We start from the raw sequence: 113,640 nt of genomic DNA on the forward strand, positions 1-113,640 counted from the left end.
TTTCATTGTTCTATCAAATAGTGCTTACGACAATTTTCTGATAATGGATTGTGTCGCATATTCATCGGGAGTGGCTGGTGATAATGGTGACTTCATTTTTGGCCGCGAATGGGTTGATGGTCGACATGAGTTTTCTTTAACGGAGTACTCAGCGTATAAAAATTGCTGGATTCAATACCCTTTTGATACAGGAGATATTCAGCGAAGTGTTTCTTTATTTTTGAGTAATGACGGGCGAATTGCTTTCAAAACTAATGATGGAAGTTTTGTTTCTTACGTTAAAAATGATACTGGCCGCTTTGAGAATCAGGTGTTTATTCCTCCATATAGAGGCGATTCATATTATAACTGTGTACCGGTAAAAGATATGTTTTTTATTGAGAAAGGTGACCAAAATTCCGAACTTTGTCAGAAAGTTCCTGGTGAACAAGCATTAGTCAGCAAATTGCAGGTATCACTTCCAGATAGGGGTTGGGACTATCGGCTGAGCCCTTATGGAAACTTGCTATTGGTTGAGATAGATACTGGTCAGCGTAATGAGCGAGGGCATTCTGTAGGGGCGTGCTGGGAAGTCTACGCTCCTGACAAAACCGGAAGCTGGGTCAGTGTAGGGCAGGTTGGGTTAAATATTCAGGTCAAGCTAATGGCAAAGGTATATTTCAGCGCTAGAGGTAATCACCTATTTATCCGGAGTGAAGAATTCGATAAAAAGTTTAGCAGCCAAGCCTTCCAGCGCGGTGATTCTGGAAAGTTCGTATCTTGCGCTTTTCCATCTGACGCTGGTAAAACATACATTCATGGAGCCTGGTTTAGCAATGATGGCCAATATATGGCCATTGATAGAGGAGATTTTTCTACATCTAATAATATACAGTTTCTAAAATTTAATTCGGACAAGGGTTGGGCAGAAATAAGTTCTATTCCATTTAAATGTTCACAAAAAGAGTTACGCTTCACGTTTAGCCCTGATGGCAATATTGCTGTTATATATGACGCTGCTAGTAGTTATCGAAATGAGGCATGTGTTGTTGCAGGCTTAAACAAGGACGGTATCTGGGTTGAAAAAGGGCGTTTTGATGTAAAAACAGCACTGAGTAATATAACTAGGATTCTGACTATAGAAATCAGCCCATGCAACTCTTTCATGCGGGTTATAACAGACAATATTGATTGCCCTCAATCGATATGGAAATTAACCCCTAGTACGGGGCTAAAATAGAATCTGAAAGGCTTAGGGTTATTGTACAGCACAAGCCCCATGGTTTGTTCTTTATGTCTGTTCAATCTTCATGGCTGCTATTAATATTGAGAAGCTACAAACGATATAACTTCGAATAGATTGATACTTCTCAGGGATTTTAAGGCTCATGGTAAAGAACAGTATCCGGTGTTTCTCCCGCACATTTTTTGCTGTTATGTCATGCACTCTTTTTGTGGGTTCTGTCTCTGCAGCCATCTATAAGACAGTTGATGAGGAGGGTAATGTTGTATTTTCGGACAGTGCACCTGCAGGAGAATCTTCTGAAGAAGTGAAGCTTAAACCGCTAACGCCCATACCATCGCCTCAATCTGGCCTAAATATATCGAAACCTAAACCAGAAGAGCAGAAGATAATCGGTTATAAGAAGTTAGAGATAGTTGAGCCGACTCCGGGGGCAACCATTCAAAATCAAGATAGCTTTAACGTTCGTATTGCTTTGGCGCCCGGGATTCAGCCGGGTCACCGCATCCGGCTTTTGTTAAATGGCAAGCGAATTGGTGAATCTTCCGGGCAGCTGAGCTTTACTGCCAGTAATGTGGAAAGAGGCAGTCAGGTACTGACCGCTGAAATTCTGGATGCAAACAGTAAAGTGATCAAATCTGCGAAAAGCACTGTTTTTGTGCACCGTGCTATTGCCCGCCCAGTGACAAATTAAACTCCCTTTCCTCTACTAATATCGCTGTCTCGAAAACAGAGATAGCGATCCCTTCTCATATGGTGCACCATTGTGGTGCGCACGTATTTGCTGTTTTACGTCTAAGCCTTGGCAATAGACTGAGCAACAATTTTTAAAACTCTGGTTTGATTTTTGCAGGTTAAAGAAAACGTTACTCAATATCGTGCTCGAAAAATAACGATTTTAGAAATAGGGCAACCGGAAATATAAAATGACACCATGAAAAATTCACTATCTGACTCTTTTGTTGAGGCTGTTCCGGAGTCGGGAACAACTCAAAGCGTTATTCTGGACAATCTGACCACGGCAGTGATGTTGCTGGATGATGAGTTCAAAGTGATCACCCTGAACCTTGCTGCAGAAGCCCTTTTGGATACCAGTTTAAAACGGTTACTGAGTCAACCAGTGACGTCTATCGTCGCGGAAGAACACTTTAAGGTAGATCTGGACAGAAGCCTGACTCAAGGGGAACTCTTTACCCGGCGGGAAACGGAGGTCAGCATTAATGGTGAAATGGCCCTGGTTGATTACAGTATTTCGCCCATTGATCACGGTAAATCCCGGTTGTTGCTGGAAATTAATCATCGGGACCGCATGCAGCGCATCACCCGGGAAGAATCTCTGGTAGCCCGGCAGGAAACGTCGAGAATACTGGTGCGTGGCATGGCCCATGAAGTGAAGAACCCATTGGGTGGTATTCGTGGTGCTGCACAACTGTTGGATCGTGAATTATCCGATCCCGGTCTTAAAGAATTCACAGAAATTATTATTCAGGAAGTCGATCGCCTCCGTGATCTTGTGGATCAGATGTTAGGGCCGCTGCAGCCACCCAAAATGGATGGTGTGAATATTCTGGAAGTGCTTGAACGGGTTATTCAAATCATCAATGCAGAAACCGGTGGTGAACTGAAATTGAAGCGGGATTATGACCCCAGTATTCCAGAGTTCCCCGGTGATTTTGAGCGACTGATTCAAGCGGTTTTAAATCTGGTTCGTAATGCTATGCAGGCCGTTGAGCAGGTGATGCCGCTCTCAGAAGGGCAGATCACGCTGCGCACACGAATTGCACGACAATTCACCATTGGCAACCAGCGTCGTCGGTTAGTTTGTCATCTGTCGATTATTGATAACGGTCCCGGCATTCCGCCAGCGCTGATTGAAAATATTTTCTACCCCATGATCAGTGGCCGTGCTGAAGGTACCGGGCTTGGTTTGCCCATGGCTCAGTCCATTATCAGCCTGCATCAGGGGCTGATCGAGTGCGAAAGCAAACCCGGCGAAACCGTTTTTAACGTCTATTTACCGCTGACGAATGATTCCATATCGACAGCAGGTGTCAGTGAACATCACAGGAGTGAGGTATGAGCGTGAATTCAAAAGTCTGGATTGTGGATGATGATCAGGCAATACGCTGGGTTCTGGAAAGAGCGCTGAGTTCAGCAGGTATTGAAACCCAGGCTTTTGATGCTCCTGAGAAAGTACTGACCGCGCTGGAGCGTGATGAGCCTGAGGTGATTGTCAGTGATGTTCGTATGCCGGGTATGAATGGATTGGATCTGCTAAAAGCAGTGCATGAGAAAAAGCCGGATATTCCCGTGATCATTATGACTGCCCATTCCGATTTGGACAGCGCCGTTTCATCCTATCAAAGCGGTGCGTTTGAATACTTACCAAAACCCTTCGATATCGATGAAGCAGTAGCGTTGGTTAAACGTGGTCAGGAACATCGTCAACAGCAGCTGGCGGATGCACCGGTGCAGGAAGTGGTTGAATCCACAGAAATCATTGGCGAAGCGCCCGCGATGCAGGAAGTCTTTCGAGCCATCGGACGACTGTCGCATTCCAATATTACCGTATTGATCAATGGTGAATCGGGCACTGGTAAAGAGTTGGTTGCGAAGGCTCTGCATCGTCATAGCCCTAGAGCCGAACGCTCATTTATTGCTTTGAATATGGCCGCGATTCCACGGGATTTGATTGAGTCAGAACTGTTCGGTCATGAAAAAGGTGCCTTCACCGGTGCTGGTGGTTTGCGGCGCGGACGGTTTGAGCAAGCCGGTGGTGGCACACTGTTTCTTGATGAAATTGGTGATATGCCAGCAGATACCCAAACGCGATTACTAAGAGTGTTGGCAGATGGTGAGTTCTATCGAGTGGGCGGACACACGCCAGTAAAGGCCGATGTTCGTATTATTGCTGCTACACACCAGAACCTGGAAAAGCTGGTGGAAGAGGGCAAATTCCGTGAAGACCTTTTTCATCGATTGAATGTCATACGAGTTCACCTTCCAAGGCTGCGAGATCGTCAGGAAGATATTCCAAGGCTTGCCCGATTCTTTTTGGACAAAGCAGGCAAGGAATTAGAAGTAGAGCCCAAAATCCTGAATCCAGAAACTGCGACCTATATCAGCACACTGGATTGGCCCGGAAACGTCCGACAGCTTGAGAACACATGCCGCTGGCTGACTGTTATGGCGTCCGGCCGAGAGGTGTTGATTTCTGATTTGCCGCCAGAGCTGATGGACCAAGGCGACAATGATGGAGCCTTTGCCGGTTACGGCAACTGGGAACAGTTATTGCGGCAATGGTGTGATCGTGAGCTGACCGCGGGCCACTCCGGTATTCTGGATCAGGCGGTTCCGATGTTTGAAACCATCGTTATTGAAGCAGCCCTTACCCATACCGGTGGTAGAAAGAAAGACGCTGCCGAGCTTCTGGGCTGGGGACGGAATACACTAACGCGCAAAATAAAAGAGCTTGGTCTGGAATCTGCTCAGGAAGAAAGTACTTCAGAAGAAGAACCTTTAATGGCTTGATGGCGACGGACTGATATAAGGAAGCCTTTCAGGACGTAAGGAGATGGCGCTTTCCTGTTGCTGCCTATACTGAACGTATCATGTTGCAGTAAGGCAGTAATAACATGGAACGGACTCGTATAATTCGCCAGGGATTTGGCGCTTTGCTTCTGGCTGGTGTGTTCACCGCCGTCTCTTTGACAGGTTCTCATGCGGCCACTCAAGGCACATTGGGAAACACGTCTACCGGTTCATTTTCCATTACTTTGGTGGTTCATCCTTCCGCGCAGGCGAGGGTTGGGCAATCGGTGGTGGATGAGCAGGGTGACCATCAGATCATTCCCACCGATACTCTCCGATTTAGTAAACCGGTGTCGCTTTGTGTGGCGGCTCGGGGAATGAATCACTTCAGTCTGGTGTCGGATGGTGCTGACGGTATTGGTTTAACCGTGCAAGACACCGATGGTCGCTTGCCGATTACAAGGCAGTCTTCGAACCCCATTGGCGTAGAAAGAAATTGTCGTGAAAGCAGTCGGCAACTGGTTGCGATCCCTTCTGATGAATTTCGGGGTTCTACACAACCCGCAGTACTGGTAATTCAAGCGGAATAACTTTCTCAGGGCTCCTGAAACAATGGAGTCCTGTTTTTTTTGCCCTCCTGAGATCAATTGCCGTTTGAGTTTATTTTCATAACCCATAAAATAATGGAAAGTCTGTACTTTGTTGTATAACAACAACTCACCGGAATTGAATCTAATGCTGAGAAATAAGATCACCAGTTTGATAAGCCTGATGGCAATGCTGGTTATCAGCTCCCAGGCCATGGCGACCATGTCGCTGGACCGTATGATCGTCTACTTCAAACCTGACCAACTGCCACGGCAGGATATTATTGTCACCAACCCCGACAAAGAAAACCTCTACCTGCAGACGGAAGTCTATAAAGTGGTGAATCCGGGCACGGAAAATGAAGAGCGAGTTCGGGTCACCGATCCAACTGAAATAAAGTTGCTGGCAACGCCAGGCAAAGCGGTGATTTCTCCCAATGGCAGAAAAACCGTACGTTTGGTCAGCCTTGAAACCCCAAAAGAGAAAGAACTGGTTTACCGTGTGACTTTCCGGCCCGTGGTCGGTGAATTGGAAGCCAAACAAACGGCCATCAAACTGCTGGTGGCTTACCAGGCGTTGGTGTTTGTGCGACCCGAGAATCCGAAATATAAAGTCTCTGCCAAAGTGGCGGGCGGAAAGATGACGTTTACCAATAGCGGTAACATCAATGTCGTGTTGCGTAATGGCAAATACTGTACCAGCAAAAAGCCTGAAAGCTGCACTGATTTGAGTGACGGCAATCGTATATATGCTGGTGAACATTGGGAAATGCCTCTGCCAGAAGCGGCGAAAACTGGCAAAGGTTTTATTCAGTACGGCTTATTTGACGGCGAGTTCGAAGAGACTGAGCAATTCTCTCTCTAGTGGTCTTCTCAAGCCATGAATTCAGTGGATTTATGGCTTGGTATTAAACGTCAATCTCTGCATAATTTCCCCAAACTAACAATAAGAACAACCACACTCATGTCTAAAAGATTCACACTTGCTTTCTGGCTATTGTCGCTTATCTATCTGGTATTTATGAATGCGATGCCGTCGGCACTGGCTGTCGTTTCGAAAGCGGCGCCCATTTTCTTACTCCTTGTGCCTGTCTGGTCAATGCTTGTTGGGAAACTTCGAACCGGTATGGTAATTGCGATTATTTTCTCCGCGGGTGGCGACATCTTTCTTGCCTTGGATGGCGTAGCCGGAGATTTCTTTGTGCCGGGACTCGGGAGTTTTCTGATTGCTCAAGTAACGTACGCGGTATTGTTCTGGCAGAGAACGGCCTTTAACGACCGACAGCGCTGGTGGTTGGCCGTGTTGTATATTCCAGTCGTTGCTGTTTTAGCCTGGTTTATTTTACCCGCCAGTGGCCAGTTGATGATTCCGGTTACGGCTTATCTGTTGGCGATCAGTGCCATGGTTTTGGGGGCAGCGTTTTGCCAGCGTCCTTGGCAGTGGTTGTTTCTGGGAGCTTCGACCTTTGCGATTTCGGATAGTTTGATTGCCATCAATAAGTTTCTCTATCCGTTGCCTTATGCTTCGCTGATGATCATGGTGACCTATTATCTGGCTCAATACATGATTGTTTCCGGCATTTTGAAACCTGAGACTAAAGCTCGATTCAAGCAATGAGCATGAAAACCATTGGCATGCTGGGTGGCCGCGTCTAATTGATCGGCCTTTTCCGACAGGGAAGCCTTTCGATCATAGCCGGTACTCTGGATGGTTCAGCCAGTCTATCTCGCAAGAATATATGTGCATGAGCTAACCCGGTAACCGAACGGTGAGAGGGTGGATTGATATAAATAACCCACTCAAAACCCGGCTCTTCAAACAGTTCGGGAAAGTGCTGGCGTAGCAGCTCCTTAGACTTGCTCCGCAGCACGTTATCATCCCACTCAGAATCCGTACTGAACATAAGCACCTGATAAACGCCTTCTTCCAGCCAGTAACCATAATTATTTTGAGTGAGTTCGTAACGATTGGGGCAACCATGCTCGATGCAGAGCAGGGCTTGGGCTTCTGTCATCCCGAAAATATTGCGTAAGACTGCAAATTCAGGGGGTAAACCTTGAGCCCTCAGTCTCTCTCGGTGATCCAAATAGGATTTATGGGTTTTATCTGAGCGGGATGGCGGGAGTGGGCTCAAGGTCTCCAACTCCTGCCAGGATAAGGCATCAGCATAAGATTGGCTGAAGGCCATCAGTAGGGGCGCAAGCAGGCAAAGCGCCCAGAGGTATTTTTTGTTGAACATACTATTTTATTAGCCATACCACGTAGACTCGACAGTATGGCTTAAAAATTGGATCTGTCTCTCCCTCAGGGCAGGAATAAAGAGAATCCCGCCAGCTTTGACTATCCTGATTCAGCGGAGCTTAAAATTGAGACAATAATGATGGAAAGGACTTATAACTGCATGCAGTTTGGCGTGTGTGAAATATGTGGGCTGGCGCAGCTGCCTGATGAACTGTCATGCCTGATGATACCGCTGAACACAGCGAATACTCAGTATTTCACGCTGTTTTACTGTTCTCATAATCCACAGTGTCACCAGCAGGCTATGTGCCAACTGGCCAGTAAAGAGAAAGAGTTTCAATAGCGTTTTGAAACCTTTTGAAACCTTTTGAAACGGCATTTTTTGATAAAAGGATGAAGAGTAACTATATTGCGTGTTCGGCTCCACAGATAATCAAGAAAAGAGTCAATAAGAGAGCCTGATATACCCAACCTGTGAATGGATTCCGGTCAGATATCCCGCCTGACGTCGATAAGTGGTAATGGACCCACAGAGACATATACGATGAAAAAAGGATATTTACTCCCTATCCTGCTGACAGGCGTGATGACCGGTGCTTGTTCTCAGGAAAGTGCAGATAACCCAGAGATTGAGAGGCTCTCTTACTTCTCGAGCCTGCCTGCCTATCAGAAATACAGCGTTGAAGAGATTCTTAGCCATTCTGAAGATGAAGAACTGGTGAAAATCTCCGGTGAAATCATCCAGCAGATTAAAGATCGAATTTACCTGTTTCGAGGTGAAACCGGTGATATCAAAATTGTGATTGAGGATAGTGTGATGCCTGAACAGGGTGTGATGCTGAAATCGCCAGTGCAAATTCGTGGTGAAGTGGATAACCCAGTGGATAGAGCGCCGCGGGTTGAGGTGGATGCTATTCAGTATGTGTTTTGAAGTTGAATGGTTTCCCATGAGTTGTTCATAGGAAACCATTTTGGTCGTAGCTTAGAATGTGTAAGTCATATTGACTGCGACATTGCGACCGGGTTGAGCGTAGCGGTCGAGAGCTAGATCCGTGGTAGGCTCATTATTAACATCATTCAGATTCCAGTACTTTTTGTCAGTGATATTGAATAAACCTGCGCGAAGAATTAAGTCATCGATAGGCTTATAGTATCCAGTGAAATCGACAACACCATAGCCGGCAGGATTAAACTGCTCCTGTTCGGAAGGTTCGCCTTGATTAACATTGGTGACTTTAGAGTCTTTTTTTCCTTTCACTAAAGTTAAAGCCATTTCTCCACCCCATAGTTCCGATGGCGCATCATATCCAAGGCCGATGACAGCAGTCAGTGGAGCAACGGAGTTTAAAAACTCATTCTTTTCTTCATCCTTGCCTTCTGACCAAGCAAGAGAGCCTCTTAATACAGTTCCTTCAGGGGCATTGATTGTACTGTCCAGCCAGAACTCACCTTTTAGCTCAATCCCTTTAATAGTTACCTCACTCAGGTTTTGATTCTGGAAAATTCGCATTTTTTTGGCAGGGTCATAGTCAACTTCAACCTGCTCAATAAAATTTTCGTATTTATTGTAAAAACCAGTCACCTCGAAACTACCAACGTGATTATTACCACGTAAGCCCAACTCATAGGAGTTGCTTTCTTCTGGTTTTAGATCCGGATTAGCGAGCAGTTTTGATGGATCGCCATATGATGGATTTGACTCATAGGAATAATAAGTAGCCAAGTATCCTGGAGCTTTAAAGCCTTGGCTAAACTGAGCAAAAACAGATAAATTGTCGTTTAAATCGTAAATAGTGCCCAAGCGACCTGTTACTTTGTTACCTGTGCTATCGGGAGCAGCAATCTCCTTACTACTATTTGGATCCTGCATCATACCACTTGTCTCAAATTCAAACTCATCGTAGCGTAGTCCAGCAACGATGTTCAGTCGTTCATTCACTTGGATGTCATCTTGAATGAAAATACCGAATTGTTGAGCGGTAATTGGGTCAATATAGTCTTTATTCAGCAAGCTACTATCAGGCTTATCGAGATAGTATTCATTACTAGTGTTATCAACCTTGGTGTGAGAAATGTTGATGCCGTAAACAAAGTTGTGAGTCAGTAGGCCTGCTGTGAGCTCTTTGTTAAATTGAGCATCTAAGAGAACGCTCTTTTCTGAGTATTGGTAGTCTTTGATCCGTCTAGATTTATAGTAACTAGAGTACGGATGATTAGTTTTCATCCGAGTTTCGCTGTCCTGCAGGTTGATCTGCCAATCCATGCTGTCAAAAAGAGAAAGCTCTGCATCCCACTGGTGTTCAAAACCTATACGATAGCGCTCAGCAGTATCTTCACCAGTTGATCCTTTGGAAACAACACCACCAGTTTTCAACTGTGTATCAGTTTTAGAATCAAAAAACTCTCCAGTAAACCCAATGCGGTGATTGTCATTGAGCTGGTATTGCGCCTTGGATAGAAGGTTGTTCAAACCGTTATCAGAAGGATTAGCCTGACCTCGGGCGCTGCCATCAATATTTGCGCCACCGTTAGTATCCATTTCTTTTGAATCGCGACGAGTATAGATAAGCATCGTTTCAAGGTCGCCAGAGCGGTTGGCGAGAGAAATAGTTTCAGTAAAACCTTCATTCACACTTGCATAACCAGCTTTGATTGAAGCAGATGTGTCATCACCCTCTGATTTAAGTAAATCAGACGGGTCTTTAGTTTGAAAAGCAACCATTCCGCCAATAGCATCGCTTCCGTAGAGGCTAGAGGCAGGACCTTTTACGATTTCTACTGCTTTTAGTGTTTCAACATCAACAAAATTACGTTGTGCGCTCATGAACTCAGAGCCAGTGCCAACGGAGAATGATTGTGCTTGATCAACACCATCAACGGAAATTTTTACTCTGTTGCCAGACATTCCTCGAATTGTGAATCCATCCTGACCACCACGAAGACCTTCGGTAACCTGCACCCCCGGCTCATAACGAACAAGATCCTTAATGTTCTGAACCATCTCCTTTTCCATCTGCGAGTTATCAATAACGGTTACCGCACCGGCTACATCTTTAAGCTGCTTTTCAGAGCGGGTTGCCGTCACAGTCACCTGATTCATCAGAGTTGGCTGATATTTTTTTGGAGAATCTTCTGCAGAGGTTTCCGCCAGAACGGCAGAGGTTTGAACAAGAGACACGGTGGCTGCCATCACAGCCAGCGCCAGAGAATTTTTTGAAAACTTCATTATTTCAAACTGTACCAGTGTAGGGCTTAGCAGCCACAAATGTTGCACTCTGACAGTCGACCATGACTGCCTACTTCTTGGCATCTCAAACTTACTAAGAAGTAATGAGAATAATAATCAACACGATAATAGTTGTTTTCAAGGATGAATGTAAATCATTATCATTTGAGTTTTGCGGCGGGATTGTACTTATATTCATAGGTCTTTGACGCAGATCAAGACTGGAAGCTCTTTTGGCAGGCGGTTAGGAATTTGAAAGGAAGTGAATTGTTACTTTTAGCATCCAGATGCGTAAGCAGGCGAGAATCATTCTTCGGATGAGTCCCACGGAGACCGTGGGACTGAGATCAGGTTCAGAAATCGTATTTCACACTAACTGTGTAGTTACGTTCAGCCTGAGTGTCATCAAGAGAGAGTTTTGTTTCATTGCGCACATCATTCCAAGTGTAGTACTTCTCGTCTGTCAGATTCATGATGCCTGCACGGATGGTGATATCTTCAACAGGCTTGTAATAAGCCGTTAAATCAACCACGGTTGCGCTGGGCATTTCAACCTGTGTATTGCCCATGTAATCCGGAGAGGGGTTGATATCTTTGTCTGACTTCTCAGCGGTGTAGCTTACTTTCAGGCTCGTTCCCCACGTTTTGCTTGGGGCATCATAGTTAATAGCAGCAACGGCATTCCATGGGTTGACAGAGTTAAGAGGCGTGCCTTCACCGTCTTCACCTTTTGTGTAGGCTGCAACTAAGCGTGTAGTCATGCCTTCCGGAAGGTTGGCTATGGCATGCCAGTCCAGCGTGTTGGAGAGTTCTATACCTTTGATCGTCGCTTCGCCAATATTGATATTGGTGTTTTGTGTGACACGACCAATAGTTTCAGGGTTAGGATCTAGCTCAATGAAGTCTTCATAATCACTGTAGAAAGCAGAGATTTCTGAAGAAGAGAATGCATTGTTATGACGGTAGCCCAACTCATAAGACACACTTTTTTCTGATTTTAAATCTGGATTTGGAAGGTTTTCGTAACCATGGTCGGGATTGTCAAAGGTGTAATAGAGTTCATCAAAAGAGGGTGCCCGGAAACCTTGGCTAATCTGGCCAAAAACAGTGCCTTGCGTTGAGAGTTTGTAGCTGGCACCCAGGCGTGCAGTCACGGCTGAATCACTAAATTCTTTAAAGCTCTCGTTACTGGTTTTGCCCGGGGCGGTTTTGGAATAATCGTAACGCAGGCCAGGGGTAACAATCAGTCGTTCATCCATCAACGAGATTTCGTCTTGAACATACAACCCATAAACGTACTCTTTTGCCTCTGGTGTATATTCGATCACATTAACCGCATCAAGCGCAGAGTCAGAGTTGTACTCCGTATTGATATTGCTGATATCACTGCTTTTTAGAGACAAGCCGTAAACCAGAAAGTGGTTATCAATGGATTTATCCAGCTGTGTTTCAAACTCAAGTTTGTCTTCGTTATAGAAGTAGTCTTTTTTCTGCTGGTTATCATTACTGGCGGGAACGAAAGGTGGCCTGCCCGGGCTGGCTGGAATAAAACGGTTAGTAACTCCATTCTCTTCTTTACTCAACCAGGACAGTCTTGAGGTGATCGTGTCGGCGAACGGTTGGTCAGTAAACCAAATGTGTTTCAGTGCCAGAGTTTCCTGCTTATTGGTATCTTCACCGGTAAAGTTTTTATAGGTAGAGTGAACAATACGAGAGTCAATCTGATTGTGGATGACTTCTCCCGTAAACTCTAAACGATGGTTGTCGTTCAGTTGTGATTGCACTTTTACCAGCAGGTCATTATTACTGTAATCCTGACCATCAACCGAGTAATTATCTTCTACAGGATCGGCAAAGTTGTTTACTTCGTTTCCATCACGGCGGGTGTAAGCAACCATCGCATCAATATTGCCAAACTTGCCGGCAACTGCAGCGTGTTCACTGAAAGACTTGTCTTTCGATGAATAAGAAAACTTAACCTGCCCACCCAGATCTTTACCGTCTTTCAGAAAGTCTTGTGGACCTTTGGTTTCGAAGGCGACAATACCACCAATGGCGTCACTGCCATGAAGGCTGGAAGCCGTACCTTTCACTACTTCAACCGATTTAAGCATGTCGACATCAACGGAAACGGCGCTTGAGTTAATAAACTCATAAGAGCCACCGTCAAACACGCCAGGCTGAGAAACACCGTCTACGATAATTTTAACGCGCTTGCCTTCCATACCCCGAATATTGATATTCTGGGCTCCCTGGCGACTGGCGTTATTGATAGAAACGCCAGGAGTGTATTCAAAGACATCGTTCAAATTCTGAGCCATGTCAGCTTCAAGCTCTTCACTACCAATTACGCTAACCGAAGCTGCAACGGATTCCAGTGTCTGTTGAGATCGCGCAGCAGTCACTGTAATTTCTTTAAGTTGTTTAGGAGAGGATTGGTTAAGCTGCTTTTGAGCTTCCTCAGCGATTCCCTGAGTAGAGGTGAGTGAAAAAGTCGCGGCCATAACCGCAAGCGCCAGCTTGTTCTTCGAAAACGTCATTGTTATCTGTACCGGTGTTGGTGTTGTTCTTGAGGGGGTTACGACCCTGTGACTCTATTTTTCTTGTGTTGTCTGATTGCGATATTGCGCAGTCAGCATTGTTAGCGAACGCAATACTAATCAGTAATTATTCTTAATGCAAATCATTATCATTTATATTTCTGCATAGTAAATGGCTAGAATTACCCAGAAGCTTCTAGCCGTTGGGCTTTAGAGTTATTGGCGGTAAGTCAAAGAGAAGTAGCTTGCAGAAGCGTCGGATGAGGGCGCTTATTTATGGTTGCATTCATTCTTGCCAAGCAGTGGTCCAAGCATTCGTGAGATACCATGACGGTTTCGAGCAAATGCCCGATACCCAAGGTCGGCTACACAGGCGACACCTGGCCAGCGTAAGGGCGCAATAAAAACACCCATCCCAACCGCTTCCCAGGCGGCAAGTGTCGCATCAATGCCTTTCACTACACGACCATCGGCAAGTTTTGCGTGAATAAAGCGATCAAGCTCTTCTGGATCAAACTCTGGATAATTTTCCTGAAAGCCTTCCCCCTTGATATCAACCAGCTTCAGCAGCTGTTTGCGGTTCATACCGGAAAGATGGTTGATCTCACGCATACAAATCGGACAGCTTCCGTCGTAAAACAGTGTCACGGGGAGTGTGATCTCGGCTCTTTTTAATGCCATTTTGCCCTCCATAAATTACGAATAGGAGCTTCTGTATTGTGATCAGTACGGCTCAAATAGTGCTCTAGATCAACTAATTATCGGATATTACCAATATGTACAAATAATGCGAATTATTATCATTTAGGTTATTGAAGGTGGTCAGCACATAGAGTACTCTACGATGCTGAAAATTGAGTCATTTATAAACGATCCGGGTTATGCCTAAAAAACTCCTAGTTACATTGCTGGTTTCCATTGCTGCTCACGTAGCTGCGGTGATCGCTTTGGATAATGAGGCATCTGAACCCAGAATTATCCAAATGGGGTCTATTCAGGCGCCGGTTTCTCTGAGCTTTTCGACGGTTACTCAACCAAAGGTTGAGGAAACTGTTGTGGAAGATGAAGTGCAGCCTGAGCCAGAAATTGAGGTAGCACAAAAACCTCAGCCTAAAGCCAAGCCACTCTTAAAAAAGAAAGTAAAGAAAAAAGAGCCGCCAAAGAAAAAACCGGAACCCAAGAAACCGGAAGTCGTTGAAAAACCAAAACCAGTAGAGAAAGAACAGAAACCCGTAGAGCCAGCCATGGAGCGCACGGCCATCAAAGAAAGTGTCGCTCCGGGGTTGAGTGATGAGCCGGTCATGGTGAGTGAGCCTGCGATTCAAAACTGGGTGGAGCCTCGCTATCCGAAATTGGCGCAGCGCCGTAATCAGCAAGGCGTAGTGATGTTGGATGTTGTGGTTGATGAGCGCGGCGCGCCACTGACGATCGATATTTTAGAGTCATCGGGTTATCCGGTGCTCGATAAGGCGGCCATTGATGCGGTGAAAAGGTGGTCGTTTAAGCCTGAACAGAGAAATAGCCAGTTTGTTAAGTCGCGGGTTCATATTCCCGTTGCTTTCGAAATTAGTTGATTGGTTTTTACAGATTTTATAGAAGATTAAGCGAGTAACGCCATGTTGACAGAAAATTTTACCTCTCTGGGAGTGATGGCCTGGCCATTATTGATCACCTCCTGTCTTGGGCTGGCGATGATTCTTGAACGTCTGGTGACGTACGCTATGTTGCCCTCTTTGAATCGAAAAGGACTGACGGAGATTTTTAACGATGTTCGTCAATGCTGCGGTTGTGGCAAAAACGACAGTAAAAGTGCACTTTGTCAGAGTATGTGCAAAGGCAAAGGTATCCGTCAGGGCATTGCGGTTTTGCTCAGCCACAGTGGCGGTAATAAAGCGATGCGTGAAGAAGTCGCCGGCCTCTGGCTCTTGAAACAAAAACGCAGTTTGAATGCCTGGCTGAAGCCGCTGATGTTAATCGGAACCCTTGCGCCGATGCTTGGGCTGTTGGGTACTGTTTTAGGCATGATTGATATGTTTAAGGATATCGCTGCCATTGCCGGGCCGGTAACACCGGATGTGCTCGCTGCTGGCCTGTGGCAGGCAATGTTTACCACCGCATATGGTTTGATCATTGCGATACCCGCTCTGGCTGCTGCCCATGGATTTGGAGTTTGGGCGAACCATTACCTTGCCAAGCTGGAGTTTGCGCTGAACCATATCAATCTTCTGCTGGAGGGCGTGACCATGAACGACGATGGTATGGCAACAACCAGCGCAACAGAATCGGTGGCAGTAAACGGCGTAAAAAAACATTCAGTGAATAACGGACGTTCCTCAACACCAGATACCGACATTTTGGATGCTGGGGCAGTAGCGGCATGATTCAGATCAGCGACATTGATGAAACCAGCGCTTCGCTGTCTATGGCGGATCTGACGCCGTTGCTGGATGTGGTGTTTATCGTCATGGTGTTCCTGTTGTTCACCGCCAATGTGCAGACGCTCAGCCTGCCGGTGGATTTGCCTCAGGCTACTCAGCAGGAAGCCTCGGTGACCAGTGTGCCGAAGACGGTAACCGTTAGTATTCTGGCTGAAGGCGAGCCATGGGCACTGGAAGATCAGAAGTTCAGTGATTGGGAAGTGTTTGCCACTGCCTTGTTAACAAAGGTTCAGCAAGAGCCTGACACAACGGTATTGATTGCGGGGGATAAAGACGCCCCGCTGGGCAATCTGGTGGAGCTCATGATGTTTTTGAGCCAGCACAAAATTGAAGCTGCGCAAGTACTGATGGAACAGGAAACCAAAAAGGGTAATTGATGAAAACAACGATGAAACCACTGATTCTGTCTACGTTGATTGGGCTATCTGCAAGTGTTGCCGTTGCGGCAGAAACACACGACACACAGCGCATTATTTCTGCCGGCAACGGCGTGACAGAGATTATCTATGCACTGGGTGCCGGTGATCAGGTGGTTGCCGTTGATCAAACCAGTACCTGGCCTGCTGAGGTCAATAAACTACCAAGGCTGGGTTATCACAAACAATTGTCCGCTGAAGGTATTCTGGCGCTTGAACCCAGTATGTTGATTGGTACCAGTGATATGGGGCCACCTTCAACGCTGTCTCAGTTGAAGAGTGTAGGTGTTGATGTGGAAGCGATTCCTCTTGAGCACAGTGCTGAAAGCATTGAACAACAGATTACGACGCTGGCAGAAATCCTTGGCAAAGAAGAGCAGGGTGAAAAACTCTGGGATGAGATCGACGCTTCTTTAGGAGAAGCTCAGGCACTTGCCGCCAACTACGAAGCAGAGCATGGCGAAAAAGTACCGGTGCTATTTGTTCTGGCGATGGGCGGTCGAGCGCCAACTGTTGCCGGCAGTGGTTCTGCAGCCAATGCGTTGATCAGTTTGTCCGGTGGTTACAATCCGGCGGCGGAACAGTTCAAAGGTTACAAAGGTCTTTCCAACGAAGCCCTGCTGTTATTGGCTCCGGAAGTGATTGTCTTTCCTGGCTCCAGAAGTAATCCGAATATGACGCCAGAAAAACTGATGGAACAGATGCCCATTCTTAAGCGAACACCGGCAGGCAAAAATGGTCGTGTAGTGGCGATTGATGGCAACCTGCTTCTGGGTGGCCTTGGGCCAAGAACCGGCGAGGTTGCCTTGTCACTGGCGAAAACCTTTTACGCTCCAGAAGACAATAATCTTCTAATTAACTGAAAAGGATAAGACATCCTCTAATGCGCCGTAGTCATCAAGGGGCACTGCTGTTAACCGGGCTGGCAATCCTGCTGCCAGTCATGGTGATTGTGTCTATTGGAGTGGGAGCTGTTCCCATTCCGGCAGGAGATATTCTGACCATTCTTTTTGATCGTTTGGGCTTGATTCACAGTGATGTCAGCAATCAGTCTGCACTGATTGTGGAGTCCATTCGTCTACCACGAACATTACTTGGCGTGATCGTCGGTGGTGCGCTTGCAGTTGCTGGTGCCTCCATGCAGGGGTTGTTTCGTAACCCACTTGCTGACCCAAGTATTATTGGTGTTTCCAGTGGTGCCGCTTTGGGGGCGGGTATTGCCATTGTTTTGGGCGGTATGTTGTTTGCCAATGCACCGTCGTTAATTCAGAGTTACAGCATTTCTGTGTTGGCTTTTGGTGGCGGTGTTCTGACGACATGGCTCGTTTATAAAATGGGCTCAGGCAGTAACGGCACTTCTGTCGCGACGATGTTATTGGCTGGTGTTGCCATCAATGCGCTGGCGGGTGCCGGCATGGGTATGCTGAATTACATTGCCGACGACACCATGTTGCGTAATCTGACCTTCTGGCAAATGGGTAGCCTCGGTGGAGCGACCTGGGAGCTGGTGATGATCTGTGCCACGTTCCTGATTCCTGTCATGCTGATTTTGATTCGTTACGGTCAGGTTCTGAATGCTTTATTGCTTGGTGAGTCGGAAGCCCGGCATCTGGGTATTAATGTTCAGAAGATTAAGCTTACACTGATTTTCCTGACCGCATTGGCGGTGGGTGTATCGGTGTCTGTCAGCGGTATTATTGGCTTTGTTGGTCTCGTTGTTCCTCATTTGATACGTCTTGCGGTAGGGCCGGATCACCGAATTTTATTACCTGCTTCTGCCATGTTAGGCGGAATACTACTACTAGGCGCAGATATGGTTGCCAGAACCATTGTTGCGCCTGCCGAATTACCAATTGGTATTGTGACGGCACTGATGGGTGCACCATTCTTCCTGTCCCTGTTGTGGCAGCAGCGTAAGAGGATTGCCTGAGATGGATAGAGTAGAAGACAGTAGCACTCTTGAAGTCAGACATGTTTCTGTTCAGATAGGCAATCGCAAACTGCTTGATGATATTAACCTGGTCATTAAGCCTGGTGAGGTGGTTTCAATTCTCGGGCCAAATGGTGCTGGTAAAAGTACGTTGATGAAGGTGATCAGCGGCGAGCGAGAGCCTACAACTGGTGACGTACTGTTGAATGGTCGTGGTGATTGGCCTTTAGAGCAACAAGCTCTGATGCTGGGTGTTCTTCCTCAGTCGTCTTCGTTGTCGTTTCCATTTACGGTGGAAGAAGTCGTGCTACTTGGTCGTATACCCTGTTCCAGCCATCGAGAAGAGAATCTGATGATTGCCCGTCAGGCCTTGGAAAAGGTAGATGCGTTTTATCTTAAAGATCGCAGTTACACAACGCTTTCTGGTGGTGAACGTCAGCGGGTGCATATGGCTCGCGTGCTTGCTCAAATATGGGATGAGGCACCTCAGGGTAAGCGGTATCTGCTCCTTGATGAACCGACCTCTGCCCTGGATCCGGCTCATCAGCAATTAACACTGAAGATGGCACGGCAGGAAGCAGATCAAGGCATTGGTGTAATGGTGATTATGCACGACCTTAATCTGGCTGCTCGTTATTCAGATCGCATTGTTATTCTGAAAAACGGTAAACTGGCAGCAGAAGGCGCACCTCATCAAGTGTTAACGCCAGAGACCATTGGCGAGGTGTTTGAGATCGAAGTCAGTGTGTCTGAGCATCCTGCTTACCATTGCCCGTTGGTGGTGAACCATTAAGTGGTGATAAGAAATGAGCTGATTTTTCAGCTCATTCTCTTTTATGTTGCTTCTAGATACCAACACCATTAGCAAAATATTCAAACACTTCTGAAACACGTTTCTCCAAAGATCTAATGCCGATATCCTGATCGGTTTCGATAAAGCTGTCGATCATTTCATACCCCAGAGCCGGCAGTGCAAAGTTTTCAAACAGTTTGCCGGCAGATCGATATCGCTTCTCTTTATTGGGAATCAGTATTTCCTGTGCGATGGATCGTTTGGCCGCTGGGCTGAACCCCGTAAACTCAATCTTTTCCAGCCTCGATACGATAGCTTCCAAAACAGGCTTGTTTTGGCTCAGCGCGTGGATATCATGATTTCCGGCCAGAATAATGGTGTCTGGCAACTTTATTGTGGTTTTCAAGTATGGGCTATAAAAAGAGCGATCCTCTGGATCCAGCAGCTTTTGAAAAAATGACAACATCTCTTTTGCTTTTGGGTTTTCAGATAGGAACAGGCGATCAAAATCATCGATCAGCAAGATTTGATTGTCATGATTAATATCCTGGCTGGAGTTAGTTCTGGCAATCAGTGCGTCTATAATGCGCCCGGCTTTAGCATCGGCATTGTCATAAGAGGTGCCGGTAATATCATCAATAGTGGCACTATCAAGGGAGACAATCGCCAGATTAGTGCCCATGGCCTCAGCCAGTCTTTTGGCAGCATGGGTTTTACCCGTCCCAGAAACACCCTGAAAATAAACAGGGTAATGACTGTCGTTTATAGAGGAATCTGTTTGTTGATAAATCAGCTCAGAGCGTGCAAACCGGTTTAAACGTTTTCTCACGTGCGCTGGGTAATTCTGTAATTCGGAGTCGATTGCTTGCTCATTGTAAATCAATTCTTTGGAATAGAACGGAAGTCTTAATACCTTATCAAGAATTTTATGTAAGCGCGCTAGTGCATCACTGCTCGGGTTTCTCCAGGCACTATAAAACAGCTCATCCTCAATATAGTGCTGAGTGCTTTTATTCAGAAGATTTTTCTTTGAACCATAAGTAATAATCAGGTTTTCTTCCGCCAAATAAGGAGGAAAAGCAGCGTAGTAGAAGAGCTTGCTTAGTGGGATGAATGGATACAAGGCAAACAATGACCAAATATTAATACCAGCATGAACTAGCACGTCTGCGAAATCTGGGTAACCAGTAAAAAAATCACGGATTGCGTATCTATAGTTAAAGGCAACACCGCCTATCGTGAAAAGGCCCGCGTAAATGCCCGCATAGAATGCAGTAAAGACCAATGAATTGTGTAGAGGATGCTCTCTAGTGACCCATGACAATTGTTGTTTTGCTACTTGTCTATCCACTTTGATCTGTTCCTCTATAAATCTTTGTGAGTCAGGCCCATTTTGAGTCAGGCGATCAAAAAAACGGTGGGTAGCCATGTATTGCCGAAGATAATGGCTTTGGCCTTCATCTACTGTTGTGTCATCTTCGTCAGCTTGTATTGCTTGAGTTGAGAGCAATAAAAGCCAGACACTGAGTGTTATAGCAATGCAATACTTCATCTGGCGGTACCTCTTGTGCAGCTTGCTTGTTCCCATAGACAGCGTTCGTGAGGAAACATTCATTTTTATTGAAATAGGTATTATTGGTGTTTTTCGTAGTAGGTCAGTGGTAAGCCCGACAGGCTCCTGGTGATAAACCGAATTTCCGGGGCCGAAATTTGTTGATCTGTATCAATTGTGGAGTTCTTCTGAAGTGAGAATAATAGAGATTCTCATTTTCAGGTTTGAATATTCACTTATGTCTGCCATACACTCTCTGAGTCCCGAGCTGACCGGGATCTCGTCACCTGATCCTCTGAAGTTTGCCTTTGCGGGTAAGAAGTCTGCTCATACCAGCAGTGGCTCGATTCCAGTGCCTGCGGATCAGACTCAGGCGGTTTATCGCAAACTGATGGATACACCTGCGCTTCCTGAGACACTTTCTCCAGGAAAAAGGCTGGCTTATATCCACATTCCATTTTGTCGTACTCACTGCTCCTATTGCGGTTTCTTTCAGAACACGACCAAGAAAGATGAAGTGAACCGTTATGTGGATTATCTGGAAAAAGAAATCCGGATGTCTGTCCATGATGCCTGGACTCAGAGCGGCCTGTTCCACGGTGTTTATTTTGGTGGCGGTACACCCACAGATCTGCAACCAGAGCATATAGTGCGACTGGGTAATGCAATCCGTGAATCATTGCCTTTGGCCAATGATGTTGAGATGACCTTTGAAGGTCGTTTCCATGGCTTTGATAATGACAAAGTACAGGCTTGTCTTGAGGCTGGCTTTAATCGTTTTTCTTTAGGCGCCCAAAGTTTTAATACGACATTACGTCGTCGTATGAGCCGCATTGATTCCGGTGAATTTCTGCTGGAAAGGCTGGATTATTTTAACAGCCTCAACAATGCGGCAGTGGTTATTGATTTGATGTTTGGCCTGCCGGGCCAGACTTTGGGTGACTGGGAAAAAGATCTGCACACCTTTTTGCAGTCCAAAGCACATGGTGTGGATTTGTACCAGCTGATTCTGTTGGGCTCCAGTCGTATGAAACAATCCATTGAAAATGGTTCGATGCCGGAGCCTGCCACATCACCAGAAAGAGCGGAGATGTTCCGACTGGGTGTTGCGACCTTGAGTGATCATAAAGTGGGTCGATTGAGTGTCAGCCATTGGGGCAGAGATCTTCGTGAACGCAATATCTACAACCATGGCGTTAAATCCGGCGCTGAGATTATGCCCTTTGGTTCTGGCGCTGGTGGTAATTTTGCCGGTCATAACGCCATGAGCCTGCGCACTCTGCCAGCGTATTACGAAGCCATCGATGCGGGTCACAAGCCCATCATGATGATGAGCAAGGCAACCGGCAACAAAGCACTGTTCAGTGTTATGGGTTCTGGTTTTGACCGTGGCTGGCTGGAGATTGGCAAACTGGATCAGACCGGTGGTGCCGGCATGAGCGAGCACTGTATGCCATTGTTTGAAGCCTGGCAGGAAAATGGTCTGACCACGATTCATGACGGTATTCTCGATCTGACGCTTCCGGGTCAGTTCTGGAACGTGACCATGCATCAGGCACTGATCGATTTTCTGAAACAATACCCATTAGATGGACAAACTACGGAGAGAGCTGCATGACTCTGGTGAAACAAATTCAGGATATTTTGTCCGAAAATCCAGCCATTCTGCCAGCAGAAATGGCGAAGCAGTTAAACGTCAGTGAGCTGGCAGTGATTCAGGCAATGCCGGCCGACCTGGTGACATTGATTGATGCCAGGCATTATCTGGATGTACTGCGAGATATCAAAACCTGGGGTGAACTGACGCTGGTTATTGATGTGGATGGTTCTATTTTTGAAATGGTGGGGCACTTACCGAAAGGCGGTGAGAAGTTTGGGTATTACAACTTAAGCGACAAGCGTTCACCACTGAAAGGCCATTTAAAAGTGGATAATGTAGAAACCATCGCTTTGGTCAGTAAGCCATTCCATGGTGTGGATACTCGTTCTGTTCAGTTCCTGAGTAAAACTGGACGCATGTTGTTTAAAGTTTACCTGCGTAGAGATAAAGAAAAGAACTTCTTCCCAGAGCAGCTGGAGAAGTTTGAAGCCCTGAAGCAGCTGGCTGTTGCCTGAAAAAATAAAGTAACAAGGCATACAACGTATGCCTTGTTTACATAGCTGCGATCAGTGCATTCGCGACTTGTTTTACCTGCTCTTCGGTCATGCCGGGAAAGATCGGTAGAGAAAGACAGTGTTCGGACAGTTGTTCGCAGACTGGCAGTTCATAGTCTTCTTCGGTGGAACTTAAGGCTTTCTGTTTATTCAGTGGCATTGGATAGTAGATGGCACTGGCAATGCCTTTATTGGCGAGTTTCTTTTTAATGGTATCCCTGCGCGCTGGCAATACGACGGTATATTGGTGGTAGACATGTTCCGGCGTATCGATAGGGCAAATCACTTCACTCTTCTGTAAATATTCCCCGTACCATTGGGCAACCTGTCTGCGTTGATTATTAAACTGATCAATGTATTTGAGCTTCACCCTCAGCATGGCAGCCTGAATGGCATCTAAACGACTATTGTAACCTGTGCATTCGTGATGATACTGATAATTGCTGCCGTGGTTTCTAAGCATCTGAATCGTTTCAGCTGCTTGATGGTCTTGAGTTATTACCAGCCCTCCATCACCAAAGCCTCCCAGATTTTTGCTGGGGAAAAAGCTGAAAGCACCCAGTAGGCCATGACATCCGGTTTTCCTGGATCCGTAAGCCGCACCAAAGGATTGTGCGCAGTCTTCCAGTATTAACAAGGCATGACGATCACAGACGGCCCTAATTGCATCCATGGGTGCTGGCAGGCCGAATAGGTGAACGACAATGACTGCTTTACAGTGGGAGGTGATGCTTCTTTCAAGCTCAACAGGATCAATATTGAAGGTTCGGGAGTCAATATCTACCAGAACCGGCTTTGCTCCAACACGGAGAATGGCTTCAGCAGTGGCAAAAAAAGTGAATCCGGTGGTGAGTACTTCATCGCCAGGGCCAATGCCCGCCGCATGGAGTGCAAGAATCAAGGCATCAGTACCGTTGGCACAACTGATTGCGTGCCGGGCTCCAAGGTAGTTGGCCGCTTCTTTTTCAAACGCTTCAACTTCTTCTCCCATGATGAAACGCCCGCTGCGCAAAACGCTGATGGCTTTCTCCTCCAGCTCTGACTGCAGGGTTTTGTGCCATAACTGAATATCCACCATGGGGATGTTGTTCATAGTTTACCTGGCAATGATGTTGGAAATCCAATGAGCAGCCTGCAAAGCATCCCGGCCATCCTCACCACTGACTTTTGGCGAGCTGGACTCTAGAATGCAATCGAGAAAATCTTCAATTTCTGACTGAAGGGAGTCATGCCCTTGAAAGCATTGTTCAGAGCATTGAATCTCTGGAATGTCTGAATGGTATTTTTGTGACTGTTTAGAGAAATGACTGACCTTCAATGCTTGAAAATCCACACAAATGCAGGAATTCTCCTGAAATATTTGCATCTTGCGTTTGCTTTTCTGACTTATACGACTGGCGGTCACGTTTGCCACACAACCACTGTCAAAGGTCAGGCGTGCTTGAGCAATGTCCACAGAGTTGGAAAGGACAGAGCTGCCGTTAGCTGCAATATCCGACAGAGGTGAGTTAACAAGGTTAAGAATGATGTCGAGATCATGAATCATCAAATCCATAATCACATCAATATCCATGGATCTTGGTTTGAATGGCGATAGGCGATGGGATTCAATGAACAGTGGTGACGACACTTTACTGGTTACATTGTTCAATGCGGCGTTATAGCGCTCCAGAAAACCGACCTGCAAAATAACCTGGTTTTTTTTCGCCAGAGCGATCATCTCTTCTGCTTGAGAAACGCTGTTGGCGATGGGTTTCTCCACTAAGACATGAATGCCTGCATTAAGAAAGTCTCGCGTAACCGCGTGGTGGTGGGAGGTGGGAACAACAATGCTGACGGCATCCACCTGCCCAATGAGGCTCTGGTGATTTTTGAAATAACGAGTGTTGCATTGGCTAGCGACTTTTTGTCCGCAGTCTTCATTAATATCAGCAACCCCAATCAATTGACTGGAAGGTAAGTGGGCGTATTTTTCTGCGTGGAATTTTCCAAGGTAGCCAGTACCCACGACGGCCGTTCGTAGCATTGATTTCTATTACCTGTCACCGAACCGAGAGTTGTAAAGATAGACAGAAATGAAAAGTTTGCTGCGTTTATGCGCTTAAGTACCCGGCCATATGGAATCGAATGTTTCTGGCTTGTTGGTCAGGTTCTCTGCAAGGCGCAACGGCGGGAGCATAGCGAGCTATGTGACCAGAGTTGCAACGCAGTCAGAGGATCTGATCAATGAGTCAGAAAATATGATTTCATATGGTTGGGTACTTAAAGGCTGGAAAGGGAATAAATCAGGATGAAAACGGTCAGAATGAAAACGGTAAGTAGGTGTGAATCGGCAACAAAAAAGGCGCATCAGGCGCCTTTTGAGAAGTCATGACATTAATCGCGTCTACCGAAGATATTCATTTCAGCGTACTTGTGGCCGCCGATAGCCGTACGGTAATTCATTTCAACTTTGTTGATAACGCGATCACCACCCAGCAGACGATATGGAACGGAGCGCTTGCCCTTTTCCAGGCGCTTGTTGATATGCAGGCTCTGGGTTTGACCATTACCGAAATAGATTTTGATCTTGCTCAGATAAATAGGCGCTTTACCAACAGAGAATGCAATCGCATCAAACTTACCTTTCAGACCACTGACGTGGATTACGTCACGATCACTGTTGAATGATACACGACGCTCACCGAGTTTTTTCCAGTCGCCAGCCATGACGTTGAAGCTCATCAGGCTCATCAGAACCAGTGCGATGAATTTGTTCATAGATTCAATCCATTTATACGATCAAAGATGGGGCGGATATTAAGGAAAGTTTTTGCTTAACCCTATTCGGTTGATATCTCAAAAACGAGCGGCTTATCCTTATCGGGAGCGGTTTAATCTGGATAAAACCGAATCTGCGTGACAGAAAGTGCAGGTGCTCTGATGTTCTAATGCTCAAGAACAGTCAATTTAGTTTTCTGCGGAGTGGTTATCTTCTGGCGTCGCTTCATTGCCCTCTGAGTCTTCTGACAGTTCATCTTCCGTAAATGAGTTGAAAAACTCTTTAGTTTTATCGATCAGATGATGAATGTGCGGCACCATTATGCTGATTGCTTTTTGTATATGAATATCAATTTTATGAATATGGAATTGGTATTGTAGAGTCCGCAATTCATCTAACCGATAGTAGTTATGTGGAAGGGGTTCGCTATTATTCAGCCATGGTAGCTTACTGTGTAATTTTATACTTTTATCATAAGAAAGGTAGCCTGATTTATGGGGTGGCAGCTCGCGGTTCAGGTATTTGGTGATCGGGTCAATCACAGGGCGTAGAGTTTGTATGATTTGATCGCTAATTTCCTGCATTTGCCACATAAAAGAGCCAACTTCGTATAGTGGTTCGCTTTTGATCGTGCTGTTCGGCTCAATGGCCATGTCGGTTATTACGTTATCATCAGGGGCTGTGGAGCCTGGCTTTGGGGGGAGGCCGATCTCATCGAGCAGGAATTCGATCTCTGTGTCTAAAGTCTGTTCTGTTGCCTTTTGCTGCACTGAAGGCGCTGATGAAGATTTGATTGGTTTTTTGTTATCAGAGGTCGACGTTACGGGCAGCTGAAGCGCTTTCTTATGTTGTGATGATGTTTTGGGTTTTGAACTTAAAGGTGGCTCAATGTCATTTACTATACGCACCGGTTCTTTCGCATAGCGCATGAATGGCAGTACATGGCCGAGTTTCTTTCGTAACCGGTTTGCCCCTTCCAGTGTTAAGTCAGGCCCTATGAGGACTCTGTAGAAACGTGTGCCTCGCACAAGAGCGCCCTGTATATATGCATTGAACCCTTCTGCCTTGACCATTGCCAGCGCCCTGTCAGCATTGGACTGTATTTTGAAGCTGCCAGCTTGCAGGTAAAATCCCGTGGGTAGAGGGCGAGGGATAAATGATGACTTCGTATCTACCGCTATTTCCGTTTCTATTTCCTGATCTTTGGTATAGACCTCTTCTAATAATCTTGCGGCTTTCTCCTGGTTTTCTGTTCTTAGAGGAGTTGGCTCTGGTTTCTTAATTGATGCCTGCTCATCGGTTGGTGGTAACGTGTTTTTATGGTCACTAAACAGAGGCGGTTGTAGGTTGGATAGTTGGCTGACGGTTGATAGGGCAAATCGAGTAATGTCTTCTCTCAGCTCAAGAATCTCATCAGATGATAATGTGTCGTGAGCCTGTTGCCAGTCACCCGGAACTCGCTTTTGCAAACTTCTGATCAGATCAACCGCTTGTTGATTACTTGCCATGTCGTTCTGCAACCATTGTAACCAGCGTAAGTCCAGAGTGGCTTCATGGAGGTCGAGAAAACGCCGGTGAATATCAGGGGTCGCCCGACAATCGTCAGCATCGGGATAGAGGTAGATAGTATCACCCGCTTCACCATCCGTCGGATCAAAAGGATCTGCCTCTGGCATACGACCATGCCATTGCAGATAACCGTCAGCACCAACCCGCCATTGGTAGAAGCCAGCGGCTAACCTTGGATCTGGGAAGTTGTATAACCAGACCATGCTGTTCTGCCTCAGTACCTGAATCCGTATGGTTGATGCATTCATACCATGGCTCATGAGAACCAGGTCGGTTTTTTTTGCCAGTTCACTTTGAAATCCAAGGGAAGCGTGTTTCAACAGTGCTGTTTTGCTTCGAGCCTGATCCATTTGTTCGAGATTAGGTTCTTCGAAAGTTGACCAGTATATTTCGGGCAAATCCATGGATGCCATTGCCCGTTTCAAATTGAGTAGATCGACACCGGCCTTGCTTTCACCTTTCTGGTTTACCAGTTGTTTCAGAGGAGAATAGGCCAGAGTGGTGCCAGTAAACCCTGATTTTTTAATCATATTAAGTTGTTTGATAAATCGCTGACGCCCGGCATCGGTGGATGGAATAGCGAAACTGGGGGCGACGGTGCTGAACCCATGGGTGGTCATTAAAGATAAATCGCAGGTAACGGCTCTGAGCTGACGGTTCTCCATACCGCTGAACCATTGATAAAACGGTGCTGATTCAATATATAGCCCGATCGGGTGCTCAAGTTTAGGTAACAGAATAGGCATTACCCTTACAGTGTACTTTTTCAGATGCAGGGTGCCATGGCTTAACACTTGCACTTCACCGTGATACACACCGGGTTTTGCGCTATCTGGGATATGCACCTGAATATGGAGTCTCCGAGGGCGATCTTTAAAGAAACGGATGTTTTCCATGTCCGATCGCAAATAGCTATCATCTACGATCAACGATTTTGCATCGGGGGTTGGTCTTTCGTAGCGCCAGTGTCCATAGCGACGGGATACGTTCAGCGGTGTTCTATCAGGGTCTCGTGGTGGGGGAATAACGACCATAGGTGCTCTGTCATCAAGCGTACTGTGTACTTCAAAAGCCAGATTCAAGATCGTGTTCTGAGCGGCAAGGTACTCACCCTGATTATTTTTTATCTGTTGGCTAATATCCTGTAGTGCGATGATATTGCCGCTACTAACAGGTTTTGACTCAGAACGGTCATCCGCGATCGGCCATCTAAGCAGGTAGCGGTGGCGGCGATTTTCTTGAACTACCTCGGCAAATCGACCTTCAGGAGGTTCCAGAACAAGGCCTGCCAGATATCGGCTGGCCGAATCACCGTAGAGTCGAATGTTGAGAAGCCCATCGTTCACCTTCACCAGCTTGGAGATGAACCCATCCCGGCGGCGACCAATCAGTGACCAGAGGTCACCATCAACTACTGCTTCCTGCTTGTTTCCTGCCAGATAGTTGTTTTTTATCCACTGATCCTGAGTCAGGCTGTGCTGGTGTATTATTGTGTCGTTGGCGGTAATCGTTCGTTGGAGAAAATGGGGGATATACTGCCTCCTCCCTTGGTCCTGAACCCACAGGCTCAGTCGCCACAGGCCGTCTGGCCAGGGTATCTGAACCAGATCGATGCCTGAAATTCCGTCTTGAATCAAAGGGTCACCCGAAGGGCTACGAAGCATTTTCATGGTGCCTTCCAGGTAGTAATGCTTTTTTTCAATGAGGGTGAATTTCGGAAAAATTTGTCCCCCTGAATGACCGAAATCCAAAGCCAGTGTTTGCTCAGGAAGTGCTTTGTCGGAGTTAATGGCTATGCGTTCTAGCGTGATGCCGTTTTGATTATCCGGTGACTCTATTCGAATCTCTGCATAGGGCTGGAGAAGAGGTTCGTTTCCTTTAGAGGTACGTAGGCCTGTAAAGGGTACTACCAGCTGGAACTCTCCTGCGGGAAGGGAAAAGTGCTGGACATTGGAAGACGGTTCTTTGTTTTCCTTGCTCTCGATACGTATAAGCAGGGAGGCCAACTGAATAGAGGTGTTTTGACCACGGATAATCAGTTCGCTGCCAGATCGATACCATTCAGGGCCAAAGGTGAAGGAAGCGGGGAGTTGCTGATTATGATTGAGTAATACCTGCTCACTACGAACAGGCGAAACGATCATAAAGAGAAGAAATAAAGCAGGCTTGTTAAAAAGGCGTCTCAATAATAAACCGCCGAGGCTGATGATCTCTCTAAACTCTGGAAAATAAGCATCCTGTGGCATGTGATGAGCTGCTTGTAGAAGAAAGCGGTTTTGAACCTTTTATATCGCCATCTGCCAAAAATGCTTGAAATTTGATAGTTGCTTGAAATTTGATAGTTGCTTGAAATTTGATGGTAGAAGGCAGCCCGCTGTGTCAGGATAGCGGCACCTTGTTGCAACACGATTACCCAATAATAACTAAGACTTTGTGTGCCCATATGTTGTCATTTCTTCCTGCCTTTTTAAGGGGCGTTATTTCGACCCTGATTCTAGTGATTAACACCCTATTTTTTTCAGTGCCTTTGCTGTTATTTAGCGTCAGTCGTTTTCTGGTGCCTATCAAAGCCTGGCATAAACTGTGTACTCGAATATGTATTGCCCTGGCCGAAAGTTGGATCAGCGTAAACAGTGGTTGGATGCGACTGACGAGACCATTGAAGTGGCAGATAGAAGGGCTTGAGTCATTGGAGAAAAATGACTGGTATCTGGTGACCTGTAATCATCAATCCTGGGCGGATATATTTATTGTTCAACATTTGATGAATCGCAGAATACCCATGTTGAAATTCTTTCTGAAGAAAGAACTGATCTGGGTACCAGTGATCGGGCTTAGCTGGTGGGCTCTCGACTTTCCGTTCATGAAACGGTACTCCAAAGCATACTTGGAGAAGCATCCTGAAAAGCGTGGGGAAGATCTGAAAGCTACCCGGAAGGCCTGTGAGAAATTCCGGGATGTGCCCGTCTCTGTGTTTAACTTTATGGAGGGCACACGGTTCACCGAAACCAAACATAAACAACAGCAGTCTTCATTCCGTTATCTTCTCAAGCCACGGGCTGGTGGTGTTGGCTTTGTGTTGGGCGCTATGGGAAATCAGCTGAAAACGCTTATTAATATCACCATCGTGTATCAAAATACCGTTCCGGGCTTTTGGGATTTTCTGTGTGGTAAACACGACAGCATAAGTGTAACTATCGAAAAGCAGTCCATCGCAGAAACCTATCTCGGTAAAGATTACAGTACGGATGATGATTTCCGTGGAGAATGCCAAGAGTGGGTAAACGATCTCTGGAAAGAAAAAGACCGTTTAATTCTCACGATTAAAGAAGACGCCGGTGCATAGTTAAAAATTGTAACCTGCTTTGAAATATCAGGAGACCGCAGAGGAACTGGTGATATAATCGCCGATCATGTGCCCCTCAAACGGTCTTCTGTGTCGAGAGTGTTAAATAGTTCCCTACTCTAAACCTTGAAAAACGGTAAGGTTTAAGAATCAGTTCTACGGGAAATCACTATCTGCGAATACTCACTGGCAATTGGTATTATCTGCTATACCAATGATTACAGCATTCCTCGCAGAGTCGGGCGGGCAGTCATCATTTATAAGGCTATCGGTAAGAGGAACTAACTAATGCTTCCGGTTGAACGTCGCGAACATATTCTTGCATTTGTTGAAGAGAAGGGCTGTGCCAATATCGAAGAAATGGCAGAGCGTTTTGATGTATCCCAAATGACGATTCGTCGTGACATCCGAACTCTGGAGCAAGAAGATAAACTGCGTGTGACTTATGGTGGTGCCGTTTCCAAAAGCTTTTTGATGGAAGACATTCCTTACGAAAAGAAAAATGCAGTTAATATTGAAGAAAAGAAATCCATTGCCCATGAAGCTCTGAAGCATGTTCGTGAAGGGCAAATCGTCCTGCTCGACTCTGGAACCAGTACCATGGCTCTGGCTAAGTTGATGATGCGGATGAAAGTCACCGTCATCACCACAGACCTGAAGATCGCACTGCAGTTGTCTGATTCTTCCACTGTTAAGGTTTATACGACAGGTGGTAATGTCAGCGCGATCACTAAAGCCCATACTGATGTGGCGGCACTGTCATTTCTGGATAGTATTAATGCGGACATCGCTTTTCTGGCAACCAATAGCTGGAGCCTGCATAACGGTGTGACCACCGCTTCCAATGATCATTACTATATTCGTAGTAAGATGATGGATCGTGCTAACAAGACGGTTCTGCTGGCGGATTCCAGCAAGTACGGCGCTTCCAGTATGAAGACGATCTGTCGTCTGGAAGATCTGGACTGCATCATTTCTGACACCAAGTTTGATGAAGAGAGCGTTGCTGCTATCCGTGAAGCGGGCGGTAATATTATTCTTCCTTCTTAATTCCTGTTTGTGTGTAAAAGGGAGCTTGCGCTCCCTTTTTAGTAATCAGCCTTGTGCTTCATTATTTCCCGTCGTTGTTTTTTGTCCGGGCGATGATCAGGTCTTGGTGTAGCGCCACGCAGTGCTTTTCGGTTTTCTGCTGCCTTTTCTCTGGCCTTAATGCTTTCCTCTGTTTCTGCGTAAAGTTGTTGTGCCAGTTCTGCCTTTTGACGCTTGTCACTCAGTGCTGCAACGAGGACGATTCGTTCATCCCAGCCTGTACGAAGCTTTACCACATCGCCAACCTTGGGTTCTTTACCGGGTTTGCATCGCTGGCCATTCAAGTGAACTTTGCCGCCATCTATGGCTTCTTTGGCGATGCTGCGAGTTTTATAAAAACGGGCAGCCCATAGCCATTTATCAAGTCGAATCTTGTCGTTGTTACTCATAAAAAACTACTTAGCTTTAAAATGGGGTATTTTGGGTTAGACAGTTTCTGGTGCCAAAAGATCCCTGAAGTCGGTAACTGCATTATAAGAGCCGGTATTCCATTTACCTTGTTTACTATCAGGGTGGCTGATAGCCAGTAATTGAGCAATACCGTAGGTTTTTGCAGAATCCAGAATACTGACATTGTCATCTATGAATAAAGCTCGTTCTTTATTCAGATTGATATCCGCTTCTAATGCCTGCCAGAAGGCTGGATTTTCTTTTGGATAACCATAGTCGTGAGAGCTGATAAGTTTATCAAAGTAGTGAGACATCGGCAGGTATTCTAGTTTCAGGGATAGACTTCCCCTATGGGCATTGGTGATCATGATCACCTGCTTGCCATGGTCTTTGATATTCTGGAGAAATGCTTCTGCATGAGGTCTGAATGAGATCAAGTGCGTCACTTCACGCTTCATAGCCATAATGTCCAGATCCAGCTCTTTAGCCCAGTGATCAAGACAGTACCACTGCAGCTTACCGTAAATGTCCGTGAAGCGGGGTTCCAGATCTATTTTTGCCTTTTCCAGCGTGATGCCCTGTTTTTCAGCGTATCGTTGTGGGACGAACTCCTGCCAGAAGTAATTATCAAAATGCAGGTCAAGCAGTGTACCGTCCATATCAAGCAGCACGGTATCAATGGTATTCCAGTCAATCATTGTCCGGGTTCTCCTGAAAGTTATATGAGCAGTTATAACGCCAGCAGAGCTCTGTTGGACTAGGCTCTATGCTGTCAGGCATAACTGGCTTTGAAGCCATTATGAGTCGCTGGCTCGACCTACTTTTCATCAACGCAGGGCGTGTAGATCATGAAGTTGTTATCTGTGACGCTGAGAGTGTGCTCATTGGTACTTGCAGCGCTATGTTTTAACGTGGCAGCAAGTCATCAAGACCCGTTACTAATATCAGAAATAGACGCCAGTCGGCAACTGGCAGGAAATATCATCGTCGGTGCTGATACTGATACGACAGTCGAAAACGAAGAGGAAGTGCTACAGAAACTGGCGCAGGAGATTCTGGTTGCTGTCAGGGATCAAAACTATACGAAAATGGCTTCATATTATACAGCTGAGGCGCTGGCAGACTTTAAATACAGTTTTCTTGTTGGTAGTAAATCAAGATTATTAAGGAGAGCTTTGCCAGATAGCGTTGATCAGTTGAAAAATCTTGCGCCTTTAGATTTTATGAGCACAGTCATGAGGCAAGTTGTGGTTAAACTGATCGCTGACTTTGGAATGCCCATGAGTATTTTGCATCCGGAAATTATTCGTGTTGAGATTTGGAATGAAGGCAAGGAAGGAATGGTCACCTATTCAGATATGAGCTCAGCAATTAATAAGCTGGAAACCGTCGTCGAAGAAACAGAAGGGTATGTTAAGATTGGTGGGCAATGGCATCCACTTGTTTACTTCTTTTCAGATATCATAGAAGAGATGCTGAACCTGATCATTTTGACGGAATCTTTTGGCTAACTCCTTACTCAGTCCCTAATAATATTCAGGTAACTATGACCGAAAAAACGCTCTGCAAACAGAAACCGCTGATCCGCTCCCGACGCGAGCTTGCACGCACCAAATTGTTTTCGATCGAGGCGCTGGATATTCAGTTCTCCAATGGCGAAGAGCGTATTTATGAGCGTTTAGGAGAGTTTAATACCGGCCATCGTGGCGTCATGGTAGTGCCATTATTAGACGATGGTCGTTTTATGATGATTCAGGAATATGCAGCCGGTACTGAAGATTATCAGCTAACACTGCCCAAAGGACTGGTTGAGCCAGGGGAAACTCTCGAAGCCGGCGCAAACCGTGAGTTAATGGAAGAAATCGGTTTTGGTGCCAGAGTGTGGTTTGATATGGGGGAGTTGACGCTTTCCCCAAACTATATGAAACGGAAAATCCACCTGTTTGTCGCTCAGAACTTGTATGAAAGTAAGCTGGAAGGTGATGAGCCAGAACCACTTGAAGTGGAAGCGTTTACGTTTGATGAGTTAATGACTCTGTGTCAGAGGTCAGACTTAACGGAAGCCAGAGTGATTGCAGCACTGTTTCTTGTGCGTGAAAAGTTGAGAATGGGCGGCTTTTCTGATGATCAGGAGAGCAAAGTAAAATGACCGTTTTTTCCGTTGAATCTCTTATTCCAGATCTTTTAGCCATCGCCAGAAAGGCGGGTGATGAAATAATGGCTATCTACCACCTTGAAGATCAGGGTATTAGAACCAAATCTGACTCTACGCCTGTGACTAAAGCGGATTTAGCCGCTAATGCTGTGATTATTAAGGGGCTTGAATCACTCCCGGTAAATTACCCAATTTTATCTGAAGAGTCTGAACATAAAGACTGGGCTATTCGTCAACAGTGGCAGCGTTATTGGCTGGTGGATCCCCTTGATGGCACGAAAGAGTTTATCAACCGAAACGGGCAGTTTACGGTGAATATTGCCTTGATTGACCAGCGCTATCCGATACTTGGCATTGTTTATGTACCCTGTATGGATACTGTTTATTATGGTGGTAAGGGGCTGGGTTCATGGAAGCAAGAGGGGGCTTCAGCTGCCGTTGCTATTTCCCCAAGAAAGTTTGAGCCAGAGATTGACGTGGTAGTACTTGGCAGTCGCAGTTATGGATCGGAAAGAGCTCAGCAGTATATAGAAGGGCTTCAAGCGATGCATCCGAACCTGGAACTTAAGAAAATGGGAAGCTCGTTAAAAAGTTGCGCGGTGGCAGAAGGTAGTGCGGATATGTACCCACGGCTGGGGCCTACCTCTGAATGGGATACAGGGGCAGCTCAAGCTGTTGTTGAAGGCGCTGGCGGTATTTTTCTGGATTCTGAAGGAATGCGTTTCAGTTACAACCAGAAAGAAAGTCTGATTAATTCAGACTTTCTGGTAATGGGTGACAGACAAGTAGAGTTAGCGGATTTCTGGCCGCCTAAGGTGTGATCGTCACCACTTCTTCGTCTTTACCAGTTGTCATTAACTTTGTGGAGGATAGCTCTGTACTTGTATCCGATATCCCACCATTTATAAGCTCTATTAAAGAGTCTGCCAGCTTCTCTTTGTTTTCAGGGGATATATGCGCCACATTGAACAGCTGGATCAGTTCACTGCTAATATTTTTGTTTACGCTCTTGCTTCCAGAACTTTTGATAAGCTTGACAATTTCATCTTTTATGGCATCACTCAATTTTCCAAGTTCAGATCTTGAATTTTCCAATCTAATTTGAGCATTCGCTTTTTCTTCCTCAGTTCTAATTTGAAGCTCCGTTTTGCCCTGTGAGGATGAGTCTGCTGTTTGAATATCCTTTGCGCAATCCATGAGTGCCTGGGTAAATCCCTTGTTTTTTTCTATATTTAATCCTTTTTTCTTAGCGTCGGCTTCGCTAAGTTTAAGTACTTTTTTTTCTTGATCTTCATCAAGTGCAGGTTTTCCCAAAATGATCTTTGGTGGAATTATATTGTCGGATATAAACTCTAAGCGTTTATTAATTGCAGTGATGATATCATTCATTGAATCCAGCACCCCTGTCTGAGGCTTTACAGATACTGTCGCTTCTACATATCTTATAAATTCAGAAGCAATCAGTGATGTTTGATTAGTGACTGACCTCGTCGGCGGCTTTAACCCAATGGTTGGTGAGGTGGTACTTGAATCAGTTTGAGTTTTTTGAGTTGATGTATCTTTACGTTCGGTTGAACCATTGCCTGGGGTCGAGTAAGGAGTGTGTGTGGTGGGGGAAGAAAACATTATGTTAATCCTAATAGTGCAAGAGCAGTAATTAATAGCAAGGATGTTAGGTGAGATAACAAAAGCAGTTAGCCAAAGAAAACATAGGATACGACTCAATTTTCAGATTCATTTGGCGACTGCTCCTGTGCACTGTCTAAGTCTCAACCTCTGGCAATCGTTTTCTGAGTAATAGCCCCAGTTCTGAAATCTCCTGTCGAATTTCTTTGATTTGGGTTTCGACGCTCTCCAATCGGTTATTGACTCCACCCAGCCATTTATTGTTATGTTGCAGTCGCTCATTGCTCTCTTCCAGCTGTTCCTTTGCTTCTTCGAGCCGCTCGGTACTATCACTGAGTCGATCATTGGTTTCATTCAAGCGCTCATAGGTTTCATCCACTCGTTCATGAGTGCCGTCCACCAGTTTGTTGGTTTCATCAAGCCGGGTGTTGATGGTGTCAAGATGCTCACTCATATCGTCCAGCAGCTTATGGGAGCCATCCATCATTTCTGAAGTATGTTCAAAGCCTGATAGCGTTGAGTGTGCCAGATTGGAGATATCTTCTTTAACGCTGGTGACTTCCGTCTGAATACCAGACATATTGACTTTAACGCCAATAATCTCATGCTGATTTTTCAGGGCAATATGCTTGATATCAGCCATAGCTCTGGCCAGGCCATGAATAGTGTTGTGAAGGGATTCATGCTGCTTTTCCAGCCTTTCTACCCGTGTTTCTAGCGACATACAGCTACCTGTCATTTTGTTGTGATTAAAGCCTTTTATTCAGACATTGTTTTTATTATGAAAACTTATGAGAGCTTAATTATGGCGTTGTATTCTGACTGCATGATCAGCATAGCAGAGGTCTGGTAAAGCACTGCGTTTTTATCAGGAAGAGAGATAGGCGCCTCATATTGACCTTGTGTCGAAAAACTAGCACTGCAGTATGGATAAAGTGTTTTATTTCGCGCATCAACGGCGATAGATTTTAATCACCTAAAGTGAATACAAAAGAAACCATTGAATTAATCGGATAGCGAACAGGGAAATACCATGAATGGCTCTTCAAGTGTTGGTAGCTCAACAACCACTACGACAAAGTTACCTTATGAGCTGAATGAAAACCGGCTCTCTGCGCTCAGAGCGGCAGGTTATAATGATGCTCAGATCGAAGCACTTTTATCCCTGTCCGATCCGGATGATGAAGGGAATTCCCTGACACCTACTCACTTCTATTCTGCCAATCGGGCTGCACTGCAGGCTCTGGCATATTCTGAAGATAGTGACGCCACGAGTGTGGCTTATGTTCAAGCGCCTGTCGCACTGATGCAGGAAGTGAGCGACCCGACAAACTGGAAGGGTGATCGTTATATAGGCCCAGCTGCCGAGACCGTTAATCGCTACTTGACGGAAACGCCTGTGGAGTCTTCAAAGTTAACACTGGAGGCGCTGGCATTTGCGGTGCTGACTGCCAGAACGGACATTGTGCAGGAGCAGTTGGAGCAACAGATCAATGTGGTCAATCAGAGAAACGACACGCTACAAATCGCAACATCGTATATTGTAGAGGCCAGAGGGTTAAGAGATGCAGCGCCTAGCAATATGCCAGTTGCGATGAATGAGTTCTGGACTAACCTTGGCTTAACCGTTGTTGGTACTAACCCAATGTCTGAAGACAATTGGGATCAGAACATAAGGCTGTTCAACTCTCAGGCAGAGTCACTCACCAGCCAATCGCAGCTGGAAACCACCCAAATTCAACAGACTATCGCCAAATACAATCAGTCATTTGAGATGCTCAGTAACTTTACCAATAAGTATTTTCAGTCGCTGACGGCGACCATTCAGAATCTGCGATAAGAAATATTCTCATATTGCAGTATGAACCTATTCCATTCCACCCGGTCAGGCGTAAAATTCCTGCTTCCGGGTGTCGATGATTTCATTTAGTTAGCGCTTATCCATCTTCCTGAAAGGCACCCCCACGAAAAGACCACTGTAAGGCACTGAGCAAAACTCAATGTTTGATGAGGAGCAATGAGTTAAGGCACGTTGCCTTGTTGTATGTGTGGTGATTGAGGAGTAAAGATGTTGGATTTGTCCACCCGGTACCTGGGACTAACCCTTAAAAATCCGCTGATAGCATCAGCAAGCCCTTTAACGTCCACCGTGAAAAGTGTGCAGCGTCTTGAGCGTGCGGGGATCGGGGCGGTGGTTCTTCCATCGTTGTTTGAAGAACAGTGCCTCAAGGGTGCTGCTCCTCAACAGTATCTGGACATGCTCCAGAAGACAAAAACGTCTGTAGAGATTCCTGTGATCGCCAGTATGAATGGTTACACTGAGGGCGACTGGCTAGCTTCAGCCGTTCAACTGGAAGAGGTTGGAGCGGATGCAATAGAGCTGAATATCTATTACAACCCACCATCTTTTGATGTATCTAGCCAACAGGTTGAGCAGGTTTATCTTGATATTCTTCATCGGGTAAAGAGCGAAGTTACCGTGCCAGTGTCGTTGAAGGTGGACCCCTTCTTCAGTGCGTTTGGCAATATGGCTCGTCAGTTTGATGAAATCGGTGTGGATGGTCTGGTGATTTTCAATCGAATGATTCAACCGGACTTTAATCTGAATACCATGCAGTTGGAAACCAGCTGGCCGATCAGTAAAGCCGGTGATATTGGTGCACCGTTGAAGTGGGTCAGTTCACTTCACGGTCGAGTCAATGCATCTCTCGCGGCAAGCTCTGGAGCCTTTGATCACGAAGACATTATTAAATATCTGCTGGCTGGTGCTGACACGGTAATGTTGGCATCTGCCCTGATTCGCAATGGTGCTGATTATGTTTCAGTGTTGTTGAAAGGCATCAATGTCTGGATGAAGCAAAGGGATTTTGCCAGCCTGAACGATATGCGTGGCCTGATGTCCCAAAAAGAAATTCAGAATCCAGAGGCTTTTGAACGGGCGAATTATATTCGTGCTGTGGATGGTGTTGTTTAAGTAAAGGTTTGTTTCAATAATACAGGGGCGTTGTTTTGACACGCCCTTTTTGATCTACGCAAATATCGACAGCGATATTCAGCACAGTGGCAATTTCACAGTGAAGTCTAAATTTATTCATCAAATTAATCGTACATTGCCAAGCAAGTAGTTGTTATAACCTTCCGTAGAACCTGACAGGAATATAGCCATTACCATCTGGCTGCCCCAGCAATTTGAAAAGCCGTTTGGTGCTTTTGGGAAGTGAGGCATCAGGTAATACATTACCGACGAACGTATAATTTCGCTGGATATTCATTTTGAAATCACCTTCACTTTTCAACATGGCTGATCGTTGTTGAATATTTGCAACTATTTCATGATTTTTACAGCTGAACTCAGCAGTTGAATTCCCCAAATCAAAGCGCCCGAATACACCAATATACTGACTTTCTTTGAACACTCCATTGCCGCTGAATTCAGTGCAGCCCTGTTTGGTCAATACCAGTTTATTCAGCTGAAGAGCTACGTTTCCGGTCACCTGCCCGGAAATCTGGTTGCCCATCCTATTGATAATCCATTGGGCAGAGGTAGTCACAACCGTAGTGTTCAGTTCAAGACTGTTCTGTGTCGCGACAATATTGCCGCTGGCTTCTAGTGGCAGGGTTGCACCACCTATTTGCAGATTGATGTTTAACTCGCCTTTCAGCAAGGCTTGAGGATGTAACTGCCAGCGAACGTCTGGAAAAGTCGCTACTCCCTTGCCCGTGCTGACTGACATTGTTTCTGCAGACCCGGACCATATCGATCCGTTAATACCTGAAAATTGTATGGGAAGCTGGCTATTTTTTACTAAGTGCCATGCTGTGGCTGCAGGAAAATTCACGAGAAGAAAGCCAATATAACTGAACAGAGCGACGCTCAGTACTAGCAGCCACTTATTAAACTTTCTGACCATGATAAGGGTCAACCCCGCTCAAGCTGCAGTCGTCGTACTTCTACAAAGCCTGTCGTGCCAGTAGATTCCAGCTGGATATTTTTCACCCGAACGCCATGATTCTCTTCCAGAGTGACTAACCAGCTCATCACACTGTCAAAACGACCATGAGGCAGGCTCACTTCGAGTATATCTCCCCGATTTTGAACTTTCTGAATGGATAGTTTGTACTGTCTGGCGATTTGCTGAACGGCTTGATCCATAGGCATATTATGAGTGGGTGAAATGGATACACCTGCTGAACGAAGTTTTTCAATCTGAGTTGCCTGCAGCTTCACCTTTTGCAATTGCACTTCACTGGCTATCAGCTTTTTTTCAGCAAGAGCCTGTCGTTCAGCCATGGGCGTAATCACACCCTGCCAGATTATCCACAGAAGCAGAATAACGACACCAGCTGAAGTAATGAACTGTTCTCTTGTGGATAACTGTTTCCAATGATGTAATCCAGAAGATGACCACTGTCTTGCAATATGTGGCAACGGGGTCATGATAATCCTCCTGAAATAACGACAATGCCTTTGACTTCATTTCCAGTACGTTCCAGAGCTTCAATAGCCATTGTCAGCTCATCACTGTTCACTGATTGCTCAAAAGAATCTCTGAGCTGATTGAATCGTTGAAAATCTTTGGCGCTGGCTTGAATACGTATACTTTGTTGCTCCCCATCAGGGCTGATAGAAAAGCTCATGGTATTTGCCTTAAGGTCCGGAAATGTCATGAGCAATGGCGTTATATGCGCCAACATCGTCAACATACTGTCCGATGACTTTTCTGGCTGCTGCAAAGCCTCCAGTTTTTGTTGTATCTGAGAAGATAATTTCACAATACGCTCACCAGGAAACAGACGTCTATAAACGTCTTCAGCTTGCTGTTGGTTAAACTCAGCCTGCTGTTCCAGTTGAAAGGTGTTCATTAATGAGTTGGTCGTCATCAAAGCCAGTAGCAAACAGGCAGCCAGCGCTGTCGATAACCAAGGGCGGAAAGACAGCTTCCAGTGGGATGTGGGTTGCCAATCGCCCTGAAGCAGGTTGAAGGAGGCTGAGTTAGCCTGTGGTGCAAGAGGGAGAAGTGGTGAGGTGGGCTTCGATGGAAGGTGATTGATCTTCACACCTTCATTCTTTTGTTTAAGTTCATCTAGAAAGAGCTCAAGCCATTGTGAATCGCAGGAAGCTGCTTGCCATTGACCATGACGAGAGATGATAACGTCATCTAATTCTAATAATGAACACTGACCTTCAATAAACGGCAGAGTCAGTCCATCCGGTAACCACTGTTCAGAAATCACACCGGCGGCAGTGATCCACTTTTGCCACAGAGTCATATCGTTTATGCTGATGGCAGCCAAATGCGCTTGATGGTCTCCATGATCCAGCAGTGCAAAGTGCAGGTTATCCACGTCTTCGCTGAATTCTTCTTCAAGGCGCCACTTCAGGGATTTACGCACAGCAGGCGTGAGTCGCCCTTGCACATCAAGGCTGTGAAGAGCCACTCTGGCCGATGGCACAAGAACCACGGTGTTCATGGACGACAGTGGACCATTGGTGGTGACAACATTGGCAAAGTGATCAATAAAATCGTTAACACATAGCCATGAGCCGCTGGCAACTCGTTGCTGATTGTGATTGTCTTCTTTCAAAGGTTCTTGAGAATACACCAGCCAGTAAACCGGCTGATTTATGTCTTCCGGTAACCGAATCAGTAACTGAGCACTCATTATACGCCCCCAAATTTACGGCGAATGACCGTGAGTTTATTGTCTTTTGAGCGAGCCAGCAGGCTTTTCAGCTTAACCTCGCTGTCACCGTAATTAGCGGTTGCACTCATTTCAAAAAAATAACTGTTAATGGTTAATCGTTCATTGATCCCTGAGTTATTGAAATTGGCCAGCAGAGTTTGACTGGTGAATTCTGCGATCTGCGCCCAGCCATTCCGTGGTCGTTTTTCCAGAATGGTTTGAGCATGGTCCACAGGCAGCTGGTCAATATACATCGCTGCCAGCAGCTCAGGTTGTTCAGGAGAAAGGGTGTTGATGTTGATAGCAAGGTCGCTACTGGGCAATGCACAAAGGTATGGCATGACTTTTTGTGCAATAGATCTGGAAACACCAGCCACTGCTCGCCACTCACTGATATCACGCATCGGAGTTTTACCGGATAAATACGGCATTGGTTGTGTAAGATAATCCTGATCCGTCGCTCCCTGCCTGAATTCTTCGCTACTGACCCAGTTGCGGGTTGCCATTGTAATTTGTTCAGCTTGCATAGGTGGCAGTGTCAGGTGTTCCAGTAAAGCAGTAAAAACCTGACCTTCGATGGTCAACTTTGACGCTCCATTATTGACAGAAGAGTTGGCAGCGGGTTTTGCCAATGCATTGATATTGAAACAAGACTGGGCATCTTTCAGATAACCGGATATCTGTCCGCCTTCCACGGGAAAAGCGACATTGGCTGTTGCCCAGCTTTGGCCGAGGTGAGTGATTTCAGGGTCGTCTTTAAATGTTTGCTTCAGGGTTTTTATGGCAAGTTGCTCACCAGAAAATGAATACCATTGCGCCTGTTTTTTTTGTTGAAAAGCGTCAGTTCGGATCATTTGCGTTCGGAAAGATCGCGTCAGTTCAAGGGCAAGCATGATCAAAAGGCTCAAGACCAATAAGATGCTCAGAAGCGCAATACCTGTTTGTCGCTTGTTCTTACTCATCATGATGCAGGTCTCCAGGAATCAGGAAGAAGATAACTGCGTTGAATACGACCAAGGTCATTCATTTTAAATTCTATGGAAATACCTTCCGGTAATCCTGCTTCAGGTGGCAGTGACTCCTGCCAGACATCACCGATAAAAAAACGAAATTGTAGAGAGTGAATGCCTTCTAGCAGTATTTGCGTGGCTGGCTCTTCATTGATGGATGCCGCATCCAGAACGTAATGATACTGTCGCTCAAGGCGATCTTCTTGCAGTCGGTAAAACACTCGTTGCAATTCTGGCCTTGGTAATCTCTGTTCAGGGTTTTGCCAACCGAAACGTACCAGTGCAAGCGCTTCGTCATCGCTGTTTAACATCTGTGAATCGCTGAACAGACTTTGCGCAGTGACCTGTCCGTCAACTCGAACTCCACGGTCAGCCAATTGCTGAAGGTCCTGATCAATGAGTAGCAGTGCATACTGAAGTTGTCGTAGACGTTCATTTTTTGTCAGAACAACGTCGTGCGCAGTTAATACACCATGGAACATTTGCCAGGCACTAAGACTGATCACACTAAAGATGGCGATCGCTGCCAGCATTTCCAATAATGTGAATCCATTGCTTGCTAAAAGTCGTGTTGATCGGCTCAACGGTGTCATCCCTGTTTAACCATATAGCTTCTTAGTGCTGTGATAATTTGGGCGCTCTCTTTTTGTTCCGAGCGAACTTCCACATCAATGGCCCGGAAATCATAACTGCTGGTTTTAACACTGCGGTAACGAGTGAACCATCGTTGTCCTGCCAGTTCATGCTCTCCGCGTTGCCAGTTTAGGCTGGGCCATTTTTTTCGAAGATGGAGCTCGGTCATCTGATTATCAGCGACCAGTTGTGCCAGTATTTTCTGCTCTAGTATCGGTGTGTTGCGGAGTGTTTCCCCGCTCAGGGAAAGCGCAGACATTCCCGCAATAGCAAGCAATGCAAGAGCCAGCAATACTTCAAGCAATGTGAAACCGTTAACTCTGAGAATTGTGGCGTTCATCACAATGCTGCCTCTGTCGTATTCATTGAACCAGATTCTTTTAGCGAAATGGACAGTGATCTTTTTGAGTTATCTACAGAAGAAAAGGTAACCTCGACAGGAGAAGTTGCGCCGTAGGACCAGAAGTAGATATCAGGAGAGGTTGCGAATGCTTCCTCATTGTCAGAAGGGGAATCATCAAACTGGAAGCCATGATCGTTTTCCATTTCGATGGTTTCTTGCCAGATAGATTCACCAGGTAGGATGGTCATCTGAAAGGCATCACTCAATTGCACAGCTGATAAGAGCCTTCGCTTGACGGGTTGCCACTGCCCTTGTTGATAAGTCAGAAATTGATAGCCCTCTGGTGTTTTTTGAATACCCGTATCACGGCCTGTGAGCAGAGCCTGTTCTTGAGCAAGTTGAGCCAATGCAATAAATTTTTTAGCTTCATTCTGCATTTTACGGCTACTGTCTTCTGGTATAAGAGATGGCAACACAATTGCAGTAACAAGGCCGAGCAGAAACATAACCAACATGATTTCAAGCAGAGTGAAAGCACGTTGATGGGTATGGCTGCAAGGCGGCTCTTGTTGAGTAGTTCGCATGTAAGTATCAGCTATCAAGATTCCAGTTACCGGTATCATCCTCAGTACCTGCCTGGCCATCAGGGCCTGCCGAAAATACATCCACGGGCCCGTGCTCTCCCGGGCTGAGCATCAAATACTCATTGCCCCATGGGTCTTTTGGTAAACGACGAATGTAGCCATTATCCCTGTAGGCTTTTGGTTTAGGGCGGCCTGAGGGTTTGCTGACCAATGCATCAAGCCCTTGTTGTGTGCTGGGATAGGTATTATTTTCCAGCTTATACATATCCAGAGCGTTCTCTAAAACGACAATGTCGTTAACCGCTTTTTGCTGATCGGCCTTATCTTTATTGCCAATCACATTTGGGGCTACCAAACTGGCTAACACACCGAGAATGACAATAACGACCATGATCTCCAGTAATGTAAAGCCTGCTTCATGAGGATGTTTATTCTTCTTTTTCATTGCAGTTTCCTGTCCATCTTAGCTGGCAATCAGAGAGTTCAAATCCAGCATGGGTGTTAAAATGGCCATAACGATAAACAGTACGACACCTGCCATCGTTACGATTAACAGCGGGCCAAAAATGCCCAACGCTATATTCACCTGGGATTCAAACTGTTGATCCTGATTATCTGCTGCGCGGGCGAGCATGTTGGTCAATTCGCCAGACTTTTCACCGCTGGCGATGATGTACAGCATCATTGGGGAGAAAAGCTCTGTTTGTTCAAGGGATTGCCAGAGTGTTGATCCTTCTTTCACTCGCTCCGCCGCTTTTAGCAGAGAGGCCTGCATATACTGGTTCGATAATACATTTGAGGCGATACCCATACCTTCCAACAGAGGAACGGTACTGCTGGTAAGAATACTGAGCGTTCTGGCGAACCTTGCACTGTCGACACCACTCAGTACGCCACCTAATATTGGTAACTTCAAAAACAAATGATCATTCATTAACTGAAGAGAGCGACTGCGTTTTAGTATTTGTTGTCGTATAACCAAGGCTATAAGAAGAATGCCGGTAATCCACAGGCCGAAAGAGCGGACAAAGTCGCTGATACTAATGAGCGCTTGAGTCATGGCTGGAAGCTGTTCCCCCATATGGGCAAATTGTTCAACCACTGTAGGAACGACAGTGGTCAACAAAGCTGCCACTACAGCAATCGCGACTACGGTTAGAATGACGGGGTAAATCATTGCCTGAATCAGCTGGCTATTGATTTTCTGTCGATGCTCTGTGAAGTCAGCAAGCCTTTCCAGAACGTGATCAAGGTGCCCTGATTTTTCACCAGCGGCCACCATGGCTCGATATAAACGGTCAAACGTTTTTGGGTAACTGCCAAGGCTGTCTGCGAGAGTTTGGCCTTCGAGAATTTTTGAGCGAACAGTCGTAATAATGGTTTTAAGGTGTGGTTTTCTGACTTGTTTGATGAGTGCTTTTAAACATTCCTCCAAAGGAATGCCGGCAGCAACCAGTGTTGCCAGCTGTCGAGTTAACAAAGCTACTTCCGCATTGTTTGCCTGTTTCTGTAATATAGGAAGCCTGCTTTTTGGTGCTGCCTCAGAACTGACTGTTGTTGCCCTGGCTTTGTGAGAAGCTTCTATAACACTGACGGCATTGAGTCCAGAAACTCTGAGCTTCTGTCTTACCTGACGGGGAGTATCAGCTTCCATTACCCCTTTATTCTTTTTCCCTTTTGCATCCAGGGCTTCATAGGTATATACGCTCATCGTTTAATACCTGCCTACTCTCTAGTGACTCGCATCACTTCTTCAAGCGTAGTGATGCCATTGAGAACTTTTTGAAAACCGTCACTTTGGATACTGTCTGTCGAATGACGTATTTCCTGTTTGATTGACTGTTCACCAGCGCCATCGTGAATCAGCCGTCTAACTGTATCGTTCACCAGAAAGAGTTCGTGGATGCCTGTTCTTCCGCGATAACCGGTATGGTGACATTCCTCACAACCGGTTGCGTGCCATAAACTTTGATCTGTCTTAAGTCCCATTACGCTCATTTCCAGATTACTGGCCGGTCTTTGTTCACGGCATTCTGGGCAAAGTACTCGCACCAGACGCTGAGCAAGTACGCCCAATAAACTTGATGACAATAGAAAAGGTTCAACCCCCATATCTCGCAAGCGTGTGACTGCACCGATAGCGGTATTAGTATGAAGTGTACTGAGCACAAGGTGGCCGGTTAGAGATGCTTGAATAGCGATCTCTGCGGTTTCCAGATCTCGAATTTCACCGATCATAACCACATCAGGATCCTGTCGTAGAATTGCCCTGAGTCCCCTGGCAAACGTCATATCTACTTTTGGATTTACCTGTGTCTGACCAATGCCTTCCAGATCGTATTCCACAGGGTCTTCCACTGTCAGAATATTACGCTCACGGTTATTAATGGTGCTGAGGCCTGCATAAAGTGTGGTGCTTTTACCGGAACCGGTTGGCCCGGTAACCAGAATAATGCCATGAGGCTTTCGCAGTAGTTGTTGGAATTGATCACCAAGACCTTCCTCCATGCCAAGATGAGCAAGATCCAGTTGAACGCTGTTTCGGTCTAGCAGGCGCAGTACAATTCGCTCACCGTGTCGGGATGGCAATGTTGATACGCGAACATCAACCGCACGACCTCCAATGCGGAGAGATATACGACCATCCTGAGGTACCCGTTTTTCAGCGATATCCAGTTTCGCCATGACTTTCACTCGAGAAACCAGTACCGCAGCCAGTTTACGTTGAGGCCGAAGAATTTCCCGCAGTACGCCATCAACCCGAAAACGGACAGTCAGATTTTTTTCATAGGTTTCTATATGAATATCAGAAGCCCCTTCCTTGATGGCTTCTCCGAGCATGGCATTAATCAGGCGAATGATCGGGGCACCGTCATCGGCTTCAAGAAGATCTTCATCTTCTGGCAATTCCTCGGCAAGTGCCTGAAGTCCTTCATCATTACCGATGTCGTTCATCAGTTGCCGAGCTGCTGAAGAGTCTTTCTGATAGTGTTCAGCCAGTCGCTTTTCAAAGTCATCGTCGGAAAGGTGGCTTAGAGATAGTGGTTTACCAACGAGCCTGCGAACTTCAATTAATGCGGAATTTTCTGGCTTATCTTTGAAAAAAAGTTGTGGGTTATTTTGATTGTCAAACGACAGTAGAAGATTAAATCGACGGGCAAAAGAAAATGGCAGTGCTTTATTAACACGGCTATCCAGTGATGTATTGGTGTCCTGAGCCCGCTTCTCAATGAGTACATCTTCTGACTGTGTAACAGCCTGTTGGGGTACCTTTTCGTTTTGAGGTGTTTGGCGTGATAGTGCTGCAGTATCTGACATCATCGTTCCCCGTGAAGCTGGCGAATTGATGTTGCTGAAACCTTAAATTCAGTATCACTGACTGGCTTATCTTTGGCAGGCTTGCCTTTAGTGCTTTCTGATTGTCGCCTAAGCTCTTCAAGGAGTTGATGGGCTGTTGGTTGTTCAGGGAGAACCGGGGTATCAAAGCCGGGCATCAGTGAGATCCCCTGATTTTTTTTATCCAGCTGATGGGCGCGAATCAGGTCATACTTTTGACCGCTGATGGCATTCATTGCCAGATCGTCCCGAATGATAGTAGGACGAAGAAAGATCATCAGATTTTTCTTAACTTTCTTACTGGATGTTGATCGAAATAGATGACCAAGAATGGGAATATCACCAAGCAAGGGGACCTTTGAAACACTTTCCTGAACGTTCTCATCCAACAAACCACCGATCACAACCGTATCCCCTGTCTTTACCATGACAGAGGTATTCACTTTTCGTGTGGAGAACGTCACGTCAACCGGTGTACGACCATTAATGCTGGAGACTTCCTGCTCAATCGTCAGCTTGACCGCATCACCTGCATTTATCTGAGGAGTGACTTTTAACTTAACGCCAACCTCTTTTCTTTCAATGGTCTGGAAAGGGTTGTCATTGTCTGAGCTGGCTGTCGAACCTGTGAGCGTTGGAACTTCGTCACCGACAATGAACGACGCTTCTTCATTATCCATGGTGAGCAGGCTGGGAGTCGCGAGCACATTAGATTCACTTGACGTGGTGACCGCCTGAAGCAGAGCAGTCCAATCACCGGAAGTGATGCTAAATGCGGCCCCTGAGACTTTGGCAAGAGCAGAGGCTAGTGCAGTGTAGTCGCCCGGCTTATCAGGGTTAACTGTTTTTGCACCAGTGCTATCAATGACAGTAGTCCCTTTTTCATCTTTGGCTTCTTTCATACCCACCAGAAGCTCGCCAATGGGCACGCTGGAACCGTCTTGAAACTGCATGAGGCTACTGCCATCGTTACTGGCCAGTTGAAAGGAAAGATTGATGCCATCGCCATCGGCTACTTCGACAATGATGGCCTCGACCATAACCTGTGCTCGTCGTATATCCAGTTGCTGGATAACAGATTCCATCGCTTGCATAACATCAGGGCGGGCTGTGACGATCAGGGCGTTAGTCTGTTCATGCGTCTCGATGCCGTAGTCTGTGCCAGCCGCACTCTGTCCACTCTTTCCTGTAGCAATCAGCATTTTACCCACGCCATCCAGCACTTTTTTGAGGTCATCGGCTTTGGCGTAATGCAGATAGAAGGCTTTTATATTGCCACTGGATTTACGCTCCGAATCCATCTGAATTAACAGAGTTTTCATTCGATGTAGGGTTTGAGCATCGGCTGAGAGGATGATCTGATTGCTGCTTTCATTACTGACAATGACTGGCGGCAGCCCACTGGGTTTCTGACCCTGAGAGACGTAAACCGCCATAAGAATTCTTTCCATCTCACTGGCGGATGCATGATGAAGCTGAATAATCTGAACACTGCGCATACCAGCCTGATCGACACGACGGACAACTTCGGCAATACGCTCAAGGTTATTGGCGCGACCACTAAGGATCAGAATATTTGATGGGTCATAATGAACGACACTGCCTGAGCTATTTACCAGCTGGCGTAGAATTGGAGAAAGCTCGCGCACCGGAACATGGCTGACAGGCAATACCCAAGTGACGACTTCATCTCCACCATAGGGAGCCTGATCTTCCAACTTTTTACCAGCCACAACGGGGATAGATGATGTGCGGGCATTTTTGTCAGGAATGATTTTTACCAGGCCACTGTCATCTTCAACGGCAGCAAAGCCATGAACCGATAAAACAGAAAGAAACATCTGATAATATTGCCGTTGATTCAACTGCTCATAAGCACGAATCGTGACTTCACCACGAACTGTCGGATCAACGATGATGGTCTTGTTCAGGTTGGTGCTGACGGTGTTAATAAACTCTTTTATCTCCGCTTTCTCAAAGCTGGCTGAATAAAGAGCACTATTTGCAGTCACTACTACTGGAAAGGTCAAAAGTAGAAATAGGAACGTTGCGCTCAGCAGCTTTCCGGTACTATCAGGAAGACAAATCAATTTCAAAACGCTGACCATCCCTTTCAATTGTTAGTGATATCTGTTGCAGTGATGAAAGTTGCCCGATAACTTTCATGGCCTCATTGTTGTCTGTTAAGTCAAAGCCATTGATCGCAATTGCCATGTCATTGGGTTTCAACCCAAGCTCAGAAAAGTACTGAGGATATTTTGCCGGATTAATTCGGTATCCCTGAAGTTTCCCATCTCGCCGTATAGGCGATATGGTGACAATTTCAGACCAGGCCTCTGGTTTTTCCTGAAGCTGATTTTTTAGATCCGAAATGTTTTTGGATGATTTTGTAATATGAGTGGCTGTTACTGTGTTGTTGGTTGCAATTTTTTTAGAGGCTTCTTCTGGGTACATCAACAGTGATTCATATCGTACACCGTTTTGGATAATGACCCGATCAGAATAAATAGCATCTACTGTCGCCTGTGTCCCTTTAAGGGTATCCCCCCTTCGATAGGTTAAATCAGATGAGCCGGAACGAATGATCGCGAGAGAATCTTCAGGGTTATTACTGAAAACCAGTCCGGTTATTCGCGCTGCAATTCGAGAGACCGGTATATCTTTTGGCACTGATTTTTTTACAGGTAGAGGAGGTTGGCCAAAAAGTTGAAGGCTCTTTAGTTGGTGCAGATTGCTTTGATCAGGAATCGTTGCCGCCTTGTTTTGCTGTAAGTCGGGCTGCAATTCCGCAGGTGTTGAGTCGGCATCTGACATCAGTAGCCAAGTGATTTGAGCGGATTCTCTGGCAATCAGCAAAATCAGGATTAGCAGGAAAAAGTACTTTAGATAGATGACATTAATGCGTCGAAAAAACGACTTCCGACTGGTAAAAATATGTCCATTACTGCTGGTTTTATTATTGTTGTATATCACAGCTTGCCCTATATCCTGGTAAACGTCTTGGGCTTGATGTCCATTTAACCATCATAAAAACCTGTCTAACAAGATGATGAACACATTTTTCCTGTTTTTTTGGTAAGTAAATGTAGGGCTGAGAAACAGGTCTTCATTAATATTTGCCATATCTTTGCATGGTTGATTGGGGCATTGCTTTGTAGGGGGTTGATTATATTGATGGTTTTCTGATTTTTAGCTTCTGGTATTTCATGGTTTTTCCTCCTGGTATTTAAAGTATCACTGCTTCAAACAGATACACATTTATGGCCTTCATTGACCAATTTTGATGGGCTGGTTTATATCATCATGTATTCGAATGTCACTTTTATGAAAGGGACAAATAATAAATGACCATGGAGTGGGATTGATATATGGCTATCAGCTTTGAAAATGCGCTTGGCGTTCACCCTCAGGCACTGGCTTTTCGTGGTTTAAGGGCCGAAGTGTTGGCAGGCAACTTGGCCAATGTTGATACACCAGGATTCAAATCACGGGATATCGAGTTTTCATCAGTACTGGATCAACAATTAAGAACACCGGATTCAGGGTTCAGGGAAGATCATATGAAATTGGGTCTATTTGCTGGCACCGGTGCATTGCAGTATCGAATGCCTTACCAGCAGACCAGCGATGGTAATACTGTTGAATTAGGTGTTGAACAGTCGTCTTTCTCCCAAAATGCTTTGTCTTTTCAAACCAGCCTCACGTTTGTGAAAAAGAAGTTCAGTGGTTTAGAACTTGCTATTAGAGGAGGTATGTAACGTGTCACTCAGCAATATTTTTGCGGTTTCCGGCTCCGCCCTTAATGCCCAGACGGTTCGTTTAAACAGTATTGCCAGTAATCTGGCCAACATGTCCAGCGTTGGTAGTTCTCCAGAGACGGCATACCGGCCACTGCGACCTGTATTCTCAACCATTTATGATGATCTGGAAGGTCAATCTGCCCGGGTGAATATTGAAGGCGTTTATAAAATGCCACCCAGTGACAACAATCGACGTTATGAGCCGGGGAATCCACTGGCGGATGAAACGGGTTATGTCTACTACCCGGATATTAATGTCATACAGGAAATGGCAGATATGTTATCAGCAACCCGCAGTTATCAGAGCAGTATGGAAGTGATGGTCAGTGCCAGGAAATTGCAGCAAACCCTTCTATCTCTTGCTGAGTAGTCGCTTTGGCTGCACAAAAGTATAAAGGATGATACGTGACAGGAATTAACCCGGTTAACAACACATCAGTAGCCAACACCTCCAACAGTGCTTCCGGTTCCCTTCAGGTGAATCAGGATCAATTTTTGAAACTGTTTATTACTCAGCTCGAAAATCAGGACCCCACCTCTCCGCAGGACACCAATCAGATGCTGACCCAGCTTTCCCAGATATCGTCAGTGGAAAGCTTGAACTCTATTGATGGTCGCATTAGTGGGCTAACCAGTTCGTTGCAGCAATCTCAAATGCTTGGTGCTGCGCAATTACTGGGGCAGAGCGTTCAGGTAAGCACCAATCGCCTTATAGTTAACGACGCTGACAGTGCTGTGACAGGTGAAGCTCAGCTACCGGTTGCAGCCAGTGATGTGTTGATTCGAGTTTATGACAATGCTGGAACAGAAGTCGCCTCCCGTTCGCTAGGTGCTTATAGCGCGGGTGTGGTTCCTTTTGAGTTTGAAGATATTAAACCCGGTGAATACACCATCACGGCGACGGTCGTTAATGGTGGTAATGCTTATGCAGCCGGAGTCTCACTCACTGGCAAGGTGTCTGGTGTTGAGACAACCGGACAGGGTGTGTATTTGAGATTAGCCAACATGGGGGCTTACCCATTGTCGTCAGTGGCTTCGGTTGGTGATTAAAAGGTTTTACTAAGAAGCTGTTCATGATCGTTTGCAGCTCGCAGAAAGATTGTGAACAGCTTCTAAGTCAAAACATCAAAAGAATTGTTTGAGTTCAGGGAGGAATCAAGTGTCATTCAAGATTGGTTTAAGTGGGTTGAATGCTGCCCAGAAGGATCTGGAAGTCGTCAGTAATAATATTGCCAACACCAGCACCGTTGGATTTAAAGGCTCCAGAGTGGAGTTTGCTGATGTTTATGCATCGTCGGTTGCGGGTGGTAATAGTCAGGTGGCGGGTGTTCAGGTATCTGGCATTAGCCAACAGTTTTCTCAGGGAAGTATCACTTTCACAGAAAATGCATTGGATATGGCCATTAATGGACAGGGCTTTTTTGTGGTCAGTGATAATGGTGAGTTGTCGTATTCCCGGGCAGGGTATTTTTCTCTGGATGCTGAGAATTATCTGGTTAATAACCTGGGGAATAATCTGCAAGGCTACTCTGCTGACAACTCCGGTAATATCCTGCCAGGAAGCCAGACGAATCTAAGAGTTGCCCAGGGAACCATGCCTGCACAGGCTACCACTCAGGTTGCGAGTTCAGCCAATCTTGATGCTCGGGAAACCGTACTCTCTGGTGTTATTGATCCAGCAGACCCAAGCACATTCCATTCCACCATGGCATTTGATGTTAACGACAGCCTTGGTTCACCTCACACGGTAAGTTTGTATTTTGCCAAGACAGCAGACAATACCTGGGCAGTGGACTTCTATTTTGATAATGGGGCTACTGCTGATTTGAGCGAAACCTTTACTTTTAATACTAACGGTAGCCTTGCGACACCTGCCGGAGGAACCGCAGCGTTGAACATTCCGCTGGGTGATACTCGTCTCTCCGGTTCTGCGGCAATGAACTTTGACGTGGATATTTCAGACTTTTCCCAGTTGGGTGCAGATTTTACGGTAAACAAGGTGACCCAGGATGGCTTTCCTCCAGGTGCTTTGACTGGGGTCAGGGTGTCTCAGGAAGGGATTCTACAGGCACTCTACTCTAATGGTCAGACGTTAACCCAAGGGCAGGTGGTACTTGCCGATTTTCCTAACGAAAACGGATTGATTCCTACCGGTGAAAGTCTTTGGCAGTCTAGCTTCGCTTCCGGTGCTCCGCTGATTGGTGCTCCTGGTTCCGGAATCATGGGAGAGCTGGAAGCGGGTGCACTTGAGCAATCCAATGTGGATATCTCATCACAGCTGGTTCGTTTAATTGAGGCGCAAAGTAACTACCAGGCCAATGCGAAAACCATTGAGACCAGTAATAACCTGACTCAAGCATTGATGAATATTATCTAGTCACGTTTTTTACAGGACGTAAATAATGGATAAAGCGCTGTATATCAGTTCTGCCGGAGCCACGCTGTCTATGCGTGCCCAGCAGGTGCATGCCAACAACCTGACCAACAGTAATACATTGGGCTTCCGTCGTGATTTTGTCAGCAGTTTATCGGTGGCATTGCAGGGGGATGGTTTTCAAAGTCGGATTATGTCGTCTGCTCGAGGGTTAGGAAGCAGCTTTGATGTGGGGGCTCAGGAACACACCGGCAGAAAGTTGGATGCGGTGGTAAGTGGTGATGGTTGGTTCACGGTAGAAACCATTGATGGTAATGAGGCGTATACCCGTGCAGGTCAGTTTCAGGTGAGTGCTGATGGTCAATTACTGACTGCCAAGGGGTTACCAGTAATGGGTGATGCCGGCCCTGTCCAGTTACCAGAGTTTGAGTCCATTGAGATTGCTGGTGACGGAACAATTACCATTATTCCTGCCGATGGCACAGGTGAAACAGTCGAAGTCGGTCAGTTAAAACTGGTTAACCCCGAAGTGACAGAGTTGCAAAAGGCATGGAATGGTTTGTTCGTTTCTGCCAATGGCGAAGCGCTGGATGCTGATCCAAATGTACGACTGAGGACGGGCTTTCTGGAAACCAGTAATGTCAGTGCTATGGATGAAATGATTTCGTTTATCTCGTTGAGCCGTCAGTTTGAAAGTCAGATGAAGATGATGAAAGCGGCGGGAGATTTGGCGTCATCGGGAGACCGGCTGATCAGAGAGCAGTAGTTTGGATAAAAGTCTGAATACAAATTTGGAATAAAACACACAGGGAGTGTGCGATGAATCCTTCACTTTGGGTCAGTAAAACAGGCTTGGCTGCCCAGGAAAGGCAGATGGCCATCATTTCCAATAATCTGGCCAACGTAAATACGGTTGGGTTCAAACGCGACAGGGCAACCTTTGAAGACCTTTTTTATCATATTCAACGTCAACCTGGTGCATTAAACGACCAGGACAATGAAGTACCCTCCGGCTTGCAAATGGGCACCGGTGTCAAAATGACGGGTACCCAGAAAGTATTTACGCCGGGAAATTATGACACCACCAATCAAGCACTGGATATGGCCATTATTGGTAATGGTTTTTTTCAGATGTTGCAGCCTGATGGCACGCCTGCATATTCCAGAAACGGGCAGTTTCAGATCAATTCCGATGGTGAAATTGTAAACGGCAATGGTTTACCACTTGAGCCGGGCATTGCGATTCCTGCTGATGCTACCGGCATTACCATCAGCGACGATGGCATTGTGATGGTTAAGCAACCAGGCATCATTGAGCCGGTTGAAATCGGTCAAATCACCTTGGTGAATTTCGTAAACCCAGCAGGTTTACAGGCCATGGGTGGCAACTTGTTTCAGCAAACCGTTGCCAGTGGTGATCCGGTAGAAGCACAGCCCGGTGTTGAAGGTCTCGGCTTTCTAAAACAGTTTACTCTGGAAACTTCCAACGTCAGTACAGTTGAAGAGCTGGTGAAAATGATCTCTGTCCAGCGCGCCTATGAAATGAACTCAAAGGTGATCTCGGCAGCGGATCAGATGATGCAGTTTGTGAATCAGACGCTTTAAGTTCAGCAACAGGAGTCTGGTATGAGAATAGTTCTGCTCGGTATTAGCCTGATTTTGGCCGGTTGTCAGAATCTGCCAGACATTACATCAGTGTCGCCTGTTTTTCAGGAAGAGCCTCAGGTTATTCCCGAGCCCGAAGTGCAACAGCCCTACATTGTAAAGTACGTGCCAAATGGCAGCCTGTTTAACCCCCGCTACGGCAACATGATGGTTTCCGACCGTCGAGCGTATCGTCTGGGCGACATTCTCACCATTGAGCTAAAAGGCACCACCAATATCAGCATGGGTGGGGGCAGTAGCGTCAATAAAAGCGCCAATATTGATATTCCCGACCCTACTTTATTAGGACGCTCCAGTGCGTCGATTTTGGGCAGTGGTCGTTCACTGGCAACCAGTATCCAGCCAACCCGTGAATATGGCGGTGCGACCAGTGCAAGTCGTAATAACAGTCTGGAAGGCAGTGTAGCGGTAAAGGTCGTTGAAGTTTTACCCAATGGCACGTTGCGTATTCAAGGTAACAAATGGCTGACCATTAACTCGGGTCGGGAACAGATTAAGATCAGCGGGCTTGTTCGTCCGGAAGATGTCAGCACCGATAATAAGGTGTCATCGGAACGACTGGCAGAAGCCAGAGTGGATTACGTTGCCCTTGGTGATAATGCCAATGCTCACAAGCCTGGCTGGTTTACCAGAATGCTGAATAGCCCCTGGTTTCCTTTTTAAGAGTGAAATGGAGGAGTTATGGCAGGACGCCATCAATTGCCAGTCATCTCATTATTTTTATTAGCTCTGCTCATCGCAGCCCCCGCCGATGCACGACGATTACTGGATGTTGTGGATGTTGAAGGTGTCCGCAGTAATCAGCTGATTGGTTATGGATTGGTGGTTGGCCTGGATGGCACCGGCGATAAATCGGCGTTTACCAAACAGTCTCTGGTGAACATGCTTCGTGATTTCGGGCTGACGATTACCAGTAATGATGTGAACTCTAAAAATGTCGCCGCAGTGACGGTGCATGCCTCGTTGCCCGCATTTGCCAGACCCGGTCAGAAACTGGATGTCAGTGTGTCGTCCATTGGTGATGCGAAAAGCTTACGCGGTGGAACACTGTTGTTTACGCCTATGAAAGGTGCTGATGGTCAAATTTATGCCATCGCTCAAGGCAGTCTGCTTGTTGGTGGTGTATCTGCAGAGGGCTTGGCTGGAAATGCTGAAAATCCAGGAGCCGGAAGTAAGGTTCAAATCAACAGCACCAATGGCGGACGTATTCCCGGTGGTGCTTTGATTGAGCGGGCCGTAGAAACACCTTTTAACTACGGCACTCATTTGGTATTGAATTTAAGAGAGCCTGGTTTTAGCTCCGCCCGCAGAATTGTAAAAGCCATCAATCAGTATTTTGGCCCCGGTGTTGCATCCGCCACTAACGGTGTATCTATTGAAGTGTCAGCCCCGAAGGACAGCAGTCAGCGGGTGTCGTTTATGGCCATGCTGGAGCAGTTGGATGTTGATATGCCCAGCCCAGCGGCTCGAATCATCTTCAATTCCCGCACTGGCACGGTGGTGATGGGCGAGAACGTACGAGTTCGACCTGCTGCAGTCAGTCATGGCAACCTTGTGGTTCGGGTCAGCCAAAATGCGACAGCCAGCCAGCCGACGGCCTTTTCAGAAGGAGGAACAACCGAAGTCGTTCTGAATAGTGATGTGGCTATATCGGAAGAAGCGTCGGCGATTTATCTGGTGCCGGAGGGCGTATCGCTGTCTGAAGTGGTGACGGCAATCAATGGCGTTGGCGCCACACCTACGGATTTGATGTCCATTCTAGAAGCACTGAAAGCTGCTGGCGCGCTGGAAGCAGAGTTGATCGTTATTTAAGGGAGAACTTTATGCTGAGTGGCGTGGGAAATATTGCAGATCCAACGATCTTGAGTTCAGCTGAACCGGATAATATCGACAGCCTTGAAGCCGCAGCGAAAGAGTTTGAATCATTATTTGTGAATGAGCTGCTCAAAAGTATGCGACAGGCCAATGAGGCGATGATGTCAGATACCGAGTCGCCCATGATGAGTAACGATACCCGGTTTTTCTATTCTATGTTCGACGCTCAATTGGCGGAACACTTAAGTGAACATGGTGGTTTAGGCATTGCTCAGGCATTAATCCGACAGCTCGGTGACTAATCTACACACTCCCCTCAAGAAGCTCCTTTTTCAGGTCGATGGCAATGTGAGCAAATTCCTGTTGGAACCATCATGAGCCTGACACATATTGCCACATCCGGCCTGCTGGCCAGCCAGAAAGCCCTGACGGTGGCCAGCAACAACATCGCTAATGCGGAAACCGAAGGCTACAGTCGTCAGGTTGTTCAGTTTCAGCCGACCTATACGCTCCATCCGGGTGTCGGGGCATTGGGTACTGGCATTAACTCCAGCTCAGTCAATCGAATTACCAGTCAGTTCCTCACTGCTCAGATGTGGGAAAGTCAGGCCATTGCCGGTGAAACGAAAACGCATTTGAGTTATTTGAACGATCTGGATCAGTGGCTGGGTAGCGACAATATGTCCCTGGCTAAAGGCTTCGATAACTTTTTTACCGCTTTAAACGGTGGCGCCGTCGATCCGGTGGAGTCCAGTACACGACAGGTGATTCTGGCAGAAAGTAACGGTCTGACAGGACGATTTAACACCCTCTTTAATCAGCTTCAGGGGCAGGCCGAAGTGGTCGGCCAGCAGCTGAATGCTGCAGCTAATCAGATTAATGGTCTGCTGACCAATATAGCCGGATTTAATGATCAGCTGAGAACGTTATCCACAGGCAGCCAGCCCGCCAACGAAATATTGGATCTCCGTGATCAAGCGGTTAAGGATCTCTCTGAGCTGGTGTCTGTTAATGTTCTACAACACGACAATGGCTCCTACAGCGTTTATATGAAGTCTGGCCAGCCATTGGTGCTGGGTAATCAGCATAACTCACTGTCCGTGGAAGGTTTGGTGGATGCTGCAGATGGTTTTCAGATGATTCTGCAAACCGGCAACACCAAGATACGAGTCACCGGCGATCCGGGTGGAACGGTGGGTGGTTTGCTGCAATATCAATCAGATCAGCTGGTTTACGCTCGCAATGAAATGGGGCGTATGGCCGTGGTGCTGGCTCATGAAATCAATACTCAATTGCAAGCCGGCGAAGACCTTAATGGCAACCCCGGCACGTCGTTGTTTAATGATTTGACGACACCGGTCGGTGCAGCAATGCCCCTTGATACGGTATCAACGGCAGTCACTGCCTTAACCATTACCGATACCAGTCAACTGCAATCCAGTGATTATGATTTTCGCGTTGATAACGCAGGCAACTATCGCGTGGTTCGACGGCTTGATAATACCGACGTTGCCGCCGGTGTTTTGTCTGGCACAGGCACAGATACTCTGACGTTTGATGGTATCGAGGTCAGTGTGGATGCCACAGCCACGGATCAAGCTTATCGCCTGGCTCCGTTAAGGTACGGTGCCCGGGAAATCCAAACCATGATGTCGGATCCTTCGGCTCTGGCGTTTGCTGCACCTGGAAATGGCATAGGCGACAACAGTAATTTGCTGGATTTAGTCGCCATTCAATCCAAAGGTCTTATCAATGGCGGCACCAGTACATTGGTGACGGCGTATTCCGGTTTTGTGGGTGAAGTCGCGGTGCAAACATCTCGAAGTAAAACCGAAGCGGCTGGTGGGCAGGCATTATTGTCGCAGGTTGAGTCTGCTGTCGGCACCTACAGCGGTGTTAATTTGGATGAAGAAGCTGCCAGTATTTTACGATTCCAGCAACTTTACAGTGCCAATGCCCGGGTGATTTCTGTCGCACGATCAACCTTTGATGCGCTGCTGGCTATGTTTTAAGGGAAATACTTTTTAAGGGGATCAAAGTGAGAATCAGCACAGGGAACTACAACCGGCTCATGGTGCAGGTGATGCAGAACACCATGGCGGATTTAGCCAGAACCTCGGATCAGTTAGCCACTGGCAAGCGGATTCTGCAACCTTCCGACGATGCGGTGGACGCAGTTAAAGTTCTGAGATTGAATAATGAACTGAATGCCATCGGTCAGTATGAAAATAACATCAGTTCAGCCAGGGGCTGGTTACAGCAGCAGGATGTTTTGTTCGGTGGCATGAACGATTTGTTGATGCGGTCCAGAGATATTCTTCTGGAGGCAGGCAACGGTTCACGAAGCAATGCCGATCTTGCGACCATTGCTGATGAATTGTCCTCTCTGAATGAGGCTTTGCTGAGTCAGGCAAATCATCGAACAGCGGATGGTCAGTATTTGTTTTCAGGAACGACCACGACACAGGAGCCCTTCACGTTAGTTGCCGGTGACTATCTATACAACGGTAACAGTCTGCATCGTGAAGTAGAGGTCAATGGATCGACAACCGTTCAGCTAACTCAGCCAGGGGATGCGCTTTTTGTTGATGCTGCTGCCATTGCTCCGTTGCCAGATACAATTTTTGATGCACTTGCCGCAGCGGTAACAGAGCTGAACACGCCTACTGCAAATCTGGATACAGTGGTTGCCGACACCATTATCTGGATTGATAACACCATGGAGCGAATTGGTTCTGCGCAAACGCGAGGCGGCAGTGAGTTAAATCTTCTGGATCAGATTGGTGGTAGTCATGGAGACATCAAATTGTTTGCTCAGCAACTGACGTCCAGCCTGGAAAATGTGGATTTTGTGGAAGCCACTACCCGATTGAATCAACAGCAAGTGATTTTGTCGGCCAGTCAGCAGGTGTATGCCAATATCAAGAATCTTTCGCTGTTCAACTATTTCTAAGAATTTAAGTTGCTCTTGATTTAACACGCTTTTGATTTAAGAAGAGCGGTGATTTAGCCGATGTTCCTACAGAACGTTCTCGGGAGCAGGTTGTAATGTCCAGCATAAAAGGAACCGGTGGTAAGAAAGCCGGTGCAGTCAGTGGAGCAAAACCGCGTGTTGACAAAAAAACAGGGGTTAGCAGTGCCCCGCGTGTTGCCGAAGATCGTTTGAATGTCAGTGCCTCAGCCCAACAGATTGATGATCTTTTTCAACAGTTATCGGATCTGGATGATGTGAATGCCGCCAGAGTGAAAAGTGTTCGCGAGTCGATCAAAAAAGGAAATTTTCCCATCGATTATCAGCGTTTGGCTGATAAAATTCTGGAACTCTCTGATGAACTCAATGCTGAAGACGACGACTGATGCTAAGTTAGAAAATGCCTCGAATGTTGCTAATACGGATCGTGTATTACAAGATCATTTCCAGAAAATGCTCAGTAATATTCGTGATGCTTTGGCCTTGTCCAGAAAAATGGAAAAGGTTCTGGAAGCGGTCCATCAGAAAATGCTGAGTAGGAACATTGCCTCTCTGGAAGTGTCGCTGGAGCATCAGGTTCGCATACTGAACATGCTGCAAATGAATGGCTCTCTTCGAGAGCATTACCTGAAACAGTTTGGCTTCAGTAATGATAGCGCTGGCATAAAGCAGTTCTTCAGTCTTATGAAACAGCAGCCTGCTGTTGCCCCGGTAGAAGCGTATCAGACACTGGGGAAATATTGGGATCAGTTAGAACTCTCTGCCAACCGTTGCCAGCAAGTCAATAACGCCAATGGTCGTTTATTGGCTCGGCTTTCAGCCAGTACCCGAAAAATTATTGAACTCTCTTTCTCAGGACAACCCATTGCTACCTATGATGAGCATGGGGTGCCCGTTAATCCGCTGGCAGAATAATGAAGAGTCGCTATGCCGCAGTTATTATCGGCGCCGTAATTTTTCTGCAGATAAGTGTTTTTGCAGACGCCCCTCAGACGATTTATTACCCTCAGGTACTTGAAGATCATCAATGGTCCATGAACAAGGAGCATGGATTTTACTGCATTTTATCAAACCCGGTGGCTGGTTTGGGTGATCTTCAGCTGATTGCCGAAGCCGGTGAAGTTGAGCAAATTGCTGTTGCTCCAGACCCCTTTCAAAGCGAGCATCGCCAGGTATCTGTGGCGATTACTTCACCTCCCTGGTCGGTGACACCACAACATATGCCTATTGCCAACGCCAGTATCCCCGCGGGTGATTCTTTATCTATAGATATCAGCATGGTGAATGTTCTGAAGGCATTTCATGCAGGGCAACAGCTACAACTGGTGGTGGACGACAATAATGGACCTTCGGTCATTGTTCAGGTGCCTGCCTTGAATATTATGCCGGTACTTGAGCAGTTTTACCGCTGTATGGACGATTTGCTGCTGTTGAATTTTGAACAGGCAAAACACAATACCTTTTATTATCCGTCCGGCGGTAAACGACTGGATGATGATCAACGACAAATGTTGCTTCATATTGCTGAATATGTGGTGGCAGATCATAACGTTGATCGTATCACCATTGATTCTCATACGGATTCTTATGGTGATGAATTGGTCAACCGGGAGCTTTCTAAAAAAAGGGGGCAGCTACTGGTGAGTGAGCTGCAAAAAATCGGGGTTCCTGCGGGTAAAATCCTGATGCGATTTCATGGTGAACGCTACCCTGTGGCTGATAACAACACCCCTGATGGGCGAAACAGAAATCGCCGCGTCGAGATTCGGATAACTCGTTAAGCCAATGTCTTTTTCTTCCTAAACTCTGTCAATCCAACGTCGATATCCTTTCAGAGCCTGAGAAAATCTCAGGCTTTTTCAGGGTCTGTTGACGTTTCGTTGCGTGCTCAGCGGATCAGGGCGCTCCTATAACTAGGCGCAGCATCGCAGGAATGCTTATTGCCTTTCAAGATGCTGGAACGACGTGATAGGGGCGCCCTGATCCGCCCTTCGGGTGACTCAGAAAAACGCCACCCGCTTTGTCAGGCTTGCTTGGCGTAGAATGACTACGCACGGCGCAAACCTTTCGCGCGCTTGACGTTTTTCTGAGTCACTGAGTCTCGCAACGAAACGTCAACAGACCCTAGCACTTTGAAAAATACTTGCTACCAGACTTTCTGGAAGACGGAGCGATTATGGAAATCAAAGGATTGGCCTCCAGTTTGGTAAACCCGGTCAGAACTGAACGGCAGCCATCAGTATTACCTTCCGATTTAAGCCGAAACGATGTCCCTGATTTTACGCAGTTGATGAAATCCGCCATGGACCGGGTGAACGAGTTGCAGCAATCCGCATCGACTCAGATGCATCAGGTGGATACCGGTGAGTCTCAGGACTTGCTGGGAACGATGATTGCCACCCAGAAAGCCAGCATTTCTTTTCAAGCGTTGATGCAGGTGAGAAATAAGGCAGTAGCAGCCTATGAAGAAGTTATGCGCATGCAGGTTTGAACAGCGGTTCTGGCAAACACGCTAGACAAGGCACGCTAGATAAGGAAAGTGGAGTGAAGAATGGCTGAAGCGACAGCAGACGGTTTACAGGAAACCGGGATTGAAGAAGAGCAAGCAACATCTCAGCTTCAGCTGTGGCGCGAGCGGGTTCAGGAATTTCTGCAAAAGAATAAAGGCTATCAGACTATTACCCTGATCATGCTCTCCGCTGGCATTGCCCTGTTGGTGGTGCTTTGGCTCTGGTCACAAACCGCCGATTATCAGCCTTTGTACGGTAATCAGGAGCTTTACGAAGTGTCCAGCATTGTCGAAGTGTTGGAGCGGGAAGGGCTGAACTACACGCTTCATCCTGAATCCGGACAAGTAATGGTAGACGCCGGTCAACTAAGTCAGGCGAGAATGAAACTGTCGATTGCCGGGATTCAGGCACGATCACCAGAAGGTCTGGATACGCTGGATCAACAGGAACTGGGCGCCAGTCAGTTTATCGAAGGTGTCCGCTATTTAAGAGGATTGGAAGGCGAGCTGGCGCAAACCATTATCAGTCTGAAGTCGGTGCGAAATGCGCGGGTGCATTTGGCCATTCCCAAACAAAGCAGCTTTATTCGGCGCAAAGAAAAGCCGTCAGCGTCTGTCTTTGTCAATTTATTCCCGGGGTATCGACTGAGCGTTGAGCAGGTGGAAGGTATCATCAATCTGGTGGCAACCAGCGTTTCCAACATGAACAGGGAAGATATCTCTGTTGTTGATCAGAGTGGCAGGTTGTTATCTACAGAAGCACTCGAAAAAAGTGGCGCTCTTGGCGAAGTGTCCAGACAGTTTGATTTTAAGCAGGAAGTGGAAGCCCGCTATCAAGATCGTATCAGCCACCTACTGGAACCTTTGGTTGGCCCAGGCAATTTCCGGGCACAGGTGACCGCCAGTGTGGATTTTGAAAAAGTGATTCAGACCGTAGAGCAGTTTGATCCAGCGACAGCGGTGGTACGAAGTGAGCAAGGAAAAGAGCGCATCAATACCGGAGGGCCAGCGATAGGCGTTCCAGGCACATTAAGCAATCAGCCTCCGGCAGAGACGGATGAAGAAGCGGAGACCGAGAACAGCAGTCAGTCGGAATTTGTGCGCAATTATGAAGTGGACAAAGTAACCCGCCAGGTATCAAACCATCAGGGACGTGTAGAAAAACTGAGCATTGCTGTCGTTTTTAATGATCAGGCTGAAGGTGCTGTTTCTGGTGCCGTAGCGGAGTGGGATCAGGCCCGGCTGGACAGTATGCGTCAGATGATTATTGATGCGACAGGATTGGATCAGGTAAGAGGTGATCAGATCAGTATTCATACCGCACCATTTGTTCCTGTTGAAGGTGCTCCGGACAGCACGATGGCATGGTGGCAACAGCCACAGACGCTGTATTACGTGAAATACGGCTGCGGTACGTTATTGGCGATTTTAGTGTTGTTCTATTTGATTCGACCATTGATGCAACAAGTCACGGTCAACTTGGAACCACCAAAAGAATTATTGCCAGCGCTGGCAGAAGGGCATGGTGAACTGGCTCATTTAGAAGAAGAGGATCCAGAGAAGCGGCGAGCCATGTTTGATGAAAGCTTCCATCTGCTACCACCGGAACTGGCGGATTTTGAAACTCAGGTGACCCATATGAGAAAGCTGTCGGTTAAACAGCCTGAACGGGTAGCGCAGGTGATTCAGCTGTGGATGAGCAATTATGAGACGTAGTCATTGATGACCGATAAAAAAGAGAATAAATGAAAACATGAGTGAGAATCGTGATCTTGCCATTAGGCAGCCAACAACCAGAGACATTGCCATCCTGATGCTCAGCCTTGGAGAAAAAGGGGCTTCAAGGGTGTTGGAGCATCTTAGTCAGCGAGAAGTCCGGCAGGTTAGTGCTGCTATGGCGACCATGGCGCCCTTAAAAAGGGATCAGGTTCAGGAAGTGTTGGATATCTTTTTCCACACTTATCGATACGACAGTGGTCTTACGGGATCATCCCGTGGCTATTTAGACAAAACCCTGAAGCTGGCACTGGGCGATAAAGAAGCCAAAAACGTCATGGACTCCATCTTTGGTGATGAAGACACCACATTGGAAACTATGAAAATGATGGATTCCGCGACGATTACCGAGTTGATTGCCGGCGAGCACCCTCAGCTTCAAGCCGTAGTACTGACTTACCTTGGGCCGGAACAGGCAGCAGAGGTACTTCAGCGTTTACCCGTTGCCAGTCATCAGGATTTGTTATCCAGAGTGGCCCGCCTTGAAGAACTGCACCCTTCCATTCTGCAGGAACTGAACCGGATGTTTGATGACAATATTGGTCGTCTCAGTACCAGCCAGAACACCACGGTCAGTGGCTTACGTCAGGTGGCGGATATCATGAATCGGATGGGTGAAGGTACGGTTAAAAATGTGCTGGGTTACTTCAAAGAGCAAGACAAGAAACTGGCAGAGAAAATTGAGCAGCAGATGTTTGTCTTTGAGCATTTGACGCGGCTGGATGAAGACGTAATTCGTCGCATTGCCAGTGAGGTCAGCCAGGATATTCTTGCGCTGGCATTGAAAGGTGCTCCTCAGGATGTGATGGATGCCATTGTTGGTACCATGACCAAGCGGGCTTCGAAATTCCTGTTAGAGGATATTGAAAACCTCGGTTCGGTGCGTGCCAGCCAGGTTCAGGGTGCCCGTAACGATGTATTGAGAATTGCACGGCAGCTGGCGGCCAGTGGTGAAATCGAGCTGAGCTTTAATGAAGATGAAGAGATGATTGAGTAACCTTATGAGGCTTCCATGAAGAGCAAAACCAGAATCTGGCAGCCAGAAACTGCGGCTTATCAGCAGTTTCATTTTCCTGCGCATGAAAAGAAAGGGCGGCCTGGTCAAACTCAAAAAAACGGTCGCGCAAAAAAACACAGTCCAGTTACTCCTTCTGAAACCCCGATAATTCCGGAACATTCAGTGGCTTCTGAAGCCAGCCAAGGGACGATAGAGAAAGTACAGGAGCAGCACGAAGCAGAGCTTCAGAGTATGGAGCAGAGGAGTTATCAGCGCGGCTACGATGAAGGACGTCGCCAGGGTTTTGAAGAAGCATCCAAAAAAATCGCCAGTCAGACCCAGCAGGTTTCAGAGCAGCAGAAGGCACTGGTAGACAGTTTGCACCGTGAAATTTCCGCCGTTAAAAACAATACTTTGCAAAATCGGGAACAGTTGTCGGTATGGCTTGGTCAGGTAGTAGAAGAAGTCTGTCGTCAGGTGGTTCGAAAAGAGATGGAAACCAAGCCAGAGCTAATTGTGGATATTATTCGCCAATCCCTCGAGCTGGTGCCAGAAAGCAACAGTTATACCATACAGGTATGTGATCAGGATGCTGAGCTGTTGAGACGCACCAAGCCGGATTTTGGGGCGCCATGGCAGCTGGTGGTTACTGAGAATTTAATGCCCGGTGACTGTCGAATAGTTGCCAGTGAAGGCGAGGCGGAAGCCAGGTTGGATAATCGATTAATTCAATGTCTGGATATTATTAAAGCGTCTCTGGTGGAAGATCTGGAGGCTGTCTCTTGATCAATGAGCTTCCGGAGGTATCAGCAACGACAGCCAATTCCATGATCGGACGGCTTCGCAAAGTGCCGGTCGCTTCATTGACAGGACGGGTTGCTGCAGTGAAAGGCATGTTGTTGGAAGCAGTGGGTGTTCGCCTGCCGGTAGGTCAGCTTTGTCATATACGCTCACGGTCTGGTGATGGATTTGAGGCAGAAGTCGTCGGCTTTAATGATAAAACCTCCTTGCTAATGTCGCTTTCGAACCATCAGGATGGCATCTCACCCGGGGATTTAATCGTTCCTGTGCCGGTGAATCAGGGCGTTTCGGTGGATAGTTCACTGGTGGCTCGCGTTGTTGATGCAATGGGTGAGCCCCTGGATAACAAGCCATTGACGTTAAATGAACGAATCCCCGTTTTACCCATACCATTAAATCCCATGAATCGGGGGGTTGTGGATAAACCTTTGCATGTAGGTATTCGGGCGATTGATGGTTTATTTACCCTTGGGCGCGGGCAGCGTATAGGATTGCTGGCTGGAAGTGGGATTGGCAAAAGTACATTGTTGGGAATGATGACCCGCAATACGCAGGCTGATGTGACGGTGGTTGGCCTTATTGGTGAGCGCTCAAGGGAAGTTAAAGAATTTGTTGAGCATACCCTTGGCTCCGAGGGGATGAAGAAAACGGTCGTTGTTGCAGCCCCGGGAGATGAATCACCAGTCAGGCGCATTCGTGCTGCCAATTATTGTCATCGGATTGCTGAGTATTTCAGAGATCAGGGTAAATCGGTGCTGCTGTTAATGGATTCTTTGACTCGTTATGCTCAAGCGCATCGAGAGATCGCCTTGACCATGGGTGAGCCGGCAGCGTCCAGAGGTTATCCGCCATCTGTCTTCAGTAAAGTGCCAAATTTGATTGAGCGATCCGGACCGGGTGCAGGCAATGGTTCGATTACTGCCGTTTATACGGTATTAGCGGATGGGGATGATTTGCAGGATCCAATCGTAGACTGTGCCCGTTCTGTACTTGATGGGCATATTGTTTTAAACCGGGAACTGGCAGAAAAAGGTCACTTTCCGGCGATAGATCTAGAGAAATCGCTGAGTCGTGTTATGCCGCAAGTCACCTCTGAAAAGCACGGGGTATCTGCACAGAACTTTCGTCGTCTTTTTTCACGTTACAACCATTTTCAGGAATTAATGGCCATTGGCGCTTATCAGGCCGGTGCAGATCCGGAATTGGATAAAGCCATTGAGATGCGTCCGGCCATGGAACGATTTCTGCAGCAAAGTCGTTTTGAGCAGTTTGATCCTGAAGCATCTATTCGGGTATTAGAAACCATGCAGCTAACTCGGGAGGGGGCAGCGAGTGGCAGATGAACAACAACTCAAGCGACTGCACCGAATGATGGAATATAAGTCAAAAGACTTACAAAAAAACGTTGCTGTCACCAGTGCTGGAGTGGATGGTTTAATCAATCAGAAGAAGATGGTGGATGACAGTAATCATCAGAGTCACTTGCAGCAAGGTGAGCGACTAAACGCCCTGTTGTGCTGGAATCAAAATCAATTTTCATCACTACTCAGCGATGTGGGTCACCTTATTGATGAGAAAATATTGGATCATCAAACTAAATTGAAGGCATTAGAGTATGAGCTGACTGTTCAGCATAGAAAAATGAAAGGTGTGGATTTGTTATTACAGAAGAAAATAAAGGATCGAATGAAAAAGCATAAGCGCAATCTTGAGCTTGAAATGGAGGAGAATCTGCAGCGTTAAACATAGAACATATAATTACCTTCCTTATAAACCTTTTCTGATTATTTAAGTCTGTGATAGCCTGATTACTGAATGCACAATGCAAGGATGCAGATATGTCATTCAGTACATCACGATTTTTAGTCGTTTTTTTTATGTTCACGTTAGCCGCCAATTTTGGCCAGGCTTCATCAAATGACCCTGTTTCTCAAAAAGTGATGGGGTTTCTTAATACCGCTGTCCAGAAATTCTTGCAAAAGTACCCAGAGGCAACGCACACCATAACCCTGCGGCCATTCAAGGGAAAGCTGGAAAACTGCCCTCAAGACTTACAAATCAAGAGTAATATGGCGCATAAACCGCCGGTTGGTGTTATTCGATTAAATGTTGAATGTCCGGGCCTTTGGAAGACCTATGTCGTGGCTGAGGTGGAAGTATTACTTTCCGTGGTTCTCAGTCAGCAAAATCTGAGCAGGGGGGATGTTATCACCGCTGGGCTGCTTCAGGTGCAGCGTATCTCAATGTCAAAATTGAGAGGGCGTTATTTTACCGATGTCCAACAATTAGAGGGCCGTCAAGTTAACCGTGCTATTCCTGTTGGACGGGTTATTCAGGAGACGACATTGGTGCCTCAATACCTGGTTCATAAGGGGAAGCCAGTTTCTATTCAATCCGGTAATGGTGCTCTTTTTGTCTCGATGATGGGGGTTGCTTTGGAGAGTGGTTTACTGGATGACGTGATAAGAGTGCGAAATCGCTCTTCTGGCAAGATTATTGATGCGCGGGTTGTTTCGGAGAATAAAGTGACGGCAGGGCTTTAATTCGTCCCTGAAATAACTAATCAACAGCTGACTAAGGATTTCTGCAGAAAATTAGACAATCAGCAGATGATTAAAAGTATCTGACTGAAATTAAACTTTTCCGTTGATGATTAATCACCCAGGGAGGGGGAGATGGGAAAGGAAATCGTAAATGCATTGACGCCAGATCCGCTGTTACAGCAGAACTGGTATCCAGACTATCTTCATCTATTAAGCCAGCTACTGACATGGTGCTTTCTCAGTGAACGTCGGGAGTTGAGCGAGGCGATTCGATTTAATGACCACTTGATGGATGAGCTGCATGGACAGTCGGTGACGGAAGTTCTCTCTTCTCAGTTGAAGAGAGTGCTTGAGTTTCGAACTGACTCAGTATGGCTATCAGCCTGGTCAGATCATGATGTCTATTTGCGCTCAATACCGCCGGCAGAAGTTGAGCGACTGTTAACGTCTGTGATCACCGCCAAGCGACATAACCTGATTAAATTTGATGAGCTGCCCTATATTCTTTATGAAAAATACTCTGAAACCAGCCCGGTTATTCCCATTGAACTCAGAGAATTAATTACACAGATAATTGCTCATGTGCCTCAGGACACACTTTACCTGACAGGTGATGAAGGTTTTGGACTTGCACCTCTTTTTCTTGGAAAGCAATTCCAGATATTTTCGGAGCAGCATTGCGCTGAGTCGATGCATTCACTAATAACATTGTTGAGCTATCAAATTACATTGCGCGTGGGTGATCCGGTTCTATCGCCCGGGTTTTTTGAGCAAAACCGATTGCGAACGTTTGCTTGTGGCGTCGGCGTACTGTTACAGGATCATCGTTATAAACAACATGAAGTCAGGGATTTATTTGGTCGGTTTGAGCCGAATACCCGATTGAGAGAGATGTTATTTATTACTCATCTTCTAAAGCAGTGCGCAGGGGAGTCCGTCGTTCTGGTACCTGGTCGATTTTTGATTAAAAACACGACGGAGCATAAACGGTTCCGGCAGTATCTGGTGAGCAATGGTCGGATAGATACCATTGTTCGTCTACCAGCCGGCTTATTACCCGGGCGGGCTCAACCCTTATTTTTGCTGCGTTTTTCTGAACAGGCAACGGATAATATCCGACTGATCAATTGCGACCATGATTATTTTAAAGCGGTGGCAATTAAAAAGCGTGGAGAGGCAAAGTTTCAATTAATGCACGGTGATGTACTGATGGAAGAGCTGAGCTCGACGGAGAATAGTCAGTTTTGTACTCAAGTGTCTTTGTCAGAGTTACGGGCAGAGCATTTTGCCGATATGCCTTTGGATCCAGCGTATTATCTTGGTAAAAACCGGACTGTGGTTATCAGACCCGGCAGTAGTGCCGTGAGAGGGTTGTCATCAACGTTTGATGTCATTCGTGCCCAGGCTGTCAAAGGAGCAGATAGAAGCCATGAGACGGATACCCGGGTTTATCTGGAAGTGACGGTTCAGGATATTAACGATGCCGGTATTATTGATCAGCCAGCCCGGGAAGTTCATGTCAGCCCGGATCGCCTGAAAAGAGCAGAAGGACAAACACTGCGTGCGGGGGATATTTTGCTGGCTATCAAAGGTCAGGCTGGTAGGCTGGCGATGGTTCCTGACGTTTGTGGCAATAACTGGATGGCAGGGCAGTCCTTCGTCATTTTACGACAAAAGTCTGGTAACGTGCTTAAAAGCCCGGTTGTGCTTTTTCGTTTCTTGAAGTCGGAAACGGGACAGAAATTGATTCGGTCAATTTGCACGGACGATGTTGTGCCATTCATTCACAGTCAGGACCTGAAGCAACTACCTATTCCTCAGTGGTCTGAGTTGGAGCAGGAACAGGCCTGTATGGCTCACGAGGAGATTCTGAAATTGTATGCCCGAATGAAGTTTTTTCGGGAAAAGGCCGAGTTGGTTGAGCGGGAAATACTAAGAGAAGCATAAGCTTCTCTTAAGAGCTTATCGCTCACCCTGAACTTCAAAGTCATCGCTTTTCAGGCGGGCTTTACCATCAGTATCGATAATCCAGTGCTCGCGATGAACGACACCGTAAGCTTTGTTCATGGTCCATTTTGCCGTAAGGATATAACCGTCATTGTCTTTCTCAGGCTCCCAATGGACATCGGTGTAATCAACATCTTTAAAACCCTGATCCATGATGCCCTGCCAGAACTCCTCAATAGCTTTGCGGCCTGTAAACGTTCCGAAGGGCCGCGCCTCCATGACTGTATTTTCCAGATACTGTTCTGAGCAGCCCTTAGCATTTTGTGAATTAAATGCTTTTTGCCACTCCGCAATACCGACCTTACAGATATCCAGCATTTCTTGATCAGGCATGATTTTTTCTCGCTAGAAAAAGAATGATTATATACCCGTCGACTTTCAAGTTGCTACTTTGTTGGCTGCGCTCGCTCACCCCGATCACCTACTATTTGTAGGCTCACGGGGCTTCGCTCACTTGCCGCCGCGTAGCAACTTGAAATCCTTTGGGTATAGGTGTTATTGCAACGCTCGCGTACTCAAATTGCACCAACAATGAAACGAAGTAGTCTACTGAACATGTTGACAAGAAAATCCAAAATACCCATATCCATGCCGGGATATCGATAATAGATGTAGTATGCGTAGATACTGAGCATAAAAGCGATGGCCAGCATTAGAATGATAAGGGCGTACGTCCATCGTTTCATAATCAGAAAAAACTCGATGCCATGGTGCCCATGATCATGGCCCAGCCATCCACCAGAACAAAGAGCATCAGTTTGAATGGCAGGGAAATCATTTGTGGCGACAACATGATCATACCCATGGCCATCAGAACACTGGCCACCACAAGGTCGATCACCAGAAAGGGTATATAAATAATAAAGCCGATTTGGAAGGCCGTTTTTAGCTCACTGGTCACAAAGGCGGGTATTGCGATAGAAAGCGGTGTGCTATCTATGTTCTGTGGAATCTCTTTGTTGGCAATGCCATAAAACAACTGAAGATCGGTTTCCCGTGTTTGTTTCAGCATAAAATCTTTTACAGGAATGCTGGCTTGTTTTAATGCCTCCATCAACGTGTAGCTTTCTTCCAGATAGGGCGTGATGGCTTCTGCATATATATTTTCAAATAAGGGCGTCATAATCAGTAGCGTCAGAGCCAGTGTTATGCCCAGAAGAACCTGATTCGGCGGTGTTTGTTGAAGACCCATGGCCTGACGAAGAATAGCCATGACAATAATGATGCGGGTGAATGAGGTCATCATCAGCAGCGCAGCCGGGATGAAACTCAGCGCCGTCATGAGAATCAGAATCTGCAGGCTGGCGCTGTACTCGGTAGTGTCACCGTCATTGGTGATTGAAATGAGAGGCAGGCCGGATTCCGCCAACCCGGGTAACGGAATAGCCAAGAGAACGACCGGCAGCAGCGTGAAAACTAACCAGAGTCTTCTATTCATTCAGGATACGTGTTTCAGGCGCTCGGATTCACTGACTACATCCAGAAAACGAATTCCGTATTTATCATGAATAACCACCACCTCTGCATAGGCAATTAACTTACCATTGACCATAACTTCCAATGGCTCCGATGCTTCTTTTTCCAGCTCAACAATGGAGCCTTTATTAAGCCGCATTAAATCACCAATGTTAATTTTGGTGCTGCCCAGTTCCAGTGACAACGTGACAGGAATGTCCAGAATCATGCCCAGATCGCTCATCGCCTGAGGCAGGTTATTGCTTTCATCAGAGGCCGGAGCCGACTGTTCAGATTCCAGGCTGTCCTGAAAACTTACACTGGCCGCATCAGACGGCATGTTGTCGTCTTCATGTTCGTTATCATTTTCATCATTCATAGACTTCTTTCTCCTCTGGCTTTTCTGACTGATAAAAGTCAGAGCTTCTATCAGCATCTTCGGTGTGGAGTTTTTTTGTAATTTTCATGGCAAGAGAGCTCTGTACGGAACAGACAGACGCTTTGAAGGTTGGTACGCCAGCCACTTTGACGGTGACGCTGGGAGGAATATCCACCTGAATAATCTGACCAGGTTTAAGGCGCATGACGTCTCTCAGGCTGACATCGACTTCACAAAGCCTGGCGGATAAATCCAGAGGTGCCTGCATCAGACCCTGCAGCATGTTCCGCTGCCACTGCGGATCCTGCTCTGCTACTTTGAATGCCTGCAGTTTTTCTCTAACCGGCTCCAAAGCCTGATAAGGCATCACCAGATGAAAGCTGGATGTATTGTTTCCAAGTTGCAGGGTGAACTGGCTGAGTAGAATGATTTCTGTATCAGACCGGAACAGCGTAGAGATCGGGCTGTTATAAGTCTCAGCCAGTTTGATTTTGAATGAAAGGATACTGCTCCAGGCTTCGGTTTGTTTATCTGCCGATGCTTTGAGAACCCGGTTGAGAATTCGTATTTCAGCTGTCGTTAGTTCCTGGCGTTGTGGGCTGAGAGTCTCGCCGGTGCCACTGAAAAAGATATCCACAAGTGAAAACAGCATGGGCGATTCCAGTGCCATAAAGCCAGAACAGCGCAGGGTGGTGGATTTATAGATGTGTTTCAGGTCTGGCGTGGATTCATTGGCCAAATAGTCGCCCACTTGTAAGGAGTCAACCCGATCAAATTGGACGTCAATGTTACAGCGAAAGATACTGCTGATAGCATGACGGAATAGCTGAGAGAACCGCTGATTAATTAGCTCAAGCGTCGGCAGTAAATCATGAATCTTATAATCCGGATTCGTCAGATCATAAGTTTCCAGATTCTGAAACTCAGATGAAGAGTGAACCTTTTGAACTTTTGGTGAACCTGAAAGCGGCGAACCTGAAAATGCATTGCCGTTCAGATGAGATTTTGTTTTCCGATCCATGGAAATCCCGTAAGGCCACAACTCAATAGTTGACTAATTCAAGATACCGTTATCAGTGGATAAAGACAAACGTCTTTCATGGCTCAATCCCTGAGCCATGACTGTTTTACCACTCGGGCAGGTTGGAACTGGCAACAAATATCTGGCAGTTACCGGTAAACTCAATAGACAAAGCGATGTTGGCTGCAACAAATGCACTTTCACCTCGACCTAGTGTCACATCGTTATTGATGGTAATCACGCCATCCATAACCAGAAGTACCATCGGTTGCGAGCGAGACCGCCAATGTTGTGCAGTGCTTTCGGAGACGATGACTTTTTCAAGGGAGAAGTCGGTGACCGGAGCAGAAAAAAGAAGTCTGTCGTCTTCTCGGGTCGGACTGCCTTTTAACACCAATGGCTCAACCGCTTCAGTGCTGATAACAGACAATAATTCCGGTACATCAATATGCTTGGGAGTGAGTCCTGCTCGCAGCACATTATCGGAATTCGCCATGATCTCAATGTTCTGGCCATAGAGGTAAGCGTGAGGAATCTGAGCATCCTGAAAGATGCCTTCGCCTTCCTGCAGAAAAACAAGATTCATCAGGTAGATCGAAATCATACCAGCATCAAGCTGATTATTGGCATTGGTGACTGCTTTTAAAAACCAGTAATCCGGTGAGTGTCTGCTAGGCTCTCCGATACTGCTCAGTCGTTCTGCCAATCGAGACATGGAGTTGAAAAGAATGTCATCAGGATGCAGCATTATTTTGCGATAAAATGCATCCATACCCTGAGATTCCAGCTGATCTGCCAGCTCTATCAGTTCCGGGTGTTGTCTCAGACATTGTGAAGCAGATGACACTGATCGAAACCCATGAAGCAACCAGAAATCACTGAGTGCCACCATCAACTCTGGCTTGTGATTCATATCCCGGTAGTTTCTTTCGGGAGCATCCAACGGTACTCCATCTTGTTCTTCCCGAAGATATCCGGCACGGGCCTGTTCCAGCGTTGGGTGCACCTGAATGGAAAGCATCTTTTCCACATCCAGTACTTTCAGTAGGAATGGCAAAGTAGCAAAGTTTTCCATGACGGCTTTGCCCAACATGGTTTCACCGTTATCACTGATCAGCACTGAAAGGCTATTGCCGTTTATCAGAGAAGGTGCTTTTGGATGAGCGCCGAGCCAGAGTTCTGCCCATGGCTGCTCATCCAGTGGCTGTTTAATCAATTCTGGGAGATATTGATGGCCGCCCCAGTCATAATGTTGAACACAGCCCTGAAGTGAGAAAATTCCTGACATGATCAGAGCTCCAGTTCCTGGCTAATGTAGGCCATCAGTTCTTGCTGACTCTGGCAGGTAGCCAGGGTATGACGGAACTCATCTCGCATGATTCGGCGTGCCAGCTGCGCAAAAATCTTCATGTGAGTGTTACCGGCATCGCTGGCACGGACTGTTAACATAAAGACCGTATCTGTAAGCACATCGTCGTCTTCATTCCAAAGTACTGGTTCTTTCAGCTTCATAATGCTGATGGTGTTGGCGCCAATGGTGTCGGATTTGCAGTGAGGAATGGCAATGCCAAATCCGAGCATGGTGGGGGAAATGTCTTCTCGATCCCAAATAGCAGTTTCTGCACCTGCACTATCTATAAGGCGTTCATTGATTTGCAGGTTATCAATAAGCGTTTTGATCACTTCTGCCTTACTGTGACATTCAGCGTCAAACAAGATGGTATCCAGGGTCAGGATTGGCAGGTTTGCAGAGGAATTTTGGCGATTGCGCATTAACAAAGTACGTACGTCATCTGCCGTTTCAAGTGTCAGAGCTTCACAGAGAAGAGACTTGCAGTTGTCAGCATTCAGGGTGCTGATGGCTTCTTTAACCTCCGGAATTCGTGGTGATCCAAGGCTGATTTCATCCAGACCCAAACCAATCAACAGTGGCATATGGATCGGGTCACCAGCGAATTCCCCACACATACCCACCCAGGAACCGGCTTTATGAACTTCATCAATAATATGCTTCAGCTGCCGTAAGAATGCTGGATTCAGAGAGTCGTAGAGATTTTCTACATAGGCATTGCCACGGTCGGCTGCCAGGAAATACTGGGTCAGGTCGTTACTGCCGATGCTGAAGAAATCCATGTAACGAGCCAGTTGGTCAATGACGAAAGCACAGGACGGAACTTCCAGCATCATGCCCAGCGGAACGTTCGAATTATGGGTGATTTGCTCTTCATGCAGAGATTCAATCACCTCATTAAACGTCTTTCGCAGCCACTTGGCTTCTGCGACAGTGGCCACCATGGGAATCATGATTTTGCACTGACCGTAGTTTGCTGCGCGGAGAATGGCACGAAGCTGGGTTTTGAAGTAGTCCAGGTATTCCGGATAGATGCGTACTGCGCGGTAACCCAGAAATGGGTTTTCTTCAGTGCCGATATTGAAATAATCCACAGGCTTGTCACCGCCAATATCCATAGTGCGGATAATGACTGGGCGATCACCAGCGGCTTCCAGAGCACGACGATAGATATCAACTTGTTCGTCTTCAAAAGGTGCCTGGCTTCGATCCATATAGAGCATTTCTGTACGAAACAGACCAATGGCTTCTGCACCGTTATTGAAGGCAGTTGTCGCTTCTTCTGCGCTGGCAATATTGGCGGCAACTTCAATGGTCTGGCCATCTTGAGTCGATGCCTTTTCACCGAGAAAGCGTTGACGTTTAATCGCCAGACGATCCTGCTTCAGATTTTCCAGTTGATAGTACCGTGCGACAGCAGTAGAAGGATCAACAATCAGCAGGTTGTGATTGGCATCAAGAATACAGGCTGTACCTGCAGGAACGTGACTGCCTGCCTGTTCAACGCCAGCCAGCACTGGGATGCCGAATGAACGAGCCAGAATCACGGTGTGAGAAGTGGAGCCTCCGGATTCCAGAATCAATCCTTTAAGTTGCTGGCGATCCAGTGCCAGAAACTGGCTGGGTGCCAAATGAGCAGCAATACAGATACTGTCTTCTGTCAGGGTGGTATCCGATGTGCGGAAGCTTTCTGCACCATACACTTCACAAATAAGACGACTGCAGACATCGCGAATATCTAATACACGTTCACGGAGGTAGGTATTTTTTGAGGTAGCCAGTAGCTCTGAATAATAACTCTGTGTTGTCAGAACACTGTTTAAAATCGATTCGCCACTCGACAGCTGGCTGTGCAACTGGCTGATCAGCTCCTGATCGCAAAGCAGTGCCATGTGAGCTTTGATAATGGCTTGCTCTTCACCAGAACTTTGCTCTGCCTGATGCTCCATAACGGCCAGAAGATGTTGGCGGGCTTCTTCAAAACGTGCCGTTTCAACATCAATAGCACCTATCTCAATATTTTCTGGGTTCAGCGCCAGCTCTGGTTCACCAAGATGAACCGCCTTACCTTTTGCCATGCCTGAGCTGACGGCTGTGCCCGGCAGGCTGTTCATAGTTTCCTGACGGAGCATATAAGGCAGAGGTTTCTGGTCAGTATTGAGTTCTGGCAGAGCGTCGTCACAATGAATAAAGTCTCCTTCCAGAAACTGCTTGAGTAGTTGCTCAGCAGAGCTGGCTGTCTCCTGCTCAGGAAAGCTGTCAATGGAAAAAAGGCACTGGTCGTGTAGAGCAATGTCACAGGCGATCATTGATAGAACGCTGCTGGCATCCGCCACTTTCTGGTTCCGCAGGTTAGTGATGGACACTCTGCAACCCAGTGTTTTTACCACTTCGGTAATGGCATTAGCTGGGCGGGCGTGGAGTCCGTTAGGCAGAGGAAAGCTGAATTCGAAAGTGATTTGATTAGTCATAATGATGTCAATTTGTCGGTAATTCGATAGCCACTGTTTTTTGTAATGAAGGAGTGTTCAGGGTTGAAGCAATCCATCCAGAATGTCTTGAGGCGTTGTTAAAATGTCGTCAATGGAAACGGTGATGGTTTTGAGTTGGTGAAAGCGATCAACGTCATCAATCGCCACATCATTGGTCAAAATCGCCAGATCGGCAGAGCTGAGATCGGAAAGAGTAATCGGGTTGAGAACACCCAGTGCACCCTGAGTTTCTACTTTGATGGTGTGTCCTTTTGCCCTGGCGCAGTGTTCCAGAACATCCGCAGCCATATAGGTCTGGGCGATGCCGGTAGAGCAGGCGGTGACGGCGACAATATTCAACGCTTTATTCATAACGGACGACCATGGTTAATTAATGGTCGTTATCTTATGAATCAGAGGTATTAATCGAAATCCTAAAAATCCATCATTGATGGTAAAAAGCTACCATCCTTGTTTGCCGGGGCGGTTAATTGAAATAATGTTGACAAAGATCAACATTATTTCCCATGCGAGATTTGTCCGGTTCAACTGCCATAGCTGGCACGGTATTCGCCCAGCGTCATGCCGGTATGGCGACGGAATACGCGGCCCAAATAACTGCAGTCTTTAAAACCGGTTCTTATGGCAATGTCAGCCATGCTCATCTGATATTGGCTAAGCAGCATTTTTACCCGATCTATTCTCACCAGTGTCAGATACTCATTAAAGCCCAGCCCGCCTTCTTCCCTAAACAGACGGGAAAGATGGTTAGGAGAAATATTGTATTCCAGTGCAACCGTTTCACGGGTGATGCCCGGGCCGAAATTTTTCTGGAGATAAAGGGTAATCGCCCGCCATTTATGATGAGTTGCTGATTGCGCTGGTTCTATTAACGCTTCTGTTTTCTCACGACAGTAACGTAATAACCCTTCAGCAACGCACTTGGCGGCTGTTCCCGGTCGTTGGCTGATGGCCAGATCATTTAGGATTTTTTCCAGATAGAAACCTTCATGCTGGAGAGGCTCATTTATCGTGGCTTTATTGACGGAAATTTTTCCATCTTTATCACCGTCAATGGTGCTATGGGTAAGGCTCATGCCCACTTGATAGTGACCAAACAAGACAGTAAGAGCACGGCAATCTGTGTGCCAGTCTGGTAGATCCCATGTCTGACTGGGGATAAAAATTATTTCCCCCTTTTTTGCGACGATATTTGTATGTTCCCCCTGATAGCCAATCATCGTCCGGTATTCACCTTCCAGCACATAGATAATGCGGGAAAATTTCACCAGAAAGGCATTTTCCGGGTAGGTGTCGGTGTGTGACGCAAACCAGACTTTTTGGCAATGGGTTGACTGAAGAAAATGGTCAATGTGTGGGTTAATCTGATGAAAGTTATTCACAAAGGCATTCACAAAAGAAGCTCAAAGCAGCGCAGTACGTATCTTATTAACAACTGACCACAGTTAGTTGACACAAATCAACAAGCATTAAGAATCCTGAAGAATGTTACAAAAGTACTGCGTCTGAATCATTTCGCAGATTTCTGACCTTTTGCATCTCCTTTATATTTCGCCTCGATGTTGGGTTGGGTTAGATCCTGTTCAGGTTTGACAAGTGTCTGTGATAACCCTGCTCAAAATACTTTTGAATGACCGGACGCCGGATTTTTCAGGCCTGGGGGGAAACCATGAAAAAAGACCTCGCTATTTTAAAGCGGCACCTGCTGACTGGCACCAGTCACATGCTGCCGTTTATTGTTGCCGGCGGTGTGCTGCTGGCGCTTTCTGTTATGTTGAACGGTAAAGGTGCGCAGCCGGAAGGTATCTTCCTGACGGGTATCTGGGATATGGGTATCGCAGGTTTCACCCTGTTTATTCCGGTTCTTGGTGGTTATATCGCGTACTCCATTGCTGACCGTCCTGCGCTGGCTCCCGGTATGATCGGCGCCTATCTGGCAAACGCTAACGGTACTGGTTTTCTTGGTGCCATTGTCGTTGGTTTTCTGGCGGGTTATGTCGTTAATCAGCTGAAAAAGATACCACTCCCTAATAATATGAAGGCAATTTCTACCTACGGAATTCTGCCAGTAGGCGGCACATTTATTGTGTCTGCGATTGTTATCTGGGGGATTGGTCAGCCTATCGCTTCCCTGATGGAAGGTTTGAATGGCTGGCTGTCCAGCATGGGTGGCGCTTCTAAAACCGTTCTTGGTGTGATTCTGGGTGGTATGACCGCATTCGATATGGGTGGCCCAATCAACAAGGTTGCCACTCTATTTGCCCAGACTCAGGTGTTTGAACATCCTGAACTGATGGGTGGTGTGGGTGTTGCTATCTGCGTGCCTCCTCTGGGTATGTTCCTGGCCACTCTACTGTCCAAGAGCCGTTACAGTGACGAAGAGCGTGAAGCTGGCCGTGCCGCAGGTCTGATGGGTATGATTGGTATCACCGAAGGCGCCATTCCTTTTGCAGCTAACGACCCTTTACGTGTAATTCCTTCCATTGTGGTGGGCGGTATTGTGGGTAACGTCATCGCATTCCAGATGGGCGTACTGAACCACGCACCATGGGGTGGCTGGATTGTGCTGCCAGTAGTTGAAGGTCGTATGGGTTATGTTATTGCAACCATTGCCGGTGCTGCAGCTACTGCTCTGATGGTTAACTTCCTGAAAAAGCCTATTGAACAACGTGCCACTGAAGAATCTTCTGTCAATGATGACGAACTGGTTCTGGAATTCGAATAAATTCGACGTTTACGTTTGAGAGATACGATTATGAAAATGCTTGCTGTTACTTCCTGCCCATCCGGTGTTGCCCATACTTACATGGCGGCAGAAGCCCTTGAGAAAGCTGCGAAAGAGAAAGGCTGGGAAGTGAAGGTGGAAACCCAGGGTTCTTACGGAATTGAGAACCGTATCGAGTTGGACGAAATCAGTGGCGCGGATATCGTAGTGCTGACCAAAGATATCGCCATCAAGGATGAAGACCGTTTCCGTGGCAAGCCAATCGTACGGGTCGGTGTTGCCGATGCAGTGAAGAAAGCGCCTCAGATTATTGAGCAGATTGCGAAAAAACTGCAGCACTGATAGTGGTAATCTCGGGTAGCCATGGACTGGCTATCTGAGTTCTTCCCGCTCTATTATCCTACCTTGCCCACAATGACGACTTCTTTATTCTCCGGTATCTCATTAAACGACAATACATGCATGCCTTCGGTGCAAAGCCTTGCATAACGGGCCATGGCTGGACGAATTGAATCATTCACCAACATGATGGGCGGTTTGCCTTCGGCGATCATTTTGTCGGCAACTTCTGGCAACTGTTGCTGCAGCTGTTCTGCTATGCCGGGTTCAAGAGGAAGGCTATCTGGTGAGAAATGATTGTTTTTAATAGCCTGCTGATAACTTTGCATCAGAATCTGTTCCAGCTCAGGGCTCATGGTAATGGCAGGCAATGACTCCTGACTGCCTACCAGGTTTTGAATAATGGCGCGACGCAGCGCTACCCGAACTTCTGCCGTTAATTGCCAAGGCTCTTTTTTGTTCTCTGATGATTCCAGAAGGGTAGAGCCGATGGTTCGGATATCACTCACTGGCACATCTTCCAATAACAATTCCCGGAGTACTTTGGAAAAGATGCTGATGGAGATTTTCTTGGGGATAAGTTCATCCGCCAGCTTGGGCGAATAGTGTCGTAATTTATCCACAAGCTGCTCGACCTCATCATGGCCGAGCAGTTCACTGGCGTGTTCATCGATGACTTTGTTTAAATGCGTCGCCATGACACTGGCAGGATCCACCACGGTGTAGCCAAGACCTGATGCGTGATCTCGTTCACCGGGTTCAATCCACAGGGCATCCAATTGATAGGCAGGGTCTTTGGTGGGCGTTCCGTTGATGTCGCCAAAGACTTCTCCGGGGTTTATGGCCAGCAGCATACCCGGATCCACCTGACCTTCTGCCACAACAACGCCTTTTAATTCGATGGTATAGGCGTCGGGTTTCAGGCTTAGATTGTCTTTTATATGGACGCTGGGAATCAGAAACCCCAGTAGACGTGATTGGCTTTTGCGAATGCCTTTTATCTGGGTCAGCAGTTGTCCGCCTTGTTTTTCATCCGCCAGAGCGATGAGGCGAAACCCCAGCTCCATCTTTAATGTATCCACCGGTGGGATGTCGCCCCAGGACCATGGCGTTTCAACTGATGTCGGGTCGGGCTTATCCGATTCATCGGTTGTATCTGAAGCAACATTTTTCCGCAGCCACCAGACAATCAGTAACACCAATGCGCCGAGGCCGGTAAACGGCACCAGCGGCATACCGGGTACTAAACCCATAACGATCAAAATAGTGCCGGTGAGAATCATGGCTTTTGGGGAAGAGAGCATCTGCTCTGAAACCTGGTTCCCCATATCTGCGGATTCAGACACCCGGGTGACCATCATGGCGGCGGCTGTGGATAACAGTAATGACGGGATTTGAGCCACCAAACCATCACCAATAGTGAGCAGGGCATAAACGGAAAAGGCATCCCCAGCGGATAGGTTGTGAGCCAGTGTTCCGATCAACATGCCACCAATAATATTAATGGCAAGAATCAACAAGCCGGCCATGGCATCGCCGCGGACAAATTTACTGGCACCGTCCATGGAGCCGTAGAAGTCTGCCTCCCGACGTACATTTTCACGACGATCACTGGCGCTTTGCTGGTCAATAATGCCGGCGTTGAGATCGGCGTCGATGGCCATCTGTTTGCCGGGTAAGGCATCCAGTGTGAATCGGGCAGTCACTTCGGATATACGGCCAGCGCCTTTGGTGACCACCACAAAGTTGATAATTACCAGAATGGCGAAGACCACGAGACCAACAACGTAGTTGTTGCCGATCACCACTTCACCAAAGGATTGAATGACCTTTCCGGCAGCGTCCGCACCGGTATGACCATTCAGCAGAACGACTCGCGTCGAAGCAACATTCAGTGCGAGCCGCAGCAAAGTAGACACCAGTAGAATGGTTGGAAAAACGGCAAAATCCAAAGGTCTAAGTGAGTACACGCTTACGAGTAGGATTAGTAATGAAAGGGCGATATTAAAGGTGAACAGTGCGTCCAACATAAACGGTGGCATGGGCAAAGTCACCATGGCCAGTGTCATGAGCACGACGATTGGAACCCCCACCCGGAAACCGTTGGTGCGTGCTGAGAGTTCTCCAAGCAGGCGTTGAGCTTCCCTGATCATTGTCTGAAAATCCGTTTTTTATTGTTTATCCCACTTATCCTGAAATGCTCTGGGCACTTCCGGCGCTGGCATGTCTGGTGATGTGGTTATTAATCCGGCCTGATAGTCATTCAGGTGCTTGATATAAGCCAACACCTGAGCCACTGCCACATAAAGCTCATCTGAAATTTCCTGATTCAGATCGGTGGTGTGATAGACGACTCTTGCCAGTACCGGCGACTGAACCACCGGCCGATTATACTCTCTGGCCACTGCGCAGATTCTTAATGCTACCTGATCTACCCCCTTGGCCACCAGATAAGGCGCTCTAGCCCGATCCTGATCATAGCGGACAGCGACCGCATAATGGGTTGGATTGGTAATGATGACATCCGCACCGGGCACTGCTTGCATCATACGACGACCGGAGATTTCCTGCTGCTTTTCCCGCAGGCGGGAGCGCACTTCGGGCTGGCCTTCTGATTCTTTCATTTCATCACGCATTTCCTTGTGTGTCATGCGTAACTTTTTCAGGTGGCTCCAGCGTTGGAATGGGACGTCAATCAGGCAGATGACAACCAAAGCCAGCGTCATCACCCCTATGGCTTTAAACAGGTAACCAATTCCGAGAATCAGAGCGGAGCCGAGTGGCATTCGATTCAGGGTTAATAACTCTTCAAAAAACCACTGGGCACTGAGCCAAAGGCAGAAACCCAATAAAATAACTTTGGCGATGGATTTGATGGCTTCCATCAACGAACGAACAGAAAACATCCGTTGTATGCCTTTAATAGGGCTGATGCGTTCGCCTTTGAATTGCAGGAGTTTATTGCTGAACAACCAGCCGCCCAGAAGTAGTGATGCACCAATAGTGGCCAGAACAATCAATATAAAGAAGGGATAAAGGCCGGTGAAACCGTTGGATAGGCTTTGTATTAAATGGTCTTTCAGAAAATCTTCCTGACGCAATACTTCTTTATCAAACGTGAAACTGGTGGCCATCACACCCTGTAACTGCTCGCTGACCAGAGCGCCGCTCAGCCAGAAAGACAACAGAGTGGCACTGATTAACGCGGCCGTGACTAATTCTCGGGAACGGGGGATTTGCCCCTCTTCACGGCTTTTCTGAATTTTTCGTTCCGAGGGTTCTTCGGAGCGATCCTGATCTTCTGATTCTTCTGCCACTCTTTATCTCCTTTAGAGCACGAACTGTGACAGTGACTCCAACCCTTGACGGGTGAAGTTCAGGAAAATACCGGAGAACCGGGTGCTGACCAGCATCAGAATGATCAGTCCGCCCAACATCGTCAGAGGAAAGCCCAGACTGAAAATATTGAACTGTGGCGCAGAACGGTTCATCACCCCAAAGGTAAACGACACAATCAGCAAAGAGATAATGGCCGGCACCACCATCAGCAAGGCGCTGGCAAACATCCACGACACCATGCCCGGTAATTCTTCCAGCGCGATATTGTCCAGGCTAAACGGTGCGATGGGAATGGTGTTGAAGCTTTCAATCACTACAGAGATGGCAACGAGATGACCATCGACCGCCAGAAACATCAGAAAGCTCAACAACTGGAATAGCTGGGAGATGACTGGAATCTGCACGCCATTGATCGGGTCCACCATCACGGACATGCCCAGGCCCATTTGCATGGATATCATCTCACCGGCGGAGGTGAAAATGGCAAAGTAGATTTGCAGCACCATACCCATGACAAAACCAATCATCAGCTGTTGCAGGGTAATCATCAGCGCAGTTGTCGACAGAGGCTCAACAGCGGGAACTGCTGGCAGTAAAGGCGACACCAAAAAGGTAATCGCCATAGCCATTAACAGGCGAACCCTTGGCGCAACAACACGGCTGCTGAACAATGGCATCACCATCAACAGGGCAACAATGCGGAATAATGGCCACAGATATTGACCGATCCAGCCGGTTAGCTCGGTGGAGGTGACATCAAGCATCAGACCAGCAGCTCCGGAATGATGTCGTATAGCCGGACGAACAGATCCATAAACTCTTGAATCAGCCAGTTACCCGCCAGGCCGATGGTGATCAGCGTGGCGAGTAATCGTGGGAGAAAACTCAGGGTTTGCTCGTTGATTTGCGTAGCCGCCTGAATGGTACTGACCACAAGCCCGATCAACAGGCCGGGCATAACAATGACAGTCACCATCAGCACCACCAGGGTGAGGGCATCTCTGAACAGGTCGACCACAACTTCCGGTGTCATGGGTTCTTCCTTTTGTATTGAATTTTTGCCCGCTGATCGGTAACCCTTCAAGGTTGCCGCTGATCACTTCTGATGAGTTGGCGGGCTTTATTGTCGGCAATCCCTTTGGGATTACCGACCTACGAATTCCTATAGATATATAAAATCATTTTTTTACTCTTAAAACGACTGAAAAAAAGCATTAATTGATTTAAGTGAAAGTCAAAGGCCTCCGAATAGTGGGGATCAGCGATTCTTTGCGACGGAAAAAGACGAAGTACGCTGAATTCAATAGCGAACAATCCATGGATGGAGATATAACAAAATGGCAATGACCGTTAACACCAACGTCTTCTCTCTTAATGCTCAGCGTCAGCTGATGAGCACTGAAAGCGGACTTCAGACTTCTATGCAACGCCTGTCTTCAGGCTTGAGAATCAACAGCGCCAAGGACGATGCGGCTGGTTTGCAGATTGCTAACCGTTTGCAAGCTCAGGCCAGTGGTCTTTCAGTGGCTATTCGTAACGGCAGTGATGGCATCTCCCTTGCCCAGACTGCGGAAGGTGCGTTGAATGAGTCTACTGCGATTCTCCAGAGAATGCGGGATTTGGCGCTTCAGGCTTCTAACGATTCCAACGGAGCTTCTGAACGTACTGCATTGAATGATGAGGTAACTGCACTTAAATCTGAACTTGATAGAATTTCTAACACCACAACATTTGGTGGTGTTCAATTATTGGATGGAAGCTTCACCAGCAAAAGCTTTCAAGTAGGTGCTACTGCAACGGCTAACGATAAAATTACCTTTAGTATTGGGTCAGCTCGCTCATCTGACCTTGGTAGTGGTAGTGGTGTTACAGCAGGTACCAAAATAGCCACACTAGATAATGGTTCAATCGTCCACGGCAGCCGTGCAGGTGAAACATTGACGGTTGATTTTGATGGCGCTGCAACGGGTATTACTACAGAAACTGTTGCTATAGCAGCCTCAGATACCGCTTCAGATATTGCAGCCAAGTTCAATGATGTTTTTGCAGCTAAAGTTGCAGCGGGTGATATAAACGAGGGAGATCTGGCTGCTGTAGTTGAAGGTGATGGCAATGTCTCCATCGTGAGAGGAACAGGATTTGCAACGGCTGCTAACTTTACGCTGGCAACTGATGCTACTGGTGGAGCTTTAGGTGTACTCGGTGATTCCGGGAGCGTTACAGGCCTTACAGGAGCGGATAATGGTTCTGCTGATAATATAAATGGTGTATCCCTTACAAATGCTGCAGATGCTGATAACGCAGTGAGCATCATAGATCAAGCTCTGAAGGAAGTAGATTCCGAACGAGCAGGCCTCGGTGCCATCCAGAATCGTCTGACTTCCACCATAAACAACCTGGCAAATATCCGTGAAAACGTAACGGCTTCCAAGTCTCGTATTATGGATACCGACTTTGCCATGGAAACTGCCAACCTGAGTAAGTATCAGGTAATGCAGCAGGCAGGTACTGCCATCCTGAGTCAGGCCAATGCCATGTCTCAAAACGTGCTGGCTCTGCTCCGTTAATTTGACGGTTGCTGTGCAGTCAACAACGGTTGGCACATAAAGAAAGGGAGCTTGTCTCCCTTTCTTTATGTTTGATAAATAACGCCGACAGGAATATTACTCAAATAATCAGAGGCTGATTATGTTCAGTGTTTCAGGTCTCTATTCCGGTTTGGATGTGAACTCCATGGTGAATGCTCTGGTTAATGCCGAGCGAGCGCCCATTGAGTCGCGGCTTAACCGCAATGAACAGTCTTACACCCTTGAACTGACTGCCGTTGGGCAGTTGAAGTCGTCGTTGAGTTCGTTTCAGAGTTCTCTGCAACGTCTTAATTCGATTGACAACTTTAGCCAGCGCGCTGCCAGTATCAGTGATGAGTCAGTTATTACTGCCTCGGTAAACAACAATGCCGTGGCTGGCAGTTATACGTTCACGGTTGATCAATTAGCTTCCCGTCATCAATTGGCTTCAGAAGGTGTGGCAGAGAGCGAAACCATCGGAACCGGCACCGCCAGTTTTACCGTTAACGGCGAAACGTTTTCCGTCGCACTGGCGTCGGGTGACGATACGTTGACAGGGCTACGGGACGCCATAAATAACGCCGAAAACAATGCCACCATTAAAGCCGCCATTATCAACGACAATGGTCAGCAGCGTTTAATGTTGAATAGCCTTGAAAGTGGGACAGACAACGCCGTTAGTATGGATCTCAGTGGTTTAACCGGTGGCACTGTTTCTTTGGGAACGTTCACCGAATTACAGCCTGCCCAGAATGCCAGTATTCGATTTGGCAGTGGCGCATCGGCCATCACCATTTCTTCATCAGATAATACGTTGGAAGAGGTGATAGATGGTGTGACTCTGAATCTCAAAGCAGTGTCAGCATTACCCATTACTCTGGATATATCTCAGGATAAAGGCAGCGTAAGCTCCGCTATCCAATCCTTCGCTGATACTTGGAATAGTCTGAAATCGACCTTCAGTGATCTTACCGGCTACAACGGCGTGAGCGCCGGAACATTAAACGGCGATGCGCAGACACGTCTGCTGGAATCCCAGTTGCGCAGGGAGTTAAGCAATCTCTTTGGTGAAAGTGGTGATCCTTTCCGCTCACTAGGCGACTTGGGATTGGAAACGACTCAAACCGGCGACCTTACGGTTAATAGCAGTAAGCTTGATGCTGCCCTGAGTGAAAACTTTGATGCGCTGGCGGATATTTTTGCCGGTGAAGATGGGTTGATGACTCGCCTTGAAGAACGGCTGACTCCCTATCTTGAGAACGGTGGCTCTATAGCTCAGCGGGAAGATCGGCTTACGGAATCGTTAAGCGACATTGGTGATGATCGTCTTGATCTGGAAGCTCGCCTCGTACGAACTCAAAGTTTCTATCAGCAACAATTTCTGGCCATGGAAAACCTGTTGGCGTCCTTAAGCGGTACCAGTCAATGGTTAACCAATAATCTGGCTTCACTCAACAGCAGTAATAACCAGTAAACACTGAGGAACTGACTTGTTATGAGAAAGCAGGGAGGCGTTAACGCCTATCAACAACAACAAAAAACAGGTGTTGAAGTCGCAAAACCCGAGCAGTTAATTGCCACGCTATTCAACAAGTTAATGGAAACCCTTAGTAAAGCCCGTCACTTTATGGAAGCAGAGGACCTGACCAATAAAATTGATCGGATGACGCTGGCCATGGATATTCTGACTGTACTTGAGCAATCTCTGGATCATGAAAAGGGCGGCGAGCTGGCAGAGAATCTTCAGTCGCTTTATCAGTACAGCATGAAGCGGTTGATGGAAGCCAATGCCAGTAATGATGTCGCTATGATTGATGAAGTGTCTGACCTGATGGGACAAATTCAGGAAGGCTGGCAGTCGGTTCTGACCGCGAAAATTGCTCCTGCCAATGACACTATCGCTACCACAGGGTAAATATTATGAGCAGCACTGACACCACAGAATATGAATCCGTACTGAGAGAGTTTGAACAGTCTCTCGAACAGTCGCTTGAGGCTAAAGACTGGGATCGTATGATGTCGGTGAATCAGGAGCTGCAGAGATATTTTCAGATTTTGTCAGATGACGGGGTGGTCGGTTTGCCTCCGGTTCAGCGGGCGCTAACCCGGGTGCAGGTGCTGTTTGATGCGCTGATTCAGGTTTGCATACGACATCGTTCCGGTAGCCTGGCCATGATCAAGCAGACGCAAAACAGTGGTTATGCTTTAGCGCGTTATGAGGATGCCAGCAGTCTGAACAGCGAAAGTCATCAACCCTCTGATTATTTTCAGGAGCGTTGATGGAAGCCGGAGTTTCTTCTCCAGTTGTTAACACTCTTACTTTACTGACACCCGAAACTTCGGGTGTACAGCCGGTTGATTCAAATTCCAATGCCTCAGCGGCTCAATTTTCAGAGATATACTCAATCCTCAGTAGTGCATCCTCCAGTAATTCGGTCATTGCTGCCCAACCGGAATTCAAGCTTCAACCATTGCCATTAGAAGTGGCAGTAATACCGCAATTCGAAAGAAGCCTTCCTGACGATAATTTAACGACGACTGACCAATTCACAAGATGGCAGGCAGTTGGTCAGCATAAAATGGCAGAGCTGGCAAACCATCCACTGGAAGGAATACCGGGTTTTGAGTTTGAACAGATTACTGAGGGCGCGCCTGAAAGTGTGCACTCGCCTAATAAGCATGGTGAGCAGAATAGTAATTCTGAACTTTCAGATAGCATGCCAGTAACTCTAATTAGTATTGATGACCGTAAAGTTTCTGGCACCGTTCATGAGGATAAGTCGTCTTTTACTCAACATGAAAAACTGCTGCATTTAACTACCGATCATGCAGTAAAAGAACGTCCAGTAAATTCGAGTTTAAAAAATTATCAGTGGCAGGACAAACCGCTGGAAACGTCTGTCCCTGTTGTAAATGAGTCGCCTGAAGACGCCTTAAAAGCGGTGATAAAGTTACCAGACGAGCCTCTGAAAAGCGTGGTGAATCAGCAGTCTTACGAGCCAGCCCATAATATTCAATCATCCGGCCATTCATCACCCGCCACTGAAAAAGTCATTACCAAACCACCCCAAACGCTATTAGCGCCTGAGCGCACCGTAGTTTTGCAAGAGCAAGTCATACCGCAGCGCTTAAGCTCAGCACTTATTCAGCTGATCCGGCGGGGCGAATCCGCATTGGAAGTGCGGCTTGATCCTCCGGAGCTGGGTCGGCTTTCCCTGACGATAAAGGTCGATGCAGAGACGCTTTCGCTACAGGTCAATGCCTCTTCGCCCGCTGCAAGAGAGCTGCTTGTGAACAGTTCTGACCGGTTGCGTCAGACGCTGGCGGAGCAAGGGTTATCGCTGTCAGAGATGTCAGTGGATGTTCGTTCAGAGACCGACCGTCGTAAAAGTCATTCCCGTGGTCAAAGTCCCGACGGTACCTCTGCAGAAAGCAGTTTGATCGCCGATTGGGGGATTGATAACCGGGAGTTCCTGACCGGAGAACAGTTATTTAAATCCAGAGGCGGGCGCCTGCTGGATTATTTCGTATAAGCAACGTCACAGCGGCAGGGAAGCAAAATGGCAGAAGGGAACGAGAAGAAATCAGGCAAGGGGATGTTAATCGTGGTCTCTCTGTTGTTTGTCATTGTCTTAGCAGCGGCTGGTGGTGCGGCATGGTTTTTTATGCAGTCCAAAGAGACCGAGCAGGCTGATAACCGCTTTGCAACACCGCACTTCATGAAGCTTGAACCGTTTGTTATCAGCCTGAAAAGTCAGAAACGTCCTCATTATCTGCAGATAAAGCTGTCTCTTATGAGTCGTGATCCTGAAGCTGTTCAGGTATTAGAAGGCTATCGTCCGATGGTGCGCAACGAACTGGTTCGATATCTCAATACACTGACTTATACCGAAGTCTTAAAGAAAGAGGCTCCGGACGTCATCCGTGAAGCATCCATGGAGAAGGTGAATGGTTTGCTTGAAAAAGAGCAGATCAAACTGGTAGTGGATGATTTGATCATTACCGATCTGGTTGTTCAATAAGGTAGACCTGTGCAACAACTCAAGGGACTGAGTGCCTACAAACAGCAAAGCGGTAATGCTACCCGTGATGATTTAATCAAGGGGCATCTTGGGCTGGTTAAAAAAGTAGCATTGCATATTGCCGGTGCTCTGGGTGGTGATGTGCCTAAAGATGATTTGTTGCAGGCGGGCATGATGGGTTTGTTGGATGCGGCCAGTAAATACGAACCCGGTCGACAGATTCCCTTTGAGCAGTATGCGCGCATTCGTATCCGTGGCGCAGTGATTGATGAGTTACGGCAATGGGATTGGCGCAGCCGAACGGATAGAGAGCACGGGCAGAAGATCAGGGATGCCATACAAAAATTACAGAATCGCCAGTGCAAAGCACCCACTGAGCAGCAGATAGCGGATGAGCTGGGAGTCAGCCTGGAACGCTATAACCGCATGTTGCAGGCAGGTAGTTCAGGCGCTTTGCTAAGCCTTGATTCTCTGACTCAGGGTGAAGCCAGTGCCAGTGTGATCGAAGTAAACGACGATGATTCTGTTGAAATCATCACTGAAAGTGAAGAGGCCAGTAAAGCTCTGACGAAAGCGCTGAAAGAACTGCCAGAGCGAGAACAACAATTGATGAATCTTTATTACATCCATGAATTCAATATGAAAGAAATTGGTCAGATTCTTGAATTAACGGAAGCAAGAATATGTCAGCTTCATCAACAGGCTCTAATGAGGTTGCGCTCATTGATGGAAGCCTGGAACAGGGAGTCATAACATGAAAACTATCGGGTTACTGATTCTGCTGGGTTCTATTTTCGGTGGATTTTTGATTGCCGGTGGCGAGATGGCTGCCATCTGGCAACCGGCTGAAATTTTGATGATTGCCGGCGGGGCGTTTGGCGCATTCCTGATTGCTAACCCTATGGTGATTGTCAAAGCCACCGGGCGTCACCTGATGTATATGGCTAAGGGCACCGGTTTTAATCGTGCGTATTTTGATGAGCTGTTGAGTTTGATGTACACCCTGTTTGAAATGGCAAGAAAGAAAGGCGGTAATAAGATTCTTGAAGAACATATTGAATCACCGGACACCAGTGATGTATTTAAAAAGTATCCGCTAGTTCTGAAAACACCTCATATCTACGGATTTATTGTTGAGAACCTGCGTCTTTCATTGGTGGATGGCGTTACTCCCAAAGAATATGAACATTTGATTGAGCAGGAAATTGGTAGCCGAGAACATGAAATGATGCGCCCTGCCATGGCGCTTCAGACAGTGGCTGATGCATTACCGGGTTTCGGTATTCTTGCTGCGGTTCTCGGTATTGTTATCACCATGGCATCAATCAACGGCCCGATGGATCAAATTGGTGCCAGCATTGCCGCAGCATTGACCGGCACCTTTCTCGGCGTGTTCTTCGCTTATGGTCTGGTTGCGCCGGCAGCGACTGCCATTGGTCATTCAACGAATGATGAGCTTCAAGCATTTGACTGCATCAAGGTTGCACTGGCCAGCTACAAATCGGGCTTTCCGCCCATTGTTGCAGTGGATTCTGGCAGAAAGATTTTATACGGTGATTGCCGTCCAACCTCCACAGAGCTGGAGAAAATGTTGGAGAATCAAGGCGGATGAAGGCGAAACGCGGCGGTGGAGGAGGTCACCATGGTGGTTCCTGGAAGGTAGCTCTTGCGGATTTTGCCATTGCCATGATGGCTTTGTTCTTATTGCTCTGGGTTCTGAATGCAACAGACGACGATACCAAATCAGCCATTGCCGCTTACTTTGAAGACCCCGGCGCTTTTCGCCATCAAACCAGTTTAAGTCCTATTGATTTTGGTGGTCAGGATTCCCTGGTAGAAATTCCCAACCCGGGCCTTAGTATGCGTGGTCGGGAAGGCCCGGAGATTATGAGTGACGGAAATGCTGAAACTCTGAATGAAGACCCGGATTTCAAAGACCTAATGGATGAACTCCAGCGCTTGATTGGTGGTGATGATAGTACCGGAGAGTATGAAGACTTCATTTATTTGGAAAGGCTTCAGGAAGGTTTAAGAATTGTTATTTTAGATAACGACAAGCGGAATATGTTTGAGCGGGGAAGCTCGCGACTGAACCATTTCTTTCAGGATTTACTGCTGGAGCTGGCGCCAATTCTGAATAAGGTGAACCATCGAATCATGATCAGTGGCCACACAGATAACTCAGGATTCCAGCGGCTGGATTATGGTAACTGGGAGTTATCCACAGCACGAGCCCAAGTAGCCAGAAGAACCATGACGTTTGGTGGTTACAGTGAGAATAAGATACTTATGGTTCTTGGCATGGCGGATCGGGTACCCAGAGATCCAGATAATCCTCAATCCAGTGCTAACCGTCGTATAGAAATTTTGGTGCTTGCTGAGTATATGGAGCGGCAGGTGGAGAGAATGTTTGCGCCTGTGGATGAAGAAGACTTAATTAATCACCCAGCGAATGGTACAGAGATGTATGATGCTCTCGATAGAGCAACGAGAAATCAGTTGTACGAGAATGCACCCTAACCACCTTCTTTAACCTGCCTTTGGTGACAAAGGTCAGAAGTGAAACAAGCCTGGCTTATATCGCCAGGCGTCGTTCAAAATAAGCGATGATTTGAGTCGCAATAAAATTAATAAGCAGGTAAATACTGCCTGCGATTAGCAGTGGCTCCAATGGGCTGAAATATTCAGAAGCAATCTCTTTATAGACGCCAGTGACGTCCATAATCGTAATGGTGCTGGCCAGTGACGAAGATTTCACCATCAGAATGACTTCATTTCCATAAGCAGGCAACGACTGCCTTATGGCCAGTGGGAAAGTGATTCGCCGGAAGATCTGGGATTTTTTCATCCCAATGGCTGCGCCCGCCTCCAGTAAATCCAGTGGTACTGATTTTATGCCGCCACGAATAATTTCTGCAGTATAGGCTGCGGTATTCAAAGAAAGTGCTAGCACTGCACAAAACCATGGCTCCCGGAATAGGTGCCATAAGCCGACAGCGGTTAGCTCTTGTCGAAATTGGCCAGAGCCGTAGTAAATCAAGAAGATTTGTATCAACAGAGGCGAAGAGCGAAAAATATAAACGAAAAGATTCGCTGGCCGGTTGATAAACCAAGCCTTTTGCAATGCACCAAGAGCCACCAGTACGGCAAGAATAAAACCAATCAACAGCGATGATCCAACCAGCCCTAATGTGGTGGGCAAGGCGCTGAAAATGGCTGGAACTGATTCCGAAATAATATCCCAATCCATACTAATTCACCCTGACGCCTTTCTCGGCTTTGGCTTCCAGAAATTTATAACCTTTGTCGGACAGTGACGCTAACACCAGAAAGAGAATTAAGCCGGTTATAAAAAAGAGAAATGGCTTTTTCTCACTGCCGGCGCCCATCTGGGCAATCCGAACAATTTCAGTTAAACCAATAACAGAAATCAAAGACGTTTCTTTCAACGTCAGTTGCCAAACATTGCCGAGGCCGGGCAAGGCAAAACGTATGGCTTGAGGTGCCAGAATACGCCTGAAACGTGAAAATGTGGGCATGCCAATGGCTTTTGCCGCTTCAATGGTGCCCACCGGAACAGCTTGAACAGCACCTCGGATCACCTCCGTAGAATAAGCGCCAGAACTTAAACCAATACAAATCACACCCATAACAAACACAGGCAGTTCAATATAGTCGTCAATACCAAAAAAACTGTTGGCAATGCTCATTAACAACGCACTGCTGCCATAAAAAATCAGATAAATGACCAGTAGTTCAGGAATGCCCCGAACAACGGTGGTATAGACATTGGCAAAAAAAGTCAGGCTACGACGCTTGCTGAGCTTCATGGCTGCAGCAGCAATAGCAATGACCAAACCTAGAAGAAAGGAGCAACTGGCAACTGCGAGGGTCATTAATGTTGCAAAGAAAAACTCATCCCCCCAACCTGAGTCTCCCCAGCTTAAAATCGTAGCATCCATGGTTAATTTCTCTAACAGCTTTAAGACGTTGCACCCAGTGTCGCGCAAATATACGGCACTGGGTGCTTACCATGAGTGGCTATAGATTATTTAGCAGCGGCATCAAAGCCGAACCATTTTTGAGCCATAGCGGAGAGCGTACCGTCGGCAACCATGGAGTCGATAGCCACAGAGAATTGATCAGCCAGAGCCTGATCTTTTTTCCGGAAGCCCAGCCCGACGCCTTCACCAAAAGGTCCTTCAGTCACGCCTGGTCCAACAGTTAGCAGGTTTTTGCCTTCTTCTTTAGAAAGCAGCTTGTGCCAGTAGCTCATGGCAGCCAGAGCAACATCAACACGACCAGCCTGAAGGTCCAGGTCCAGCTGTTCCTGAGTGGCGTAGGTGCGAATATCGATCTCGTCTTTCAGGTATTCTTTCAGGAAGTTCAGGTGAATGGTGCCTTTCTGAACGCCAACGGTTTTACCGTCGAGCGCCTTTTTTAGCGCCATCAGAGCGGCCTGTTCTTTGTCGTCCATATCACCAAGGGCAAGGCTGTCTACTTCGGTAGAAAAGTCTTTCAATGGCGAGTCGTCACTGACAACAAAGAACGCTGGAGAGGAGGCATAAGCACGGGAGAAGGTGATTTTTTTCTTACGCTTGTCGGTAATGGACATGCCGGCAATGATGACATCGAATTTACCCTGCTGCAGGGAAGGAATAATGCCATCCCAAGCGGTTTGTTGCAGGCTGCACTCAACCTTTGCCCGAGCGCAAAGCTCGTCGGCCAGCTCAATTTCAAAACCTTCCAGTTGCCCGGCGCTGTTAACGGCATTCCACGGAGGATAGGCGCCTTCGGTAGCCAGTCTGATGACATTGTCAGCCTGAGCACTCATGATGCCCATTGAAAATGCCGCAGCGAGGGCACCGGTTTTGATCAGATGTTTCATAAAGATCCTCTTAAATTCTTCTTATTCTTCTGTACAAGATATTCCCTGATCTTAGGGGGCGTTCCCAACTGTGCGTGCGACCAGCCGTCCATGGTTTTCGCCAGGCGAGGCACGAGCTGCGCAGTGTGGTTATTCCACATAAGCAGTGAGTAACGCTGCATGGCGAAAACCATGGACGGCCCTTCGGATTGATCACACAAACACTCATACCGCGTTGAACCCCTTGAACAGGGAACCACCATGTCCTGCGGGATTCGCCTTGCCTGAGTGCTTGTGTGATCAACTGGTCGAACGAACAGTTGGGAACGCCCCCTAGACAGTATTTGAGCAAGACTATCCATTAATGGACAGTCTTGCTGCAGACGCTACTTACTAAACCATAACAATTATTCATAGACAACCAGTAAAGCGTCAACTGTCGTTTTATGGGTTGCGTATACAAAACCGGATTGCTATCTTGAAAACGCCTTGAAATGGCAAGAAATAGATCATTATAAAAACAAAGTTGATGAGAGTTGATGAGAAATTATGCCAAGTACCCCTGCTGCGATTCAACTTAAAGACATCCATAAGTCCTACGGTAGCCTTGAAGTATTAAAGGGTGTCTCTCTGGATGCACATAACGGGGAAGTTATCTCCATTATAGGTTCCAGCGGCTCTGGAAAAAGCACCTTGCTTCGCTGCATTAATTTATTGGAACAGCCTAGTCAGGGCGAGATCATCATTAATGATCAGCCCCTGGAGTTGAAGGTTGGCAAGGGTGGTGATCTGGAAGCGGTCGATAAGCGACAAATTCAAGATATGCGACAAAAGCTGGGCTTCGTCTTTCAAAATTTTAACTTATGGCCCCATATGACGGTGCTGGAAAATATCATCGAAGGCCCAACGCTGATTTTGAAGCAGGACCGCGCAGAGGCGATCGAAAAAGCCAGAGTACTAATGGATAAAGTTGGGCTCAGTGATAAGGCCGACTTTTACCCATCCATGTTGTCTGGTGGTCAGCAGCAGCGAGTGTCTATTGCCCGGGCATTGGCTATGGAGCCTGATGCGCTGTTGTTTGATGAACCCACATCCGCACTGGACCCTGAGTTGGTCAGTGAAGTGCTGAAGGTAATTCGAGCCCTGGCTGATGAAGGGCGAACTATGCTGATCGTTACCCATGAGATGGGTTTCGCACGAGAAGTGTCCAATAAAGTGATGTTTCTCCATGAAGGGAAAGTTGAAGAGTTTGGTACCCCGGAACAGGTCTTTGACAACCCAACCTCTCAGCGTTGCCGGGAATTCCTTTCTTCCGTTCTTTGATATGTCCAGAGTAGGAAAATGACTCACACCATTTCAACCATCCCGTTACTGTCGCCAACACCGGGTATTCAAAGGCACTTGAAAGTCCATCGATTTGGTCAGGAACGATCTGGCCTGAAAGTCTATCTTCAAGCGGCACTCCATGCGGACGAATGGCCGGGATTGTTAACTTTACAGCACCTGATCGGCCTTCTGAAAAAGGTGGATCAGCGCGGTGGTATCAATGGTGAGGTGGTTATCGTCCCCTATGCAAATCCGATAGGGATGGATCAACGAATCAATGGTGTGGTGCTGGGTAGGCATTCTTTCAGTGCGCAGGGCAATTTCAATAGAGATTGGCCGGATCTCAGCAACGTTGCTATTGAAGCTGCCGAGCATAGCAATAGCGAAAATAAAGCCCCCGCCATTAAACAGGCATTGAAAAAAGCAGTAGGCAGGTTGCAGAAAACAACACCGCTGGATGAATTAAAAGCCGTGTTGCTTCATGAATCCATTGATGCAGATATTGTGCTTGATGTGCACTGTGATTCAGAAGCGCTGACGCATATTTATTGCAATAAACGACAACAGACTGAAAGTCTGGAGTTGGCACAGGATGTTGCCTGTCCGGTTTTATTAATGGAAGACATGCCGGATGGAAATCCATTCGACTCAGCGCAGATCAAACCCTGGCTGGCAGTTGAACATTTAGGTGTACCCATGGGGTGTCACTCTGTGACGTTGGAGTTGAGAGGTCAGTCCGATGTCAGTGATCAGTTGGCGAAACCGGATGCGGAAGGCATCCTGCGGTTTCTGGCAAGGCGGGGCGTGATCAGTGAAGCTCCGACAGAAATAGCGGCTATTGAAATACAGCAAAGTAACCTTGAAGCCGTAGACAGTGTGCGAAGCCCGGGTGCCGGCATTATTGTCTGGCATAAACAGTTAGGTGACGTGGTCAGACAAGGCGAAACAGTAGCCAGTATTGTCGACCCCGATGCGGACGATCCAGAAACGGGTCGCTCACTGGTTTTAGCTCGCACAACAGGCATTTTATTCTCAAGGGAGCGGGATGTACTGGTTGGACCAGGCGATCGCATCGCCAAGATTGCTGGTAATAATAATCTTGAAAATATTTACGGTGGTGGGCTGTTGTCTCTGTAAATATCTCAGAAGCGATAGTCACTGATTTTGAAATGTAACTCTTCTCTGGGCAGGCGAGCATATCATCATGTCGTTTCACCATACCTGTGAGGTATAATGGTTATAATCAGGGCGCATAATCGCTATTGATTTGTATCAATTTTATCTTTCATCACTGCTGGAATACTCCTCCCTCACAATTTATATCCATACAACGTCGTTCAGGCTTTATTGTCAGGCGTGTTGTACCGAATGAGGGCGTCAGAGATGTCAGAAATTCTGGCCGAAGAAGAGTGCCTGAGCCAGTCAGGGCAGTCGCGGCGGAATCTGTTAAAACTGGGTGCGGTGGGTGGTGCTGCGATGATCGCGGCAGGTGTCACACCAGCAGCAAAAGCCAGAGAGGATGGCATCGGTCTCGTTAAGCACGATGCATTTCCGCTGAAAATCTCTCCGAATTACCAGCGCTTTAGCGAAATGGATACGTCTTTCCATCGCTTTAATAAGGCAGGTATCGCGTTTTATAAGCGACCAAAACCTGATGAAAACAAGCCGGGTTTTACCTCGATTGATTATGCGCTGAAGATGGGGGGGCGATCCGTTGCCAACGCCTTGAGTCCTTATGCCCCGGCATACGAAGGTTATCATCTTCCGAAAATTTTCAAACCCAATGCTCTGAATTCCGAATTTCGTTTCAAAGACAGTGCCACCGCCCATGCCGTTATCAAGCGTGCTGCTCGTCACTATGGTGCTGATCTGGTTGGTATCACCCGCCGTGATCCGCGCTGGGACTATACCCACGTACGAGAAGGCAATACGGCTCACAAATTTGAAGACGCGCTTCAGTTTGAACCAAAAACCGTCATTATGCTGGGCTTTGAGGTTGGCTACGAAGGCATGAGGGCAGCACCATCTCCTCTGGGTGATGCTGGCCAGGTGGATGGCTATTCCAAAATGAGTAAGACGTCCCTGCAGCTGGCCTCCTTCCTTCAGCTTCTGGGTTTTCATGCTGCAGGTGTTGGTAACAGTTTTGGCTTGAGCGTGCCTTACGGTATTGCCGCCGGGCTCGGTGAAAACACCCGCATGGGATTGCTGTTAAACCACAAATACGGCCCCAGAATACGTCTTGGTAAGGTCTACACCGATCTGGACCTGGATGAATACTTTGATAAGCCAGTCACCTTTGGTGTTGAAAGCTTCTGCAAAAAATGCATGCACTGTGCAGACAATTGCCCCTCTAAGGCGATCCCCAAAGATGAAGAACCATCCATGGGGCCGCCGGATGATGGCACCGACTGGGGCTTTAGTAATCCTGGCGTGCGCAAGTGGTATGTCAACTGTGACAAGTGTCTGCAGTATTGGGCCGACTCCAACACCAGTTGCAGTAGCTGTATCACCTCATGCCCCTACAATAAGCCCAATTTCTGGCACCATCGCCTGATCGATAAGGCCAATATGTTCCTGCCTGGCCCATTGCACAAACTGATGGCCGATATGGATCTGCTCCATGGTTACGGCAAGACTTTTAACGAGACAGCCCCTGCTGTGTTCTGGGATGACAAGGGTCGTTCATACGATGGTTTTGGAGATTAATGATGTCCGGATTAGGCATTTTTTCAGGCATTGAGGTTCTGTTTTTTTGGCTGGGCGTACTCTGCCTCGCTACCGTTCAAGGTTTGATTTGGTTGCGTATTAAACACAACGCAAGCTGGTTATCTCTGGCTGTATTAGCCATGGGGTGCGGTACCATGATTTTTGATATTGCCTGGGCGGTCAGCTCAGTACTGGAAAAAGAACCTCAGTCAGCGTCCATGAGTGTTCTGGTTATCTTCTTGCCAGGCTTATTAATTGCCATATGGGGAGCACGGTTAGCCATGAGGAAACCGACAATCGCTCCATCTATTGCTACCGAATCCTGATTTAATCATTAAAAGCGAGCGTAACCCGAGACGTTGATAACAGCTCGGCGTTCGCTCGCCCCGACAAAGACTCCCAAATGAGTGTTGTAAAAGTAGATCAACTGCAACCCCGCGTTGATGCTGGTATTGAAGCATTAGCACAAGGTGATATTCAGACCGGCATTGAACTTTTTCATGAAGTATTGGTTGAAAACAATGACTTTATGCTGGCCCATTACTATCTGGCGACTGCCTATATGCGCTTGCAGAAGTGGCAGGAAGCCGAAAAATATCTGGACACGGTAATGGATCTCGCTCCCAGCTGGCCTTGTGGTTCGTACAGTGCCGGGCAAGTTGCCAGTGTCCAGGGCTTTCATGATGACGCTGTCGCTTTTTTTTCGGCAGCCCTCAAAAACGGTATTGATAACCGGCAGGGTTTGATCGCAAGAGGTATGGCTTTGTACGGCTGCGGACGTTTGGTAGACGCCATAGATGATCTCGATCAAGTCATTACACAAGAAATGGACCTGACCGCTCTTCAGTATCGCATGGCTTGCTTTTTGGGCATGCATCGCTATCAAGAGGCACTGTCTGATATCGAGGCGTTAATCACGCTTCAAGGTGAGACAGAGGAACTGCTTGATATTCGTCAGGAGTGTCAGCTGAAAATCCCCGCTTCTTCAGCCGCAGAACCCATACGAATGATTGACCTTCCAGGCTGAAACACCCGTTGCAGATACCGGGAAAAGGAGTAATGACCTATGTCTTGTCAGAACCGTTGTGACAAAGACTGCCACCGGCAACTCAGTTGCCAACATCAAAAACAGCAACCGGAGATCATCGGCTGGCGATTTGACGCTATCAAGCTGATGCGATGGCTGGTATTGATCAGTTTTGTCGTTGCTTACTGGTTGGGACAGGGTTGGAATCAACCAAACACCATGACCCAATTGCAGAAGCTGTACCCTGAAGCAGAAATCACTGCAGTAAACGGTAAGGATTCAGTCTGGCAGGTACAACAGTCATCTGCGGACAGCATCACCACATACACGGCCATTGCTAAAACCGAAAACAGTTATGGTGGCCCTCTTCAGCTGATTACCCTGTACGGCGATGATGGCCGGGTGAAGGATGTTGACCTTCTCAACCATACCGATACTCCCGCCTATATCCAGAAGCTGCGTAACCGGATGCACTTTGAGCAATATGAGAATCAGCCAGTCGTGCGGAATAACAGCTCGCCGTCGTTTGATGCCGTTAGCGGTGCGACCATAAGCTCCGATGCCATTATGAGAGCGCACTTCCGTGGCCTTGAAGAGGCAGGTCAGTTGTCGTTTGGTAAGACGCAAACTCTGGTCGAGCAAAGGTTACAGATAGAGACCCAGCATTATGTGCTATTGGCTTTTCTGATCCTGGCTGTCGCCAGTCAGTGGATCAAACACCCAGCCTTTACCCTGGGTATGGCTGTGGGTAGTTTGATACTGATGGGGTTCTGGTTGAACCAGATGTTTACCGCCAGTACCTTTACCGCTGTGAGTCTGAGTTATACGCCCTCGGTCTATGAAAATCTGAGTTTCTGGATTCTGAGCAGCGGTATCCTGTTCGGTATCCTTTTTCTTGGAAAAAACATCTACTGCGGCAATATCTGTCCCTTCTCTGCGTTGCAATTACTGCTCAATAAAATCACAGGTTTGAGTCTGCCCCTACCGAAGTTTGTGCAAAAGTATGGCAGCTTTGTTCCGAAAATCGGCCTTTGGCTGGTGATTATTATCGGTCTGTTAACCACTGTGCCCATTGCAGGCTCCTATGAGCCGTTCAGTATGATCTTCTCTCTGCAAGGGGTCGGTATCCAGTGGGCAATATTGCCGCTTGTGGTGATTGGTGGTGTTTTTGTTCCCAAGATATTTTGCCGTTATTTTTGCCCTGCGGGTCAAGGTCTGGATTATCTGACCCAGTTCAGAAACTGGCTGGCTGGTTACATCACCAAAAATAAACGGAGATCATCATGAGCACATCAACCAGCAGTTCATTCAATAAAATCGGTCGCATTATCAGCGGTACTTTCTTTGCATTAATCGCTGCCTCAATACTGCTGTTTCTGGCGGATTCCCTGCTACGCAATCTGGCCTGAAGACATAAGACATGAACAAGTTACCATTTTTTCTGAAAAACCTGCTCTTTAGCCCAGTGTATGCTCAGGGGGATATACTGATTGGCTATGCCAGTCAGACCGGTACGGCCAAGGGGCTCGCCGTACAGAGTGCCGAGCTTCTGCGTGCTCAGGGGCAAAATGTCTCTTGCCTGCCATTGGCTCAGGTTGATATCTCGGAGCTGGATCATTATCAGAACATCATCCTTTTTATCAGTACCTGTGGTGAGGGTGATATTCCCGATAACGGTGTCGCTTTTTATCAGCGCCTGCAAGAACGCACAGCACAGCTGTTAACACCGGTGTCCATTTTTGCCATTGGCGACAGCAGCTATGGCCAATTTTGTGAAGCAGGTAAACGGTTTCATCAGCAGTTTTTACGTCTGGGTGCTTCTCAGGATGACACTCTGCAAATGGTTGATGGTGCCCCGCACACAGCATGGCAGCAGTGGTTTTCCACATTCAGCGGCATTAGACAGGACGACATTGCTGTTAATGAACCACTGACGTTAAATTTCACCCTGATCGAGCGAAAACCTCTGCATGGAGAGCAGTGCAGCCCCGGACGCGGTGCCTACAGTTTACAACTGGCTCCTGCCGATCAGGCGCGAACGTTTAAATCCGGCGATCTGTTAGGAATCACGCCACCCAATGAAAAACGGGAGCGTTTGTACTCTATCTCTGCCGTCTCCAATGATCGGATAGAGCTCTGTATCGGTAAGGTCAGTTACGAAGAGGACGGTGAGCAAAAAGTTGGGTTATGTTCTGATTACCTGATTGAGCAACTGACCATAGGCGACACCATCGCCATGACCTATCGTCAACAAGGCGGGCTGGTATTGCCTGAACCGGAGCAGCCCTTACTGATGGTGGCAACAGGAACTGGCATCGCGCCGATGATGTGCCTGTTGCGGGAGCGTCAGCAGAATCAGGATTCAGCTGATAACTGGTTGGTTTTTGGTAATCGCCATCCGGACCAGGACTATTTCTATAAGGAAGATTTACAGCAGCTACAGGGTGCAGGAACTCTGACCCGTCTTGATTTGGCTTTTTCCCGGCAAGGCGAACAAAAAGTTTATGTGCAAAATGTACTCGCTGAGCAGCAGGAACATGTACTTGACTGGCTGCTTCATCGTCAGGCGCGGTTGTACGTCTGTGGACAAACCGGCTTGAAGGATGGCATTGGCGACATTCTACAACAGGCACTGATAGCGCGATTAAACGACACTGAGCAGGCTGTGCAACATTATCAGCAACTGCTTGACCAGGAACAGATTGTCTTCGAACTCTACTGAGTGTCCTGCTCATGTTAAGTCATAAATCTCTTCATAAACCAGCTCACGCAACCATTGGTGAGCTGGCATAGCCTGGTTTCTGGTATGCCAGATAATTTGCAGCTCCATACCCGCAGGGATTTTTGTCATGTCCGAGAGCGTCAGAAAGGTAATCTGATCTTTGTACTCCAGTAAAGCCGGAATATATTTAGCCTTGTTGATGACTAGAGATCTGGCATTGAGAAATGTGTAAGTAGCGATACTGGCATTCTCGGTTTCCAGAACCACCTGGCGTCGTCCCTGATAATTGAGGTAAGTTCTTTCAGTCTCAACGGTACGGTCAAATCCGGGGATAACGTATTTGATATGAGGATAACTGAATAACTCATCCAGAGTGACTGTTGGGCTTTTGGCTAATGGGTGATCATTAAAAACCGCAAAAGATGGAAAATAGTGGCTCAACAAACGCTGTCTTAACGAGGCGTAAGCCTGGTTGGCATGACCAACACCAATATCAAGCTTCAGCTGTTGTATATTTTCCAGACTGCTTTTATCCCACTCGCAAATGTTCAAGGTAACATTGGGCGCTTCTGTTCTTATTCGATTGACAAGTCGCATAGAGGCTTGTGGGCTGATGGTCGACAGCAGTGCAATTTTAAACTCACCAATATACGTCGAAGGATCAAAGCCCTCATTTTTCGATATATCCTCAACGCACGCAATAAAACGATCCAATTTTGGCTGAATTTGCAATGCCAGTGGTGTAAGAGTGTATTTCTGTTTATCTCGAACGAGAAGGTCATCAGCAAAATGACGACGCAGGGCACTGAGGATTCTGCTGACCGCCGGTTGCGAGATACCCAAAGATCTCGCCACAGACGTTATATTTTTTTGTTCCAGTATAAGATTCAGGACCAGTAGCTGATTCAAATCCATGTCATATAGCTGGGGGTTAAACATCGGTAATACTCAAGCCTGTCTAATCACGGTTGAGCCTAAATCAGACCCGGTAGAGCACAGCCTACATTCTACCAGCCTTTGTTTGGAAGTATGAGTTGAATAGTAAGAAGTAAGGTCAGTGGATACTGCAGTATGACCACTCAGGATGGATGATTCTAAAAGGTGTGACCATCAGGTGGTGACTAAGCTAAAAATGGTGGGCCCAGGAGGACTTGAACCTCCGACCAATGGATTATGAGTCCACTGCTCTAACCAACTGAGCTATAGGCCCTGAAGCGGGTTGGATTATACGCATAGAATTGTCTGCTCGCCAACCCTGTTATCGCCTTTTGGTGGTATTTCCTTATAGGTCTTCGTTGTTCCGATTTTGAGACTCAGTTCTGTTGGTTAAGGGTACTCGCACTGGCTTCATTAATAGAGGATAATGACAGCACGTAGCGCATCCATATATTGGAACGCCATTATCAGGATTTCAAGATACCAAGCCTGACCGGTGACGGACGAGGAAACTATGGCGCTGGATAAGTTGAAGAAAACAGTTCAATCAGGAACACAGGCTCTTTCTGGCCTGATCCATGGGAAGGCCGTTCTTATTGGCGTTGCTGTTCTGGCGATTTTGTTGTCGCTGCTCGGCTGGTATTGGAGTCAGGAGCCTGAACCATTTTCTGTTCAGGCAAATGCCGAAAAAGTCGCAACCGCCAATAGCAATGAAGTGGTGACTGGTTACACGACCACGTCCACCCTTTATACGTTGTCAGACACACTGCTCACCAAACCAGGTGGTTTCTTGCGCAACGATATTATGCCGCCCGGTGTGTTGATGGATAATATGCCCAGTTGGGAGTTGGGTGTGCTGATTCAGGTGCGGGATATGGCTCGTGCGCTGCGTAAGGATTTCAGCCGTTCCCAGTCACAGTCCAGCGAAGATCCTGATCTGGCGGTGGCCGAACCTCAGTTTAACTTTGATGCCAAAAGTTGGATTCTCCCTTCCAGTGAGCGCGAATATCAGCGCGGTATCGATAAACTGCAAAGTTATATGCAGCGCCTGTCTGATCCTAATGAGTCGGCACAATTTTATACCCGGGCGGATAACCTGACCCGCTGGCTGAACGATGTGGAAACTCGCTTGGGCAGTCTTTCTCAACGACTAAGTGCCAGCGTTGGTAAACCGCGTTTAAACACCGATCTGGCCGGTGATGCCAATGCTTCACAATCTACCGACGGTGCTGTGCTGGTGGATGTGAAAACACCCTGGTCGCAAATTGATGATGTTTTCTATGAAGCTCGTGGTACTTCCTGGGCGCTGATTCATCTGCTGAAAGCCATCGAAGTGGATTTTGCTGATGTGCTGGAAAAGAAAAATGCCACGGTAAGCGTTCGACAGATCATCCGCGAATTGGAAGCCACTCAGGATACCGTATGGAGCCCAATGATTCTGAACGGTTCTGGTTTTGGGCTTCTGGCCAACCATTCTTTGGTCATGGCGAATTATATTTCCCGGGCTAATGCGGCAATTATCGATTTGCGTAGATTGTTGGAGCAAGGTTAACGTTCTTATTGTTCTGTATAAAAAGCCTTCTATATGAAGGCTTCTTTTTTAAAGCTGAAAATATTATGAATAGTGTATCAAAACTGAGCCAGCAGCTGGCCTTTATCACCGAGGTAGAAAAGCTTAAGGCGGTTTATCGTAGAACGGTTGTTAAGCCGGATGATAATCGCCATGAGAACAGCGCCGAGCATAGCTGGCATATTGCCGTTCAAGCGGCTGTCTTGCAGGAGTATTCCGAAGAGCCGGTGGATATTCTACGTGTTATCAAAATGCTTCTGATTCACGATGTAGTGGAAATTGATGCCGGCGATACCTTTGCCTTTGCGGATCAGGCGGAACTGTCTGGCCAGAATGCCAAAGAGTTGGAAGCGGCCAACCGTTTGTTTGGTTTATTGCCAGAAGATCAGGAGAAAGAGTACAAACAGCTTTGGCTGGAGTTTGAAGAGCTGGAAACGGCCGATTCCCGCTTTGCCAAGGCGATGGATTGCTATTTACCATTTCTCCAGAATATGGCGAATAACGGCGGCACCTGGGCAAAATACGGGATTACCCGCAGTCAGGTAGTAAAGCGTAATCAATACCTTGAAACACTGGCGCCAAAACTTTGGGCGTTCCTGCAAGAGCAGATCGATGTTTGCATCAGTAATGGCTGGCTGAAGGATATCTGAGACTCTACTGTCACTTTAATTGCGTTAAAGGGTGCGATATTGACTTTGTCGAGAGGCTCCAGATAAAGTCGAATATCGCATATTGATAAGTCGTTATTTACCCGTATTGTTCTTCAATGCTGAACCAATAACAGAACCTAACTTTATAAGCTGATCATCCTGCAGGTTTTTTTGGGGATTTAGTGCCCAATCTTTTAGTTGAACCTTACCTTTCTGGAAGACCAGGATATGTGATGAACCACCGTATTCAAAATGACCGATTTCGGTGCCTCGTTTGACATCAATAGACTGATCTCCATCCTTTACCAGCATGTTGGGTTCAATATGGCAGGTAGATACTTCCATCATGCCGACATTGATTAACCCTATGTAGCCAAAGATTTCGTGTTTGAATATGAAGATCGCTCTTGTCGCGACGTGGCCAAGATAGGGCTGAGTTTCCAGTCCGAACCAAGTATCAATCCCTTGAAGTTGTGCCGGGCTTTGAGCATAGTACGTACCTGGTTGTAACCAGGAGCTTACGAGCTTTCCGTCAACGGGGGCATGCCATCGGTGGTAATGCTCGCCCGATAGGTAGCCTTGGTAGAGTTGTCCACCTTCAAAGATTTTGGCCCAGTGTGCTTGTCCTCCAAATAGGTCCAGTAGTGAATAATTTGTTGCCTTGATCGAGAATTGGCTCTCCATCTCAAGGTTGTTTTTGTACAACCACGGTGTGGTTTCACAACCAATATTTATATCGTTGTCCGGCTCTCCTTGAAATGGACGAGCGTCAGGAATAAATCTGCGAGTAAAAAATGAATTCCATGAATTATAACCATAGCCCGGTAGGTTTTTGTTATGCTCGATTTGATCCCATACACCAGCTTTCCAGGCGGCTTTCGATATCCATGAGCCTTCTTTTTCTGGATTGTCGATGTCCAGTTTGTCAAGTGAAGCTTCACTATCAAGGTATGCGTTCCAGGTATCTAGGACTTTTTTTATCTGCTGATTAAATGTTTCGTCATGAAACAATATAAGCCCTGATTTTGTGCCCATGGCGATGGCGAGAAATGCATTTAGAGGGCAGCTAACCATAATCGCTTCACTAAATGAGGGGGTGGTGGTGATTATCTCGTTGAGTGTTTGAAAGAAGCTGTCGTAATCATCAATCCAGGGCTCAGAGCCTCCATTACGTTGCCACTCTTGTTTCGTTGATTTATCTATAGAGCCTGCGTATTGATTTGATTCGTTGATCATCGAGTTTACCAGCTCAAAATATTTGTTGTCGCTGGTAACCCAGTCCTTAAATTCAAGGATCTCTGGTAGCATTGGCGTTAAAGAGTGTGTTTTGGTTTTTTCAACTATTTCGTTGTGAACTGATGCTAAGTTTTCCTGCTCCCCCCAATCTTTATTGGTAATCCAGAATCCATTTTGAATTGCGCTCATTGTTTCTTGTTTATCAGGTACGGTTGCTTCAGATATTGCTGGCATTGTTGATATATCTACAGGATTACTGAGCGTACATGCCTTTAAAAAAAATGAAATAAAAACGAGTAGAAAAATAGATGTTCGTTTGGATGTCATTACTTTCATAATTCTTTTCATATAGTAGCCTTGGATATATTTGTTAAATTGAGTCTGCTTTTAGTTACTCATTAGACTTAAACCCTTGACCTTGATTGTTAGGATTTTTCAATAAATATAGAGGTTTTTCTGCATAAATCAGCTTGACGTATCGTTCTACGTTCTGAAGCCTAAGTACCCGTCCATATGGAATCGAATATTTTTGGCTTGTTGATCAGGTTCTCTGCAAGGAGCAACGGCGGGAGCATAGCGAGCTATGTGACCAGAGTTGCAACGCATTCAGAGGGGCTGATCAATGAGTCAGAAAATATGATTTCATATGGTTGGGTACTTACTGGGTTGAATTTAAAAATGGCATTTTTACTCTACCCAAAACTGGTTTAGAAGCATTCAGGTGCGTTGCTTTAGCTTGGGTGAATTGAGCTGATAGCAAATTATTAATGATGGTAATATGTCGCTAATCGTCGTTTTTGAGTGATGGCTAGGAGGCTGACCGAGAATAGCGCCCGTAGCGAGGATGGTAGAAAATTGAGGATAAAAATTCTGTTTTGTGAAGTGAATAGTAGTGCTGTTTGTTGAACAAAACGGAATTTTTAGATCAATCTTCTGCCACCGCACGACTGCATGGATGCTGGGGCTAGAGCAACGCAGGAGCAGTTGCCGCGCAGGGCAGCCTATTCTCGGTCAGGCTCTTGGTGCCATGTTGTAAATATGATAGGTGCCTTGGAGTTTTTATGGGTAGCCAGAGAAACAGTGAAAGCCGATTGGTGTATTCCACCGATGCAGGGCGAATCAAAGAAGAGCCAGTTAACGAAGATGTTGCCGGCGATGGTAATGTCCGGGTTCGTCCTGAGAAGAAAGGGCGGGGCGGCAAAGTGGTCACAGTGATCAGCGGGCTGCCAATGGCGGGGAATGATCTCAAAGCTTACGCTAAACAGCTGAAAAAACGCTGCGGCGGTGGAGGCGCTGTAAAGGATGGTTGTGTCGAGCTTCAGGGGGATCACGTGGATGTGATGGTGGAATTCCTGAAGAAAGAAGGGTACGACGCAAAAAGATCCGGCGGTTAAAGAGGCTGTCGAAAAAGGGCTGAGCTTGCCAATACGGCGTTAAAAAATGGCTCAAAATGCTCATTTACTGTTTGTAAACTGCGCTTTTTCGCCATTTTCTGCCTTGTCTTGACTGCGCTCACTACCTTTTGCGATAGCCTCTAATCCGCCGGTGAGAAACCCTTCGGGTCTCTTTACTGAACTCTCAGCAAGTTAGACAGTGCTGGATTCGGCTTTTTTGCCGGCTTGAAGATCAGGGCGATTTTGCCAATCGTCTGGATCAAGTCTGAATTCGTGGCGCTGAGCAGCTGGCTGATCAGTTGCTGGCGGGCATCGCGATCGCCAATGGCAAACTTCACTTTGATCAGCTCATGATCGTTCAGTGCTCTCATGGTTTCTTCAACCACACCTTCCGTAAGTCCTTTGTCTGCCACCATAACCACTGGGTTCAGGTTGTGGCCAATAGAACGAAAATGCTTCTTTTTTGCTGCGTTTAAACTCATAACTGCTTCCTGATTACGGGTAAATCAAGCCATGGGTTTAAAGCGGCAGGCTTACCTGAAATCGTTTATTAACCGGGGATAGCGGGCAAAACGTTTATTCTGCCGATCGGATCGCTGGTGTCTGGAGATGATGTTGACGCCCTATTTTATGACTTTCCCCTGAATGGCAGCAACCTGTTGTGTACTATTTGTCCTTAATAGTGTCAATTTTGTTCCCCTTATCATCAGAATCATGATGAAAGGGCTATTTTATGCCCCGCTATAGCGGCTGTCTCATTGAACTCTCGTCAGGAAAAGTGGTCAAACCCTGAAATAAGTAATAGCTATCAAACAGGGAATTTTAATGAGAAGTTGCATCCTCGACATCATCAAACAAACACTAATTTATGGTTTGTTGCCTGTTGTTCTCACATCTGCGCTGACCGCAAACGCTCATATGAGCGTAGTATCGAAAGAATTATCGACGATTGAAGAGCCGGGAGCGCATGAAGAGCCATCAGCGCATGAAGAGCTGTCAGACAGCCAAGAGATATCTGCCGATCATTATATTCCCTATGATGAGTTTATCGATGAAGATTCATCGGAGGATGACAGTGATCCGTGTTTAGAGTTGGAACCTGTTCCTGCTGACGATCAGGGGTGTTCCTTCGAAGAAGCGTTTCAGTCATTGTCTGACCATCCAGAGCATCTTTATCCTTATGCTTACCTGCCGTCTTTACTGGCAGATCAGGGACAGGCATCTATTAAGCTGTTTGTTTATGGAAGCCTGATGGATTGTCGCTCTGCGGCTCAAACACTCTGCACAAGTGCATTAAAAACCCGTGAGCTTGCCAGAGCTTATGGTGTGAAAACCATTTATAACCGCTCAGTACCTTATGTGTTTTTACCTCACTGGGGTGTACCGGAAAATCCCTATGCTATTGCCATGTTGAATACTGCGGTTTCTCAACGATATGAAGATGTTGCGTTAGGTATTTTGCTGGATATTCCTGTGAGCAGTATCACGCCGTTGCTGGCTCGTGAAGTGGGTTATGATTTGAAACCTGTGGTTGTGCAATCATGGTCAGAACCGAAAGGCAGCATATCTCACCATTCTGGTCAGTATAAAGTCGCCTATATTTTAAGCTCTCCTACGCCCAGTCAGTATACGGGCGCGCACCTGTTACCCAGAGAAGGTTATTATCAGCGGGTGATGGAAGCGGCGAAATCCAATGGTGAGCACTTTTATAAAGAATGGCTGGAAAATACCTATCTTGCTGATGGCGTCACGACAGTGGGCTACTATGAACTGTACAGAGATAAAGTGACGAACGAGTTTGACCAATACGATTATACGGCTTGTGTCGGATTGTAATTTAGAACTTACTTTATGAACTAATCTTTTCTTATCTCCAGCTGTCCCCTTCATAATCTATCAGATATTATTCTTTCCTATTGGGAAGCGCTGCGATGTAAAAGTCATGTGCTGTGTATTCCCAGTATCCGGATATTTATAGAGTACCCAATTTTAAAGCTATGGCGAGATCGAAAAGCAGTGGTCGCTGGTTGAAAGAGCACTTTGATGACCCGTATGTAAAGCAATCGCAAAAAGATGGGTGGCGATCCCGTGCCAGCTATAAACTTCTGGAAATTCAGGAAAAGGATAAAATCCTTCGTCCCGGAATGCGCGTGGTTGATTTAGGCGCTGCCCCTGGTGGCTGGTCTCAAGTAGCGATTCAGCTGGTGGGCGATCAGGGGCGAGTTGTTGCGTCCGATATTTTGCCCATGGATGGTATTGCCGATGTGGATTTTGTGCAGGGCGATTTTACCGAAGATGCAGTGCTTGAACAGATTCTGGAAACCATTGGATCTGATCAGGTAGACCTTGTAATTTCCGATATGGCCCCCAATATGAGTGGAGCACTGTCTGTTGATCAGCCGAATGCCATGTATTTAGTGGAGTTGGCGTTGGATTTATCTCGGCAGGTGCTGCGTAAAGGTGGTGTCTTTCTGGTGAAAGTGTTTCAGGGTGAAGGTTTTGATGCTTACCTGAAAGACATGAAAACCAGTTTTGATAAGGTGTTGACCCGAAAGCCAGAGGCTTCAAGGGCTCGCTCCAGGGAAGTATATCTGCTGGCCATTGGCTTCAGAGGATAGCGTACATTTATCAGCATCATAGAAGACAATAACTGTCACAGAAGATGCTGATCGTGTATTGTTGAAGATAACATTATTAAAAGTCTGTGGGCCACGGGAACGAGCTCATCCAAAGCGATTACCTAAGGCTTAAGTACGCTCAAAAGAGGTTAGCCCCTTGAATGATATGGCAAAAAATTTGATTCTCTGGGTCATCATCGCCTTGGTGCTATTGACCGTATTCAAAAATTTTGACGGCATGCAGTCGTCTACTCAAAAGGTCGCCTACTCCGATTTCATAAGTCAGGTAGAAAATCGTCAGGTCAGCAAAGTGTTGATTGATGGATTTACTATTACTGGCACCATGAGTAATGGTGAGCGTTTTGAAACCAACCTGCCACCGGCAGTGCCAGACAACAAGTTGATGGACGAGTTGTTGCTTGGCAAAGTTCAGGTGGATTCCAAACCGATTGAAAAGCAAAGTATCTGGACTCAGTTGCTGGTTGCCAGCTTCCCGATTCTGGTGATTCTTGCGGTCTTCATGTTCTTTATGCGTCAGATGCAGGGCGGCGGCGGTGGCCGTGGTGGTCCAATGAGCTTCGGTAAAAGCAAAGCACGTTTGCTGTCTGAAGATCAGATCAAAACCACATTTGCTGATGTAGCCGGCGTTGAAGAAGCCAAAGAAGATGTGCAGGAACTGGTGGACTTCCTGAAAGATCCTGGCAAGTTCCAGCGTCTTGGTGGTCGTATTCCCCGTGGTGTGCTGATGGTTGGCCCTCCGGGTACCGGTAAAACGCTGATCGCTAAAGCCATTGCTGGTGAAGCCAAGGTACCGTTCTTTACTATCTCCGGTTCCGACTTTGTTGAGATGTTTGTGGGTGTGGGTGCTTCCCGTGTCCGTGACATGTTCGAACAGGCTAAGAAGCAGGCACCTTGCATCATCTTTATTGATGAGATTGATGCGGTGGGTCGTCACCGTGGTGCCGGCATGGGCGGTGGTCACGACGAGCGTGAGCAAACCCTTAACCAGCTTCTGGTGGAGATGGACGGCTTTGAAGGAAACGACGGTATTATTGTAATTGCCGCCACTAACCGTCCGGATGTACTGGATCCTGCATTGCTGCGTCCTGGTCGTTTTGACCGTCAGGTTGTGGTTGGTCTGCCAGATATTCGTGGTCGTGAACAAATTCTGAAAGTACACATGCGCAAAGTGCCTGTGTCCGACGATGTTCAGCCAGCGGTTATTGCTCGCGGCACGCCAGGCTTCTCTGGTGCTGATCTGGCAAACCTGGTGAACGAAGCTGCACTGTTTGCTGCTCGTGCTAATCACCGTACGGTTGGCCAGAAAGAGTTTGATCAGGCAAAAGATAAAATCATGATGGGTGCCGAGCGCAAGTCCATGGTGATGAGTGATAAAGAGAAAAGTAATACGGCATTCCATGAAGCAGGCCACGCCATTGTTGGGCGCATGGTTCCTGATCATGATCCGGTTTACAAAGTCAGTATCATTCCTCGTGGGCGAGCACTGGGTGTCACCATGTTCTTGCCAGAAGAAGATCGTTACAGCCAGAGCAAAGAAGCGCTGCTCAGTCAGATCTGTTCGCTCTTTGGTGGTCGAATTGCAGAAGAGATGACGCTGGGCAAAGACGGTGTGACCACCGGCGCCTCCAACGACATCCAGCGGGCGACTCAAATTGCTCGCAGCATGGTTACGAAGTGGGGCTTATCTGAAAAGCTTGGCCCGCTGCAGTACGACAGTGAAGAAGGCGAAGTCTTCCTCGGTAAGAGTTATGGTCACGGTAATTCGGGTATGAATGTGTCCGGTGAAACGGCCAAACTGATTGACCAAGAAGTGCGTTTCTTTATCGATGATAGCTACAACCGTGCTTACAAGATTCTTGAAGATAACCGCGACAAACTGGATGCGATGGCTGCAGCACTGATGCAGTACGAAACCATCGACAGCGATCAGATTGATGACATCATGGAAGGTCGCCCGGTTCGTCCACCAAAAGATTCTGGTGATCAGGACAACAACGACAGCGGTATCAATGCCTCTGCTGGTGATGGAGAGTCCAAAAACGATACTCCAGACAGCAAAGACAGTGATAAGCCTATCGGTGGTCCCGCTGGCGAACACTGATCCGAATTAGGGCTATAGTTGCAGGGCAGGTTTTATACCTGCCCTTTTTTGTATCTGAAAAAACGAATAATACCAATGGCGTTTTTAAATTTTGGAACGAGCAAGTTATTTTGGGCGACAGGGCAATACCCACAGGGCATAAAGGCGAAGAGACGAGTCATAGCCTTTACGCCCTGTGGGTGGTAGCTATGGCGAGGAACTTCAACGCAGATCCAGTCGGTCAAAATGACTGCGCAGCCCATAATTTAAAAACAGAATTGGTATAAGAGCTGAGCTGAGGTGTTTGATGAGTAATGGCTTTGTACTGGATTGTGCAGGCAAAACACTTGATTTAAGTAAGCCTAAAGTCATGGGTATTCT

At 47.0% G+C, this 113,640-nt stretch carries 115 protein-coding genes and 1 tRNA gene (1 of these 116 only partly in view); 72 read left to right on the plus strand and 44 right to left on the minus strand.

What is annotated here, in order from left to right; genetic code table 11:
- From Q1B11_RS07745 to Q1B11_RS07775, 7 genes are all read left to right on the plus strand, one after another.
- On the plus strand, positions 1–1,219 hold a 1,219-nt coding region (locus tag Q1B11_RS07745; protein WP_299730161.1), incomplete at its 5' end, for a hypothetical protein.
- 148 nt (positions 1,220–1,367) lie between these two features.
- Positions 1,368–1,916 carry a DUF4124 domain-containing protein gene (locus Q1B11_RS07750; protein WP_299730164.1) on the plus strand — a complete coding sequence of 183 codons (549 nt, stop codon included), beginning with the start codon at positions 1,368–1,370 and terminating at the stop codon, positions 1,914–1,916.
- A 240-nt stretch (positions 1,917–2,156) separates the two neighbouring features.
- Entirely contained in the window at positions 2,157–3,302 is a 1,146-nt protein-coding gene (glnL, locus tag Q1B11_RS07755) for a nitrogen regulation protein NR(II) (protein WP_299730167.1), read from the plus strand.
- Complete coding sequence (glnG, locus tag Q1B11_RS07760; protein WP_299730170.1) at positions 3,299–4,753, plus strand: nitrogen regulation protein NR(I); 1,455 nt, start codon at positions 3,299–3,301, stop codon at positions 4,751–4,753. The genes glnL and glnG overlap by 4 nt, the downstream gene beginning before the upstream one ends.
- A 104-nt stretch (positions 4,754–4,857) precedes the next feature.
- The gene (locus Q1B11_RS07765; RefSeq protein ID WP_299730173.1) at positions 4,858–5,343 is read left to right on the plus strand and encodes a hypothetical protein; all 486 of its coding nucleotides are present in this window, start codon (positions 4,858–4,860) and stop codon (positions 5,341–5,343) included.
- 145 nt (positions 5,344–5,488) lie between these two features.
- Positions 5,489–6,205 carry a fimbria/pilus periplasmic chaperone gene (locus Q1B11_RS07770; protein WP_299730177.1) on the plus strand — a complete coding sequence of 239 codons (717 nt, stop codon included), beginning with the start codon at positions 5,489–5,491 and terminating at the stop codon, positions 6,203–6,205.
- A 99-nt stretch (positions 6,206–6,304) separates the two neighbouring features.
- On the plus strand, positions 6,305–6,958 hold the full coding sequence (locus Q1B11_RS07775; RefSeq protein WP_299730180.1) for a lysoplasmalogenase: 654 nt from the start codon (positions 6,305–6,307) through the stop codon (positions 6,956–6,958).
- Between the two features lie 34 nt (positions 6,959–6,992).
- Here Q1B11_RS07775 and Q1B11_RS07780 read toward each other — a convergent pair whose 3' ends face one another.
- Complete coding sequence (locus Q1B11_RS07780) at positions 6,993–7,580, minus strand: DUF3605 domain-containing protein (RefSeq protein WP_299730183.1); 588 nt, start codon at positions 7,578–7,580, stop codon at positions 6,993–6,995.
- Positions 7,581–7,718: 138 nt separating this feature from the next.
- On the opposite strand from Q1B11_RS07780, the gene Q1B11_RS07785 reads away from it, so the two are divergent.
- A complete protein-coding gene (locus Q1B11_RS07785; protein WP_157673416.1) occupies positions 7,719–7,925 on the plus strand; it encodes a hypothetical protein in 207 nt (68 codons plus the stop codon).
- 201 nt (positions 7,926–8,126) lie between these two features.
- Positions 8,127–8,513, plus strand: a complete 387-nt coding sequence (locus tag Q1B11_RS07790; protein WP_299730191.1) for a NirD/YgiW/YdeI family stress tolerance protein — start codon at positions 8,127–8,129, stop codon at positions 8,511–8,513.
- Positions 8,514–8,564: 51 nt separating this feature from the next.
- Here Q1B11_RS07790 and Q1B11_RS07795 read toward each other — a convergent pair whose 3' ends face one another.
- The 3 genes from Q1B11_RS07795 to Q1B11_RS07805 all read right to left on the minus strand — a co-directional run bounded on the left by Q1B11_RS07795 (position 8,565) and on the right by Q1B11_RS07805 (position 14,029).
- Positions 8,565–10,808, minus strand: a complete 2,244-nt coding sequence (locus Q1B11_RS07795; RefSeq protein ID WP_299730194.1) for a TonB-dependent hemoglobin/transferrin/lactoferrin family receptor — start codon at positions 10,806–10,808, stop codon at positions 8,565–8,567.
- Between the two features lie 353 nt (positions 10,809–11,161).
- Positions 11,162–13,348, minus strand: a complete 2,187-nt coding sequence (locus tag Q1B11_RS07800) for a TonB-dependent hemoglobin/transferrin/lactoferrin family receptor (RefSeq protein ID WP_299730197.1) — start codon at positions 13,346–13,348, stop codon at positions 11,162–11,164.
- A 270-nt stretch (positions 13,349–13,618) separates the two neighbouring features.
- Positions 13,619–14,029: a DUF393 domain-containing protein gene (locus Q1B11_RS07805; protein ID WP_299730200.1), complete on the minus strand. Its 411-nt coding sequence runs from the start codon at positions 14,027–14,029 to the stop codon at positions 13,619–13,621.
- 200 nt (positions 14,030–14,229) lie between these two features.
- Between Q1B11_RS07805 and Q1B11_RS07810 the strand changes: the two genes are divergently transcribed.
- From Q1B11_RS07810 to Q1B11_RS07835, 6 genes are read left to right on the plus strand one after another with little or no spacing between them, the layout of a single operon-like run.
- Positions 14,230–14,922, plus strand: a complete 693-nt coding sequence (locus tag Q1B11_RS07810; RefSeq protein ID WP_299730203.1) for an energy transducer TonB — start codon at positions 14,230–14,232, stop codon at positions 14,920–14,922.
- A 42-nt stretch (positions 14,923–14,964) separates the two neighbouring features.
- The gene (locus Q1B11_RS07815; RefSeq protein ID WP_299730207.1) at positions 14,965–15,729 is read left to right on the plus strand and encodes a MotA/TolQ/ExbB proton channel family protein; all 765 of its coding nucleotides are present in this window, start codon (positions 14,965–14,967) and stop codon (positions 15,727–15,729) included.
- A complete protein-coding gene (locus tag Q1B11_RS07820; RefSeq protein WP_067515419.1) occupies positions 15,726–16,163 on the plus strand; it encodes a biopolymer transporter ExbD in 438 nt (145 codons plus the stop codon). Before Q1B11_RS07815 ends, Q1B11_RS07820 begins: the two co-directional genes overlap by 4 nt.
- Positions 16,163–17,065, plus strand: coding sequence for an ABC transporter substrate-binding protein (locus Q1B11_RS07825; RefSeq protein ID WP_299730216.1), 903 nt, complete (start codon positions 16,163–16,165; stop codon positions 17,063–17,065). The genes Q1B11_RS07820 and Q1B11_RS07825 overlap by 1 nt, the downstream gene beginning before the upstream one ends.
- Positions 17,066–17,085: 20 nt before the next feature.
- Positions 17,086–18,132 carry an iron chelate uptake ABC transporter family permease subunit gene (locus Q1B11_RS07830; RefSeq protein WP_299730219.1) on the plus strand — a complete coding sequence of 349 codons (1,047 nt, stop codon included), beginning with the start codon at positions 17,086–17,088 and terminating at the stop codon, positions 18,130–18,132.
- A 1-nt stretch (position 18,133) separates the two neighbouring features.
- Complete coding sequence (locus Q1B11_RS07835; RefSeq protein WP_299730222.1) at positions 18,134–18,925, plus strand: heme ABC transporter ATP-binding protein; 792 nt, start codon at positions 18,134–18,136, stop codon at positions 18,923–18,925.
- A gap of 52 nt (positions 18,926–18,977) precedes the next feature.
- Here Q1B11_RS07835 and Q1B11_RS07840 read toward each other — a convergent pair whose 3' ends face one another.
- The gene (locus Q1B11_RS07840) at positions 18,978–20,477 is read right to left on the minus strand and encodes an AAA family ATPase (protein ID WP_299730225.1); all 1,500 of its coding nucleotides are present in this window, start codon (positions 20,475–20,477) and stop codon (positions 18,978–18,980) included.
- A 238-nt stretch (positions 20,478–20,715) separates the two neighbouring features.
- Here Q1B11_RS07840 and hutW point away from each other — a divergent pair, with 238 nt between their 5' ends.
- Positions 20,716–22,095, plus strand: a complete 1,380-nt coding sequence (gene hutW, locus Q1B11_RS07845; RefSeq protein WP_299730228.1) for a heme anaerobic degradation radical SAM methyltransferase ChuW/HutW — start codon at positions 20,716–20,718, stop codon at positions 22,093–22,095.
- Positions 22,092–22,592, plus strand: a complete 501-nt coding sequence (hutX, locus tag Q1B11_RS07850; protein WP_299730231.1) for a heme utilization cystosolic carrier protein HutX — start codon at positions 22,092–22,094, stop codon at positions 22,590–22,592. Before hutW ends, hutX begins: the two co-directional genes overlap by 4 nt.
- 37 nt (positions 22,593–22,629) lie before the next feature.
- On the opposite strand, the gene Q1B11_RS07855 is transcribed toward hutX, so the two are convergent.
- From Q1B11_RS07855 to Q1B11_RS07870, 4 genes are all read right to left on the minus strand, one after another.
- Entirely contained in the window at positions 22,630–23,724 is a 1,095-nt protein-coding gene (locus Q1B11_RS07855; RefSeq protein ID WP_299730234.1) for a DegT/DnrJ/EryC1/StrS family aminotransferase, read from the minus strand.
- Positions 23,725–23,727: 3 nt separating this feature from the next.
- Positions 23,728–24,657: a Gfo/Idh/MocA family oxidoreductase gene (locus Q1B11_RS07860; RefSeq protein WP_299730237.1), complete on the minus strand. Its 930-nt coding sequence runs from the start codon at positions 24,655–24,657 to the stop codon at positions 23,728–23,730.
- 350 nt (positions 24,658–25,007) lie between these two features.
- On the minus strand, positions 25,008–25,391 hold the full coding sequence (locus Q1B11_RS07865; protein ID WP_299730240.1) for a hypothetical protein: 384 nt from the start codon (positions 25,389–25,391) through the stop codon (positions 25,008–25,010).
- A gap of 189 nt (positions 25,392–25,580) precedes the next feature.
- Positions 25,581–29,207, minus strand: coding sequence for an SPOR domain-containing protein (locus Q1B11_RS07870; protein ID WP_299730243.1), 3,627 nt, complete (start codon positions 29,205–29,207; stop codon positions 25,581–25,583).
- A 110-nt stretch (positions 29,208–29,317) separates the two neighbouring features.
- Here Q1B11_RS07870 and Q1B11_RS07875 point away from each other — a divergent pair, with 110 nt between their 5' ends.
- Both Q1B11_RS07875 and Q1B11_RS07880 read left to right on the plus strand, forming a co-directional pair.
- Positions 29,318–30,307, plus strand: a complete 990-nt coding sequence (locus tag Q1B11_RS07875) for an acyltransferase (protein ID WP_299730246.1) — start codon at positions 29,318–29,320, stop codon at positions 30,305–30,307.
- A gap of 288 nt (positions 30,308–30,595) precedes the next feature.
- A complete protein-coding gene (locus tag Q1B11_RS07880; protein WP_067515406.1) occupies positions 30,596–31,357 on the plus strand; it encodes a DeoR/GlpR family DNA-binding transcription regulator in 762 nt (253 codons plus the stop codon).
- A 38-nt stretch (positions 31,358–31,395) separates the two neighbouring features.
- Here the strand turns inward: Q1B11_RS07880 and Q1B11_RS07885 are convergent, their stop codons facing one another.
- Both Q1B11_RS07885 and yrfG read right to left on the minus strand, forming a co-directional pair.
- Complete coding sequence (locus tag Q1B11_RS07885) at positions 31,396–31,785, minus strand: S4 domain-containing protein (RefSeq protein WP_299730251.1); 390 nt, start codon at positions 31,783–31,785, stop codon at positions 31,396–31,398.
- Between the two features lie 36 nt (positions 31,786–31,821).
- Positions 31,822–32,484, minus strand: a complete 663-nt coding sequence (gene yrfG, locus Q1B11_RS07890; RefSeq protein ID WP_299730254.1) for a GMP/IMP nucleotidase — start codon at positions 32,482–32,484, stop codon at positions 31,822–31,824.
- Positions 32,485–32,634: 150 nt separating this feature from the next.
- Between yrfG and Q1B11_RS07895 the strand changes: the two genes are divergently transcribed.
- Genes Q1B11_RS07895 through cysQ form a run of 3 tightly spaced genes read left to right on the plus strand, consistent with a single transcriptional unit; the run spans position 32,635 to position 34,762 of the window.
- A complete protein-coding gene (locus Q1B11_RS07895) occupies positions 32,635–33,297 on the plus strand; it encodes a hypothetical protein (RefSeq protein WP_299730257.1) in 663 nt (220 codons plus the stop codon).
- 35 nt (positions 33,298–33,332) lie between these two features.
- Positions 33,333–33,935: an ADP compounds hydrolase NudE gene (nudE, locus tag Q1B11_RS07900; protein ID WP_299730260.1), complete on the plus strand. Its 603-nt coding sequence runs from the start codon at positions 33,333–33,335 to the stop codon at positions 33,933–33,935.
- Positions 33,932–34,762 (plus strand): 3'(2'),5'-bisphosphate nucleotidase CysQ, encoded by an 831-nt coding sequence (gene cysQ / locus Q1B11_RS07905; protein ID WP_299730263.1) that lies wholly within the window; start codon positions 33,932–33,934, stop codon positions 34,760–34,762. Before nudE ends, cysQ begins: the two co-directional genes overlap by 4 nt.
- On the opposite strand, the gene Q1B11_RS07910 is transcribed toward cysQ, so the two are convergent.
- Positions 34,752–35,567 (minus strand): hypothetical protein, encoded by an 816-nt coding sequence (locus Q1B11_RS07910; protein WP_299730266.1) that lies wholly within the window; start codon positions 35,565–35,567, stop codon positions 34,752–34,754. The genes cysQ and Q1B11_RS07910 overlap by 11 nt on opposite strands.
- 136 nt (positions 35,568–35,703) lie before the next feature.
- On the minus strand, positions 35,704–36,291 hold the full coding sequence (locus Q1B11_RS07915) for a hypothetical protein (protein WP_299730269.1): 588 nt from the start codon (positions 36,289–36,291) through the stop codon (positions 35,704–35,706).
- Between the two features lie 309 nt (positions 36,292–36,600).
- Here Q1B11_RS07915 and Q1B11_RS07920 point away from each other — a divergent pair, with 309 nt between their 5' ends.
- Positions 36,601–37,407, plus strand: coding sequence for a hypothetical protein (locus tag Q1B11_RS07920; protein ID WP_299730272.1), 807 nt, complete (start codon positions 36,601–36,603; stop codon positions 37,405–37,407).
- Between the two features lie 228 nt (positions 37,408–37,635).
- A complete protein-coding gene (locus Q1B11_RS07925; RefSeq protein ID WP_299730275.1) occupies positions 37,636–38,541 on the plus strand; it encodes a dihydroorotate dehydrogenase-like protein in 906 nt (301 codons plus the stop codon).
- Between the two features lie 154 nt (positions 38,542–38,695).
- On the opposite strand, the gene Q1B11_RS07930 is transcribed toward Q1B11_RS07925, so the two are convergent.
- The 12 genes from Q1B11_RS07930 to gspC all read right to left on the minus strand — a co-directional run bounded on the left by Q1B11_RS07930 (position 38,696) and on the right by gspC (position 50,131).
- Entirely contained in the window at positions 38,696–39,478 is a 783-nt protein-coding gene (locus Q1B11_RS07930; RefSeq protein ID WP_299730278.1) for a type II secretion system protein N, read from the minus strand.
- A gap of 8 nt (positions 39,479–39,486) precedes the next feature.
- Positions 39,487–40,005, minus strand: a complete 519-nt coding sequence (locus Q1B11_RS07935; RefSeq protein ID WP_299730281.1) for a type II secretion system protein M — start codon at positions 40,003–40,005, stop codon at positions 39,487–39,489.
- Complete coding sequence (gene gspL / locus Q1B11_RS07940; RefSeq protein ID WP_299730284.1) at positions 40,002–41,231, minus strand: type II secretion system protein GspL; 1,230 nt, start codon at positions 41,229–41,231, stop codon at positions 40,002–40,004. The genes Q1B11_RS07935 and gspL overlap by 4 nt, the downstream gene beginning before the upstream one ends.
- Positions 41,231–42,217, minus strand: coding sequence for a type II secretion system minor pseudopilin GspK (gene gspK / locus Q1B11_RS07945; RefSeq protein ID WP_299730287.1), 987 nt, complete (start codon positions 42,215–42,217; stop codon positions 41,231–41,233). The genes gspL and gspK overlap by 1 nt, the downstream gene beginning before the upstream one ends.
- Entirely contained in the window at positions 42,214–42,855 is a 642-nt protein-coding gene (gene gspJ / locus Q1B11_RS07950; protein WP_299730290.1) for a type II secretion system minor pseudopilin GspJ, read from the minus strand. The genes gspK and gspJ overlap by 4 nt, the downstream gene beginning before the upstream one ends.
- Positions 42,852–43,235: a type II secretion system minor pseudopilin GspI gene (gene gspI / locus Q1B11_RS07955; protein WP_299730293.1), complete on the minus strand. Its 384-nt coding sequence runs from the start codon at positions 43,233–43,235 to the stop codon at positions 42,852–42,854. The genes gspJ and gspI overlap by 4 nt, the downstream gene beginning before the upstream one ends.
- Positions 43,235–43,822: a type II secretion system minor pseudopilin GspH gene (gene gspH, locus Q1B11_RS07960; RefSeq protein ID WP_299730296.1), complete on the minus strand. Its 588-nt coding sequence runs from the start codon at positions 43,820–43,822 to the stop codon at positions 43,235–43,237. The genes gspI and gspH overlap by 1 nt, the downstream gene beginning before the upstream one ends.
- Positions 43,823–43,829: 7 nt before the next feature.
- Positions 43,830–44,267: a type II secretion system major pseudopilin GspG gene (gene gspG / locus Q1B11_RS07965; RefSeq protein ID WP_299730299.1), complete on the minus strand. Its 438-nt coding sequence runs from the start codon at positions 44,265–44,267 to the stop codon at positions 43,830–43,832.
- Between the two features lie 18 nt (positions 44,268–44,285).
- Positions 44,286–45,533 carry a type II secretion system inner membrane protein GspF gene (gene gspF, locus Q1B11_RS07970; RefSeq protein ID WP_299730302.1) on the minus strand — a complete coding sequence of 416 codons (1,248 nt, stop codon included), beginning with the start codon at positions 45,531–45,533 and terminating at the stop codon, positions 44,286–44,288.
- A 14-nt stretch (positions 45,534–45,547) separates the two neighbouring features.
- The gene (gene gspE / locus Q1B11_RS07975; protein ID WP_299730305.1) at positions 45,548–47,143 is read right to left on the minus strand and encodes a type II secretion system ATPase GspE; all 1,596 of its coding nucleotides are present in this window, start codon (positions 47,141–47,143) and stop codon (positions 45,548–45,550) included.
- Positions 47,140–49,170 (minus strand): type II secretion system secretin GspD, encoded by a 2,031-nt coding sequence (gene gspD / locus Q1B11_RS07980; protein ID WP_299730308.1) that lies wholly within the window; start codon positions 49,168–49,170, stop codon positions 47,140–47,142. The genes gspE and gspD overlap by 4 nt, the downstream gene beginning before the upstream one ends.
- A 61-nt stretch (positions 49,171–49,231) precedes the next feature.
- On the minus strand, positions 49,232–50,131 hold the full coding sequence (gene gspC / locus Q1B11_RS07985) for a type II secretion system protein GspC (protein WP_299730311.1): 900 nt from the start codon (positions 50,129–50,131) through the stop codon (positions 49,232–49,234).
- Between the two features lie 395 nt (positions 50,132–50,526).
- Between gspC and flgB the strand changes: the two genes are divergently transcribed.
- The 22 genes from flgB (at position 50,527) to Q1B11_RS08095 (ending at position 70,356) form a co-directional block, all read left to right on the plus strand.
- Positions 50,527–50,916, plus strand: a complete 390-nt coding sequence (flgB, locus tag Q1B11_RS07990) for a flagellar basal body rod protein FlgB (RefSeq protein ID WP_067515269.1) — start codon at positions 50,527–50,529, stop codon at positions 50,914–50,916.
- 1 nt (position 50,917) lies between these two features.
- Positions 50,918–51,328: a flagellar basal body rod protein FlgC gene (flgC, locus tag Q1B11_RS07995; protein ID WP_067515268.1), complete on the plus strand. Its 411-nt coding sequence runs from the start codon at positions 50,918–50,920 to the stop codon at positions 51,326–51,328.
- 35 nt (positions 51,329–51,363) lie between these two features.
- A complete protein-coding gene (locus Q1B11_RS08000; protein ID WP_299730327.1) occupies positions 51,364–52,008 on the plus strand; it encodes a flagellar hook capping FlgD N-terminal domain-containing protein in 645 nt (214 codons plus the stop codon).
- 109 nt (positions 52,009–52,117) lie between these two features.
- Positions 52,118–53,335, plus strand: a complete 1,218-nt coding sequence (gene flgE / locus Q1B11_RS08005) for a flagellar hook protein FlgE (protein WP_299730330.1) — start codon at positions 52,118–52,120, stop codon at positions 53,333–53,335.
- A 25-nt stretch (positions 53,336–53,360) separates the two neighbouring features.
- Entirely contained in the window at positions 53,361–54,098 is a 738-nt protein-coding gene (locus Q1B11_RS08010; RefSeq protein WP_067515265.1) for a flagellar basal body rod protein FlgF, read from the plus strand.
- A gap of 53 nt (positions 54,099–54,151) precedes the next feature.
- Positions 54,152–54,937, plus strand: coding sequence for a flagellar basal-body rod protein FlgG (flgG, locus tag Q1B11_RS08015; protein WP_299730337.1), 786 nt, complete (start codon positions 54,152–54,154; stop codon positions 54,935–54,937).
- A 21-nt stretch (positions 54,938–54,958) separates the two neighbouring features.
- Positions 54,959–55,660, plus strand: coding sequence for a flagellar basal body L-ring protein FlgH (locus Q1B11_RS08020; protein ID WP_299730340.1), 702 nt, complete (start codon positions 54,959–54,961; stop codon positions 55,658–55,660).
- A gap of 18 nt (positions 55,661–55,678) precedes the next feature.
- Positions 55,679–56,809: a flagellar basal body P-ring protein FlgI gene (locus Q1B11_RS08025; protein ID WP_299730343.1), complete on the plus strand. Its 1,131-nt coding sequence runs from the start codon at positions 55,679–55,681 to the stop codon at positions 56,807–56,809.
- An 11-nt stretch (positions 56,810–56,820) separates the two neighbouring features.
- A complete protein-coding gene (locus Q1B11_RS08030) occupies positions 56,821–57,114 on the plus strand; it encodes a rod-binding protein (RefSeq protein WP_299730346.1) in 294 nt (97 codons plus the stop codon).
- Between the two features lie 72 nt (positions 57,115–57,186).
- Positions 57,187–58,824, plus strand: a complete 1,638-nt coding sequence (gene flgK, locus Q1B11_RS08035; protein ID WP_299730349.1) for a flagellar hook-associated protein FlgK — start codon at positions 57,187–57,189, stop codon at positions 58,822–58,824.
- A gap of 26 nt (positions 58,825–58,850) precedes the next feature.
- On the plus strand, positions 58,851–59,765 hold the full coding sequence (gene flgL / locus Q1B11_RS08040; protein WP_299730352.1) for a flagellar hook-associated protein FlgL: 915 nt from the start codon (positions 58,851–58,853) through the stop codon (positions 59,763–59,765).
- Between the two features lie 95 nt (positions 59,766–59,860).
- Positions 59,861–60,169 carry a flagellar biosynthesis anti-sigma factor FlgM gene (gene flgM, locus Q1B11_RS08045; protein WP_299730355.1) on the plus strand — a complete coding sequence of 103 codons (309 nt, stop codon included), beginning with the start codon at positions 59,861–59,863 and terminating at the stop codon, positions 60,167–60,169.
- Positions 60,141–60,698: a flagellar protein FlgN gene (locus tag Q1B11_RS08050; RefSeq protein ID WP_299730358.1), complete on the plus strand. Its 558-nt coding sequence runs from the start codon at positions 60,141–60,143 to the stop codon at positions 60,696–60,698. The genes flgM and Q1B11_RS08050 overlap by 29 nt, the downstream gene beginning before the upstream one ends.
- Positions 60,698–61,564, plus strand: a complete 867-nt coding sequence (locus tag Q1B11_RS08055; protein ID WP_299730361.1) for an OmpA family protein — start codon at positions 60,698–60,700, stop codon at positions 61,562–61,564. The genes Q1B11_RS08050 and Q1B11_RS08055 overlap by 1 nt, the downstream gene beginning before the upstream one ends.
- Positions 61,565–61,959: 395 nt before the next feature.
- On the plus strand, positions 61,960–62,274 hold the full coding sequence (fliE, locus tag Q1B11_RS08060) for a flagellar hook-basal body complex protein FliE (RefSeq protein WP_067515254.1): 315 nt from the start codon (positions 61,960–61,962) through the stop codon (positions 62,272–62,274).
- Between the two features lie 60 nt (positions 62,275–62,334).
- On the plus strand, positions 62,335–64,008 hold the full coding sequence (gene fliF, locus Q1B11_RS08065) for a flagellar basal-body MS-ring/collar protein FliF (protein WP_299730368.1): 1,674 nt from the start codon (positions 62,335–62,337) through the stop codon (positions 64,006–64,008).
- A gap of 37 nt (positions 64,009–64,045) precedes the next feature.
- Positions 64,046–65,065, plus strand: coding sequence for a flagellar motor switch protein FliG (gene fliG, locus Q1B11_RS08070; protein WP_299730371.1), 1,020 nt, complete (start codon positions 64,046–64,048; stop codon positions 65,063–65,065).
- A gap of 15 nt (positions 65,066–65,080) precedes the next feature.
- Positions 65,081–65,851, plus strand: a complete 771-nt coding sequence (locus Q1B11_RS08075; protein WP_299730374.1) for a FliH/SctL family protein — start codon at positions 65,081–65,083, stop codon at positions 65,849–65,851.
- Positions 65,848–67,209 carry a FliI/YscN family ATPase gene (locus Q1B11_RS08080; protein ID WP_299730377.1) on the plus strand — a complete coding sequence of 454 codons (1,362 nt, stop codon included), beginning with the start codon at positions 65,848–65,850 and terminating at the stop codon, positions 67,207–67,209. The genes Q1B11_RS08075 and Q1B11_RS08080 overlap by 4 nt, the downstream gene beginning before the upstream one ends.
- Positions 67,199–67,609 carry a hypothetical protein gene (locus Q1B11_RS08085; RefSeq protein WP_299730380.1) on the plus strand — a complete coding sequence of 137 codons (411 nt, stop codon included), beginning with the start codon at positions 67,199–67,201 and terminating at the stop codon, positions 67,607–67,609. Before Q1B11_RS08080 ends, Q1B11_RS08085 begins: the two co-directional genes overlap by 11 nt.
- Before the next feature lie 95 nt (positions 67,610–67,704).
- On the plus strand, positions 67,705–68,409 hold the full coding sequence (gene flgA, locus Q1B11_RS08090) for a flagellar basal body P-ring formation chaperone FlgA (RefSeq protein ID WP_299730383.1): 705 nt from the start codon (positions 67,705–67,707) through the stop codon (positions 68,407–68,409).
- Positions 68,410–68,541: 132 nt separating this feature from the next.
- Positions 68,542–70,356 carry an N-6 DNA methylase gene (locus Q1B11_RS08095; protein ID WP_299730385.1) on the plus strand — a complete coding sequence of 605 codons (1,815 nt, stop codon included), beginning with the start codon at positions 68,542–68,544 and terminating at the stop codon, positions 70,354–70,356.
- Between the two features lie 15 nt (positions 70,357–70,371).
- Here the strand turns inward: Q1B11_RS08095 and Q1B11_RS08100 are convergent, their stop codons facing one another.
- The 8 genes from Q1B11_RS08100 to Q1B11_RS08135 form a co-directional block, all read right to left on the minus strand.
- The gene (locus tag Q1B11_RS08100) at positions 70,372–70,749 is read right to left on the minus strand and encodes a nuclear transport factor 2 family protein (RefSeq protein WP_299730388.1); all 378 of its coding nucleotides are present in this window, start codon (positions 70,747–70,749) and stop codon (positions 70,372–70,374) included.
- Between the two features lie 355 nt (positions 70,750–71,104).
- Entirely contained in the window at positions 71,105–71,854 is a 750-nt protein-coding gene (gene fliP, locus Q1B11_RS08105) for a flagellar type III secretion system pore protein FliP (protein ID WP_299730391.1), read from the minus strand.
- Positions 71,855–72,250: a flagellar motor switch protein FliN gene (gene fliN / locus Q1B11_RS08110; RefSeq protein WP_299730394.1), complete on the minus strand. Its 396-nt coding sequence runs from the start codon at positions 72,248–72,250 to the stop codon at positions 71,855–71,857.
- The gene (locus tag Q1B11_RS08115; protein WP_299730397.1) at positions 72,243–73,271 is read right to left on the minus strand and encodes a FliM/FliN family flagellar motor switch protein; all 1,029 of its coding nucleotides are present in this window, start codon (positions 73,269–73,271) and stop codon (positions 72,243–72,245) included. Before Q1B11_RS08115 ends, fliN begins: the two co-directional genes overlap by 8 nt.
- 106 nt (positions 73,272–73,377) lie before the next feature.
- Positions 73,378–74,559: a mannose-6-phosphate isomerase, class I gene (manA, locus tag Q1B11_RS08120; RefSeq protein ID WP_299730400.1), complete on the minus strand. Its 1,182-nt coding sequence runs from the start codon at positions 74,557–74,559 to the stop codon at positions 73,378–73,380.
- A 2-nt stretch (positions 74,560–74,561) separates the two neighbouring features.
- A complete protein-coding gene (gene ptsP / locus Q1B11_RS08125; RefSeq protein WP_299730403.1) occupies positions 74,562–77,093 on the minus strand; it encodes a phosphoenolpyruvate--protein phosphotransferase in 2,532 nt (843 codons plus the stop codon).
- A gap of 57 nt (positions 77,094–77,150) precedes the next feature.
- Complete coding sequence (locus Q1B11_RS08130) at positions 77,151–77,465, minus strand: fructose PTS transporter subunit IIB (RefSeq protein WP_299730406.1); 315 nt, start codon at positions 77,463–77,465, stop codon at positions 77,151–77,153.
- A 173-nt stretch (positions 77,466–77,638) separates the two neighbouring features.
- A complete protein-coding gene (locus Q1B11_RS08135) occupies positions 77,639–78,496 on the minus strand; it encodes an AraC family transcriptional regulator (RefSeq protein ID WP_299730409.1) in 858 nt (285 codons plus the stop codon).
- A gap of 287 nt (positions 78,497–78,783) precedes the next feature.
- Here Q1B11_RS08135 and Q1B11_RS08140 point away from each other — a divergent pair, with 287 nt between their 5' ends.
- On the plus strand, positions 78,784–79,839 hold the full coding sequence (locus Q1B11_RS08140; protein WP_299730412.1) for a PTS fructose transporter subunit EIIC: 1,056 nt from the start codon (positions 78,784–78,786) through the stop codon (positions 79,837–79,839).
- A gap of 30 nt (positions 79,840–79,869) precedes the next feature.
- The gene (locus Q1B11_RS08145; protein WP_366139444.1) at positions 79,870–80,181 is read left to right on the plus strand and encodes a PTS fructose-like transporter subunit IIB; all 312 of its coding nucleotides are present in this window, start codon (positions 79,870–79,872) and stop codon (positions 80,179–80,181) included.
- Positions 80,182–80,234: 53 nt separating this feature from the next.
- Here Q1B11_RS08145 and flhA read toward each other — a convergent pair whose 3' ends face one another.
- The 4 genes from flhA to Q1B11_RS08165 are packed head-to-tail and all read right to left on the minus strand — an operon-like array spanning position 80,235 to position 84,550.
- Positions 80,235–82,331, minus strand: a complete 2,097-nt coding sequence (gene flhA / locus Q1B11_RS08150; protein ID WP_299730415.1) for a flagellar biosynthesis protein FlhA — start codon at positions 82,329–82,331, stop codon at positions 80,235–80,237.
- An 18-nt stretch (positions 82,332–82,349) separates the two neighbouring features.
- On the minus strand, positions 82,350–83,495 hold the full coding sequence (gene flhB, locus Q1B11_RS08155; protein WP_299730418.1) for a flagellar biosynthesis protein FlhB: 1,146 nt from the start codon (positions 83,493–83,495) through the stop codon (positions 82,350–82,352).
- Positions 83,496–83,507: 12 nt separating this feature from the next.
- Positions 83,508–84,281 (minus strand): flagellar biosynthetic protein FliR, encoded by a 774-nt coding sequence (gene fliR / locus Q1B11_RS08160; RefSeq protein WP_299730421.1) that lies wholly within the window; start codon positions 84,279–84,281, stop codon positions 83,508–83,510.
- Positions 84,281–84,550, minus strand: coding sequence for a flagellar biosynthetic protein FliQ (locus tag Q1B11_RS08165; RefSeq protein WP_299730424.1), 270 nt, complete (start codon positions 84,548–84,550; stop codon positions 84,281–84,283). The genes fliR and Q1B11_RS08165 overlap by 1 nt, the downstream gene beginning before the upstream one ends.
- Before the next feature lie 304 nt (positions 84,551–84,854).
- On the opposite strand from Q1B11_RS08165, the gene Q1B11_RS08170 reads away from it, so the two are divergent.
- The 9 genes from Q1B11_RS08170 to Q1B11_RS08210 all read left to right on the plus strand — a co-directional run bounded on the left by Q1B11_RS08170 (position 84,855) and on the right by Q1B11_RS08210 (position 92,626).
- Entirely contained in the window at positions 84,855–86,084 is a 1,230-nt protein-coding gene (locus Q1B11_RS08170) for a flagellin (protein ID WP_299730428.1), read from the plus strand.
- 121 nt (positions 86,085–86,205) lie between these two features.
- Positions 86,206–87,558, plus strand: coding sequence for a flagellar filament capping protein FliD (gene fliD / locus Q1B11_RS08175; RefSeq protein WP_299730431.1), 1,353 nt, complete (start codon positions 86,206–86,208; stop codon positions 87,556–87,558).
- A gap of 21 nt (positions 87,559–87,579) precedes the next feature.
- The gene (fliS, locus tag Q1B11_RS08180; RefSeq protein ID WP_299730438.1) at positions 87,580–87,999 is read left to right on the plus strand and encodes a flagellar export chaperone FliS; all 420 of its coding nucleotides are present in this window, start codon (positions 87,580–87,582) and stop codon (positions 87,997–87,999) included.
- 5 nt (positions 88,000–88,004) lie between these two features.
- On the plus strand, positions 88,005–88,364 hold the full coding sequence (locus Q1B11_RS08185) for a hypothetical protein (protein ID WP_299730447.1): 360 nt from the start codon (positions 88,005–88,007) through the stop codon (positions 88,362–88,364).
- A complete protein-coding gene (locus tag Q1B11_RS08190) occupies positions 88,364–89,617 on the plus strand; it encodes a flagellar hook-length control protein FliK (protein WP_299730450.1) in 1,254 nt (417 codons plus the stop codon). Before Q1B11_RS08185 ends, Q1B11_RS08190 begins: the two co-directional genes overlap by 1 nt.
- 27 nt (positions 89,618–89,644) lie before the next feature.
- Positions 89,645–90,106, plus strand: coding sequence for a flagellar basal body-associated FliL family protein (locus tag Q1B11_RS08195; RefSeq protein ID WP_299730453.1), 462 nt, complete (start codon positions 89,645–89,647; stop codon positions 90,104–90,106).
- 9 nt (positions 90,107–90,115) lie between these two features.
- Complete coding sequence (locus tag Q1B11_RS08200) at positions 90,116–90,859, plus strand: FliA/WhiG family RNA polymerase sigma factor (RefSeq protein WP_299730456.1); 744 nt, start codon at positions 90,116–90,118, stop codon at positions 90,857–90,859.
- 1 nt (position 90,860) lies between these two features.
- Complete coding sequence (gene motA / locus Q1B11_RS08205; RefSeq protein ID WP_299730460.1) at positions 90,861–91,718, plus strand: flagellar motor stator protein MotA; 858 nt, start codon at positions 90,861–90,863, stop codon at positions 91,716–91,718.
- The gene (locus tag Q1B11_RS08210) at positions 91,715–92,626 is read left to right on the plus strand and encodes a flagellar motor protein MotB (RefSeq protein WP_299730463.1); all 912 of its coding nucleotides are present in this window, start codon (positions 91,715–91,717) and stop codon (positions 92,624–92,626) included. The genes motA and Q1B11_RS08210 overlap by 4 nt, the downstream gene beginning before the upstream one ends.
- A 55-nt stretch (positions 92,627–92,681) precedes the next feature.
- On the opposite strand, the gene Q1B11_RS08215 is transcribed toward Q1B11_RS08210, so the two are convergent.
- From Q1B11_RS08215 to Q1B11_RS08225, 3 genes are all read right to left on the minus strand, one after another.
- Positions 92,682–93,356, minus strand: coding sequence for an ABC transporter permease (locus tag Q1B11_RS08215; protein ID WP_067515227.1), 675 nt, complete (start codon positions 93,354–93,356; stop codon positions 92,682–92,684).
- A 1-nt stretch (position 93,357) separates the two neighbouring features.
- Positions 93,358–94,068, minus strand: a complete 711-nt coding sequence (locus Q1B11_RS08220) for an ABC transporter permease (RefSeq protein ID WP_299730468.1) — start codon at positions 94,066–94,068, stop codon at positions 93,358–93,360.
- Between the two features lie 86 nt (positions 94,069–94,154).
- Positions 94,155–94,994, minus strand: a complete 840-nt coding sequence (locus Q1B11_RS08225; protein WP_299730471.1) for a transporter substrate-binding domain-containing protein — start codon at positions 94,992–94,994, stop codon at positions 94,155–94,157.
- A 528-nt stretch (positions 94,995–95,522) separates the two neighbouring features.
- Here Q1B11_RS08225 and Q1B11_RS08230 point away from each other — a divergent pair.
- The 8 genes from Q1B11_RS08230 (at position 95,523) to Q1B11_RS08265 (ending at position 102,754) form a co-directional block, all read left to right on the plus strand.
- Entirely contained in the window at positions 95,523–96,296 is a 774-nt protein-coding gene (locus Q1B11_RS08230; protein ID WP_299730474.1) for an ATP-binding cassette domain-containing protein, read from the plus strand.
- Positions 96,297–96,314: 18 nt separating this feature from the next.
- Positions 96,315–97,436: a succinylglutamate desuccinylase/aspartoacylase family protein gene (locus tag Q1B11_RS08235; protein ID WP_299730477.1), complete on the plus strand. Its 1,122-nt coding sequence runs from the start codon at positions 96,315–96,317 to the stop codon at positions 97,434–97,436.
- Between the two features lie 246 nt (positions 97,437–97,682).
- Complete coding sequence (locus Q1B11_RS08240; RefSeq protein WP_299730480.1) at positions 97,683–99,005, plus strand: reductive dehalogenase; 1,323 nt, start codon at positions 97,683–97,685, stop codon at positions 99,003–99,005.
- Entirely contained in the window at positions 99,005–99,331 is a 327-nt protein-coding gene (locus Q1B11_RS08245; protein ID WP_299730483.1) for a hypothetical protein, read from the plus strand. Before Q1B11_RS08240 ends, Q1B11_RS08245 begins: the two co-directional genes overlap by 1 nt.
- A 77-nt stretch (positions 99,332–99,408) precedes the next feature.
- Positions 99,409–100,032 carry a tetratricopeptide repeat protein gene (locus Q1B11_RS08250; RefSeq protein WP_299730486.1) on the plus strand — a complete coding sequence of 208 codons (624 nt, stop codon included), beginning with the start codon at positions 99,409–99,411 and terminating at the stop codon, positions 100,030–100,032.
- 39 nt (positions 100,033–100,071) lie between these two features.
- Entirely contained in the window at positions 100,072–101,319 is a 1,248-nt protein-coding gene (locus Q1B11_RS08255; protein ID WP_299730489.1) for an FMN-binding protein, read from the plus strand.
- A complete protein-coding gene (locus Q1B11_RS08260) occupies positions 101,316–101,441 on the plus strand; it encodes a hypothetical protein (RefSeq protein WP_299730492.1) in 126 nt (41 codons plus the stop codon). Before Q1B11_RS08255 ends, Q1B11_RS08260 begins: the two co-directional genes overlap by 4 nt.
- Before the next feature lie 11 nt (positions 101,442–101,452).
- Complete coding sequence (locus tag Q1B11_RS08265; RefSeq protein WP_299730495.1) at positions 101,453–102,754, plus strand: flavodoxin domain-containing protein; 1,302 nt, start codon at positions 101,453–101,455, stop codon at positions 102,752–102,754.
- A gap of 9 nt (positions 102,755–102,763) precedes the next feature.
- On the opposite strand, the gene Q1B11_RS08270 is transcribed toward Q1B11_RS08265, so the two are convergent.
- The gene (locus tag Q1B11_RS08270) at positions 102,764–103,693 is read right to left on the minus strand and encodes a LysR family transcriptional regulator (protein ID WP_366139445.1); all 930 of its coding nucleotides are present in this window, start codon (positions 103,691–103,693) and stop codon (positions 102,764–102,766) included.
- 194 nt (positions 103,694–103,887) lie between these two features.
- A tRNA-Ile gene (locus tag Q1B11_RS08275) sits at positions 103,888–103,964 on the minus strand.
- A 240-nt stretch (positions 103,965–104,204) separates the two neighbouring features.
- Between Q1B11_RS08275 and Q1B11_RS08280 the strand changes: the two genes are divergently transcribed.
- Complete coding sequence (locus Q1B11_RS08280) at positions 104,205–105,242, plus strand: DUF2333 family protein (RefSeq protein WP_299730498.1); 1,038 nt, start codon at positions 104,205–104,207, stop codon at positions 105,240–105,242.
- A gap of 65 nt (positions 105,243–105,307) precedes the next feature.
- Entirely contained in the window at positions 105,308–105,910 is a 603-nt protein-coding gene (locus Q1B11_RS08285; protein ID WP_299730501.1) for an HD domain-containing protein, read from the plus strand.
- A gap of 93 nt (positions 105,911–106,003) precedes the next feature.
- On the opposite strand, the gene Q1B11_RS08290 is transcribed toward Q1B11_RS08285, so the two are convergent.
- Positions 106,004–107,494, minus strand: a complete 1,491-nt coding sequence (locus Q1B11_RS08290; protein WP_299730504.1) for a phosphatidylserine decarboxylase family protein — start codon at positions 107,492–107,494, stop codon at positions 106,004–106,006.
- Between the two features lie 713 nt (positions 107,495–108,207).
- Between Q1B11_RS08290 and yciH the strand changes: the two genes are divergently transcribed.
- Positions 108,208–108,540 (plus strand): stress response translation initiation inhibitor YciH, encoded by a 333-nt coding sequence (yciH, locus tag Q1B11_RS08295; protein WP_299730508.1) that lies wholly within the window; start codon positions 108,208–108,210, stop codon positions 108,538–108,540.
- A gap of 173 nt (positions 108,541–108,713) precedes the next feature.
- Here the strand turns inward: yciH and Q1B11_RS08300 are convergent, their stop codons facing one another.
- Positions 108,714–109,022, minus strand: coding sequence for a YhbY family RNA-binding protein (locus Q1B11_RS08300; RefSeq protein ID WP_067515221.1), 309 nt, complete (start codon positions 109,020–109,022; stop codon positions 108,714–108,716).
- 343 nt (positions 109,023–109,365) lie between these two features.
- Here Q1B11_RS08300 and Q1B11_RS08305 point away from each other — a divergent pair, with 343 nt between their 5' ends.
- The 4 genes from Q1B11_RS08305 to folP all read left to right on the plus strand — a co-directional run.
- Positions 109,366–110,376, plus strand: coding sequence for a hypothetical protein (locus Q1B11_RS08305; RefSeq protein ID WP_299730511.1), 1,011 nt, complete (start codon positions 109,366–109,368; stop codon positions 110,374–110,376).
- A gap of 161 nt (positions 110,377–110,537) precedes the next feature.
- Positions 110,538–111,158, plus strand: a complete 621-nt coding sequence (rlmE, locus tag Q1B11_RS08310; protein ID WP_299730514.1) for a 23S rRNA (uridine(2552)-2'-O)-methyltransferase RlmE — start codon at positions 110,538–110,540, stop codon at positions 111,156–111,158.
- Positions 111,159–111,324: 166 nt separating this feature from the next.
- Positions 111,325–113,280: an ATP-dependent zinc metalloprotease FtsH gene (ftsH, locus tag Q1B11_RS08315; protein WP_067585839.1), complete on the plus strand. Its 1,956-nt coding sequence runs from the start codon at positions 111,325–111,327 to the stop codon at positions 113,278–113,280.
- A 286-nt stretch (positions 113,281–113,566) separates the two neighbouring features.
- Positions 113,567–113,640 carry the 5' portion of a dihydropteroate synthase gene (folP, locus tag Q1B11_RS08320; RefSeq protein WP_299730525.1) on the plus strand. It continues 772 nt past the right edge of the window, so the window shows 74 of its 846 coding nt (coding positions 1–74); it begins with the start codon at positions 113,567–113,569; its stop codon lies off the right edge, out of view.

The organism is uncultured Endozoicomonas sp. (genome assembly GCF_947495845.1).
Taxonomy (GTDB): Bacteria; Pseudomonadota; Gammaproteobacteria; order Pseudomonadales; family Endozoicomonadaceae; genus Endozoicomonas.

What these genes read in the sequence shown, in the direction of transcription:
- Q1B11_RS07750 (WP_299730164.1), top strand. Translation starts at nt 1,368, where the DNA reads ATGGTAAAGAACAGTATCCGGTGTTTCTCCCGCACATTTTTTGCTGTT.
- glnL (WP_299730167.1), top strand. Translation starts at nt 2,157, where the DNA reads ATGAAAAATTCACTATCTGACTCTTTTGTTGAGGCTGTTCCGGAGTCG.
- glnG (WP_299730170.1), top strand. Translation starts at nt 3,299, where the DNA reads ATGAGCGTGAATTCAAAAGTCTGGATTGTGGATGATGATCAGGCAATA.
- Q1B11_RS07765 (WP_299730173.1), top strand. Translation starts at nt 4,858, where the DNA reads ATGGAACGGACTCGTATAATTCGCCAGGGATTTGGCGCTTTGCTTCTG.
- Q1B11_RS07770 (WP_299730177.1), top strand. Translation starts at nt 5,489, where the DNA reads ATGCTGAGAAATAAGATCACCAGTTTGATAAGCCTGATGGCAATGCTG.
- Q1B11_RS07775 (WP_299730180.1), top strand. Translation starts at nt 6,305, where the DNA reads ATGTCTAAAAGATTCACACTTGCTTTCTGGCTATTGTCGCTTATCTAT.
- Q1B11_RS07780 (WP_299730183.1), bottom strand. Translation starts at nt 7,580, where the DNA reads ATGTTCAACAAAAAATACCTCTGGGCGCTTTGCCTGCTTGCGCCCCTA.
- Q1B11_RS07785 (WP_157673416.1), top strand. Translation starts at nt 7,719, where the DNA reads ATGATGGAAAGGACTTATAACTGCATGCAGTTTGGCGTGTGTGAAATA.
- Q1B11_RS07790 (WP_299730191.1), top strand. Translation starts at nt 8,127, where the DNA reads ATGAAAAAAGGATATTTACTCCCTATCCTGCTGACAGGCGTGATGACC.
- Q1B11_RS07795 (WP_299730194.1), bottom strand. Translation starts at nt 10,808, where the DNA reads ATGAAGTTTTCAAAAAATTCTCTGGCGCTGGCTGTGATGGCAGCCACC.
- Q1B11_RS07800 (WP_299730197.1), bottom strand. Translation starts at nt 13,348, where the DNA reads ATGACGTTTTCGAAGAACAAGCTGGCGCTTGCGGTTATGGCCGCGACT.
- Q1B11_RS07805 (WP_299730200.1), bottom strand. Translation starts at nt 14,029, where the DNA reads ATGGCATTAAAAAGAGCCGAGATCACACTCCCCGTGACACTGTTTTAC.
- Q1B11_RS07810 (WP_299730203.1), top strand. Translation starts at nt 14,230, where the DNA reads ATGCCTAAAAAACTCCTAGTTACATTGCTGGTTTCCATTGCTGCTCAC.
- Q1B11_RS07815 (WP_299730207.1), top strand. Translation starts at nt 14,965, where the DNA reads ATGTTGACAGAAAATTTTACCTCTCTGGGAGTGATGGCCTGGCCATTA.
- Q1B11_RS07820 (WP_067515419.1), top strand. Translation starts at nt 15,726, where the DNA reads ATGATTCAGATCAGCGACATTGATGAAACCAGCGCTTCGCTGTCTATG.
- Q1B11_RS07825 (WP_299730216.1), top strand. Translation starts at nt 16,163, where the DNA reads ATGAAAACAACGATGAAACCACTGATTCTGTCTACGTTGATTGGGCTA.
- Q1B11_RS07830 (WP_299730219.1), top strand. Translation starts at nt 17,086, where the DNA reads ATGCGCCGTAGTCATCAAGGGGCACTGCTGTTAACCGGGCTGGCAATC.
- Q1B11_RS07835 (WP_299730222.1), top strand. Translation starts at nt 18,134, where the DNA reads ATGGATAGAGTAGAAGACAGTAGCACTCTTGAAGTCAGACATGTTTCT.
- Q1B11_RS07840 (WP_299730225.1), bottom strand. Translation starts at nt 20,477, where the DNA reads ATGAAGTATTGCATTGCTATAACACTCAGTGTCTGGCTTTTATTGCTC.
- hutW (WP_299730228.1), top strand. Translation starts at nt 20,716, where the DNA reads ATGTCTGCCATACACTCTCTGAGTCCCGAGCTGACCGGGATCTCGTCA.
- hutX (WP_299730231.1), top strand. Translation starts at nt 22,092, where the DNA reads ATGACTCTGGTGAAACAAATTCAGGATATTTTGTCCGAAAATCCAGCC.
- Q1B11_RS07855 (WP_299730234.1), bottom strand. Translation starts at nt 23,724, where the DNA reads ATGAACAACATCCCCATGGTGGATATTCAGTTATGGCACAAAACCCTG.
- Q1B11_RS07860 (WP_299730237.1), bottom strand. Translation starts at nt 24,657, where the DNA reads ATGCTACGAACGGCCGTCGTGGGTACTGGCTACCTTGGAAAATTCCAC.
- Q1B11_RS07865 (WP_299730240.1), bottom strand. Translation starts at nt 25,391, where the DNA reads ATGAACAAATTCATCGCACTGGTTCTGATGAGCCTGATGAGCTTCAAC.
- Q1B11_RS07870 (WP_299730243.1), bottom strand. Translation starts at nt 29,207, where the DNA reads ATGCCACAGGATGCTTATTTTCCAGAGTTTAGAGAGATCATCAGCCTC.
- Q1B11_RS07875 (WP_299730246.1), top strand. Translation starts at nt 29,318, where the DNA reads ATGGTAGAAGGCAGCCCGCTGTGTCAGGATAGCGGCACCTTGTTGCAA.
- Q1B11_RS07880 (WP_067515406.1), top strand. Translation starts at nt 30,596, where the DNA reads ATGCTTCCGGTTGAACGTCGCGAACATATTCTTGCATTTGTTGAAGAG.
- Q1B11_RS07885 (WP_299730251.1), bottom strand. Translation starts at nt 31,785, where the DNA reads ATGAGTAACAACGACAAGATTCGACTTGATAAATGGCTATGGGCTGCC.
- yrfG (WP_299730254.1), bottom strand. Translation starts at nt 32,484, where the DNA reads ATGATTGACTGGAATACCATTGATACCGTGCTGCTTGATATGGACGGT.
- Q1B11_RS07895 (WP_299730257.1), top strand. Translation starts at nt 32,635, where the DNA reads ATGAAGTTGTTATCTGTGACGCTGAGAGTGTGCTCATTGGTACTTGCA.
- nudE (WP_299730260.1), top strand. Translation starts at nt 33,333, where the DNA reads ATGACCGAAAAAACGCTCTGCAAACAGAAACCGCTGATCCGCTCCCGA.
- cysQ (WP_299730263.1), top strand. Translation starts at nt 33,932, where the DNA reads ATGACCGTTTTTTCCGTTGAATCTCTTATTCCAGATCTTTTAGCCATC.
- Q1B11_RS07910 (WP_299730266.1), bottom strand. Translation starts at nt 35,567, where the DNA reads ATGTTTTCTTCCCCCACCACACACACTCCTTACTCGACCCCAGGCAAT.
- Q1B11_RS07915 (WP_299730269.1), bottom strand. Translation starts at nt 36,291, where the DNA reads ATGTCGCTAGAAACACGGGTAGAAAGGCTGGAAAAGCAGCATGAATCC.
- Q1B11_RS07920 (WP_299730272.1), top strand. Translation starts at nt 36,601, where the DNA reads ATGAATGGCTCTTCAAGTGTTGGTAGCTCAACAACCACTACGACAAAG.
- Q1B11_RS07925 (WP_299730275.1), top strand. Translation starts at nt 37,636, where the DNA reads ATGTTGGATTTGTCCACCCGGTACCTGGGACTAACCCTTAAAAATCCG.
- Q1B11_RS07930 (WP_299730278.1), bottom strand. Translation starts at nt 39,478, where the DNA reads ATGGTCAGAAAGTTTAATAAGTGGCTGCTAGTACTGAGCGTCGCTCTG.
- Q1B11_RS07935 (WP_299730281.1), bottom strand. Translation starts at nt 40,005, where the DNA reads ATGACCCCGTTGCCACATATTGCAAGACAGTGGTCATCTTCTGGATTA.
- gspL (WP_299730284.1), bottom strand. Translation starts at nt 41,231, where the DNA reads ATGAGTGCTCAGTTACTGATTCGGTTACCGGAAGACATAAATCAGCCG.
- gspK (WP_299730287.1), bottom strand. Translation starts at nt 42,217, where the DNA reads ATGATGAGTAAGAACAAGCGACAAACAGGTATTGCGCTTCTGAGCATC.
- gspJ (WP_299730290.1), bottom strand. Translation starts at nt 42,855, where the DNA reads ATGACACCGTTGAGCCGATCAACACGACTTTTAGCAAGCAATGGATTC.
- gspI (WP_299730293.1), bottom strand. Translation starts at nt 43,235, where the DNA reads ATGAACGCCACAATTCTCAGAGTTAACGGTTTCACATTGCTTGAAGTA.
- gspH (WP_299730296.1), bottom strand. Translation starts at nt 43,822, where the DNA reads ATGCGAACTACTCAACAAGAGCCGCCTTGCAGCCATACCCATCAACGT.
- gspG (WP_299730299.1), bottom strand. Translation starts at nt 44,267, where the DNA reads ATGAAAAAGAAGAATAAACATCCTCATGAAGCAGGCTTTACATTACTG.
- gspF (WP_299730302.1), bottom strand. Translation starts at nt 45,533, where the DNA reads ATGAGCGTATATACCTATGAAGCCCTGGATGCAAAAGGGAAAAAGAAT.
- gspE (WP_299730305.1), bottom strand. Translation starts at nt 47,143, where the DNA reads ATGATGTCAGATACTGCAGCACTATCACGCCAAACACCTCAAAACGAA.
- flgB (WP_067515269.1), top strand. Translation starts at nt 50,527, where the DNA reads ATGGCTATCAGCTTTGAAAATGCGCTTGGCGTTCACCCTCAGGCACTG.
- Q1B11_RS08010 (WP_067515265.1), top strand. Translation starts at nt 53,361, where the DNA reads ATGGATAAAGCGCTGTATATCAGTTCTGCCGGAGCCACGCTGTCTATG.
- flgG (WP_299730337.1), top strand. Translation starts at nt 54,152, where the DNA reads ATGAATCCTTCACTTTGGGTCAGTAAAACAGGCTTGGCTGCCCAGGAA.
- Q1B11_RS08020 (WP_299730340.1), top strand. Translation starts at nt 54,959, where the DNA reads ATGAGAATAGTTCTGCTCGGTATTAGCCTGATTTTGGCCGGTTGTCAG.
- Q1B11_RS08025 (WP_299730343.1), top strand. Translation starts at nt 55,679, where the DNA reads ATGGCAGGACGCCATCAATTGCCAGTCATCTCATTATTTTTATTAGCT.
- Q1B11_RS08030 (WP_299730346.1), top strand. Translation starts at nt 56,821, where the DNA reads ATGCTGAGTGGCGTGGGAAATATTGCAGATCCAACGATCTTGAGTTCA.
- flgK (WP_299730349.1), top strand. Translation starts at nt 57,187, where the DNA reads ATGAGCCTGACACATATTGCCACATCCGGCCTGCTGGCCAGCCAGAAA.
- flgM (WP_299730355.1), top strand. Translation starts at nt 59,861, where the DNA reads ATGTCCAGCATAAAAGGAACCGGTGGTAAGAAAGCCGGTGCAGTCAGT.
- Q1B11_RS08050 (WP_299730358.1), top strand. Translation starts at nt 60,141, where the DNA reads ATGAACTCAATGCTGAAGACGACGACTGATGCTAAGTTAGAAAATGCC.
- Q1B11_RS08055 (WP_299730361.1), top strand. Translation starts at nt 60,698, where the DNA reads ATGAAGAGTCGCTATGCCGCAGTTATTATCGGCGCCGTAATTTTTCTG.
- fliE (WP_067515254.1), top strand. Translation starts at nt 61,960, where the DNA reads ATGGAAATCAAAGGATTGGCCTCCAGTTTGGTAAACCCGGTCAGAACT.
- fliF (WP_299730368.1), top strand. Translation starts at nt 62,335, where the DNA reads ATGGCTGAAGCGACAGCAGACGGTTTACAGGAAACCGGGATTGAAGAA.
- fliG (WP_299730371.1), top strand. Translation starts at nt 64,046, where the DNA reads ATGAGTGAGAATCGTGATCTTGCCATTAGGCAGCCAACAACCAGAGAC.
- Q1B11_RS08075 (WP_299730374.1), top strand. Translation starts at nt 65,081, where the DNA reads ATGAAGAGCAAAACCAGAATCTGGCAGCCAGAAACTGCGGCTTATCAG.
- flgA (WP_299730383.1), top strand. Translation starts at nt 67,705, where the DNA reads ATGTCATTCAGTACATCACGATTTTTAGTCGTTTTTTTTATGTTCACG.
- Q1B11_RS08095 (WP_299730385.1), top strand. Translation starts at nt 68,542, where the DNA reads ATGGGAAAGGAAATCGTAAATGCATTGACGCCAGATCCGCTGTTACAG.
- Q1B11_RS08100 (WP_299730388.1), bottom strand. Translation starts at nt 70,749, where the DNA reads ATGCCTGATCAAGAAATGCTGGATATCTGTAAGGTCGGTATTGCGGAG.
- fliP (WP_299730391.1), bottom strand. Translation starts at nt 71,854, where the DNA reads ATGAATAGAAGACTCTGGTTAGTTTTCACGCTGCTGCCGGTCGTTCTC.
- fliN (WP_299730394.1), bottom strand. Translation starts at nt 72,250, where the DNA reads ATGAATGATGAAAATGATAACGAACATGAAGACGACAACATGCCGTCT.
- Q1B11_RS08115 (WP_299730397.1), bottom strand. Translation starts at nt 73,271, where the DNA reads ATGGATCGGAAAACAAAATCTCATCTGAACGGCAATGCATTTTCAGGT.
- manA (WP_299730400.1), bottom strand. Translation starts at nt 74,559, where the DNA reads ATGTCAGGAATTTTCTCACTTCAGGGCTGTGTTCAACATTATGACTGG.
- ptsP (WP_299730403.1), bottom strand. Translation starts at nt 77,093, where the DNA reads ATGACTAATCAAATCACTTTCGAATTCAGCTTTCCTCTGCCTAACGGA.
- Q1B11_RS08130 (WP_299730406.1), bottom strand. Translation starts at nt 77,465, where the DNA reads ATGAATAAAGCGTTGAATATTGTCGCCGTCACCGCCTGCTCTACCGGC.
- Q1B11_RS08140 (WP_299730412.1), top strand. Translation starts at nt 78,784, where the DNA reads ATGAAAAAAGACCTCGCTATTTTAAAGCGGCACCTGCTGACTGGCACC.
- Q1B11_RS08145 (WP_366139444.1), top strand. Translation starts at nt 79,870, where the DNA reads ATGAAAATGCTTGCTGTTACTTCCTGCCCATCCGGTGTTGCCCATACT.
- flhA (WP_299730415.1), bottom strand. Translation starts at nt 82,331, where the DNA reads ATGATCAGGGAAGCTCAACGCCTGCTTGGAGAACTCTCAGCACGCACC.
- fliR (WP_299730421.1), bottom strand. Translation starts at nt 84,281, where the DNA reads ATGCTTGATGTCACCTCCACCGAGCTAACCGGCTGGATCGGTCAATAT.
- Q1B11_RS08165 (WP_299730424.1), bottom strand. Translation starts at nt 84,550, where the DNA reads ATGACACCGGAAGTTGTGGTCGACCTGTTCAGAGATGCCCTCACCCTG.
- Q1B11_RS08170 (WP_299730428.1), top strand. Translation starts at nt 84,855, where the DNA reads ATGGCAATGACCGTTAACACCAACGTCTTCTCTCTTAATGCTCAGCGT.
- fliD (WP_299730431.1), top strand. Translation starts at nt 86,206, where the DNA reads ATGTTCAGTGTTTCAGGTCTCTATTCCGGTTTGGATGTGAACTCCATG.
- fliS (WP_299730438.1), top strand. Translation starts at nt 87,580, where the DNA reads ATGAGAAAGCAGGGAGGCGTTAACGCCTATCAACAACAACAAAAAACA.
- Q1B11_RS08185 (WP_299730447.1), top strand. Translation starts at nt 88,005, where the DNA reads ATGAGCAGCACTGACACCACAGAATATGAATCCGTACTGAGAGAGTTT.
- Q1B11_RS08190 (WP_299730450.1), top strand. Translation starts at nt 88,364, where the DNA reads ATGGAAGCCGGAGTTTCTTCTCCAGTTGTTAACACTCTTACTTTACTG.
- Q1B11_RS08195 (WP_299730453.1), top strand. Translation starts at nt 89,645, where the DNA reads ATGGCAGAAGGGAACGAGAAGAAATCAGGCAAGGGGATGTTAATCGTG.
- motA (WP_299730460.1), top strand. Translation starts at nt 90,861, where the DNA reads ATGAAAACTATCGGGTTACTGATTCTGCTGGGTTCTATTTTCGGTGGA.
- Q1B11_RS08210 (WP_299730463.1), top strand. Translation starts at nt 91,715, where the DNA reads ATGAAGGCGAAACGCGGCGGTGGAGGAGGTCACCATGGTGGTTCCTGG.
- Q1B11_RS08215 (WP_067515227.1), bottom strand. Translation starts at nt 93,356, where the DNA reads ATGGATTGGGATATTATTTCGGAATCAGTTCCAGCCATTTTCAGCGCC.
- Q1B11_RS08220 (WP_299730468.1), bottom strand. Translation starts at nt 94,068, where the DNA reads ATGGATGCTACGATTTTAAGCTGGGGAGACTCAGGTTGGGGGGATGAG.
- Q1B11_RS08225 (WP_299730471.1), bottom strand. Translation starts at nt 94,994, where the DNA reads ATGAAACATCTGATCAAAACCGGTGCCCTCGCTGCGGCATTTTCAATG.
- Q1B11_RS08230 (WP_299730474.1), top strand. Translation starts at nt 95,523, where the DNA reads ATGCCAAGTACCCCTGCTGCGATTCAACTTAAAGACATCCATAAGTCC.
- Q1B11_RS08235 (WP_299730477.1), top strand. Translation starts at nt 96,315, where the DNA reads ATGACTCACACCATTTCAACCATCCCGTTACTGTCGCCAACACCGGGT.
- Q1B11_RS08240 (WP_299730480.1), top strand. Translation starts at nt 97,683, where the DNA reads ATGTCAGAAATTCTGGCCGAAGAAGAGTGCCTGAGCCAGTCAGGGCAG.
- Q1B11_RS08245 (WP_299730483.1), top strand. Translation starts at nt 99,005, where the DNA reads ATGATGTCCGGATTAGGCATTTTTTCAGGCATTGAGGTTCTGTTTTTT.
- Q1B11_RS08250 (WP_299730486.1), top strand. Translation starts at nt 99,409, where the DNA reads ATGAGTGTTGTAAAAGTAGATCAACTGCAACCCCGCGTTGATGCTGGT.
- Q1B11_RS08255 (WP_299730489.1), top strand. Translation starts at nt 100,072, where the DNA reads ATGTCTTGTCAGAACCGTTGTGACAAAGACTGCCACCGGCAACTCAGT.
- Q1B11_RS08260 (WP_299730492.1), top strand. Translation starts at nt 101,316, where the DNA reads ATGAGCACATCAACCAGCAGTTCATTCAATAAAATCGGTCGCATTATC.
- Q1B11_RS08265 (WP_299730495.1), top strand. Translation starts at nt 101,453, where the DNA reads ATGAACAAGTTACCATTTTTTCTGAAAAACCTGCTCTTTAGCCCAGTG.
- Q1B11_RS08270 (WP_366139445.1), bottom strand. Translation starts at nt 103,693, where the DNA reads ATGTTTAACCCCCAGCTATATGACATGGATTTGAATCAGCTACTGGTC.
- Q1B11_RS08280 (WP_299730498.1), top strand. Translation starts at nt 104,205, where the DNA reads ATGGCGCTGGATAAGTTGAAGAAAACAGTTCAATCAGGAACACAGGCT.
- Q1B11_RS08285 (WP_299730501.1), top strand. Translation starts at nt 105,308, where the DNA reads ATGAATAGTGTATCAAAACTGAGCCAGCAGCTGGCCTTTATCACCGAG.
- Q1B11_RS08290 (WP_299730504.1), bottom strand. Translation starts at nt 107,494, where the DNA reads ATGAAAAGAATTATGAAAGTAATGACATCCAAACGAACATCTATTTTT.
- yciH (WP_299730508.1), top strand. Translation starts at nt 108,208, where the DNA reads ATGGGTAGCCAGAGAAACAGTGAAAGCCGATTGGTGTATTCCACCGAT.
- Q1B11_RS08300 (WP_067515221.1), bottom strand. Translation starts at nt 109,022, where the DNA reads ATGAGTTTAAACGCAGCAAAAAAGAAGCATTTTCGTTCTATTGGCCAC.
- Q1B11_RS08305 (WP_299730511.1), top strand. Translation starts at nt 109,366, where the DNA reads ATGAGAAGTTGCATCCTCGACATCATCAAACAAACACTAATTTATGGT.
- rlmE (WP_299730514.1), top strand. Translation starts at nt 110,538, where the DNA reads ATGGCGAGATCGAAAAGCAGTGGTCGCTGGTTGAAAGAGCACTTTGAT.
- ftsH (WP_067585839.1), top strand. Translation starts at nt 111,325, where the DNA reads ATGGCAAAAAATTTGATTCTCTGGGTCATCATCGCCTTGGTGCTATTG.